A 97,030-nucleotide genomic window follows, 5' to 3' on the forward strand; every position below is an offset into this window, starting at 1 on the left:
CCTTGCGGTCATCCAGCGCCTTCCGGCCCGGGTGCCGATGCCGGCGCTGCCGGACAGGCAGCAGCGGCTCGATTCGCGACCACAACTCGTCGTCGACCAGCCACGGTTGGGGATCACGCTTCCTCATGTCCAGGTACTCCTCTGGGTGCACCACCGAGTACGAAGTTGTGTGCACCACAGCTCAGGCCACGTCGGTGTCCCGCTCGATGGCCTGGAGGCGGTTCTGTCGAGCCGCATTGCACCGGCGCGTCTTTGAAGTACCGCACCAAGGGCTGATCGGTAGGGAGCTTCTCCCCAGCCCCGCGTCCCTCTTCCTCTAGTTTCGCCAAGACAAGCACGTAGCTTGCGCGAAAAAAGCGGGATATTCACTTGCCACGGCCCTGGCCTAAACATGCTTTTAGGGAAGGAGCCGAACATGCCCACTGCGGAGCAACTCGCACAAATCAACCCGGTGGACGGTGACGGATCGTCGGTCGTCCAAAACGACGACGGCTCCACCACGACGACGTTCGTTGACGGCACCGTACGCGTCGACGGGACCGACGGCACGGTGATGGTCACCTTCCCGGATTTCTCCGTGCTGAACATCGCGGCCGACGACACCCGGACGCTCAACGACGTCAACGGCAGTCCGCTGGATCCGACGACTGGCGCTCCCCTGTCGGGGCAGGGCGGTGACCAGATCCCGACGCCGCCGGCGACCACGGTGGAGCAACTCACCGACTTCGTGGACGGAGTCCAGGCGATTGGGGACCTCGCCACCGCCCAGGGCATTCTGAAGGGCCTCGGCGTCGCCGCAGTCGTTGACCAGCAGTACGGAGCGCTGTCCGAACTCGCCACGGCCTTCTCCGACGCCCTCAAGGGCGAGGTCTCGCCGGTCAACTGGTTCGCGCAGCCCCTGAAAATGCTGCTCGCCGTGATCAAGGCCATTGAGACCGAGGAGCGTGGCGTGGCGATGCGCTCCTGGTGCTACACCGTCGTCTACGACGCGATGGGGATGGGCGCCCCGCCGGAACCCACGTTCTCAGGAAGCCTGCAGGGTCCCGACCAGGACGCGATCGACAAGAAGTGGTGGGAGGAATCCCTGGGCAAGGCGCAGGAACAACTCGCCGACGGCCAGAACGGAGTCGCGCTGCGCAACCAGGTGCTGCTGCTCATCGCCAAGTGCAACGGTGACCCCAGGGCCGCGGTCACCGAACTGTGGGCCGCCTCGTGCAAGAAGTCCGGCGACGACACCGGTGGCGGACTGCTGGCGTCGTTCCCCCAGCTGTCGTGGCCAGATCCGACCGCCTGAGGGATTCGCCGCTCGGTGGTTGTGGACCTTACTGGACTTGCGGCGGGTGATCTCGTCCTGGCAGAGGATCTGCAGCAAGGCTGCGGCTCCGGCGCCGCCGCTGGTCTCGGGGGCTCGGGATCGGTCTCGGTGTTCAGCGATGGAGGATGGCCTTGCGGTACAGCAGGGCGGCCGCCGGCTCCCTGCCACGGACGTCGCCGGTCTCTCCAGCTCCTTCACCTTGGCCCTCAGCACCCGGCGGCGCGGGCGGCCACGGTCTTGTCGAGGACCAGGCGGTGGTCGGTGCGGCCGGTGACGACCACGCCCGACAGGCGGCGGTCGATGGTCGAGGGCGCGGTGTAGGTGCCCCTTGCGCCAACCGGGCTGCCGCCACAGCCACTCCACGAACGCGGTCAGGCTGCCTGGGGTGATGGCGGGGACGGGGAGTTCGAGCAGGGCACAGAACTGCTCCCCCTGCTTCCAGTCGGCGCGTACACGTCGGAGGTGTTCTTCGCGGCCGGAGGTTCTTCTCGTGCTGCGCGCTGCGCTCCTCCAGTTCCTGGAGCCTGGTGAGCACGTCGAGGCTGAACGTCTCGGCGGTCCCAGCGACCGGACCGGCCGAGGCCGGCAGCACCACGGTGGGCGTCACGACGCGTCGTACGTCCGTGCCCGTCTCGGTTGGCTCCATGATGCTCCGTCACGTTCCTTTGAAATAGCCAATCGGTCCGCGCTTACGAACTGCATGACGGTGATGAGCCGAGCCGCTAAGCTACCCCTCATCGGGCGCTCTCGCGCGCTCGGTCGGGATGCGTTGGGAGTGGCTACGCATCACGCATTGATCGAACGGTGGGCACGCCGGACGCAGCGTCGCCTAACGTTCACGACGGAAGACGGCTCCGGACGCGGTGGTGCCTACCGTCTTGTAAGATCCCGGATCTGCACCACTAGGCAGGTCTCAACCTCCATCCAACTGGGTGGCTTGGTTGAGAGCTGCCCTGCGATCACCGGCCACCTTCCATGAAGAGAAGGCCGGAATGGGTGAGAAGGCCCCTTGGATCCTGACGATCGGACTTGCTGCCGCTCTTGTCGGCGTGCTCGTTGGAATCACGCTCAAGCGCTCATCTCCCGAGGTGCGATTGACGCTTGCATTCATGGTCGCTTTCGGCGTGGCCACCTTCGGCCTTACCGCATGCCAGATCCTGTGGGAGTGAACGGGGCGGCACGGGCGCCGCGGTGGTGGTCTGGTCGTCCGGCAGCGCACCGGACTCAGGCAGCAAGTCGGCCAGTTCCCTGATCCGGTCGGCCAGCATCTCCCAATAGGAGGTACAGGTCAGGCCCGTGTCGATGATGTAGGCAGCGGCTTGAGCCAAGGCGAGGGGCAGGTGTCCCAGCTCGGCTGCGAGGCCGTTGATCTGGTCTGCTGGCTCTTGGCGGTGGTGCGCGGCGAGTACGGCGGTGAGGTAAGCGGCGGCTTCCTGGGGGGTGAACAGGCCCACGGCCACCAGACGCCTGCCTGCTCCGGTCACGGGCTGGGCCCACCGACCCTGCCCCGATACCGCGAGGCGCCCCGCCCACTGCCCGACCTTGTTGCTGAGGCCGCCGTGTTCGAGGAGGTCACGTGGCGGCAGGGCAGCAAAGGCACGATGACCTCGCACTTCACCGTGCTCCAGGTGCGGCCCTCGGGCAAGGAAGCCTGCCGCACCGCCCAGGAACAGTCCGGAGGGCGCAACCGGTAGGACGATGTCCTGCCCTTGCGGACCCTGCTGGTCGAAGAGCCCGAAGAAGCTCACGAGCCGACCGGCTACAGGATGACCAACCTGCCCGCCCCCCCGATCGCCGACCTGGTGCGATGGGCGAAGATGCGCTGGCGGATCGAGCACGACTACCACGAACTCAAGCACGGCCTGGGCCTGGACCACTTCGAAGGCGGCGGCTCGAACCCAAAGCCCAGATGCCGGCCTGACCCTCTACCAGGTCCTCGACGTCCTCCAGGACCTGCTGCGGTGCTGGACCGGCACCTGCACCACCTGCGGCCGACCCCTGCCGACCACCAGAACCAGAACCTAACGAAGCACTACCTAGTCCCGTAGAAGGTTACGCACATGCCGCAGAACCGCGAACCAGCACGATTCGGGATTTTCCATGGCGACGGGGTCGGCTTGGCGCATCCGATGCAAAAGCCTGTCCGCGGCGCCCTCGGGGTCGACGCCCTCGTCGGTGCTGGCGTAGGCGTCGTACTCCGGCCTTTCCTCCTCCAGTGCGTGCAGGAAATACGCCAGGGCGTCGATGCTGCTGTTGAGCAGATGCGGAGCACCGTCCTCCGGGATGCAGTACACGATACCGGTGGCAGTATCGACGATGAGGTCATCAAGGGCGATCCCTCCGAGCGTCAGCCAAGCCGACATGTCGAATGAGCGGTTCGGGTACTTCTCCGCGACGGCCTGCCACGCCTCACCGCCGATCCGCAGGTCACCGTCAAGAAGGAACTGGTCCATCTCGAACCAGCCCACCTGGTCCGGGAGACCGACCTCGCGCAGGAAGACTCGGGTCGGCTCATGCGCGATGGCAGCCAGCACACCGTCGTCCAGAGCGACCAGATCATCGGCGCTGAAGACCGACTCCATTCGAGTCCGGTCGATCAAAGGGCTCATAGAATTCCACACTCTCGGACGGGACGGTCATCGGGCGACCCGATGAATTCCCGTTCGCCCCCTTCGTGATCGTATCGGACACACATGGCGGCGGAGCCGTTCCACTTCCCCCAGCCTCACACCAGGAGATGCCCGCTGCAGGCGGGGTCGCTCAACGTAACGAAACGTAACGAAGCACTACTAGTGTTCTGTCGTTTGCAGTTGTCCGTGTCTCAAAACAAGAGTCGCGCGTCATGCAACAGACATTCTTCTCGGCTGAGGGCTGGGAGTCCTGGGGTCTCGATGACAGGCCGGTGATCCCCGAGGGCATGCCGGTGGAGCCGAAAGCCAGGTACCGGACGTGCCTCTTCTTCGATGCCAAGTCCGCGAGGCAGCAGACGGCCACGACGAGGAGGAAGGGAAGGTTGATGTACCAAGCGACGTGCGGCGCCAGCAGGATGAACTATGAACACCTGATACCCCCCGTATTCCCGATCAACCGGACCTTAGCACCGGCTGTCCTCGGCCCAAGTGGGCTGGAACAAAGGGAAGTCGGCGCTCATGGCGAGGTGGCGAAGCAGAGGGCAGCTAAAGGGTGTTGCACAAGGCCGTGAGCTGGGCATCTCCTAAGGGCTGTCCCGCAAAAGATCTTCAGGAGTCAGCGGTGCGTTACCCCATGACCTCGCGGGCCGCGTCGAGGAACGCCGACCGGTTGTCCTCCAGGTAGTCCCGCACGCTCTCACCGTCGGGCAAGCCATGCCACACGGTCCTGTTGAGGTCGAGGAAGTGCGCGTGTGCGGCGTCATGCACGGCCCAGGGGAATTGGATGCGGAGGAGCCGATCTGCGACCCACAACCTGTACATGACGTCCCGGGTCGTGAGGTACCAGTCATTGGTGTCCTCCCACTCGGGCGGCCGGGTGTAGGCGCATCGTTCCGCCTCTGCCGATACCTCGATGAACCGCTCCAGCAGCGCCAGCCGTTCCGCGCGTCGGGTCTCCGACAACGCGATCCGCTGCCGTTGCTGTTCGGCGCGTTCCGCTGATTGCTGAGTCCTGTGCTGAACGAGGTAGGACAACACGCCGCCGAGGACAACGCCGCCCAACGATATGAGTGACACCCAGATCTGACCTGCCATGACGATCATCGTTCCACAGCGTCTGCCTTTGAGACGATCTCGCTGTGGCTGCTGTGATCACGGCGTCCGAGCCGTCCTGGATAGCCCCGGTCGAGCGGCCCACGCCGAACCAGCAGGCCAGCACGTCATGGGTGGTGCCATGGCGCAGATTGACCAGTGTCGCCAGCAAGCGGTCGACGAAGACGAACTTGTGCTTCGCCCCGGCTCCGACCGCCCGCCGCTGCGGTCGAGTCGCGAGCCGAGCGTGATGCTGCTCGTGCCACAACGGCCCCACCTCAGCAATGAGTTCTCCGATCACCTCCGGCGACAGCCCCATAACCCGGTACTCCGCCACGATCAACTCACGCGCCCCAGCCCCCATCATGGACAGTTCAACGAGCCGCCCGGGCGCCGAGCCACGGCCGACCATGCACGAGGTCGTTAGTTGAGGCTTCGCGCCACCAGCGCCGTCAGCGTAGCCAGCGCATGTGAGGCCGAGGGAAGCCGGACTCGGGCCCAGGACGTCTCCGGCCAGCTGGCTTCCAGCTCCCACTGGTCACCGCAGTCCCCCGCGCGCTGGATCTCGGCGATGAATGACACCTCGCGGCCCCAGTAGACAGCTCCGAGGATCAGCCGACGCAAGCGTGTACCGCCGATTGAGTAGGTGAGCGTACCGTCGGGCTCGAACCCATCCTCCGAATTCGGTGCCCAGCTGTATGTCCCGAGCCAGCGCGGGGCCTCCGAGTCCAAGGCGTCATGTTCCTGCACCGGAGCCTCGTCGTCGAAATCTGACGCGAGCGTTCGCACGGCCTGCAGCACCACGCGTCGTACCTCTGTCATGTCGCGTTGGTAGTCATCCCGCGGGCCCCAGCCCGAGAGCGATCCGGTGTTCTTGACTATCGTCACCTGAGCCGCGCGGAGCCACAGATCAAGTTCCTCTGCGAGGGCGTCGATGCTCAGCCGGTCATCGGGGTCGTTCCTGGTTGCGGCTTCGAGTACATGCTCAAGGGCATCCAGAGCGTCGTGGTCCCCCTTCCAGCCGCGGTTGAGGTCGTAATCCACGGCTCCGGCGCGGAACGTTCCAGGTAGGGGCAGCACGCCAAGGGGATGGATGTATGCAGAGAGGGTCTGGGCCAGCGAGTAGACATCGGCCTGACGCCCGTCCTCCCGCTCAGACATGCTGCGCATCTCTGGGGCCATGAACCAAAGCGGTCCGAGCTTCTCGCCCACTTCGGTGCCGCTTGCCTCACCCCAGTAGGCGATGCCGAAGTCCGCAAGCACGGGTCCGCCGTCGTACCAGAAAAGGTTGTCCGGCTTGATATCACGGTGGTAGATCCCCCGGGCGGCGAGTTCGCCGAGGGTTTGTGCGAGAGCCAGCACGTGCCCGACGATCTGCTGCAGCGCGATCGCCTCTGTGAAAGCGGACTGGAGCAGCTGGGCCTTCGGCATCACGTACCAGCTGGGTTCTTCGCCGGCATCGATGTCGAGGACCGGAAGGACTCTTGCCAGGCCTTCCCTTGTGAGCTGCTGCATCTGGAGGGCCTCGTTGTAGAAGCGCTGGGCGCGAGGCGTACCGGACTTGGCTGACCGGTACTTCAAAACTGCTTCGGTACCGGTCGCTTGACATCTGACGCGCCGGACGAAGGGCTTGTTCGATCCGGCGATCAGTGGGCCGAGGTTCCGCCAGCCTGGGACATCGTCGTTGTAGTACGCCTTGGACACCTGCTCAGAGTAGAGATCTGGTGGCGGGGAGAGCTGGTGAACCTTGGAACGATCACGGTTTGCATCGTGGAGCCAGGCACTAGGGTCCGCGTTCAAAGATCATCTCGTGATGGATCACGGTGGGTGTGATACGCCGCCATGAACTCACCGACAGTGCACGCCGCGGAGTGGTGTCGTGTACACGCTGGCGCCGGAAGCATCAGGCTTGCCCGCGCGTCGCTGATCTGGCCCACCCGGCACGTGCCCGGAGCGGGTTCGCCCAGGCGGATGTGCTGCCGCATGGCCTCCTGGAACACCCGGTCGGTCCCTGCGGCGTAGTAGGCAGCAGCGTAGGGATTGTCTTCCAGGAACCGGATGGTGGCTGCCCGGTTGCGGAACGCATCGCGCGCGGCGGCAGCGGGCTCCCACGCCTGGGCTTGCTTTCGCCCGCGTTCCTTCTTGATCCTGCTCGCCCTGCCCATCACCCACGCCATCCCGAGTACTGGAATCCGGCCCCTGAACACCGAGAAGCGTGCCACCCCGACGAGCGGCCTGGACCGGCATGCCGGTCACCGTCCCGCACGGCGGGACGCCGGCCGGGGTCGGTGCTTTGCCGGTCCCGTGCTGCGGGACGCGTCGCTTCCTAGGTGCAGCAGCCCAGTGGCGCGGATCCGCTCACCCTCGAGGACGAGAAGATCGCAGGGAGGTAGGCAGCACGGATCTTGAAGGGCACGATCAACCTCCGTCGACTCGTGCCCTCGACGTTCGGCATGCCGGTGGCGAATGGCCGGGATGCGGCTGCGTGCCTTCGGGGGTTTCAGCGGGTCCTGAAGCGGCGGTAGAGGTTGCGGGCCACGTACACGCCGGGGCCGCCGAATCCGATGATGTCGACGCGTCCGTCCCCGGTGATGTCGGCGAGGAAGCGGGGGTGGCGGTCGACTCGCCAGGCGCCGGCGTCGTCGTTGTGGCCGAAGCCGCGGCATACCAGCTGGGCCTGGTCGAAGCGGCCGTCGCCGCGGTTGTGTGACACCCAGACTCCCTCGTCGCCGAAGCCGACGATATCCGGGGTGCCGTCGCCGGTGACGTCGGTCAGGAAGCGCAGGTGCTTGGTGGCCGTCCACCCTTGGGCGTGCCCGAAGTCGTTCAGGATGAGCTTGGATGGTTCGAACGTGCCGTCGCCGCGCCCGCGGGCGACGACGACGCCTTGCGGGCCGAACCCGACGATGTCCACTGCTCCGACGTTTGTGGTGCTGATCAGGGAGCGGGGATGTTCCTTGACCGAGGTCCACCCTTGGTCGGTGCCGAAGTCGTCGAGGACGTACAGGGGCTCGGCGAAGGTGCCGTCTTCGTCTTGGAGGGAGATCCAGACGCCGTCGTCGTGGCAGCCGACGATGTCAACGCGCCCGTCACCGGTGGTGTCGATGAGGAATCGGGGATGCTTGTCCGCAAGCCAGCCACCGGCCTGCTGGCCGTGACCGAACGCCTTGAGGACCAGCTTGCCGCCCGCGGGCGTGAACACCCCCGCCTCATCCTGAGCGGACACCCGGACACCGTCGGTGGCCAGCACCACGACGTCGGGCCTGCCGTCGCCCGTCGTGTCCACGAGAGTCCACAGGTCCGCGGGACTCGCGGAGGACGCGGCCGGGTGCAGGATGCGCTCGGCATCTTCGAAGGTGCCGTCGCCCTCGCTGGACGACGTCACGGCCCCCTTCGCAGGCTTGAGCCCAACGATGTCCGCCCGTCCCGCTCGCGTAGCGGCGAGGAACCGCGCACCGAGCCCGGCCCACCAGCCGGACTGACCGCCGGGAGAGGGGCTCGGCCCGTCGCTCTTCCAGCCGCCGGCGTCCTGATCGCTGCCGAACCGTGTGAGGACCAGCAGCATGTCGCTGAAGGAGGGCGTCGCATCGGGCGTGGGGCGCAGTGCGGTCGAGCGGGCCAGCCGCCAGGACCGGCGGCCGTTCCAGTGGCTCAGGGCGCCCCAGCGCAGCACGGGGTCGCTGGTGCGCTCGGGCTCAGCCGTGACGAACCGCCACCGCTGGCTCGCCGCGTTCTCGTCGTACGCGCGCAGGATGACCCGGGTGTCGTCCGGGCCGGGGTCGGCGAGGTCGAGAACGGCACCGTCGGTGACGCCCTCGATGAAGTACAGGCCCGCTTCACCCGCGACGGGCACGACGTGCCACTGCTGGCCCTTCCTGCCGACGGTGGCGTCCCACTGGCGAACCCCGCGGTCGGCGGCGGCGGAATTGTCGAGCACCTTGCCCCCGGCCGCGTTGCGGATCACATAAGCCTGTTCTTCCTGCGCCTGTCCGCCTTGCCCGGGCTGCACAGGAGTGAGCTGCCACTGCTGCGGGCCCGGGCCGTTCTCGGGGAAGTCGCGGACGACAAGCGCCCCGTCCGTGCCTGGCGTGGCCTTGGTGCCGAGGGTCTTGCCCGTGGCGGCGTTGACGATCTGAAGTTTCAGTTCTTGCGTGGGCACGTGCATCGTGGTGCCTCTTCCAGGCGGTTGGGGCGTCGGCTCGGGGCAGGTGTGGCGCGGCGGTGGCTGCGGATCACGTGAAGACGTGGTGGTAGGGGACGTCCCACTCGTTGGGCAGCCGCGGGTAGAACGTGTTGATCACCGTCCCGGTGAAGTCCCCGCCCCAGTTGTAGGTGACGCGCACCTCGCTGTCGGTCGTCACCGCGAAGTCCTTGAAGCCGAGGATGGCGTCGGGGTGGGTGATCGGCACGAAGGTGATCCCGCCCCACGGTGTCACCGTGACGACCCAGAGCTGGGTGTCCTCGGGTGCGCCGTTCTTCCCGCGCCAGTTGTCGCCCACCTTGTCGGGCAGGCCCACCTGGACGGTGTCGGCCGAGCTCTTGGGGGCATCGCGGTGGACGGTGATGCGCCTGCGCTGCGGCTTGGGCACGCCGTCGTCGCCGCGGCCGGCGTCGGCTTGGCCCGCGGCGGCGGGCTTGGGCGGCACTGGGCCCGCGGCGCTTTCGATGAAGTACAGCGGTCGCTGCCCGAAGAACCCGGCGGGGGTGATGTGCCAGAGGTGGCCGTTCGCCTCCTTGGTGGCCGGCTCGAGCGCCGTGGCGAGCTTGACGCCCTTGTCGTGGCTGTCCGCCTTCAGCTCGGCGGGCCGCAGGTAGCCGCCGTTGAAGGCGTGGACGAGCATGACTGGCCGGTTCTCGATCAGCGCCGCCACGATCGCGTTGTCGTAGCTGTTCACCGCCACCGGGCCGCCGACCACCAGATTCGTCAGCGTCGTGCGTTCTTGGGTGTACATCGCGAAAACCTCACCTCTTCTGGATGCGGGGAACAACCCGTCGGACACTCAGCGCCGTGCACGCCGGGAAGAAATTGAAGGCAGCAGAATCACCCTCAGTCGAAACGATTCGAAAAAGCCGCCATGACCGAAACGAGTGCCGCCATCCACGACAACGCCCGAGGTCACAGAGCCTGGGTACCCCAATGTGAAGAGCCGCCCGCCGAGCAACCGACAGTTTCACAACGTACCCTTATATTGGGCGAGTTGAGCAACCGGAGAACCTTAATCACTCGATTGAGGGTGATGCCCGTTGGGTGCCTTCCCTGGGGAATTAGGCGCGTGATAGTTTCGATTGTCGGATCGCGCACAGATGTCTGTTTCTCATTCGCAAGGCGCGGTTCAATCCCGAATCAGTTGAGGACGGGGAATGTCTTCTACCGCGTATCTCCTGGAACGTGCCAAGCGTCAGCCGCTGACGAAGAGGAACCTGCGGGAACTGGACATCGAGCAGACGTGGCAGGCCATCCTGAACCACCCCAATCTGGTCTACGTCGATACCAACGGTGTCAAGCACAAGCCCGTCGGGTTCTCCGTGAACAAGTCGAGTTTCGGGAGCTTTCCCGGGACGGCGTCCCAGCTGGGCTGGCTCGCCTACATGAACCTCGGGGAGCCGCTGATCGAGGAGCGCGGCAACATCAGCCAGCCCCCGCCTGAGACGTTCTCCTCGCGCACCTACGTCAACCGCAGCCAGGCGACGGAGATGACCTTCACCGACTCGGTCGACTTCACCGTGTCGAACGGGGTCAACTGGTCGCTGCACGGGGAGGCCAAGCTCACCTTCGGCGGCAGCGTCAGCGCCCAGCTCCAGCTGCAGCTGCAGAACCAGCTGCGGATGGACCTGCAGTCCCAGCTCGGCACGCAGCTGCGCAACGACATGACGAACAAGAACACGACCACTGTGACCAACAAGAACAGCAAGGACAACCTGGGCGTCGACAACGTCAACGCCACCGAGGCGGGCACGACGAACTCGGCCGGCAACTCCGCGACGAACACGGTGACGACCTCGGTGGGATTCAACACCACGGGCAGCGCCACCGGGAGCGCGACGCTCAACGCCTCGCTGCTGCTGGGCATTTCGGCTTCCGTCGGCGGCTCCCTGACCACCAGCTGGGCCTCGAAGTCGCAGATCTCCGGCAAGGTGCCGGCGGACTCTCGTGTGCAGACCATCGTCACGCAGCGGCGTACCCGCAAGCAGTACACCTACGAGATCCCGGTGACCTTCTCCGGACTTGTCGCGGTGAAGTACGACGTGCCGGTGACGGTCCTGTCTCCCCCGCAGCCCGGGACCTACCCCGGCCTCGACGGGCTGGTCGCCCGCGACATCGGCGACATCGACCTGGCCGGCGGCGGCTTCCGGATGAAGGGACTGGCCGAGGTCGTCTCCGCCCTGGAGGTCGACCACACGATGCTCGACGTCGAGAACCTGACCTACAGCCCACGAGCCTCCTACAAGCAGCCTTGACCGGCGGGCACCGCCACTACGACGACCTGGGATGACGACCATGGTGTTCGACAACATCTTCGGCTCCGCGGGCAAGAGCGCGGGCCTCTTCTCGGTTACCACCGACGCCTCCAAGCCACAGCCCGGCGCAGGCGTCGACTTCGAGGACGCCGACGACGACACGTACGACGACACGAGCACAAGCCTGTTCAACACCGCGATCCACGGGGCGTCCTCCCGCGCGAAGGTCGTACAGGAGACATCGCCCGAAGCGCGGGCCGTCCTGGGCTTCCTGGGCTCCTTCATCCGGACAACGCAGGCATCAGCCGGTGCACAGGCCCAGTACGCCCAGGACCCCGGCTCGGTGTCCCAGGCCGCCGCCGCAGGCATGCAGACGTCCAGTACGACGGTGACCGAGCACAGCGGCCTGCAAAAGGACGAGGACCTGGAGAACCGGCCCAAGAAGAGCGACTTCACCAAGCCCCCCAAGACCCCGGAAACGCCCACGGCTTCCAAGCCGACCGCCCAGGAACCGGGGCTGCCCAGGACTCCCAAGACGCTCAAGTCGACCGACGAGGGCTCATCTGGTTCCACCTGACGCACGCACTTCCAAGGGGTCAGGGGCGAGTCCGCCCCTGACCCCTTGTGCGTTATACGGGGAGCAGTTGCCACTGCCGGCCGTGGTGGTCGCCCCCAGCACCGTCCTGCCGGACCGCCGTGGGGGCGTTGGTATCCACGCGCAGGAGCAGTCCGCTGTTGCGGTTGGCGATCTCATACACCCGCGGGCTGCCGTTCGCCGGGCCCACCGGGATCAGCCTCCACTGCTGATGGTGCGCGTCAGCACCCTCGTAGGCGCGCTGCGCGACCACCGCCCCGGATGCCTCGCCTGCTCCGACGACCTCCAGGACCTTGCCGCTGCGCACGTTCTCGAACCGGTACAAGACATCGCCGTTGTCCTGGCCCGCCGCGACCAGCCGCCACCGCTGGTGATCCCTCGGGACGGCGAGCAGCTGGTGGATCTCGGCCCCGTCCTTGGTGGACTCACGCAGAACCGACATCCGCAGCCTGCTGCGGACGTTGGCCCAGGACACCATCGTGCCCGACTCAGGCAGCCCGGCCAGCCTCGCCGACGTGATCTTCCGGATCCGGTTGTTGAGATGGTCGGCGATGTAGAGGGTGTCGACGCAGTCCACAGCGAGCCCGAACGGGTTGTACAGCTGGGCGGAAACGGCCGGGCCCCCGTCACCGCTGAACCCCGCGGCGCCCGTGCCGGCGACCGTGCTGATCTTCCCGTCCGGCGCGATTTTCCGGACCCGGTGGTTGTTGTAGTCGGAGACGTAGACAGTGCCGGTGCTGTCTACCACCACCCCCAAGGGGAGGTTCAGCTTTGCTGATGGCGCCGGCCCGCCGTCACCGCTGAACCCCGCAGTGCCCGTGCCCGCGACCGTGCTGATCTTCCCGTCGGCCGTGATCTTCCGGACCCGGTGGTTATCGCCATCGGTGATGTAGAGCTCGTCCGCACTGTCCACCGCCAGTGCGTACGGGCGGCTCAGCTGCGCTGAACCCGCCGGACCACCGTCTCCCTTGAAACCCGGGGATCCGGTCCCAGCGACGGTGCTGATCTTCCCGTCCGCGGTAACCCTCCGGACCCGGTGGTTACTGTGGTCGGAGATATAGAGGACGCCGGTGCTGTCCACCGCCACCCCCAACGGGTAGTTCAACACTGCGGCGGTGGCGGGGCCGCCGTCGCCGCTGAACCCCGCAGTGCCCGTGCCGGCGACCGTGCTGATCTTCCCGTCGGCCGTGATCTTCCGGACCCGGTGGTTACCTGCGTCCGTGATGTACACGGTGCCTGCGCTGTCCACCGCCACCTCACGCGGGCAGTTCAGCTGGGCCGAGAGGGCAGGGCCATTGTCCCCGCCGAATCCTGCGACCCCGGTCCCCGCGACCGTGGTGATCTTCCCGTCTGTCGTGATCTTCCGGACCCGGTGATTGTTGTAGTCGGAGAAGTAGAGAGTGCCGGTGCTGTCCACCGCAATCCCGTACGGACGGTTCAACTTCGCCGAGACGGCGGGGTCATTGTCCCCGCTGAATCCCGCGGTCCCGGTCCCCGCGACCGTACTGATCGGAGGGGCGGAGCCCTCACCACCTGCGACTGCCGCCTGAGCAGTGGTCATCGTTGTCCCTTCACCATTCGACAGACCGTCCCTCGCAGCCGATCCCCACACTCCTGGTCCACTGTCATACCGCGCCCCTCGTACCGAGATCGGATCGTCTTCGCCCGCCCGGAGGCGAACCGCAAGACCGATCCTCCCGCCGGCCGGAAAGGGCAGAAATGGGAATGTGTGTACAAACAGGATTTCAGGACACGCCCCGCCCGAAAGCAGGATGGTTTCTCCCCCGGCCGCGCGAGACCAGGCCTCCCAGTCCGGCTCCAGGAAGCAGGCTGAGAGACGATCACCCACACGAGGTGCTGCATGACTTACCGCTCAACGGGTCGCCTGTATCCGGGCCTCCAGGGCGGGATACATGAGACACGCCGCCCGCTACCGTCCGGCGCGAGGTCAGATGACTATGAGAGGAGTCGCGCACCCGGTGAACCTCTTTCGCAATCGACCGCATTACGTGACAACACATTGCCAACTAAACTGCCGCCCTTTTGCCAACTACACGGCGACACATCCTTCAACCCAGCGACAACCGGCCCCGCTCTTTGCCAACAAAGCTGCATTGTCACAGCGATGACCAGAACCGTGGCGCCGTTACCTGATCGGGTGATAGCGCCACACCTGTTGCGCGCGGTAGCGTCCTCTGCGCTGCTGCTGAGCTGCACCGATCCTCATCGGATCACGCTGCGCAACGGTCGCCCCCGCTAGAAGCGACTATGTCGCCGTGGTCAGCACTGTCCTGCCGTCGTACGGTCACGATGTCGCCGTCACAGATCGCCGCGTCGATCATGGAGCGTTGCCGGTCACAGCACTAGGCGGTGTATCGAAAGTGGATCTTGAGCTGTGAATGATCGCGGTTCATGGGTCGGGGAGATCTCACGGACGAACAGTGGGCGGGGCTGGAGCCGTTGTTGCCGAAGGGCACGAGGGTTGGGCGGCCACCCATCTGGCCTCGGCGGCAGTTGATCGACGGCATACGGTTCCGCGTCCGAACCGGTGTTCCGTCGTGGAGACCGGTCGACCGGCCGTCATGGAACCGGACCCGGTGCCGGCCGAGCTCGTCCTGCCGCGCGTGGTCGCCGCGGGAATCCGGGCCGCGCCGTCGAGCGGCTGGACGCCCCGCTCCGACGGCTCGCCGTTCGAGCTGCGCCTTTCCCCCGCCGGCCGACCGGGACGGAGCGCCGGAGGGTCCAAGAAATGGTTTGCCGACCCGGTGGCTGTGTGTCACCGTTCGGCCTGGACCGGCAGTTGATCATCGACGGCCGGTCGATGCCGACATGTCGGCGCCCTCTCGGGGATCCACCGGAGAGGTGACGAAACGATGGGAACCGGTGCCGTGGGGAAGAATTACGAGGACGAGTGTCGCCGGTCGTTGGCCGAGGAGCAGGCGAGGAGCCTTGCCGGGACCAACGACTGGGAACATGTGGACAGGGAGCGGGTCCACCAGGACTGGGACGTCCTGTACCGGGAGATGACGGCTTTCCTGGACGGCGGCTCCCTGCCAGGGGACCAGCAGATCCAGGAGCTCGTCCGCAGGCACTTCGACATCGTTAGCCGGTTCTACACCCCCTCCAGGGAGGCTTACATCGGCATGTCGCTCTTCTACGCCGAGGACGAGGCCATGAGGGCGTTCCACGATTCCTACCACCCCGGGATGGTGGAGTTCCTGGGCGCCGCGATCAAGGTGTTCGCCGAGCAGGGGAGCGGGTTCGCCCCCAGCGCAGGGGCCGAGGCTTCGGCGTAGTCGGGCGGCACGGGCCAGCACATGCATGGACGGGGTAGGCCCCAGGGCTGTCGCAGCCCCTGGGAGGAGGAAGCAGAGACCGGGGTCTCGGGCTGGTGCCGGGGCAACATCGTGCGTGAGGACGACTTCGTCTGCGTCTTCTGCGGGAGCGATCTGCCCGCGGCGTGGAACGTGGATCCCGCTGCGCGAGACCGCGGGTCACAGCCACTCGTTAATGGTCGCGACGAGGACGGTCGCCTCGTAGCGGACGGGCAGCTTGTCGTACCGCGTGGCGACAGCGCGATGTCTCTTGAGGCGGTTGATCCCGCACTCGACCGCGTGACGCTCGCGGTAGTCGGCCGGGTCGCATCGCGGCGGCCGGCCGCCGCGGGAGCCGAGCTTCCGGCGGTTGCGCGCCTGGTCGGCCTTGTCTGGGATGGTGCAGCGGATCCCGCGTCGGCGCAGATGGGCGCGGTTCTTGCGGGAGGCGTACGCCTTGTCGGCCCGCACCCGGTCGGGGCGGAGGCGTGGCCGGCCCGGCCCGATGCGAGGCACGCGGATCTTCCCCAACACGGGCTCGAACTGAGGCGAGTCGCCGCGCTGACCGGCCGTGACCACGATCGCCATGGGCTTCTGACCGTGCTCGACAGCCAGGTGCAGCTTGGTGGTGAACCCGCCGCGCGAACGTCCCAGCCCGTGATCGCCGGGCTCGGTCAACACGCCACCCGGTGGTTGAGCTCGGCACACCGTGGAGTCGACGCTCAGGTCCCATGTGATCGCAGCCAGATGGGTGGCCGTCGGACCCTCGTGCCCTTCGGCAACAACGGCTCCAGCACCGCCCACTGTTCGTCCGTGAGATCTCCCCGACCCATGAACCGAGATCATTCACAGCTCAAGATGCTGGTTCTTCTCCGGTGGTGGCATCGGCGGGCGACGGCTCAGTGGTGTCTGCACCAGTGGGACCAGTTCAGTGCGCCCTCGCCGCCGTCGCCGCATGACAGGTTCTCCTGGAACAGCTGTGCCCGCTGGGCGACGAGCGGCAGCCGGGCGTCGTCCGCCACCACCGGCCGGGCGGTGACGGACGAGGGGCCCGGTCAGATCCGGCAGATCCCCCGCTCGTAGTCGACGGTCGCCGACGACCGAGAGTAGCTCCACTGCGGCTGGAGCAGTGCGCCATCGAGCTGCCGGGCAGCGGCCGGGCTCTCCACGATGTAGCCGAAGTCCTGCAGCCACGCCGGGTAGAGGTTCTTCGAACCGATGTAGAACGCCGAGCCGTCGACCGCGATCAGCTTGTGGTGCTGCGCGTAGGGGTGGCCGTCGGACCACTTCTCGCTCGCGGACCCGCGGAGCGGGGCGAGCTGGAGGTTGCCGCACAGGGCATCCCGGGCACCCTGCTCGTCCCCGGTGACCTTGGCGAGCCGGCTGCGCAGCACGTCGCTGATCTCGGAAAGGGACTTGATCTGCGAGTAGCCTCCGCTGCCGACGGCCCCGCGGTTGGCGGGGTCGCTGACGACGATGCGCACCTTGACCCCGGCAGCGAGCTTCGCGGCCAGGGCGTCGTAGACGCGGGTGTCGTAGCGGGGCAGCGGCGGGCAGGTGGCGTTGAGGTCCTGCTGCGAGATCTCGATGTGCTCGGTGGCGCTGGAGATCAGCGAACGCAGGGCGCTCTCCTCCGGGTTGACCGTGTCGTAGTCGCGGTCGCCGTTGGTGTTGTCATGCAGGCCGACCGCGCACCGGGTGCCGGCGGTGTCCGGCAAGGAGGGGCGCCAGGTGGAGGAGGGGTCGGAGTCCTTGACGCCCACGCCGAGCCCGCCGACGGCGACAACCGGGACGTCACCGGTGGCGGGAACGGCACGGGGATTGGTCTCCCGCTCCATGCCGGCCTGGCAGTCCGCTCCGCCGGAGGCGGCGTACCAGACGCTCGCGACGTTGGTCCGGTTGCGGCAGGTCCAGTCCCACAGCTGGTCGAGGTAGCGGCCCGCCGTGCCGGCCGCGGGTCCGGACAGAGCCAGGTCGACGTCCGTCACCGGGTGCGCGGTGTCGAGGTAGTCGCCCTTCCAGTCGTTGATGCCGCCGGTGATCGCGGTCTCCCCGTCGACGACCAGGAGTTTGGAGTGGTTCCACGAGAAGGCGGTCTTCGACGTGGTCATGGAAGCGACGTCGATGGTGAGGGCGTCCGCCGCGGGACCGAGCTTGGCGCGTAGGTCGTCCAGGTACTTCGAGGGGCGCACGTTGAGGTGGTACAGGGGTGCGGCACCGACGAGGACGCGGACCTTCAGGTGATGTCCGGCGGCCACGGAGGACTTCAGGCCGGCGACGATCGCGTCCTGGAAGGCGCCGTCCGGGAACGGCGCGAGGCTGGAGATGTCTACGGTGCGGGTTGCCCGGGCGATGTTCCCGGTCATCCTCGCCAGCAGATTCCTGCTTCCGGCGCGGTCGCGGCACTGCGCGTCGCCCCAACACCCGGGGGTCTGCAGCAGCCAGCCCGTGGGATCGCCGGGCGCGGTGTCGAGCTGGTTGCCGGCGGTCCGTTCCCATACGTCGCCTTCGAGGCCGGGTGAGACCTCGCGGAGGGTGCGTTCCACGGCGTCGAGGTGCGGGGTTGTCGACGGGGCCGCGGTGGCAGGAGCGGCGGGCAGTACGGCGAGGGCCAGAGCGGATATCAGCGCAAGGCGCGCCGCACGGTCTAAGCGGAGCGAAATGATCACGCCCTGAAGTTACCAGGGAGTAGGCGGTGATCACGACGCGAGTGCGCGTCGGGCCGGGGGGCAGCGCAGGCGTGCCGGTCGGCGTACTCGGGAGCAGGTGCGGGATGCGTAATCCTCCCTTGAGCAGGGCCGTTTCGGCCGTGTGCGGGGATCTGTCCCACGTGCTCCGCGCCGGCCCCTTCGATCTCGGCCAGCCGCTCAAGCCCGCGGCGCCGCGCCGGAACACAGAGCGCTCGGGGCCGGCCCTTCGGACGCCCGGGTCAGCGGACGAAGGAGATCTCCGGATACTTCTTGTCGGGCCCGTCGAGCAGGGTGCCGTGTTGATGGCGCAGTTCCTTGTCGAAGAAGGCGGCGAGGTAGACGCGCTGGATCTCGATCGCGCGGTTCGGGTCGATCGTTCCGTACACCTGCTGGAGCTGGGCCGGGGTGAGCCTGAGCAAGCTCGCCTCCTGGGGCGCCATCGCCTCGTCGTCGACGAAGGACACGTGCGCCGCGCCGTGGAGCTGGATGTCGACCCGGTGTCCCTTCAGATGCGACCACAGCGTGCGCCACGACCCGTCGTTGTTGCGGTTGTGGGTGCCGGAACTTAAGAGCATGAAGGGACGGTGCAGGTCCTTGCGTGGCGCCGATCCGAAGAACTGGCCGTCCAGATTGACGCCTGCGGCGATGCGGTGGTCGAGCTGCATGGCGGTGTCGACCGCCGCGCCGCCCAGCGAAGCGCCGAACATCCCGATGCGGGACATGTCCACGGCGTGCGACAGACCGGTGGGGAGCCTGGCGTGGTCGACGTCCGGGTTGCTGCCCTTGGCGATGGTGCCGAGCTGGTTGATGACGAAGTGGATGTCGGCTGCGCGCACGTCGAGCGTGTCGGAGGAGTGCGCGCCGGCCGGCATGGTGTTGCCCTCGACCCGTCCGCCGGGGAACTGTACCTCGTTGGCGTCGTGGGTGTGGTCGACGGTGACGACGAGGTAGCCGCGGCTGGCTAGGTCCTCGGCAAGAACGGTGCCCCTCGCGCGGTCCGAGTGCAGCCCGCTGGAGTACAGCAGGACGGGCAGTTTCCCGAGCTTGGTGTCGACGGGGGCGAGGACATGGCCTGCGGTCCGCGGCAACGTCACTTGTTGTGGCGTCAGGCCCTGGGAGGCGAGGAAGTGGGCGCCGGAGGCTGACGGCATCCACGGCGCCCGGTAGTGACCGCGGGTGGAGGAGGCCGGGTACCAGAACGACACCATCAGCTCGCGCGGCTTGTTGCCGGGCACGTAAGGGTCCGTGCGGGACTTGTCGACGAGGTGCAGGCTGAACGTGCCCACGCCGTGGCGCCCGGTCGGTGCGGGCAGACTGAGCTGGAGAGCGGACGTGCTCGCGGGGGGCGTGACGGCCTGCGGACGGGCGGCCTTGAGCTGCGGCGGCGCCGCGTCGTGCTGGGGCGCCCAGGGGGTGTCGTCCTGGTCGGGCGAGAACCCGGTGGCGGTGGGCTTGTTGGGCGTCTTCCCGGCGGCCATCGCCGGCGTCATCCCCGCACCCAGGGCGATGGCCAGCGTACCCGCCGTACCGACCGCTCGGGCGATCACTCTGCGACGCGGGCGCGGGCGGCGGTGTTTCATGGGACCCCTTTGTTGAGCGACGATCGAAGAACTGGCGATCGGCTGTCGTACGCCGGTACCGCCGCAGTGGCCTACGGATATGGAGGCCCTGGCGTTCACCGTGGCGGCGGACGGACGAGCAGTTGATCCAAGCGACCAGGTGGGATCACCGATCAGACACTTCTGCCCGCCGCCGCCCCCCTCGCCGTAAGCGCACCTGTGGGCGAGTTTCGGTGACGCGCGCGATAGGACTTGAGGCAACGGAGGGCTTCGGCTGTCCCGCCCCCATCGAGTCAAGGCGTTCCGCCCACGCCACGCCGAGCTCCGGCGAGGGCGCCTCCCCTGACTTCGCCGCCGCGCCGCGTGCGGCTACCTGCGAGGAGCCGTCGGTGCTGATCCTCGGTGCAGGCGTCGGCGGCCTCACCGCCGCCTACGAACTGAGCAGGCTCGGCTGCAAGTGCACGGTCCTGGAGCCTCAGACCCGTACCGGCGGCCGAAACCGCACCGCCCGTAAGGGGGACAAGCTGTGCGAACTCGACGGCAAGGGCGACAGCCCGGTACTGACCCACACCTGCGCCTTCGACAAGGGCCTGTACCTCAACCTCGGCCCCGGCCGCATCCCGTACCACCACCGCCGGGTCCTGAAGTACTGCACCGACCTCGGGGTGTCGCTGGAGCCGTACATCATGGAGACCACGGCGAACGTCCTGCACCGCGCGGGACACACCCCGCCCGGCCGGCCCTGGCGCAACGGGCGCATCGCCAACGACACCCGCGGCCACCTCGCGGCCCTGCTGTCCGCCACTCTCACCGGGCGTGACGAGTTCACCGGCCTGCTGCCACCTGCCGCTCCGGCGGGCAGGAACTGGCGACGACAGCCGACTACTGCGTCAGCGACATCCCCCTGCCCCTGCTGAAGCAGCTCACCCTGACCGGTTTCTCCGCCGAGTTCCGCAACGCGGTGGAAGGGGTCGATCATGGACATGGACCAGACACGCGGGCTCGGCACGGACGGAATGTGCTCTGTGAGCGCACGATCTTGGGCACCCGGCCATGTGGGCCCGTCGACGCCGACGGGCACTGCTGAGGACCTGGCTGCCGCACAGAACTGGATGAATGAGCAGAACTCCACGATCAGGCAATCCAACGTGCTCGCCTTTCGTCGGCTCGCCCCACGGCCCGCAGACCGCCCACCACCTCCTCGAACTACTGGACAGGCGTTGGTGCTTGAAGTGAACAGAGCCCCGGGGCTGTGGCTGGCGGCGGACTGCGATCCTCACCAGTGGCACCGTGACCTGGCGGAGGCGGTCACGCGGAACCTGAGACGCTGACGCCCCAGCCAGCATGGCTCGGCAAGATCGCGTTACGAGTGCTCATATGCCTTGGAGGGCCTTGGGGGCACAGTTCGACCGGCGTCTCGCCGTCGGCGGGACTGTCGTGTGATGGCTCAGGTGCGGGGCTGGCATCGGTGTAGGTGAGCACGTCGTGACCAGAGGGTGACTGGCGCGCCGCCCACGGGATGGGCCGGCCCTCGTACGCGGACAGCTCCGCACGCATCCCCCGGTCTGCCAGATCCGTCGGCCCTGACCCGCCGCAGCCTCCACAGCCTGCTGATGGTGGGGCGGCAGGTCGCCCGACAGCACCCAGCCCCACCGAATCGGCAGGCGGTACAACGAAAGGCTCCCGCAAGGCAGATCCTTGCGGGAGCCTTTCTGCTGTCGGTGCCGTCGTCGGCGCCGGCTCCGGGCCGAGTCAGGTCAACCTGCCTCCGCAGTACGGGCGTTCCACCGCTCCTCGACCTTGGCCAGGCGCCAGTAGCCGATGGCCACGGCCCAGACGACCACGAACAGGCCGACGATGACGTAGCCGACGTTGTCCAAGTCCAGGCCCGCGATCCAGCCGGAGACGTCGTCACTCAGGCCCAGTTTGTCGTGCAGCACCCCGACCAGCTCGATCGTGCCGACGAAGAAAGCCACCGCGATGGACAGGCCGGTGATGGTGAGGTTGTAGAAGACCTTGCGGACCGGGTTGGAGAAGGCCCACTGGTAGGCGAAGTTCATGAAGGTGCCGTCGAGGGTGTCGAACAGGCTCATGCCGGCGGCGAAGAGCAGGGGCAGGCACAGGACCGCGTACCAGGGCAAGCCGGCGGCGGCGCCGTTGCCGGCCAGGGCGAGGAGCAGGACCTCGGTGGTGGTGTCGAAGCCGATACCGAAGAGGAAGCCGAGGGGGAACATCTGGCCGGGGCGGCGGATCGACTTGGTGAGCCGGCCCAGGATGCGGTTCATGAAACCGCGCGAGTCGAGGTGCGCTTCCAGCTCGGCCTCGTCGTAGCGTCCCGCACGCATGGCCTTGAAGACGCGGGCGATGCCGAACAGTGCCACCAGATTGAGAGCTGCGATCAGGTACAGAAAGCTGCCAGAGACCGTGGTGCCCACGGTGCCCAGGACCTGGTGTGCTCGCGAGTCATCGTTCATCAGGGTGCCGGCGAGCTTGGCGCCACCAGCGACCAGCGCGGCCATGGCGACCACCACGCCGGAGTGGCCCAGCGCGAACCAGAAGCCCACCGACACCGGCCGCTGGCCGTCGGCCATCAGCTTGCGGGTGGTGTTGTCGATCGCGGCGATGTGGTCCGCGTCGAAGGCGTGCCGCATGCCGAGGGTGTAGGCCGTGATGCCCAGTCCGACCCCGAACGCCTTGGTCCCGACCTCGTAATGCCGCGGCACCACGAGCAGGAAGAGAATCCCGAAGGCGACCACGTGCAGAGCGACGATCACGGCCAGGAGACCGGCGGTCCGGACGGTGTCCTCACGACGCCAGCGGAAGGAAGGGGCGGCGGCGGTTTCGGGCACGCCTGGGGACATGGTCATACGGTCACGCTCCAGCACCTCGTGGATCAGCTTCGTGCTGCCGTGGCCGGTCTCCTGGCTGACGGGTCAACGCGCCCGCCCCTGCCTTCCCGGCCGTGAGGCCAGTGGCAACGCATGGGGCGGGAACTCCCCGATCACAGTGGCGAGGGCCGCTCCGGACTGAGCCCCTGAGGGACTGTCACCGGTCTTCCCGAACACCACGGCCCGCCCACCCTAGAAGGCAGGAGGTCGAGGCTGCAAGGCTGCACAACTGATCAGATGTGGAGGCAGGAGCCGGTGACTGCGATGATGAGTCCATGCATCTCGTCCCCGCGGAACGTGCCGGGCAGCGGACCATCGACGGCCATCGGGTCTGCGACGCCATCGCAGCCGTCGGCGAGCCCGAGCGCGTACGGACCTGGGCCGACCGCTTTTCGCTGCTCTCGGACCCCGGGCGCCTGTCCCTCCTGCTCGCCCTCCACCAGGCGGGCCCCCTCGCCGTCTCCGACCTCGCCGTCGCCACGGGCATGCGGGACACCGCCGTGTCCCAGGCCCTGCGCCTGCTGCGGACCGCAGGCATCGTCTACGGCGAGAAGGACGGCCGAATCGTGCGCTATCGGCTCGTAGAGGGCCCGATGGCCGTGCTGCTCGAGCACTGCGTGTCCCGAGAAGCATGACGACATCCGCGGCCGCACGTGATCGCGGCAGGCGTCGCGCTACGCTCCCGCGCAGGTGCGGCCGCTCGGTTCAGGCGTGTGCGTGCCCGGTACGACGGCGTCCGATCCAGCCGAGGACGATGTCCACGGCGAGGAAGCCGGCGAGCGGGATCCCGAGCAGCGGGACGTGGTAGCCGACGACGGCGACCACCGCGACGCGGGGCACCAGCACGGAAACCGACACTTGTCGCCAGGCGCCGCGGGGAATCGGACGGCCGAAGGCGGAGCCGCGGCCGCGCTGCCACCACATGCGGTAGCCCCAGAGGATGAGGAGGACCAGGGCCAGGGCGAGACCGGCCAGCGCGATCTGGTTCACGAGGCCGAACAGAGTACCGGTGTGGGCGTCGATGCCCCACCGCGTCAGCTTCGCCAGTAGCGGGTAGTCGGCGAAACCTCAGCACGTCGGTCACCTTGCCGGTGGCCGGGTCGACGGCGATCGAGTCCTGCCTCTCCGGCCAGCTGCGCTGGATCTGCCGTACGACGTTGGCGGAGCCGGAGTCCGTGGGCGGCACGATTTCCACCGGGTCGGACAGGCCCTCGGCGCGGGCTGTCTTCAGTACGGCGTCCATACCCACGTCGGAGCGTGCGCCGGAGTGCGAGCCCATATCCATGCTTTTCATGTCCATGCCCGCCATGGAGTCGTGTCCCCCGTGCCCGCTGCTCACCGTCGCGGTGACGGAGGGGGTGGACTGGCCGAGGGCTTCGCGGAGGTCGCCAATGTTGGCCCCGGCGTAGGTGGACCAGGTCAGGGCGGTCGCCGACAGGAAGAACAGACCGGCCGCCGCCCAGACGCCCACCGTGCCGTGCAGGGTCAGGGAGCGCCGCCGTCCTGTGGTGCCGCGGACCTTGCGGCGGGCACGGCGGCGGCCGCACCAGAGCACCAGCCCGCCACCCGTGATCACCCACAGCCAGCTGGCGGCGAACTCGCTGTACAGGCGCCCGGTGTCACCGAGGTGCAGGTCGCGGTGGAGCTCGTCGATCCAGGTGCGCAGCGGCAGGGCGCCGGTGGAGCCGTACTGCTCCAGCGCGCCGCGCACCGTGCCGGTGCAGGGGTCCACGAACACGGCGAGCGTGTGGTCGGCGGCGATGCCCTTCACCCCGGACAGCAGAACGCGTGTGGTCGCATCCGGCTGCGGTGACGGCCGCACGGCGGAGATGGTGCCCTCGGGGTGCCGCGAGGAGCAGGAACGGGGCGACGAACACGCCCGCGTAGAAGTGCAGGCGCAGCACCAGCGGGCGCAGTGCCTGCACAGGCGACGGAGCCGTTGGTGCCGGGCTGGGCGGACGTTCCGGGTTCGCCGGCCGTGTGGGGTGGGGCAGTGGTGGGCGGCTCGATGGGCATGGGTGCTGCTCCTGGGCCGTATGGGTGTCACGTCAGCGGGCGGCTGGACGGAACGATGAGTTCCGCATCGCCGATGTGAGGTGGCGCACACCCGGGCGGTTGTGAAGGCCAGGAGCTTGCGTACGGACAGTTCCGATGCCGGGCGTCACAGGTGCCCGGCATCGGGAGGCGGGTCACGGCAGGGCGATGCCGTCCAGTTTGCCCGCCTTGGCGTCGGCGACGATCGAGGAGAACTGGTCGGCGCTCATCCGGACGCGCTGGCCGAAGTCGTCGGTGAGGATGATCCGCCGGTCGTCCGTGGCGCTGGGGTCGACGAACAGTTGCGGGCAGCCGCAGTTGCAGTTGCCGCAGAACGTGGCGACGGGCTCCAGCCCGCTGATGTCGGTCATGCTGCTCCACCTCCGTGGACATGGGGTTGCGGCGCTCCGGTGCCAGAACCGGTGGCCGCGGGGACTGCCCGGGAGATACCCGGCGCGGATGCGGCGGACGCGCGACCCCGTCGTGCATAGGGGGCGTGCGGGAGGACGGCGTGCGCCCGTGCTCCTTGCTCCGCTTCCGATGCTTCGATTTCGCCAAGGTGGCCGGGAACTGAACCGCCGCCGCCTCCGACTCGTTGAAGGGGGCGGATTGACCAGGCGGTTCGTGGGCGGTGATGCGTATGCATGGGCGAGGGGAAAGATCTTCTTGCCGCGTGGCAGCATCGGGTGTCGTGAGTGTGTCCCTCGCGGTGCGGAGCGTGCGCGCGGCGGTGTTCGCCGTGCTGTGCGTGCTGCTCGGTGCCGGAGGGCACGCCCTGGCCACGGGTGCGGCGCCGCCGGTGGGGGTGCAGGTCGCCGCGTTCGTGCCGGTCTTTGTGGGCGGCTGCCTGCTGGGCGGCCGGGAGCGGTCGCCGGCCGCGATCGGCGGGGGGACTCTGGGTGCCCAGGGTGGGCTGCATCTCCTCTTCCACCTCATGCAGCCGCATCACGCGGGGATGGTCATGCACGGCATGCGGATGGCCCACGCGCAGGCGCTGACGCCGCACGCCACTGCCGCCCATGTCGGGGCGGCCCTGGTGCTGACCTGGTGGCTGCGGCGAGGCGAGGCGGGGCTGTGGTCGCTGCTGCGCTGGGCGGTCGCGTTCGTGCCGGGGCTTGCCGCCTCGTGGCAGGCTGTCGGCGGGGCGCGGGGCGTACCGGACGCGCGCGGGCCCGTGGGTCGGGCTGCCGGTGAGACGTGGTCGCTGCGGCAGGCACGGCTGAGGCACGCCGTGCACCGGCGCGGGCCGCCGATGGGGATGTCGTACGCGAGCTGACCCCCGACATCCTTTTCTTCCGTACGGAGATCCACCACCTCATGTCCAGGACCCGCACCACCCTGCGTCGCGCCGGCGTCGTCACCGCCCTGACCGCCGCCGGACTCCTCGCTGCCGCCGGCGTCGCCTCCGCGCATGTCACCGTCCACCCCGACAGCTACGCCAAGGGCGCCACCGACGGCGTCCTGACCTTCCGCGTGCCCAACGAGGCGGACAACGCGAGCACCAAGCAGGTCCAGGTGTTCCTGCCCACCGACCACCCCGTCCTCGGCGTGCTCGTCTCCCCGCAGGACGGCTGGACCGCCAAGGTCACCAACACCAAGCTCAAGACACCGGTCAAGACCGACGACGGCACCATCACCGACACGGTCTCCGAGATCACTTGGACCGGCGGCAAGATCGACCCCGGCCACTACGAGGACTTCGACGTCGCCTTCGGCCAGCTGCCCGACGACACCGACCAGCTCGCCTTCAAGATCCTCCAGACATACTCCGACGGCAAGGTCGTGCGGTGGATCGAGGAGGCCCAGGGCGGTCAGGAGCCGGAGAACCCGGCACCCGTGCTCAAGCTCACCGCCAAGGCGGCAGGGGACGGCGACAGCGCGACCGCCTCGGCGGCGAGCCCGAAGACCTCCGACAGCTCGAAGTCGACCGCGTCGGCCAGTGACTCGACCGCCCGCGGTCTGGGTGTCGCCGGACTGGTCGTCGGCGTACTGGGGCTGGCCGCGGCGGTGTTCGCCGTCCTGCGCGGCCGCTCCGCTGGATCCCGGGCCGAGTAAAGCTGCGCCCGCCCTGCCGGCGGAGACCCGTCGGCAGGGCATCCGTCCTTTCGATGTGACGCGCGACGGATGAGAGTCGGTCGCGTACGGCCCGCTCCGCCGTCGGGTCAGACGGCGACCGGGTCGGTGACGCCGTACCCTGCCTCGACGATCGCCGCGCGCAGCCGCCCGTCGTCGAGATCCGTGCCATGCACGGTGACGGAGTTCGTGGCGAAGTCGACCACGACGTCGCTCACCCCGGGCACCTCGGAAACCTCTTCCCTGATGCTCGCCGCGCAGTGCTCGCAGCTCATGCCGGTGACGTTGTACTGCTTCTGGGCCATGGGGAACTCCTGGGCGCTTTGACGTGCTCCCTGGCCTAACGTCCAGGGATTCCGGTCTGGGTCGTCTGACCCTTCCGGGGGCTTCCTGCTTCACCGCGCTGCGCGGGCACGTGTGCCCGTCTTACCGGCGCTCCACAAGCGTCTAGCGTCTCCGCCCGTCCGGCGGCGACGATACGGCGTCCTTCGAAGAGGACGTTGCGGGCTGCGTTGTGGTCGCGGTCGTGCACCGTGCCGCACTCATGTGCGGCCTCATCTGCTGGAGGCGCCTCAAGAAGACCCGACCTTGATCGTGTTACGAGCTCTTAGGGGTCCTTACGCGAGCAGGAACCGGGCGCGTCGTGCCGGCGTCTCTGCCGCCGCAAGTGGCAAGCACCGTCAGCACCGACCAACTGAGGGAGCGTCCGCGATGTCCTGGAGACCCTGGGGAACCTGGAGAGCACTGATCGCGAGTCTGGCCCTGCTCATCGGCCTGACCGCCGCGGGCGCGTCGCCCGCCTTCGCCGGGCTGGACGGTCCGGTGGCTAACTACATCGACCAGCACTGCGGCATCGACACCATCGGGAGCGGCAAGACGACCATCGCCGTACCCGTGGACCGGGTCACTCTGAACCTGGAGGCGGTCGGGCACAGCCCCGCCGACTCCAAGATCACCGCCGTCTACACCATCCCCGGCACCAGCAAATACGGCACCCTCTTCGGCCAGTTCGACCCGGTCAAGGGCAACGCCACCTTCAACTACACGGTGGACAACCCGCCCGCCGGCGCGACGCTGAGCATCAGCTACGAGGTCGCCTGGACCGACGGCACCTACTACAGCGCCACGCGGACCCGCCCCCTGCTCACCTGCACACGGGACGACACAACCGGGGTCGACAGCGGGTATGGGGGCGAAGAATCCCGCGCCACCGTCTTCCAGCAGTGCACCAGCGTCGGCACGTGGCCGTACTTCGTGCGCGCGGTGGACGTGACGGTGCACCTCTCGCACGACCGCTACCCGGCCGACTACGCGGGACAGCAGGTCTGGGCTGATTACTGGATTCCCGGCAAGAAGGGCTACACCTCGGGGGTGTCCGGCACGGCGGACTCCGTCGGGGACGCGTGGGTGACGTTCCGGCTGGTCGCCCCGCCGACCGGGGCCGAACTCGACATCCTGTCGAGCGTCAGGTCCATCTACGGCCGCACCGACCCCGTACACACGTGGGTCCCGATCTCCTGCTGAACGGCTGACCACGGCGGTCTTTCGTCTGCGGGTCCGTTGTGGCTGGTCGCGCCCGCACGGCGGAGCCGCATATCGGCAGGGCCCCGCGCCCCTATGGGGCACGCTACGGGCACGCACGTGGATTCGCTGACCGGACCCCGCTCCGCGGATGGCGCGCGAAGCGCGCCTCCACGGGGCGCGGGGAACTGCGCGACCAGTCACGACGAACCCGCGGCGGATCAGGTGAGTCGTTGAGGTCGCTGAGCATCATGAACAGCGCGTCCTTGGCGGGGGCGTACCTGAACCTCGAGCAGATCGAGTCGGTGGCCTACGCCTTCTACCTGCGCTCGATGGGCGGTTCGGTCACGGAGGCGAACAGGTTCCCCGCGAGTACGGCGTCGCCTTCCAACCGGACCGGTCGACGAGCAGTCTGCGGCTGACCCGCCTGAGTTGACCGGGTCACCCTCCGTCCGGCTTGCTCCGGGGAGGGCACGAACCGGGCCAGAACTGTGGACGCTGATCGAGCCGTTGCTGCCGCCCTGGCCGCAGAAGGCTCCCGGGCCGAAGCCGGTGGATGACCGACTGTGCCTGCAGGGCATCTTGTACGTGCTCTGCAACGACGTGAGCTGGCAACTGTTGCCGCTGGAGCCGGGGTTCGGCTCCGGACAGACCTGCTGGCGCCGGCTGGGCCGGTGGCATGAGGCCGGCGTCTTCGACCAGCTGCACTGCATGCGGCCGACGAGCTGGACTGGTCACGGGCCTGCTTGGTTGCCTCCCACATCCGCGCGAAGAAGGGGGCGAGGCCACCGGTCCGTCGCCGGTCGGCCGCGGGAAGACGGGCAGTAAGGGCTTTGGGTGGTCGTACGGATCCGCGGGTGCGGGTGTTCAGGCCGATGCCGTCACCTCAGAGGTCGGCCGAGCGGAGCGCATAGTTCCGCACAGCGCGCCTGCGCATGCTGCCGGGGCATGGCGAACCGGTAGGCGGACGCCGGGTCACGGGTGGCGCCTGGCCGCTGACCGCAGCCACCTTGGCCGTCGTTGTCGGCGGGTACGGCTGGCTCGGCTATGCCGGTGACGCTCTCGGTGCTCTGGTCGGCTGTGCTGCCGTACGTACTGGTCGAGCTGGCGATGTCGGGTATGCCGCCGCGCCGCCGCAGCCGGAGCTGGCCGCACGCGAGGCGTTCGGCTCACTGACCTTCCCCACTGCGGCCCGGAACCGCACAGGTCAAGCAACGGTGTGACTCAGGTCACACACAAGCTTCGGAACTCCGTCCCCTGTGGCTCCGACTCCTGAACCGGTACGGCTCGGAACAAGTGGCGGCCGTACGACGCGACCAGGAGAGCCTGTGATCGATGAGTCCCATCAACTCCCTGCCGGCGCGAGTGCGGTGCTCAGGAAACTGGTGCCGCCGCCCGCCTTGTGTGGCTTCCTCCTGCTGCTGGCGCTGATGTTCGCGGTGTCGTACGCCGTCGGCGCCGCCTACGGACCGGTCGCGCCGGGCATGCACGGCACCCGCACCGGTTCCGGCGGTGGAGGCACCGTGCCGCACAGCGACAGCGGTGGCATGGGCGGCATGAGCGGGATGCACGGATGACGGCCCCGGAGGCGGCGGCCGCCCTGACGACCACGGATCTGATCGTCGGCGGCATGACCTGCGCGGCCTGCGTACGTCGGGTGGAGAAGCGGCTGGCGAAACTGGACGGCGTGAGTGCCACGGTCAACCTGGCCACCGGGCGTGCCCGGGTGAACCATCCGCCGGACGTCACCCAGGCCGAGCTCGTCGCGGCAGTCGAGCGCGCCGGGTACACGGCCGAGCTGCCCGCTCCGCCCAGGCCCGAACCCGAATCCCAGCCCGAAGGCCCGGCGCGGACAGCCGCGTTCGAGGGCCGGGACCGGCTGGTCGTCACCGCGCTGCTCTCGCTGCCCGTACTCGTGCTGTCGATGGTGCCCGCCTGGCAGTTCCGTAACTGGCAGTGGCTGTGTTTCGTACTGGCCGCGCCGGTTGCGGTGTGGGGTGCGTGGCCGTTCCACGTGCGGGCGGTGCGAGGGCTGCGGCATGCGGCGGCGACCATGGACACGCTGGTGTCGCTGGGCGTGGCGGCGTCCTTCGGCTGGTCTGCCTATGCGCTCTTCCTCGGTGGCGCGGGCGAGCCCGGCATGCGGATGTCCTTCAGCCTGCTGCCGTCCGCCGAGGCCGGCTACGGCAGCGCGCACATCTATCTGGAAGCCGTCGTCGCCGTACCGCTGTTCGTGCTGACCGGGAGGTTCCTGGAATCGCGAGCCCGGCACGGCACCGGGCAGGCGCTGCGGTCGCTCGCCGAGCTGGGAGCGAAGGACGTCGCTGTGCGGGAGGGCGAGCATGAACGACGGATTGCCATAGGTGAGTTGCTGGTGGGGCAGACCTTCGTGGTCCGGCCGGGAGAGCGGGTGGCCACCGACGGCGAGGTCGTGGAAGGCAGTTCCGCGGTGGATGTCTCGCTGGTCACGGGCGAGAGCGAACCGGTCGAGGTCCAGCCTGGGTCGGCAATCGTCGGCGGTGCCGTCAATGCGGGCGGGCTGCTGCTGGTGCGGGCCACGGCAGTCGGTGCCGACACTCAGCTGGCACGGATCACCCGGCTGGTGACCGAGGCGCAGGCGGGCAAGGCGCGCGCCCAGCGCCTGGCTGACGCGGTAGCGGGGGTGTTCGTGCCGGTGGTGCTATCGATCGCCGTCACGGTGCTCGGCTTCTGGCTCGGTGCGGGAGCCGATCCGCAGGCGGCGGTCACCGCGTGCGTGGCGGTCCTGGTCGTCGCCTGTCCCTGTGCGCTGGGGCTCGCCACTCCCACGGCGCTGATGGCCGCCACCGGCCGTGGCGCCCAGCTCGGTGTGCTGGTCAGCGGTCCGCAGGCGCTGGAGGCCCTGCGGCACATCGACACCGTCGTCCTGGACAAGACCGGCACGCTCACCACCGGGCACATGAGTGTCACGCGGGTCACGGAGGTGCCGGGCGGGGTCGGCAAGGAGGCGGTCGTGCGTCTCGCGGGTGCCGTCGAGCAGGGCTCCGAGCATCCGCTGGGCCGGGCGATCACCGCGTACGCGGGACGGCCGCTGCCCGAGGTGGCCGACTTCCGGGCACTGCCCGGGCTGGGCGTGCGCGGCCAGGTCGAGGGCCGACTGGTGGAAGTCCGCTCGCCCGACGGCGAGCTCCCCGAGCCGCTGGCCCGTGCCTTGGACGCGTGCGAGACGGGCCGGCACACGCCGGTCCTGGTGCTGGTGGACGGCCGGCCCGAGGCACTGATCGCGGTCGGGGACCTCGTACGCCCGGGCAGTTACCGCGCCGTGGACCGCCTTCGGCGCCTGGGCGTGCGGCCGGTACTGGCCACCGGCGACCGCGAGCACACCGCCCGCGCCGTCGCCGCCGAGCTGGGCATCGATGACGTACGCGCGCGGTGCACGCCCGAGGACAAGGCCGGTCTCGTACGGGAGCTGAGGGCACAGAGCTGCCGGGTCGCGGTGATCGGCGACGGCGTGAACGATGCCGCCGCGCTGGCCGGTGCCGATCTCGGGATCGCCATGGGCGGCGGCACGGACGTGGCCATCGGAGCCGCGGATGTGACCCTCGTCCGTGGGGACATCGAGGCCGTAGCGGACGCGGTCCGCCTCGCCCGCCGGACCCTGGGCACGATCCGGACCAACCTCCTGTGGGCGTTCGGCTACAACGTCGTCACCGTGCCGCTCGCCGCCGTGGGCCTGCTCAACCCCATGCTCGCGGCCGCCGCGATGTCGGCCAGCTCCCTGCTGGTCGTGGGCAACAGCCTGCGGCTGCGCACCTGGCAGCCGAGCCGACCGAGGCGGACGGGTGGTGCGCGGTGACCGAACTCGCGGTGTGGCGGCCCTCCCGGCGCCGGCTCACCGAGGCGTTCCTCGCCACGCTCGCCCCCGTGGCGGCGTGCGTGCTCGCCCTCGGCGGTCTCGCCGCGTGGACCGCCTCTGGGGCGGCGGGCAGTCCCGCGCGCATCGAGGTCACGTCCGGGCGGGTGTTCCTCCCGTACGGGGACGGTCAGGAGTCAGCCGCCTTCTTCCGGATCTCCAACTCGGTTGGCGTTGAGGACGAGTTGACGGGTGTGACCTCGAGCGCCGTGGACCGGGCGATGCTCGGCCGCAATACGACGACACCGGGCAACGCCGGGTACATGCGCCCGGTCGGCTCCGCCATCGTCCCGGCGGGCGGCACGCTGGCGATGTCACCGCGGGGATTGGACGTGATGGTGACCGTGCGTGGGGAGTGGCGCGCGGGGGACCTCGTCCCTTTCGTGCTGCATTTCCGGCACAGCGGGCGGATCAAGACCTTGGCGGTGGTGGTACGCCCCGGCACGTTCTGAGACCGCAAGCGGCGGAGACTTCGCGCATTCGTCTCTTCGCCGAGAATCGCCGGGAACTCATCGCCCTGCCCGTCCGACTCCTCTCGCAGAACGGACAGGAGGTGGGATGGACGGGCTGGATGTGCGGATGCGCCAGGTCGCCTGTCGGCACGGTCGCGTAGAGGCCGTGCACGAGGTCGATCTCGATATCGAGGCGGGCGAGCGGGTGGCGCTGACCGGCACCAACGGGTCGGGCAAGACCACGCTGCTACGTGCCGTGCTGGGCCTGCACCGCCAGGCCGACGGGGAGATCCTGGTCGGTGGCCGGGGCACCGGCAGCGCGGCCGAGTGGGCGTGGCGGCGCCGGGCGTGTGCCTGGATTCCGCAGAAGCCCGCAGTCGGCAGATTCCCGCTGCTGGGCAGCGAGTTGCTGGCCTGCAGCGGGGCAGCGGCCGAAGCGGTGCAGGCGGCGGAGAAGCTGGGTGTCGGGTCGCTGACCGGCCGACCGCTGCACACGCTGTCGGGCGGCCAGCTGCAGCGCATGTATCTGGCCCGCGCGGTCGGCTGCGTCGCGGCCGGAGCGGGGGTGCTGCTGGCCGACGAGCCCACCGCCGCGCTCGATTTCGCCGGGCAGGAGGAGGCGGCCGACGTCCTGCTGTCGCTGCCGGTGACCGTCGTGGTCGTCACGCACGACCGGGCGCTGGCCGACCGCTGCGACCGAGTGCTGGAGATGGCCGCCGGCCGGCTCAGGGAGGTCCGGTGAACAACCTCGCCGCCGCCGACCTCGGAACGCTCATGCGGCTCATACCCGTCCAACGGGCCGGAGCCGCCCTGCTCTTGGCGGCCGTCGGCCTTCCGGTGATCGGTGTCGTGATCGTCGGGCTCGACATCATGCCGGTCCGGTTCGCGATGATGCACGTCGCGCTCCTGGGCATCGCACTCGGACTGCTGACCGGGCTCGACCCCATGCTGTGCGCGCTTCTCGCCTGTGCCCTCGCCGGTGCCGGGGTCGCGCCGCTCGCCCGCACCCCGGACGGCCTGTCGGGCGCGATGGGCCTGCTGATGAGTCTGGCGATCGCCGCCGCGCTGCTGGTCCTGGCCGTGTCCGGCGTCAACGCGCAAGGTGCGTTCGCGCTGCTGTGGGGCTCCATCCTGTCCGTGGGCACACCCGACCTGTGGCTGCTGGGCGTGCTCGCCGTCGTCGTACCGGCCCTGTTCTGGTGGCGCCGCCGCGACCTCGCGCTCCTGCTCTACGACCGCGAACTCGCCCTCTCCTCCGGCGTGCGGGTCGACCGGCTCACCCTCTTGCTGCTTGTGCTCGTCGCGGTGTCCGTCGCCGGGGCGATCAAGCTGACCGGCGCGCTGCTCGTCGACGCGCTGACCCTCCTGCCCGCGCTCGCCGCCCGGCGGCTGGGCACGTCCCTGAAGTCCATCACCGCCTGGGCGGTCAGTATCGGCGTCGCGGTGAACCTCACCGGGTTCCTCGTCGCGCTGAAGCTCGACTGGCCGCCCGGGCCCGTGCTCGTCCTGACGGCCGGGGCCCTGGTCCTGGCCGTGCACCTCATCCCCGAACGGAGAATCCGCTCATGGCGCGCACCCGCGTCCGCACCGTCCGTGTCCCCTCCCTCGTCGCACTGAGCCTGACCACCGCGCTGGCGCTGACCGCCACCGCCTGCGGCTCCGACAAAGCCGACAGCGGCGACAAGAGTGCGAACAAGAACGGCGGCGGCCCTGTCGTCGTGGCCACCACCACCTGGGAGGGCGCCCTCGCCAAGGCCGCCGGCGCCAAGGACGTGAAGATCATCGTCCCCTCGTCCGTGCAGCACGCCCCGGACTACGACCCCAAGCCGTCCGACCTCGCGGCGGTCGCGGGGGCCGACTTCGTGCTGTACGCGTCCTTCGAGCCGTACGCCAAGAAGATCAAGGACGCTGCCGGGTCGAGCGCGAAGATGGTCGAGATGAACCTCGACAACGACGTCGCCACCACGAGCGCGGACGTCACGCGCCTGGGCAAGCTGTTCGGCACCCAGGATGCAGCCGCGAAATGGAACACCTCCTTCAAGAGCGAATACAGCGTGCTGCAGAAGGAGTTGAAGGCCGCGTGGCCGGGCGGCAAGGCGCCGGCCGTCGTCGCGCAGGTCTTCTCCGTCTGGTCGGCAAAGATGGCGGGCGCGGACCTGCGCGGCACGTACGGCCCGCAGGCCGTGACCGCCAAGCAGCTGGCTGATCTGGAGACGAAGAAGCCCGCGTTCGTCTTCGACAACATCCACATGACGACGGGCACGGTGCTGCCGGACTCCGGCGCGCGGCAGGTGGAGATCGTCAACTATCCGGGCAAGGACCTGGACCTGCTGGCGGTCTACAAGAACGCCGCCGAGACGATCAAGAAGGCGATGGCCTCTTCCTGACCTGGGGTACGTCGTGAGTGCGAGGCCGCCCGGAGTCTCCGGGCGGCCTCGCACTCGTGGGGGTCAGACGGCCTGTGCGACGGACCTCGGCGCCTGCGCCGAACACCGCTCACGCAAGAGCGCCCGGTCCGGCTTGCCCGCCGGGGTGAGCGGCAACTCCGCTACGACCAGGAGGCGTTCGGGGTGCTTGCGCCGCTCCAGGCCGCGCGCGTCCAGGCGCGCGCACAGCTCCTGAAGCGTGGGGGCCTCTCCCCGCGGCACGACGCAGGCGGCCAGCCGCTCGCCCATCAGCGGATCGGGCACGCCGACGCACACCACGTCCCGTACGAGCGGATGTGCCGCCAGCTCTATTTCCACCTCTGCCGGGCTGATGTTGGCCCCGCCCCGGATGACGATGTCCTTCAACCGCCCGACGATCCGCAGGTTCCCGTCCTCGTCGATGACGCCGAGGTCGCCGGTGCGCACCCAGCCGTCGGCGGTGCGGTAGCGGGCGTCGAGGTCGGGGGCGGCGACGTAGCACAGCGGGGTCATCGGGCCGCGGGCGACGATCTCGCCGACACTGCCGCGCGGCGTCTCCCGCAGTTCGGTCGTGCCGGGGACGGCGATGCGTATGTCGGCGACGATCGGGTCGGGGTGGCCGGCGAGGATGCCCGGCCGTTCGTCGCGCAGGGGAGGGTCGGACAGTCCGGTGTGACAGTTGACGCCGTCGGCCGAGCCGTAGAGGTTCACGACCGGGCATCCGAAGAGGCGCCGGGCCTCCTCGGCCGTGGACTCGTCGAGCGGCGCTCCGCCGACGATGACGGCCGTGGGCGGAGGGAACGCCGGATGGTGTCCTTCCGCGATCCGGTCCAGCATCATCCGGATCATGGTCGGTACGCCCAGGACGTGGGTGGGCTCGTGCGCGGCGAGCGCATCCAGCGCGGCCTCGGGCGTGAAGTGGTCCAGCAGGACGAGCGTTCCGCCGTGCCGGGCGAGCGTGACGGCGGTGCCGCTGCTACCGAAGGCAGAGGCCAACGGGACGAGGAAGAGGCAGCGCGGCGGCCGGCTGTCCGGCATGAGCGCGGCGAGGAAGTTGCCGCGGCCGCCGGCCAGCGCGTTGTGCGAGTACGCCACCATCTTCGGCTCGGCCTCGGACCCGGAGGAGACCAGGATGCGGGCGGCGGAGTCGGGGTCGGGGCGGGCCGGCTTGAAGGACGTGGGGTCGGTGCGCAGCAGCGCGGAGAACGCGAGCGTCCCCTCCGGGGCTCCGGGCCCGGCGGCGATCACCGTGCGTAGGGCGGGGAGTTCACCGGCGAGCGTGAGCAGATCGGCGGCGTGGTGGTTTCCGCGGTGCTCGGTGGCGGCGATCACAGCGACCGCCTCCGCCCGGCGCAGCAGGGAGACTGCCTCGCTGGTGCCGCGGCCGACGGGGAAGGGCAGCGCGATGGCACCCAGCGCGGCCACGGCGAGGTCGGCGATGACAGCGTTGCGTCCGTTGGGGAGTTGTATGCCGACCACGTCACCGGCGCGTATGCCGAGCCCGGAAAGACCGGCCGCCAGACATCGCGCCTTGCGGTCCAAGGCGGTGTAGCAGAGCTTTCCCTTGGCGTCGACGACCGCGGTGCGGTGCAGGTCGGCGACCTGGTGGGCGCGGTAGAGGCTGTAGAGGTCCAGGTCCGGGCAGGTGCCGTCGACGGCCCAGGTGCGGCGCAGCTCGGCGGGCAGCAGGTCGTGCAGGTCCACGGTCATGCGAAGCTCCAGGGGTCGGGAACGGCGGGGGCGCCGTACGCGTCGCGGTTGATCGGGCCGCAGGAGAGCAGGTCGGCGAGGTCGGTGACGACCGGGACGGCGGCCAGGCCGCGCTCGTGCAGCCGCTCCAGCGCCTGGTCTGTGGACAGCTCTGCGATGTCGTACGGGGCCGCGGACAGATCGGCCAGGGCGATCCAGCCGTCGGCGGTGCGCAGCGGGCGGCGGAACCCCGCCGGCCGGCGCGGGTCGAGTCCCTGCGCGGCCCGGGCCCGATGGGGTGCGGTGAGCACGTCGGCGGCGCCGAGGAGTGAGGAGCCGACGCGTATCCCCCGGCCGGTGCGTTCCCGCTGCAGCAACCCCGCCAGGATCGCCTCGGCGCCGAGCAGGCCGCCGAGCACGTCGAGCAGGGTCATCAGGGACGGGGCGGCCGGCTCGTCGGCGGGCCGCACCGCCTCGCCGACACCGGTGCGGGCCTGCACCATGAAGTCGGTGCCCATGGGGGCCTCGGACAACCGGTCCGCCCAGCCGCTGGTGTACGCGTAGACGAGCGCGGGGTTGGCGCGGGCCAGGTGCTCGTGGTCGAGGCCGAGCTGGGCGGCCTTGCCAGGTGCCCAGTTGTGCAGGAAGACATCCGCGTCGGCGGCCATCTCGCGCAGCCGCTCCCGGTCGGCGGCGGACTTGATGTCCACTTCGACGGCCTTCTTGCCCCGGTTCAACGCCAGCCAGCGCGCCGAGACGCCGGAGCAGGCGGGCGGCATCCCGCGCAACGGGTCACCGCCCGGCGGCTCGATCCGGATCACCTCCGCGCCCAGCAGGCCGAGGAGGTGAGCGGCGAGCGGGGCCTGAATGCGGCGCCCGGCTTCGAGAACGGTGAATCCGGTGAGGGGCAGGTCATCGGTCGGTCTGCCGGGGGTGTACGCCGCCGCGTCGTGCGGGGTCAGCTTCCAGGGCGCCGCACCGTCGTACTCGGCCGCACGCTCGGCGAGCGACCGCAACGGGCACACGTCGGCACCGGACATCTCGGCGGCGTGCCGGATCCGCTCCCAGGAGCTTGCCCGCGCTGCCTCGTGCAACGTCTGCGGGAAGGGCGCGCAGGCCGTGGCGTACCGGAACTGGAAGGGGCGCCAGCCCCGGCGTATCGATTCTTCCGGGGCGTCGAGGGTGCGCCAGAACGACGCCCACACCCCCGGATCCAGGGTCTCCAGCTCGAAGACGATCCCGTCGGCCGACGTGAACGGCGGCCCGCCCGCAGCGAGTTCGACCGCCTCACCCTCCTCGGCCCCGGCGGCGGCCAGGTACTGGGAGACCGTGAGCAGCCCGGCCCGCTCGGCGCTGACCGCGACCTGTGTGACGCGCCCGCCGCGCGCCCGCGCCAGCAGCCCTGCCAGCAGGCCCTGCACGGCAAGCACCCCTGTCGCCGTGGCGGCGTAGTCGACGGCGAGACCGCGCGGGGCGCCGTCCCGGCGGCCGTGTACGGCCATGATGCCGGTCGCCGCCTGGACGGTGGCCTCGTCGGTCGCGGTCCCTCCCCACGTGCTGCGGGCGGTGACACCACCGATGTCGCCTCCGGTGACGGTGAGCCGGCCGCCGGAGCCGCCGTCGGTCTCGGCGCCCAGCAGCCGCAGATGCTCCGCGATGAGACCGTCCGCCGGGCCCGGCGGACCGTCGCCCTGCAGACGGAGACCGTCGAGTGGTCCGGCCGTCCGCGCGACGGCCGGTATGGCTGGAGTCGCCATGCCTCTCCTTTCCTGACGCGCGGGAACCCGGGGACGGTCGCCCCCGACCTGTTCCACGGAAGAGGGAGTCGGACGGCCGGCGGCCGGGGTTCCCGCGGATCACGAGGAAAGTGACGGAGACCCGCATGGACGAGATCACCGGGACGCCCCACTGCCCGCCGGACGCAACGGTGTTGAGGCATCGCGTCGCCGAGTTCGTACGCGGACGGGTGATGCCCTGCGAGCCCGTACTGGACGCCGGCGGTGCTGAGGCCGCCGCCGTGCTGCGCAGGCTCCAGCGCGAGGCGAAGACCGAAGGGCTGTGGGCACTCCCGCTTCCCTCGGAACTAGGCGGCCAAGGGATGCCGCTGCGGTCGTACGCCCATGTCGCCGAGGCCGAGGGAGCCAGCGACCACGGCCCGGCCGCCCTCGGCTCGGCACCCCTGCTCGACGCACTGATGCTGTGGCGGCACGGCAGCCCGGCCGTCCGTGAACGGTACGCCGAGCGCCTGGTCGCCGGAGACATACGGGCCTGCTACGCCATGACCGAGCCCGAGACGCCCGGCACCGACCCCTTCCTCACCACCACCCGCGCCGTACCCGCGGACGACGGAACCTGGCGGGTGAGCGGGCGTAAATGGTTCACCAGCGGGGCGGCCGACGCCGACCTCGTCACGGTCCTCGCCCGTACGGACGGCACACCGCCGGACCGCGGGGGACTGTCATTGCTCCTGGTACCGACAAACTCGCCGGGCTTCCGTGTGGTTCGTGAACTGCCGGTGTTCGGCGCGGGCGGGCAGTGGGAGATCGACCTGGACGGGGTCGTGGTGGGTGGCGACCACCTGATCGGCGAGCGCGGCAAGGCACTGGACATCGCGGCCGAACGGCTCCAACTCGGCCGCACACTGCGCTGCCTACGCTGGCTGGGGCAGGCGGGGCGGGCCTTCGACCTGATGCGCTCACGCGCGACGACCCGCACCCGCTCCCGCGGCCCGCTCGCAGGCCTCCAACTCGTCCAGCGCCACGTCTTCGAGTCGCTGCTGGCGCTGCGCACGACCCGCCCCCTCGTGTACGAAGCCGTGGCCCGCCTGGACGCCGGACTCGACGCGCACGTGGAGGTGGGCCTGGCCAAGGTGGCCGCCGCCCGCACTCTCCAGCAGGTGGCCGACGCGGCGATCCAGGTACACGGCGCGGCGGGCCTCGGCCCGGACACCGCCCTGCCCGCACTGTTCCGCACCGGCAGGGCGGCCCGGATCCTCGACGGCCCGGACGAACTGCACGTCACCTCGGTCGCGCGGCGGGTACTGCGAACCACCTAGGCTTCATGCGGGTCGACGAGCCCGGTGAGCGCGGCGAGTGCGTGGGCGAGGTAGAAGTCGCCCCAGATCAGCTCGTGCCGTGTCGCCGTTCCCGTGGTGAGGTCGTAGCAGCCGTCCAGGAGTCGGCCGTCGCCCGAGAGATGGGTGCGGACCAGTTCTTGCAGCACCTGGACGGCCCGTTCGCGTCGGCCGAGCTTGAGCAGAGCCACCGCGGATATGGCGGCGGCGGAGGTGTCGAGAGGACCTCCGGGGTGGGTCTCGTTCGCGGGCGGGACGGTGTGGGCCGGGATCAAGTGGCGTGTGGCATCAGCCAGATCGTCGGCGCCCAGACGGTGTACGGCGTCGGCCACGGCCAGCAGCAGCCAGGCCCGGCCCCGGCTCCAGCCGGGCGGCGGATCGTCGCACGGGACCCAGCGCGCAGGGTGCTCGTACCGCCAGGACCAGCCGAAGGAGCCCTCCCCGAGGCAGAGTTCGAGATGGCGGCGTAGATGAGCCTCGGCAGCCTGCTCGTCCACCGTTGCCAGGAGCGGGACCATGCCCGACACGCCGTCCACGCGGGCCAGGAGGCGGGGGCCGCCGAACGCCGAGCCCCACGGGACGAGACAGAGTTCGGCGTCGTACGCATCCAGGCAGGCATGGGCGGCGCGGTCCCGCAGCTCGGTGGCCTCGCGCGTGTCGGCGAGCGCGGTCCCGTTCCAGAAGATCAATCCGCGGGCGGCCGTGTCGGCGTGCACCCAGTTCGCGAGCCGACCGGTGCACTTCGCCGCCGCCTCGTGAGCGCCGTCGTCCGCTGTGTAGCGGGCGCGTAGCCACAACAGTCCCGCCCAGAAGCCGCCCGTCCACGAGCCACGTCCGGTCGTCGTCCATAGGCCGGTGCAGGGGTCGGCGAACAGCGGGAAACGGTCACCGACTTGGGCCTGGGTGGCAGCCACCCGCTCCAGGACGGAATCCAGCGCAGGAGCCACCCAGTCGGGGACGTCAGGGCGGGGCTGCGGAGCCATGCCCGCCGAGCCCTTCGCCGCACGCGCCCCGCTCATCGCCGTACGACCGAACGCCGCTCACGCACCGCCCAGGTCAGCGCCACCACGCTCGCCCCCACGAACTCTCCCGCGACCGACAGCCACCCGGTCCCGTACCGCCCTGCGCCCGCCAGCAGCCCGAACAGCGGCGGGCCGATCGCGAACCCGGCGAAGAATCCGGCCGAGACCAGCGCCGAGTCCTGTCCGGCCCGGCCGGGCGCCGCACGCTGCATCACCAGCACCATCGAGACCGCGTTGGCGGCCACCGCGAAGACGCCCACGGCCACCGCAGCGCCCCACGCCAGCGGGTGCGCGTATGCCGAGGCCGCCAGCAGCAGTGCGGCTCCCACCGCACCGGCGGCCAGTCCGCACGGCAGCCACACCGCCCGGCTCGGCTGCCCCGCCACCTTCGACCAGCCCACCCGCCCGGCGACGCCCGCGATGCCCAGCACCGCCACCAGCGCACCGGCTGCCGTCGGCCCGAGCCCGAGCCGCCGCACGCCGTACAACGCCAGATACGTGTTCACCGACGCGATGCCGCAGCCCAGCAGCAGCGAGAATGCTGCCAGCCACGCGATCGCGCCGCGCGGGACCCACGAGGCCGGCGCAGCCTTCGGCGGCGGGTCGGCGGGCAAGGCACGAGCCGCCCAGACGGCCGCCAGCACGGCTGCGCCGGCCGCCGTCCACACCGCGCCCCGCCAGCCGGCCGCCCCGGCCAGTGCCGCGAGCGGCAGCCCGGCGGCGAACGCGCCCAGCTGCACCCCGGACTGCTTCATCCCGGTCACCGGGCCACGCCGCTCCGCCGGTACGGAGGCCAGGATGGCCTTGTTCGTGGCGGGGTTCGCCAGCGCCTGCGGGAGCCCGCCCAGCGCGACCGCCGTCAGCAGGAACCCGGTGCCCGGCGCCGAGCCGATCAGCGCCAGAGCCGCCGCCGACACCAGCAGCAGCGCGACCAGGCAGCGGCGCGGACCCAGCCGGTCCACCACACGCCCGCCCGCCGGGGAGAGCACGGCCGCGGCCCCGAAGCCGACGGTCGTCGTCAGCCCCAGCACGGTCGGTGACACCTTCAGGTCGTCCACGAGCCGTGGTCCGAGCGCGCCGAGCAGGAAGAGCTGCATCATCGAGAAGGCCATGGCACACGTCAGCAGCGCCGTCATGGCACCGGTCGCCCGTGCCGGACCGCTTCCGGCCGCCGTCCCGATCTGACTCTGAGTCTGGCTCTGGTCCGCCGCCACCGGCGTTCCTCCTCCCCGCCCGGGAAATCTCCGGGCCTTCGAGAGAGGTCGGGCTCAACCGCCCAGGAGTTCCGGCCCGATGCTGTGGCCTGGATCACAAGTTCGGGGCTGAGGGGGCATAGTCCGTTTTTCGTACCCCCCGGTGACCATGGAAGCGCGGATGCGAGGATGAGGCCGCCATGACTGCTGGGTGGTGTTCTCGCACGGTACGGGCCGCGGTGTTCGCGGCCTGCTGTGTGCTGCTCACCGCCCTGGGTCACATCATGATGTCGGGAACCGCGGTGCCTTGGTGGGCCATGACCGCGGGCGCGGTGGCGACGGGCGGTTTGGCCTGGCGGCTGGCCGACCGGGAACGCGGACCGCTTCTCGTCGTCTGCGTCGCGGTGGCTACCCAGGCCGTGCTCCACTCGTCGTTCTCTCTGGCCCAGGCCGTCGCCCACCCCGCAGCGTCCGGTGGGAGGTCGCTCGCCCAGCAGTGGCTCACCTACCTCCTGTGCGGTTCGCCGTCGGGGGCGGGCTCCATGAGCGGGATGAACTCAACGGGCCACGACATGGCCGCCATGCACTCCATGCCTTCCATCGGCTCGATGGGCTCCATGGGCTCGATGGACCACATGGCTTCCGCGGCGCCTGCCAGCGCCGTCGCCCACGACATGGCGGCCATGTCCTCGACCGGCATGCTCTGCGCCCACCTGCTGGCCGCGCTGCTGTGCGCGCTGTGGCTCGCGTACGGCGAACGCGCCGCGTTCCGCATCCTGCGGGCCGTCGCCGGCTGGCTCTTCGCGCCGCTGTGTCTGCTTTTCCGGCTGCCCGTGCCGCCGCACCGGCCGCGCGTCCGGGCCCGCCGAGCGGAGTCGGACCGGGCTCCGCGCCGCCTGTTCCTCACTCACGCGATCACCTCTCGGGGGCCGCCCGCCGGGACCGCTGTCGCCTGACGACAGCCGGTTCCCCGAGGTCGTCCCCACAGCCGTCGAGCCGTCGGTTTTCCGCCTCGGGCATCGGCCGTGCGCTCCAGCGCCCGGCCGTCCACCCCATCACCGGTTCCGATCGTGCCGCCCGCTGCCCTGCGGCGCGTGCCGGCCGTACGCCGGATACCTGATTCCCGAGAAGGACAGATCCCAGGTGATCACTCCTGCCCTGCCTGCATCGCGCGAGCAATCGAGGAAGAACTCGAGAGAAGACTCGATCACGGCCTTGGCCCTCGCCGCCCGCAGTGGCGACCCCGATGCCGTCGACCTCTTCGTACGCGCCCTGCACCGGGACGTCCGCCACTACGTGACGTACCTCGGTGCCGACCCTCAGAGCGCCGACGACCTGACTCAGGACACCTTCCTGCGGGCCCTGGGCAGCCTGCACCGGTTCGAAGGCCGCTCCTCGGCCCGCACCTGGCTGCTGTCCATCGCCCGTCGGGCGGTCATCGACAGCATCCGCTACAACTCGTCCCGCCCCCGCCTGTCGGACACGGACGACTGGGAGTCGGCCGCCGAACGCGTCCAGCCGCGCCACCTGCCCGGCTTCGACGACGGCATCGCACTCACCCAGCTGCTGGACACGCTCCCCGACGACCGCCGCGAGGCATTCGTCCTCACCCAGCTGGTCGGACTTCCCTACGCGGAGGCGGCGCTGGTCAGCGACTGCCCGATCGGCACGGTCCGCTCACGGGTCGCCCGCGCCCGCGCCTCCCTGATGGCGTGGCTGGACGAAGCCGAGCATGCCGCGCCGGTGGCCGTAGCGGCATGACGGACCGGTCGCACGGCGACGGCCCGGATCACCGAGTGATCCGGGCCGTCGGCTTCCATGGCCGCCCGGCCCCGTCGGGTGCCGTGCGGGTGTCCGGGGGTGTCCCTGGCGCTGCGGAGCACGCACGACACTGGTCGCCGTGCTGTACGAGCTGCTTACCGCCGTGGGGAAGATCGTCGGCCTCGCCCCTCTCGACGAGCGCCGCAAGGCGTTTCGGCTGCGGCGGTGTTGGGGGTGACGAAGGAGGCGCACCCCTGCACATCTGGTTCTTCGCCCGGCCTGAGGGCCAGAGCCAGCTGTACGGATCATGGATGCCCGTCTGGGACGATCTGCTGCCGGAATACCCAGCAGATGTCGCAGAGGCAGACGCGGCGATCGTGGTAGACGCATTGGCCGCCTCCATCGGAGGTCGTCGCTCGGCTGCCGGCGAATCCCCGCACGACTGATCTGCCGACGGACCCAACGCTCAATCTCGACACTAACTCGCTGACGTAGGGTCATGTTCGGCGAGTCCCCTCACCGCCAAGCGGCTTGACCGACCGCGGGCGGTGATCGGCTCATCCCGTGTGGGCGAGCCACCAAGGCCCACAAGCGGTCCCAGCCCGGTCGACCGCGCACGGCCGGGCAGCAAGCACCACATCCTCGCTGACGGCCAGGGCATCCCGCTCTCAGTGTCACTGACCGGCGGCAACCGCAACGACGTCACCCAACTGCTGCTGGTGTGTCCCGATGCCTCGCGGCGAAACTCGCCGCCGATGCTTCACCCTGCCCGAGACGATCACCGGACATGATGCCGACTCCCAAGCATCGCACCACTACCGGGCAGAACGGCGGTGGTGGCGTTCATGCGGGACAGTTGAGCGGTGGACGTCCGGCTAGGGTGACCGGCATGCGTGAGATCGAAGGCGTCAGAGCCACACCCGGGGGACGTGTACGTGTCCAATTCCATGACAACGGTTTCGTCGTCAGACGCGACCGGCTCGCCGGCCGCATCGCTGAAGCGTTCCTCGGCGATACGGCCGGGTGTGTCACGGTCTTGGTGCTGCTCGCTTCAGTCGGCCTCTACAGCCTCCTGAACAAGGTCGGTGCGCCGCATGTCGTCGCCGTGGGTTGCCTCTGGGTGTTCATCGTCTCGGCCTGTTACGCGGTGCTCCTCGCGGTGCTGCGGTGGGCGGCTGAGGTGGTGGGGAACATCGTGGTCTTCGTCGTCGTCGTGGTGACCCTGCCGGGTCTGTTGTTCCCGGGTTATCGGCGGAAGGTGCTGCGCCGATGGCGTGGTGGCGGCCCGGAGTCCGAGGCGGGGTGGGTGCCTGCCACCGCCCTCGGCGGAGTGTGGCTGGGCCAGGAGGATCCGGGCACCGGCGCCGTGGTGACGCTCCAACTCGTCGACGGATCCGTCGTCGCCTACACCGCCCCGCCCGACAAGTGCCGGGAACTGCATGGCGGGTTCGACGCGCTGCTGCGCACCCACCGCCCAGCACCCATGGCGATGCCGCATCAGCAATCCGCGCCAGGAGCCGTGCCGTACCAGTCCTGGCGTCCGGGGCCGCCCCGCAGCTGACGACGATCGGCGTCGCCGCGCGTGACTGTCCCGTCCCCAACCCCACGTTTTCGAGCCGATACGACCATGTCCTTCTTCTGCAAGCGCCGTACCATCCGGCTCTCCCAGCGCCGCAGGACCGACTGCCCGTTGGGGCCGATACGTATCAGCTACAACGCCGGGCTGACCGTCATCGCGCTCGTCCAAGGGCCCGGCATGCCGCCCGTCACGGTCGTGCCCGGCCGTGACCGCGGCACCCTCAGCATCAACCAGCAGGGGATCCCCACACGGCGCGGGAACGACTGCCGCTGGGCCCTGCGCTGGTGGGGAGACGGATTTCTTGGCCGAAAACCCATCTACCAGGGACTTCACCTGCCGTCAGCCCAATTCCGCGGCCCACTCGCAGGTTGGAAATGCCGGGAAGGACTGGCCGTCGGCCAGCAGGCTGGGAAGGCCGCCCGTACGGAATCCGTGCGCCCGGCGAGCAAGCCAACGCCGCTCTGAGCCCGGCGCCTCTCATCCAAACTGGGTACACCACCCGGATCACCAGCCTCGTCCAGCCGACGGCTACCGTCCACCTGAAGTGCCACGGCGAAGCCGAGGCTGACCGCTAGGGGCTGGCCCCTCACTCCACGAGCAGGAGAACCGTATATGGCGCACAACCATTCTCTGGCCGGCGAGGGGCAACCCGGCTTCGTACCGCCAGCAACCGCTGTGAACGCGCACGTCAGGCTGGTCGCACTGCGGACACGTCCCGGCCGGCGCGCAGGCGGCGGCGTCGACTGTCAAGGCCCCCTTCAACCACCGTCAGCCGCCGCAGAAGCGAAACAGGCAGCGGCGACCTCAAGTGCCGTACTCAGCGAGGACTCCTCACGCCAGAAATCGCCCGGGTACATGGTCACTCGATAGCGGCCTTCCTCCAGCGGCCAGATCTTCACCAGGCCCGATTCCAAGTCGAATGGCGTTCGGCACAGCGTCAGACTCCTGTGGCTGATGTCGGGCCAGACTCTCCGCAGTTGAGGGTGCGCGTGGGCCGCCATGAGGAATGGTCGATCACGCAGATGCCACTCGCTGGAAAGCAGCTCACGCCACTTTGCAGGAGCAGGGTCACCATCCTCGAACGCTTGCGCCAGCTCGCTCCAGCTCATGAAGGGAAAACGGTCGCGCAGCTCCCGCAGGCTGCCGCCCTGGTGCCACAGATTCGCGACACCCACCGCAGCGACAAGGTCGTTCGTCCACCCCTCCGAGGACGCGAAGCCACGGTGGCGGAGGATCCGTATGCAGAAGGAATCCTCCGCGCAAGGAGTAACAACGACCGTTCCCCGATCGGTGCTCACCTCGGCGCCGGCGTCCCACCCCGAGCGAGTCCGCACCTCGCCCAAGTCGAAACCCTGAGCCAGTGCGATGTGCTCGATGCGCCGCACCAGATCCGCGGGCGACGCTGGATCGGGATCGGTCGCAACCCCCATCTCCGCCTCTTGGCCAGCTGTTGCCATGTCCGCCCCCGTGATGGAGATGTCCCTCGCCTGGACACGATATGCCGCTCGGCATCGGCATCGCCCGGGCCCCCTGTCGCGCCTACTCATCACGGAAGGCCGGCCAGAAGCAGATCGGCTGCCCAGTCACCACTCGAAGGCCTTCCAGATCAACAGCTTCCGAAGTACAAGAACTTCGGCTGCAGCTCGCGCAGGGTCCTGGACAGTATTCGAGTCTCGCGACCGGCTCGCGGGTATCCGAGGACCGCCCGGACCACGCCTGCGGCGACAAAGCGCACACTTCCTGCCGAAACCGTCGTTATCTGAGGCGACGGCAGATCCGGCACACGAACCCCTGGCGCCGGGACCAGCGAGCCAACCACCAACGCGGCGGCCAGCGGCGTCGCGGTGTACACCACGTCCCCCACCGTCAGCGGTACCACCGGCTGGTTCGTAGCGGGCGGTACGAGTGTGGCCTCCCCGCTGGTCGCCAGCATGTACGCCCTCGCCGGCGACCCCGCCCCGGGTACCTTCCCCAACTCCTACCCCTACGCCCACCCGCAGAACTTCTTCGACGTCACCGTCGGCATGGCCGGTTCCTTCTCCGCACTCCCCGGCTACGACGCCCCCACCGGCATCGGCACCCCTGACGGCGTCGCCGGACTGCGCGACCCGTGGGGCGGCGGGTACGGCGCCGCCTGAGCGAGGCACGGAACCAGGAAAGAAAGCCACACCAGGGGTGACCAGCGCTCTCGTCACCCGCTCACCGGTCACTGTTGAGTCGGGCAGCAGGTCACCGACCCGAGGCCTGCGACCGTCTTGACCCGCTGCTGCCGCAACGCGAGCGGCGTTCCGGTCAGCCCGGCCGCAAGCCCTTGGCGGACCGGGACCGGCAGCCGTGGCTGACGCTGCAGGAAGTCGTATCGTCCTGCGGTGGCGATCGTCGCCGCGGCGGTCGGTCTCTGCTCAGAGACGACCGCGACTCCGGTGGATCCTGGTGGTTGGTCCGCAGAACGACCAACAGCGCACCGGAGTCGCGGCGCCGGAAGATCCCGGGGCTGTGGCGGGCGGTCAGGGGCGGCCGTAAGCGCTCGCCAAGCGACAGCCGACGAACACCCCCGGCCGTTCCTGAGACATCAAGCAGCCATTCCGCTTCCGCGCAAGGCCCTTGACCCGGATACGGCAGACCCCGGCTTCCTCGGCGGTCTACTGTACGGACACGCCGCGCGGCCCACCGCGGTCACATGAGGAGGTAATCCTGTGTCATCGCCCTGCGACCCGAAGCACGCTCCCGCCGGCGATGTGAGCGCAGCGCTCATGATGATCGACTCCCGGCTCAAAGCCGTCCACGACGGCGACATCGAGCCCGACCCCGGCCAACAGGCGCTGACCGACCAGTTCGCCGCATCCTTGGGCCCCAGCGGAATCGATGACCTGCTGGACGGCACCTGCACCCTCATCTTCATGTACATGCAGTGGTTGCGCACGGCTTACGAGCACCACGACGAGGACGTCATCGCGTGCGTGGTGCCCAACCTCGTGGCCTCGATGCGGATGATGCCCACCAGCATCCGCCCCGAGACCATCCCCACCATGGCCGGCCTGCTCGTCGCCGCGGGCACCGACCTGAGCCCCAACCTCTGGCGCAAACAGTACGGATACTGGACCAAAGACGAGATGACACCGCTGGAAGCCACCGCCTTCCTGCTCGCGGAGCACATCAACCGCCTCACCGACGACCCCCACTTCGCCACCCGCATCATCGCCGAAGCCCTCTCCACGACAGACGACAGCTGATCCGCCGCCCGACCGAGAGTTCACCTCCCCTGCGGCACGTGCCGATCAGAGCCTGATCGACACGTGCCAGCCGAGCTGCCGGTGGAGTACGCATAGCCGCAATGCCTTGCCGCCCGCGTCGGCGAGGCTCGGCCGCGGGTGGTGCATGTGCCGGTCCAGCACTGCGGCAGGACTTGGAAAAGCGGGAAGGCAGCCCTCCCACCAGCAGGCGCGAGTGCGCCACATTCGGCCTCATCTCGCACCCTGCGCCGGTGTCCAGCGCACCGCAGCAGGTCACGTCGTGCATGCTCTGGTACATGGCCCCGATCCACCGCCGACCCGACACGCTGACCGTCGGGGTCCTTCTGGCAGCGGTCGGCGGCTTTCTGGACGCTTACACATTCGTCCGGCACCAGGTGTTCGCCAACCTGCAATCGGGTAACGTCCTGCTCTTCTGCGTGGAAGCCACGGCCCGGCACTGGCACAGAGCCCTCCTGTTGCTGGCCCCGATCGCGGCCTTCAGCGTCGGCGTCCTTGTGGTGCAAGTACTCGGCCTGCCCCGTGTGCAACGGCTCGTGCACCGGCCGCTGCGACTGATGCTGACGCTTCAGATCGCCTTGCTGTCAGCGCTCGCGACCCTGCCCGCCGGCATGCCGGAGCAGATGACGACGGTGACGGTGTCCTTCGTCGCAGCGCTGCAGTTCTCGACGTTCACCACGCTGCGCGACAGCCCGTACACCACCCTCGCGGAGAGCGGGAACCTGCACAAGGCGATCGTCGCCGCCCACCAGTGGTGCATGGGCAAAGAACCGGCTGCCGCACGCCGGGCGGGACGGTACACCGCCGTAGTCGCCGCCTTCGTGGCAGGCGCGGTGACCGGCGCCCTCCTCACCCGCGTAGCCGGGACACCCGCCATCGCCACGGCGGCCGGCCTGCTCGCCGCCGTGCTCGTCACGCTGATCCGGCAGACGCGCCAGCTGGAACGCGGGACGACCGACACACGACCGCCGACGCCCCCGCCTGCGGCCACCCGCTGAACTCCACACCCCACCCGATTCGGTCCTTGTGCGGTCCAGTGGAGCCGAGCAGCGCGGCGACCCGCTCCTCCTCCTGTGGGAACGGGCCGTTGTCGATCGGCCGTGACCGGGGCGGCACGGGCAGTGGGGTGACCAGCTGTGAGGCCGGCCGCAATTCGTTTGACCTGGCCAGGGGTCAACGCTGCACTGTTGCGGGCACCATGATCCTGGTGCCCGCGTCCCGGGACGCAGTGGCAGCGATGGAGATCCGTCCTACGACCGACAAGGATCTCGACGTCTTCGTCGACACACTCCATGCCGCGTTCGGGCTCTTCCCGGAAACCCCGGCCGAGGGGGGCGGCGAGGCCTGGTGGTCGGCGCTCGAAATGGACCGCAACCTGCTCGCCAGGACTGCGGACGGGCGACCTGTCGGAACCGCCGGCGCGTATTCCTTCGGGCTCACGCTGCCCGGTGAGAACACCTCGTCCCGGTCTCCGGGGTGAGCTTCGTCGGCGTGCTGCCCTCACACCGACGCCAGGGCATGCTCAGCGCGATGATGCGGTATCAGCTCGCCGAGCTGCGGGCCCGGGGGGAGTTCCTCTCCGTCCTGTTGGCCTCCGAGGCCCCGATCTGACAGGGCGACCGGCCACCCACCCGGCGGGACCCACCGCCAAGGCGTGCGGCTCCCGCCGCGACCGCCGCCACCCGGGGCGCAAGCAGATCCGGCACCCCATCCCCCTCGCGCACCGGGCAGCGCCTAAAGCTGCCCCTGCCGCACGGTCTGAAGGTGCTGGGCGGCCTCGGCGGCGGTGTAGGAGGAGGCGAAGGTGAACGCACTCGGGGACGGCCCATTGGCCCGCAGGTCCGCCAGCCGTTCCAGGGCCTCGTCGACGGTGGGGAGGTGGCCTGCGGGAATCCACCAGAGCACCAGGTGTGCCTCGACATGCCGTTCGAACCATTCGCGGCGCCGCCGCATCACCTCCAGGTGCCCGCTGCGGTAGCTGAAGTCCCACAGCGCCTCCGGGGTTTCCCACACCGTCAGGTTGACGATGACGTCCTCGCCCGCCGGGCGCAGGGCGGTGGCGTCGGCCGCACCGTCCTCCACCAGCCGCCACACGAAGCCGGGCGCGGCGTCGGCGGCGGCGTTGACCGGGTCGAGCATCTCGACGAACGGTTCCATGCGCGGGTCGTCGAGGGGCTGCAGCAGTGTGGCGACGTTGAGCTGGGCGAGGTGGGCGGCACGCACGGATGCAGTCATGGTCACATCCCAGCACGGGCGACTTTCTATGTCAACGAATATTGTTTTTAGAACTCTCGACCACCACGCAGCACTCCCCCGGCCGGGCGTCCATGCGGGCGCGCACGGGACCGTCCGTGCCGAACAACCCCTCCAGCAGCGCGAGATTCATGCCGCAGACGAGGGGCGGGAAGCGTTCGGCGACGGCATGGAAGGGGCAGTTGCGCATCCGCACGACCGGGGTGGCTTCTCCGGTCGCCCCCTTGGCGCCTTCGGCGTCCTGGATACCCGCGGCGCCTTCCAGGTGCGGTTCGTAGCCGCGGGCGGCCAGCATCGCCATGGCCTCTTCGAGGCCACCGCAGGGCGCCGCCGAGCCGCGCAGGGCCTCGCCCCGGCGGCGCGCGGCCGCGCAGAGCCCGGCGTCGAGCCCGGCCTGCTCGGCGGCCTCGGCGAGCAGTTCGGCGGCGGTGCGGTAGTCGCGGGCGGGCAATGACACCGCCCGTTCACCCCGCGCCCGCGTGTACACCTTGGCGGGACGGCCCGCTCCCGGCCCCGAGCGACCCGTCAGACGGCGGCTGCCGCTCTCCAGCAGCCCGGCCTCGGTCAGCCTGTCCAGGTGGTGCGCGGCGAGCGTGCGCGCCACCCCGGCCGCTTCGGCGGCCTCGTTGCGGCCGACCTCACGACCCTGGCTCACCACGTACTCGTACAGACGGCGCCGGACCGGATCCTGCAACGCCGCGATCGCGTCGATGTCCTTCACCCGGCCATTCTAGAAACAACTCAGGTTCTAGATAGAAGGGCACCAGCCACAACATCAGCCCACCACGCCAACGCACAGGGCCCTGACCAGCGGCGATAGAGGACCTCGGCTGGAGTGCCAGGGCCTGTCGGGCGTTGCGATCACGTGGTGGGGAAAAGGCCTGGCCGAGATCATGATCAAGCTGGTAGCTTTCAGTCCACCGTGACACCACCGAGGAGGTGAGACCCATGACCGCTGTATCGACGTGGGTGCTCCCCGTTCCCGTCACGGCCGGCGACTGATGTAGGTGTCGCCGGGAGCGCCTCCACCACAAGGCACTCCCGAAAGGCACCACCATGAACTCTCTGCACTTCACCGCCGAGTCCTCGTCGAACGGCATCCTCGAACGCGACTTCACCGTGGGCGACGTCCCCGGCGTCCTCTGGTCGCCGGCCTCCGATGCGCCCGATCGCGCGCCTCTGGTCCTGATGGCGCACGGCGGCGGCAACCACAAGAAGCACCCCGCGATGGCCGGCCGGGCCCGCCTCCTCGTGACCGGCTGCGGCTTCCACGTCGCCGTCATCGACGCGCCCGGTCACGGCGACCGGCCGCGCACGGCACACGACGAGGCGGAAATCGCCGAGCTGTTCCGGGCCAGGGCGGCGGGCGAGCCGGAAGGCCCGATCGTCGTTCGCTACAACGCCCACTTGGCGGAGCTCGCCGTCCCCGAGTACCTGGCGACCCTGGACGCCCTCCAGGAGCTTCCGGAGATCGGTACCGAGGGGCCGGTCGGCTTCTGGGGCATCAACATGGGCACCGCGATCGGCATACCGCTGGTGGCGATCGAACCCCGGATCACGGCCGCGGTCTTCGGTCAGCACTGGCCCGACGTCCTGGCCGAGAAGGCGAAGCAGATCACCATCCCGATCGAGTTCGACATGCAGTGGGACGACGAGCACATCTCTCGCGAGGAAGGGCTCGCGCTGTTCGACGCGTTCGCCTCGGAGGAGAAGTCGCTGCATGTGAACTCGGGCAAGCACAAGGAGCTGCCCCGGTTCGAGGCCGACAGCGCGGTCCGGTTCTTCGCCCGGCACCTCGGCCGAGCGGTCACCGTCTCGGCCTGACGTGCGCGGGTGCGGCGTCCGGCTCGCCACCCGGACGCCGCACCAACGGTCCCTCACGTCGAGTTCGATGGTGCGTGCGGTCGGGTGGTACAGGCTCTGCTCGGAGACCAGGCCCATGAAGTTGCGGGAGGCGGCGGCGCTCTGCGCGGTCGCGATCTGCCCGCCGGCGAAGTTGCTGCTGCGTCCCAGGTGTGCGGGCCAGGTGTCAGTCCGTGGCCGGGGCGGCGGCGTAGTCCTCGTCGGTGACAGGGGTCAGCCAGTGGACGCGTCGTGGTCGGCGTCGCTCTCGTTACCGGCTCACGGGATCGCGCGGGTGCCGGCGTGTTCCGCAGGAGCCACGGTGTGGGTCAGGGCTTGAGGAGCGTCTTGACGGCGCGGCGTTCGTCCATGGCCTGGTAGCCCTCGGCGACCTGTGCCAGGGGCAGGGTGAGGTCGAAGACCTTGCCGGGATCGATGCGGCCGGTCAGGACACGATCGATCAGGTCGGGCAGGTAGCGGCGTACGGGTGCGGGGCCGCCGCGCAGGCCGACGTGCGAGAAGAACAGCTCCTTTCCGTCGATCGCCACCTCGTGGGGGACGCCGACGAAGCCGACGTTGCCGCCGGGACGCGCGGAGTGCAGGGCCTGCTGCATGGCCTGGGCGGTGCCGACGCACTCCAGGACCGAGTCGGCGCCGATACCGCCGGTCATCTCCTTGATCCGTGCGACGCCGTCCTCACCGCGCTCGGTGACGATGTCGGTGGCGCCGAACTCCAGGGCGAGCCGCTGGCGGGACTCATGACGGCTCATGGCGATGATCCGCTCCGCGCCCCTCTCCTTCGCGGCGATCACCGCGCACAACCCGACCGCGCCGTCGCCGACCACCACGGCGGTGGATCCGGGCTTGACCTCGGCGGCTTCGGCGGCGTACCAGCCGGTGCCCATGACATCGGAAACGGCCAGCAGTCCGGGCCAGGACTCCTCCGCCGGGTGCTCATCGGTGGCGACCAGGGTGCCCTGGGCGTTGGGGATACGCACGTACTCGGCCTGGCAGGTGCTCATGAACTCACGGTTCAGGCAGCTGGACTGCCAGCCGTTGCGGCAGTTGGCGCAGGTGTTGTCCGAGGTCGCGAACGAGCCGACGACGAACTGGCCGGGCCTGACCGCGGTGACCTCGGCTCCGACCTCCTCGACGAAGCCGACGTACTCGTGACCCATGGGGTGCGCCGCCTCGGTCGCGTCCAGACCGCGCCAGGGCCACAGGTCGGAGCCGCACACACAGGTGACGGCCGTACGAATGATCGCATCCGTCGGCTTCAGGATCTTCGGGTCGTCCAGGGTCTCGAAGCGCACATCGCCGGGGGCGTGGATCACTGCTCCGCGCATGGGGTAAATCCTCACGTTCGTTGAAGGGGCGGGACCTGGGTCGGCCTGCGGGCCGCCGTGGCCGTGTGCGGGTACGAATCGGGGGGCACGCAAGGGCGCCGTTGCTCTTCGCGCGCTGCCCGGCCGGGTACCCCGCTGGGCGTCGGCCCCGCTCGGGGATTGCCTCTGCTCCAGGTAACCGCTGGTCCAGGCGTTGAGCGAGTCACCAGCGAAACGTGTACCGCCAGTACATCCCTCGCCCGGCGGGCAGGACGTACGGTCGGGGGCATGGACAACCGTGAGGAGGTCCGCGAGTTCCTCACCTCGCGGCGAGCGAAGATCACCCCGGAGCAGGTCGGTCTGCCTGCGGGGTCCCGGCGGCGTGTGCCCGGGCTGCGCAGGAGCGAGGTCGCCGCGCTGGCCGACATGAGTGTCGAGTACTACGCGAAACTGGAACGGGGCAACCTGGCCGGTGCCTCCCCTGCCGTCCTCGAAGCGGTCGCCCGCGCGCTTCAGCTGGACGACGCCGAACGTGCCCACCTGCTGCACCTGGCGCAGGCGGCCGACGGCTCCGACGTCCTCACCCGCCCCCGCCGCCGCGCCGGCAACCGGCAGTGGACGCCGCACCGCAGCCTGCAGTGGACCTTGGACGCGATCACGGCCGGGCCCGCGGTCGTGTCCAACGGCCGCATGGACATCCTGGCCGCCAACCCGCTCGCCCGCGCCTTCTACACCGACCTGTTCGCCGACGCGCACAACCAGCAGAACCTGGCCCGCTTCCAGTTCCTCGACCCGGCCACACGCCGGTTCTACCCCGACTGGGAGCTGTTCGCCGACATGGCCGTGGCCGTGCTGCGCCGCGAAGCCGGCCGCGACCCCCACGACAAGGACCTGCACGACCTCATCGGAGAGCTGTCCACGCGCAGCAGGGAATTCCGCACCCGCTGGGGCGCCCACAACGTCCGCCGCCACGGCACAGGGACCAAGCGGTTCCGCCACCCGGCGGTCGGCGACCTCACCCTCGCCTACGAGTCCCTGGACCTGGCCGCTGAACCCGGACTCAGCATGACCATCTACACCGCCGAACCCGGCTCCCCCTCGGAAGAGGGACTACGCCTGCTCGCCTCACTGGCCGCCACCGAGAACGTGGGCCCGGCAGTACAGCACCCGACCTCCTGAAACCGCCCGCACGCCGGCCTGGCGGCCGACGCGGAAAAGGGCGCAGGGGGAATATCGAAGCCCACCGGTACTGAGGCTGAATCCCTTACGCGTAGCAGCCGTTGACGGTCGCCGCGAGGTCGTCCATGGCGTCTTGGACGGCGCTCGGGTCGGCCGTGGCTCCGTTTTCGACGAAGGAGAACACCTTCCACTTGCCGTCCTTGCCCCGCGTCAGACCGCTCAGCGCGATGGCGCCGGTGAGGGTGCCGGTCTTCGCGTGCACCTTGCCCACCGCGCACATGGAGTGGGCGTCGTCGAAGCGGCCGTACTCCGGGCCGAGCGTGCTGCCGGCCTCACCGGAGACGGGCAGGCCGCCGAGGACGGAGCCGAGGGTGTGCGTGTGGCGGGGCTGCGTCAGCAGTTCGAGGATCTGGGCGAGGGTGGCGGCCGGGATGCGGTCGGCCCGGGACAGACCGCTGCCGTCGTAGAGCTCGAACTTGTCCAGCGAGACGCCGTACACCCGGCTCAGCACCTGGCGCACGACCTGGGTGCCGCCCTCGAAGGTGGCCGGGCGGCCGGCGCCCAGGGCCGTCATCCGCAGCAGGGTCTCGGCGACGTCGTTGTCGCTGTGCTTGAGCATCGTGTGGACGATGCCCGACAGCGGGGCTGACCTGTGCCGGGCCACGGGAACGTCCGTCGGGCGTGCGGTGGCGCGGGTGACGTCGCCGGTGACCGTGACGCCGCCCGCGGCCAGCTGCTTGGCGAAGGCCCGCCCGGCGTCGAGGGAGGTGTCCTGGACGCCGCGCCCGTCGACGACCAGCGCGCGGACCGGGGCCACGGTGTCGGGGTAGTAGCCGTCGTTCCAGCCCTTGGCCAGGGTCGGCTCCGGGAACAGGCTGTCGTCCACGGCGACCTTCACGGTGGTACGGCCCGCGGCCTTGAGTCCGGCGATCGCGGTCTTCGCCAACTCCGCGAGGTCGGCGGTGGTCAGGGTGCGGTCGCCGCCCCCGACGAGGGTCAGGGTGCCGTGGCCGTAGACGACTCTCGTCGTGAACCGGTGCTGCGGACCGAGCACGGTCAGGGCGGCGGTCGACGTGGCGAGCTTGGCGCTGGACGCCGGCATCAGCGCGGTGGAGGCGTGGTAGCCCCAGACGAGGGTGTTCGAGTCCGCGTTGAGGACCACGCCGCTCACGTTCGAGCCCAGCCGCCGATCGCGTACCCGGGTCTTCAGGTTCTTGGCCATCTGCCGGTCGCTGGTGTCCAGGCCGTGAGCCTCGGCCGTCGCGCCGGCACCCTTTTGCGCGGCGAAGGCGGACGGACTCGCCAGAGCGGCGTACGCCACGGGCACGGCCATGGCGAGGACGAGGGCCCGGCGCAGGCCGGTTCCCGTGCCATTCTCTCTGAGCTTGCGGTGCCGGCGCCGGCCACCCGGAAGGAAGGTGAGCTCGGGCGTCTTGGCGGTCAGTTCAGTCATCGGGGTTCGAAACCCTCTCAGGAGTGGGGGCCTTGGGTGAGGGAAGGATCGAAGGCGCTGCCTCAGCGACCCGCCGATGGTGAGGTGCCGGGCGCCGGTCGAGTTGAGGCAGAGGATGTCCTGGGTGCCGGGCTTGCGGGAGGTGGTACTGGGGGGCGCAATGCGACGTGCGGTACGTCCACGTCAGCGGCCGCCCTGACGCCGGAACTCTCGTCCGCCGGACAGCGACGGCCGAGAACAGGGCCGCGCACGCCAGGAAAGCAGCGTCGAAACGGCCGGCGGGTCGACCGGCCGCGCGGTCCAAATCCATGTAATCCCCCGGGTGAGGTGCGCTGTCGCCTCTCATACGCACGGACTCGGAGGCAGGTTGCATCGCGGCACACCCTTTTGCCGGCCAGTGGTCGATACGGCGCCGGAGTCCGGTGGCGAGTTGTGCGAGGGCGTCGTGGATGGCGGCGATGCCGGTCCGGTACGTCGCCGTCGGCAGCTCGCGCGCCCGCGGTGTCGCCGAGCGGGACTACCAGGTGCACCATCACCGGACGGACCTTCGAATGCGCCAACATCCAGGTGCTGCGTATCCGCGACGGCCTGATCGTCCACAGCCGGGACTTCCACGACCACCTCGCGCTCATCGTGGGCGGTGGCGGCCTGCCTCAGGTCGTGACAGCGCTGGAAGGCGAATAGCGGCTGCGGCTGCCTGGTGCTCTCGGCCGGCACCGCCGGCGACGCGTGGTCGATCCGCGGCTGCGGAACTTGCAGCCGACGGCGGCCGGTTGGAGAACGGCCCAGGGAGTCGACACCTCGGTCGGCTCCGCGGGCGGCGGGGCGAAGACGGCTTCGCGGAAGCGGCTGTACGACGAGGATCTGGTCCACGCCGGACTCCGATGGGTTGCGCGTGCCGCCGGGCACCCCGCTGTCTCTGCGGATATTCGCTGGAGGTAGCTGCGTCGTGCCGTCAACAGTAGGGCTTGTTGGACGCCGGGACGAACTTCACACGGGTGTGGTAGCGGGCGAACTGGACCCGGTTGTAGTCGCGGCGGTCGACGCGGTACCAGACGTTGTCCCGGTCGTGGTCGCCGTTGACGTCGTCGAGGCGGACGCACCAGCGTTCCGCGCGGATCTCCTTGCGGTAGGTCTCGGTGCCGTGTTGCACCTTGTGGCAGTTCTGCCGACGCTCGATGGTGTACCAGGTGCGGGTCCGGCGGTGGCTGCCGGAGCCGGTGGTGGAGGAGTGGCCGACCCGGGCGGTGCCCGTCGTGCACTGCTTGACCATGTGCGGGCGGGTGGCCGGGATGGTCTTCTGGGGGATGTGCCGGAGGTCGTCCTTGAGGCCGGAGATGGGATCGGGGCCGTCGAGGCCGCAGGCGGTGACCGTGCCCAGCAGGACCGCCGCCAGGCCGAGCATCGCCCTCAGTCGTCTGTCGAACATCGTTTGCTCCCCCCGTCGTTCGGACACGTAACGTATCCGAACGACGGGGGGCGGCCGTGGCCGGTTCGGTCAGCCCCGCGCGCAGCGCCGCCGCGTGCCGTCCGCAGATCGAGGCCGGCGCGGAGCATGACCGCCTTCGCGGGCGGTCCCGGAGCCCGAAGTCTGCCTTGAGGCGAGTGTGTCCGTGGCGTCCGGGCCCGGCCCCTCCGCAAAAACCCGTTGGCGGACCGCGGCGACCACTGCTAGCTTTCCGGAGGCCGTGCCAGAGAGCGAGGAGGTGGTACCCGTGAACGCAGTATCGACATGGGTGCTCCCCTCCGGGGTCGCGGTCGGACGATAGGTCGTCCGGGAGTGCCGTTCCAGAGCACTCCCGAAAGGCACGACCATGCGATTCACTTCCGAACAGCGCCTCGACGACGGCGTCCTCGAACGCGAATTCACCCTCGGGGAGATCCCCGGCACCCTGTGGACGTCCGGATGCGCACCGGCCCCGCTGATCCTGATCGGCCACAACGGCGGCCTGCACAAGAGGGAACCGCGGCTGGTCGCACGGGCCCGGCACTGCGCGGCGCACGGCTACGCGGTGGCCGCCATCGACCACCCCGGGCACGGTGACCGGCCCCGTTCCGCCGCCGACGAGCAGGCTCGCGCCGACCTGCGCCGGGCGATGGCGGCCGGGGAGCCGGTCGACGAGATCTTCGAGTCCTTCGTCGGCCCGCTGGTCGAAAAGGCGGTCCCCGAATGGCGGACCACCCTGGACGCTCTCCTCTCGCTGCCCGAGATCGGCGGCCCGGTCGGGTACTCGGGGATGACCGCCATCGGTATCCGGCTGGCGGTGGTCGAGCCGCGCATCGCGGCCGCCGGTTTCTTCGCCGGGGGTTACGTGCCCCGCGCCCAGCGCGAGGAGGCCCTGCAGGTCACCATTCCGCTGCTGTTCCTGCTGCAGTGGGACGACGAAGGGAACCCCCGGCAACGGGCCCTCGACCTGTTCGACGCCTTCGGCAGCAAGGAGAAGACGCTGCACGCCAATATGGGCGGGCACGCCGGTACCCCGTGGTTCGAGGTGGAGGACGGGGACCGGTTCTTCAGCCGGCACCTGAAGTGAGGCCGGGCCGTCAGGCCGGGAGCAGGCGGTAGGCGCTACCGGCTACGCTGCCGTCATCGAGGCCAGGTCCGGCCCTTCTCGATGGCGAATGGCCAGCAGATGCACCACCGCCCCGACCGCGGCGACGGAGGCGAAGGCTGTCGCCGGATGCGCCGCCTTCGACCGCGTCCATACGGCAAGGGGCGGGGACATGACCGGCCGGCCGCACACCCGGCGCAGGGCTGTGCTGGGGGCGGGGTTGTGCTTCAAACGGCTCCAGGAGCCGTACCGGCGGCGGGCGGTGTGGCGGACGCCCCCGCGGACGCCCTCGGTCTGGATCCGCTCGAAGGATGGGCTTGTCCAGCGTGTGCGGCGTGTTGTCGGCAGGGGCGTCATAGGGTGCATGAGGTGGCCTTGTCGCCCGGCGGGGTGTGCTGCGTCTCCGCCTTGCACTGTCTGGCGTCGCTGTAGGAGTACGACGTCCAGTACCGCGCCACCCCGTCGAGGTCGGCCACCGTCCGGCCGGAGGCCGAGCAGTCCGCCCTCTTCGGAGTCCAGCCTCGCTCAGGCGGCGGTCGCCGCCCGAAAAGCGGCGGGAACCGACCGACGCCGGAATCACCAAAACGCCCCTTACGCCTGGGCTCTTCATTAATATTCCGACCACGGCGTGCTGCCGGTGTCCGAGGCCATAGGGGGGCGATGGACAGCTCGATGATTGACGGCGTGGTCGCGGCCGTGACCGCCGCCGCGGCGACCTACGGTCGGAATGTTCTCGGCCACGGCGAGGTGGCTGCGGAAGAGGCCACCGTACGACTGGGGCGGAGGCTGCTGGAGCGGCTACGGCGCAATCCCGATTCCGACGCGCAGATGTCCAGAGCGGTCCTGGCCGTTGCCGACGATCCGGCGGACGAGGACTACACAGCCGTACTGCGAGCCAAGATCGAGAAGGCCCTCGGTCGCGAGGACGGTCTGGCCGACGACCTGGCTGCGCTGCTGGCCGAGTCGGGGGTCGGCCCGGCGACGGTCTCCGGGGACCGGTCGGTGCGGATGACGACCAACCACGGCATCGTGTCGCTGGGAGACAACGTCCGCAACAGCATCGCGAACCCTGGATGACCGAGGTGGAGAGAGCCGCGGCTCGCGCCGTGACCCTCGGCGCGGACAACTACGGCATCGTCTCCACCGGTGACGACGCCACCAACGTTCTGGTGGTCTTCGGCGGACCGCCGCCAAGCCCCGTCGACACCGGATTTCCGTCGCCGCCGGTCTCGCTGTCCCCGGCTCACGTGGCGGGGGCGCCCGTTGTGGGACGTGAGGCGGAGATCGCCGAGCTGTACGCGGCGCTTTCGGAGGCTGCGGGCCCGGGCCTGATCGTCAGGGCGCTGACCGGGCTCGGTGGCGTGGGCAAGTCGACACTGGCCAACCACTACGCCGACGTCCACGGGGGCGGCCACGACCTGATCCACTGGCTGAGTGCGGAGAACCCGGACGAGATCGAAGCTGGCCTCGCGGGTCTCGCCGCCCGGCTTGACGCGCGCTGGGCGGAGACCGCCCCGCCGTTGGCGGCCGCTTGGGCCACGGCGTGGCTGGGCGCGCATCGCGGGTGGCTGCTGATCCTGGACAACGTCAACGACCGAAGCGACATCACTCCCCTGCTGGCCCGACTGCCCGAGGGACGGTTCCTGATCACCACAAGGCTGGCGACCGGCTGGCGCGGAATCCAAACCTTGGCCGTGGGCACGCTGGCGCCGGAGGCGGCCGCGAAAGTGCTGCGCGGGGCAGGCGCCGAGCTCGACGACGCCGCAGCCGAGGACCTGTGCCGTGCGCTGGGACACCTGCCGCTGGCTCTGGATCAGGCCGGCGCCTATCTGGAGGAGACCGGGACCGAGGCCCGCGAATATCTCAAGCTCCTGGCCGACGACCGCGCCAGCATCCTGCGCGACGCCGCGAACGGCACGGCCCGGGACCGGACCGTATCCGCGGTCTGGTCGGTGACGCTGGACCGTCTGGCCGAGCAGGAACCGGTCGCGGTGGAACTCCTGCGGGCTCTGGCATGGTTCGCGCCGACCGGGATCCCGCGGCGCCTTCTGGACTCGATGCCCGACCAGGCCGCGGCGAACCGCGCCGTCGGCCGACTGAACGCCTACAGCATGATCACCTTGAAGAACGACGACGGGGACCCTGCCGGTGCCCGGATCTCAGTGCACCGCCTCGTGCAGGCCGTCACCCGCACGCCGGAAGCCGGTAACCCGCATCGCAGCCCCGACGCCGTCCGCGAGGGGTGGACCAACGCCGTCGCGCTCCTGTCCGCAGCCTTCACTGCAGAGAATGCCCTGGCGGACACGGCCACCTGGCGCCTGCTGCTGCCCCACATCGACGCGCTGTTTGCGGAATCGGCCTCCGAGGACCCGCTCCCTCTCGCGGACGCCCTGTTCATGAACACGGCCATCCACCTGATCCAGCAGAGCCAGCAGCACCGCGCGGTGCCCTACCTGGTGCACGCCCTGCGAGCCCGCGAGCGTGACTTCGGACCGAGGCATCCTTTGACCCTGACCATGCGCGTCGCACTCGCCTCAGCGTACGAGGAGTCCGGGGACCTGGCGCACGCGATCCCGCTGTTCGAGACGGCCTTCGCCGATCGCCGAGACGTGCTGGGCCCGGACCACTCGGAGACCCACACGTCCCGGGTCCGCCTCGCCAGCGCCTACGAGGCAGCGGGCAGGCTGGACCTGGCGATCGAGCAGCTCGGCCAGGCGCTTGACGACTCTGAGCGGGTGTTCGGCCGCAACCACCCCTGCACCCTGATGGCGCGCAACAACCTGGCCCACGCCTTCGATTCGGCGGGCCGACCGGACCTGGCGATCCCGCTGTACACCGAGGTCCTGGCCGATCACGAGGGCGTTCGGGGCCGAGATCACCCGAACACGCTGATCGCGCGCCACAACCTCGCGTCCGCGCGTGGCGCGGCAGGCCGACCGGACCAGGCGATCTTGCTGTACACCGAACTCATCGAGGACATGAAACGGGTGCTCGGCCCGGCCCACCCCCAGACCCTCAGCACCGGCAACAGCCTGGCGTCCGCCTACAGGTCACTGGGCGACCTCGAACGGGCGACGGAGCTGTACGAGAGAACGGTCGACGACCGCGCACGGGTGCTGGGGCCGGACCATCCGGACACTTTGACCTCTCGCAGCGACCTCGCCCTCATATATCAGGTCGCCGGCGACGGGGAGCGGGCGATCCCGCTGGCCGAAGCGGTCCTCGCCGACCGGCGGCGTGTCCTGAGCACTGACCACCCGGACATTCTGACCTCCCTCAACAATCTCGCCGGCTGCTATGACGCGGTTGGCGCCACGGATAAGGCCATAGCCCTGTACGAGGAAGTCGTTCGCGACCGCACAAGGGTCCTGGGCTCGAACCATCCCGACACGCTGATGGCGCGCAACAACCTCGCCTGCGCCCTCGCGGAAGCCGGCGACCTGAACACGGCCATCCCCGTCCTGCACACGGTCCTTCAGGATCGCATCCACGTCCTGGGCCGCGATCATCCGCATTCGATCACCTCCCGGGGCACCCTCGGCGGTGCCTATCGGAGAGCCGGCGACTTCGACAGCGCTCTGGCGTACTACAGGGAGGCCCTGGCCGACGCCCAACGTGTGTTGGGCGAGGGCCACGAGTTGACCGCGCAACTCCAGAACCGCGTGAACACGCAGCAGGACTGGTGACCTGGCAAGAACGCTGGTGGAGAGGAGAAACGGCTGAGCGAAGATCGCCCTCCCGCCCTGGTCGCAGTCGGCGTAGAGCAGACGTGTCAGCTCAAGCCGTGACTCGTGGACCCCACGGTCACGCATCGAGGGCTCGCAGATAAGCGGTCCGTTGTTCTCCGGGCTGCCAGGGAGACCCAGGTACGCACCCCGCCGAGACCGAAGTCGCCGCAGGCCACCGGTCCCTCCTGACGGGTCCGGACACGTCACTCCCCTCCTTCACCGACTCACAGGCCCGCGAGTGGCTTCTTCTTCGACCTGGGTGTCCGGTGCGGCGGATACCGAGTGCCCGGGCCTGCGGGTCTGGCCGACGGCCGATGTGTTTCCGATCTTCAGGTTCCATGCCGACGACGAAGTCGATTTCGGCGTCGACCTGCGGGAGTTGCAGGGCCAGGAACGACTTGATGTGCTCTGTGGCTTCCTTCGGGAGATCGGGCGGCGGTTGGGCAAGCCGGTGCTGCAGGGCCAGGACAGCCTGATGCTGCAGCCGTGGCCGGGCACACGTTCCAGCGAGGGGCGGGTGTCAACAGGCCGTGCAGCCGGTTCGCGACCCCGGTGGCTTCGCCGGCCAGGTCGCCGTCGAACCCGATGAGCATCTCCAGCTCGGCGATCGTCTGCAGGCGTCGATGTCGCCGCTGTCGCTCACGTGCAGGCCCCTCCATCACGCTCTCTGGTCCGGCCTTGCCCGGCACCGAGCTGCCACATCCAGGTTACGAAGGGCTCTTGCGACCGGGTTGAAACCGGCCCCCTCGTCAGCGGTCCGTCGATGCCCCCAGGCTCGGTGATCCACCCCCGGATCATCAACAGCAGGAGGGGAAACTCAGCCGGACCCGAAGGTCGAAGGCTGCGCTGCGAAGCCGACGAAGACGGTAACGCGGGGACCTCGCCGAGATCGTGCGGAGAGAGATGGGCAGGCATAGGCACCGGTCCGCCCTCGACTCCTCGGTGAAACGGACAGCGGGGCCGATGTGGTGCGGACCAGCTCCTAGAAGGGTTCAGCGGCCTGCAGAAGACTTTGCGGAAGGTAGGGGGATTCGACACGGATGGACCAGCCGCGGCGGCGTGCGTGGCAGGCCAGGGCGAGGATGTCCAGGTTCACGGAAGCATCTGGATCGTCGGCGCGGTCGGCGACCTGGTAGTAGTCGCGGTGGGCTTCGAGCGCGTCGGCCAGGGCCAGGTTGAAGCTCTCCTCGTCGCCCTCCACGAGTTGTGACAGCAGCACGGCCGGCGGCATGGCGAAGCCCCAGTCCCTGGCTTTCTCGGCTTGTTGCAGCGCCCGCTCCGCGGCCCGTTCGGGGTCATTGCCCTTGAGGTAGGCGTGGAGGGCTTCGCGGTACGCGCTGAAGGCGGAGCGGTCCGGGCGGGCGAAGGTCGGGCCGGTGAGGACCAGCGGGGCGAGGTCCTCGCGTGCGCCGGTGATGAGGGCGAAGGCGGTGGCCGTCTGCCAGTTCCCGGCGCCGGCTTCCTCGTCCCGCTCGGCCTGATAACGCAGTGTGCGGCCGTCGACAATCACCTCGGCTTCGGTGCCCGGTTCCGCGAGGGCGATACGGAAGAGGGCCGCCCCCGTCTGGGACGCGAGGCGAAGGTTCGCGAGCTGCGCGTCTGTGACGCCGCCAGGGCTCCCCGCACGCCACTTGAACAGGCGCGCCTGATCGCCCAAGACGCTGCCCAGCAGCCCGACAGCCAGGGGACCTTCGCCGTCGGGCGTGAACGCCTCCTGGATGTGTTCCTCGTACATGGCCTCGATCCGCGGGTTCACCGTCCGCTCGCAGACCGGCCGCTCGACCACCAGCGGGCCCGTGGCGAGCGCGGCGACCGCGTCCGGGCGCCGGTTGCGGCCGAACCCGCCGACCCGGGGGCCTCGGGTCTCGAAGCCGGTGACCAGCGCGTGCGGGAGGTAGTCGGTGTGGACGGCAGGCGCCCAGCCCAGGGTTCGGTACGCGAGCGCGGCGAGGGCGATGGGGACAAGCGGGAGAAGGCTGCTCGGGGAGGCCGCGGGGCCGTGCAGGGTGGTGTGCCTGGCCAGGAGGTCGGCCAGTGCGGCATCGAAGGCTTCCCGGTCCTCGGCGGTCAGGGCGCGCAGCGTGAGCAGCGCCGCGCTGTACGGCCGGTCCAGGAGCGGCTCGCCGGTCTCCTGGGCGCGGGTACGGATGCGGTCCAGGGCCGCGTCGACGGCGGCGAGCTTGGCCTGCGCGCTCGGCGGGTACTCCTCGTCGTCGCCGGTGTCGTCCAGGACCACGGCCATCAGTCCCGTGGCGAGCTCGCCGACGGGCGTCCCCTGCGCCTGCTCGGCGAACTTCTCCCGAGCGAAATGGAAAGCCTCGCCGTGCCACTTGGCCTTGTCCCTGAGGACCGTCAGGCAGAGCGCGTCGATCCACTCCCCAGGCGTGACGCTCTCCTCGGGAGCATCCTCACCCGGGTCGTAGCTCATGCCGAAGTTCACGTACTCCAGGAAGACCTGGAAGCTGCAGTGCGGGTGGTACGCCGCGTAGGCGACGGCGCCGACCGCGGCTTCGCAGGCGTCCTTGAGGGCGGCCTTGGCCTCCGGGGTGTCCAGGTCGGGTGTCTCGACGGAAAGAGCACCCAGGTAGTCGAGGAACTCGTCTGCGATCGACTGCCATTCGTAGGTGGCCATCCGGCCGCCCCTCGACATGGACCGCACCTGGCGCCCGATGCGGTTCGTGAAGTCCTCACGGGCCGCCGACACGACGGGCCCGCCTACCGGGTGACGCTCTATCCGCACTGCCCTGCTCCTTGATCGAATCTCCGCCACAGCCTAGGCGAAGGGTCTGACAAGCCAGCGGCTGCTGTGCACGCAGCACGAACCAGCCCCGTTTCGAGAGAGTGGTGGCGGGTGCGTGAGCGGCGGCGCAGGGGTGCGGTCTGCCCGAGTGCCGTGGAAGGCGGTGGGACTGCCATGCCGCGCCGGGCTGGGGCTGGCGAGCCGTGAGTGACGGCGCCCCGAGCGCCCGCCGCCGGCCCGGGCCGAGGCAGGGAGCCTCGAACACTTCCTTGCACGAGTGCGGCGCTGCTGGTTCCTGCGCGGCGCCGCGGGCGGGTGAGCGGGGCGTGACGGGCGTAGAAGTGGAGGTGTGCACCTCTTGCCGCCGGTCGAGCCGATGTTGGCCTGGCCTGCTCCGTCACAGCCCTGCCGTCACCCGGCGCCAGGCGCGCCGCACCATCCCAACTGCATGTGGCTGGGGACCAATCTGCGGGTTTTGCACCTGAACGAGGAGCAGGTCGAGCCGACGGAGGTCGACTGGCAGCCTGCGGCCGATCCGACTGCCCTCGTAGGGTGGCTCCAGCGAGCAGCCGGTGGTGACGCTCCGCCAGCAGGTGTCAGGGTGCCCGCACTGCCACCCGGACACCGGGCTGGGCCTCGACCAGGGCCCTGCGCTGGGAATTCATGGAAGCAGCAGGCTGGCTCAATGGCGAAGATGGGGCGGCCGATGGCCTAGCCGGTGTCGTCCGAGGACGAGCGGGCGGTGCTGGTGCGCTGGTCGCGGCGGGCGAAGTCTTCGCAAGCGTTCCTCGCGGGCTTCGCCTCGGTTTCGCCGATTGGCCTTTCAACAACTGCGTGGTGTAGAAAGCTCCGTCGATCAACCATGATCACGTTACCGAGCTCTCTCATTCGGGGGAATGGAGAATGATGTCAACTCGCCGTGCTCTCAGCACGGTTGCGCTTCTCGCCGCTCTGAGCGGCGTCGCCGCCTGCGATCCGGACGACTCCGACGCCGCAGGCGCGACCGCAGGTTCCGGCAGCAGCGCCTCGCCGTCGAGTGCGCCGTCGGCTACGGCGTCCAAGGCATCGGACACCGGCAGGCCTGGCAACAGCGACCCGACCGATGACGTCGATGGTGACGGAAAGGGCGGGGACTGCGGCACGCCGCCGACCCTGCCCGCAGGACACACTGACGACGGCCGTCAGCCCGGCCGGAGCTTTCAGGCTCCGGCCGGATCATCCAGCGTCCCCGGTGCCCAGTGGCGCCGCCGGCTGAACGTGCCTCGCTTCCTGCGGTTGGCGATCTGATCGCGCTTCTCCTGGAGCGACGCGCGGCGAGTCATGTCCCGCATGCTTCCGCCCAGGTGACGCAATGTCACTGCGCGGTGGTGAATTCCGCCATCATCGCCATGTCCTCGTGTTCGAGATTGTGGCAGTGCAGCAGGAACCGGCCCGCGTAGTCGGTGAAGCGGACCGCGACCTCGACACCCTGTGCGGGCAGCACGTCGACGGTGTCCTTCCAGCCCGGAAGTCGGTGACGAACCGCCAGATCTCCACCTGGCCGAGCTTCGGCATGGCCAGGGAGCGACCGGGGTTGTAGTCCTGGCCGTTGATCGTCCAGTTGTCCTGCCACTTCTGGAAGACGCGAAGCGGGGTGAGGTGAACCTGTCCCTGGTCGGTATCGACTCCACCACCGTGCGGGCACACCATAATGCCGCCAGGACACACCTGGGCAAGGACGTCGTCACTGCGCTGGAGAAGGCTGCCGCCGAGGAGGAGAAGGCCAGGTCAGAGGGGGGCAGCCTCGAAGAACAAAGCGGGCAGGACGCCACTGCGGTCGCGGTGGTCGGTGATCTGCTCGGACACGGCCAGTTGCGTGGGAAGGCGTGAGCAGCCGACCCCACTCCCACCGCGCCCCGAAACCGTGCCCGCTCCCGGTCAGCCGACGGAGTGCGACAGCGGCGCCACCCCGGCGTTCGTGGGCTGGCCTTCGGGCTTGGCATTCGACGCCGGGACCGCATCAGCAGGCGGATCCCTTCCCTTGACGGCGATGTCACGCCGGGCGAGACCAGGCGCCTGTCAGAGGCACCCCGCCTCACCGGCCGGGCAGCTCGCTGCCGACGAAGGTGAGATGCCGCTGACGGTGACGGCGGAGAGGGCGCGGTGGCGAGTGCGCGGCGAGTGGTCCCGGCCCCGGCTGTGACCGGATCGGTCCGTACCCGGACCCGATGAGGCCTGTCGCCACTCCGGCCCCGCCGGTCAGGCTTGGGGCATGACCCGAGCACTGATCGTCATCGACGTCCAGGAATCCTTCCGCGCCCGTCCGCTGTGGGAGACCATCTCCGACCCGAAGATCGCCGACCAGGTGGACCGACTGGTGCGGCTCGCCCGCCAGGCCGGGGACCTGGTGGTGTGGGTGCTGCATTCCGAGCCCGGCAGCGGCGATGTCTTCGACCCCGCCCTCGGGCATGTCCGGCTGATGGAGGAGTTGCAGCGCCAGGACGGGGAACCGCTGATCCACAAGACTTCGCACAACGCCTTCACCACCACCAACCTGCAGCAACTGCTCACGGAGCGCGGCATCCGCGAGCTCACGGTCTGCGGCATCCGAACCGAGCAGTGCGTCGAGACCACCACCCGCGTCGCCAGCGACTTCGGCTACCTGGTCACCTTCGTCATCGACGCCACCGCGACCCACCCCATCCCGCACCGTGACGCTCCCGCCGACCAGAGCGTCGCCGAACTGCTGTCGGATCCCCGCACCCTGAGCGCCGAAGAGATCATCAGGCGCACCGAGTACGCCCTTGCCGGACGCTTTGCCACCATCACCACTGTCGGGGAACTGGAGGCCGCGGCCGGGCCTCGGGCATGATGACCGGATCGTGAACCACATCGCCTTCCTCCTGGTGCCCGGAGTCCATCTGCTGGACCTGGCAGGTCCCGCGCAGGTCTTTTCCACGGCCGCCGATTTCGGGCACCCTTACACACTCAGCTACATCGCGGAGCAGCCGCTGGTCTCCACCGCTCAGGGCCTGCCGCTGGTGGCCCGGCTCGACTGGCCCGAGCTCGGCCCCGAGGACCTGATCGTGGTGCCCGGCTGGCGAGCGCCGACCCTGGCCGGCAGTCCTGCCATCGGCGCGGCCTGCCTGCAGTCCCTCCGGGACCACCACGCCAGGGGCGGGACCGTTGCGAGCGTCTGCGCCGGTGCCGAGGCCCTCGGCCGGGCCGGCCTGCTCGACGGCCGCCGCTGCACCACCCACCACGATGTGCAGGACGAGCTCGCCCGCCGCTACCCCAGGGCGACGGTCATCCGCGATGTCCTGTACACCGCCGACGACCGGGTGGTCACCTCGGCCGGCATCGCCAGTGGCATCGACCTGGCCCTGCACCTGATCGCCACCCGGCACGGCCCCGCCGTCGCCGCCCAGGTGGCCCGGGACATGGTCGTCTACGCGCGGCGCAACGGCCATGAACCGCAGGCCAGCGCGATGCTCCGGTACCGATCCCACCTCGACGACACCGTGCACCGTGCCCAGGACCTGCTCGACGCCCGCTTCGACCAGCCGTTGCCCTTGTCCGACCTGGCCGCGGCCGCGGGGGTGAGCGAACGCACCCTCACCCGCCTCTTCACCCGCGCCACCGGCGGCCTCACCCCGCTGCGCTATCAGCAGACCCTCCGGCTCGAACGCGCCGAGCACCTCATCAGCCACGGCGCCACGGTCGATGCCGCCGCCCGCGCGGTCGGCTTCGCGGACACCCGTATGCTGCGCCGCCTGCGAGCACGTGAGCACTGACTCCCAGCAGCGCCCGGGAGCTCTCGGAGGTGATTGTTACGGTCGCTGGATGGAGAGCTGGGACGAGGACGGCGTACGCGCACGGATACGTGAGATGGCGGCACGGGACCCGGAGTGGCACCGGTTCGGGGCGGACACGCATCGGTACGAGCTGGCGCCACGGCTCCCGGAGGCGGAGATCCGGGCATTCGAGGAATCCCACGGCATCGCTCTGCCGGTGGAGTACCGGTCCTTCGTCGCCGAAGTGGGCGATGGCCCCGCCGGTCCGTGCCAGGGGCTGATGCCGTTGACCGTCCCCCGCCCGGAGGCCGGCGAGGGGTGGGCCGTGGACGGCGAGTGGGAGGAAGACCGACTACCGGGCCGACTCGCCGAGCCGTTCCCCCTCACCGAACCCCTGCCCGGCCGGATCGGCGCACCGGCCGATGCGCTGACCCGGGGCACGCTCATGCTGGCCGAACAGGGCTGCGGCATGTTCATCCGGCTGGTCCTGCAAGGTCCGCGGGCCGGCGAGGTCTGGCAGATCGACCCGGACTGGGGCGGCTTCGTGCCGGTGAGCCCCAGCTTTCGCACGTGGTACACCGATTGGCTGGAGACCCCGTGAACGCGAGCCGTGACGTCCGGACCACCCGCCGACCCTCGGTGCGGCCTGGCTCAGCTGGCCGCGAGTCTCCCGGGCGGCGACATGCGCCACACGTGCTCGTGGCAGAGATTGAATGCCTTGACCACATGAACTCCGGGTGCCGCCGCGCCAGTTGCTGTGCGGCCGAGAAGCCGCTCTGTGTCATCAGCTGGAAGCCCGGACCGAACGGGTTGCAACAGTCGATCAGCACCTTGCCGTCCGGGGCCGCTCCCAGTTCCCGTGCCACGTTCGCCCCACGCCGAGCCGTGGGTACGCAAGGGTTGGCAAAGCTCACCCTCCACCATGTCCACCCCGCAGAACACGCGGAGGTGCTGGACCGGCATCGGCGCCATCTGTCATCAGCCCCCGCACCCAAGGGCGCACACGACGCCTACTCCGTCACGACCGGCGGCAGCGGTTCACAGGCTGCGTGCCAAGCAGGAGGGAGGGCTGCGACGCCCGTGCGCGCGGCAATCACCCCGCCCGCCATAGCGCAGGTGGTGTCGATATCGCCGCGCCCGGCGACCGTGAACCACAGGCCCTCGTGCAGGTCGTCGAGGTGCCCCGCCGCGCACCACAGTGCGTACGGGACGGTGTCGGGCCCTGACATCCGGTAGCCGGAGCCAAGGACCTCCGCGGCGTGCCGGACCGAGGTGCGCTCCGGCATCCGGGCCGCGACCCGCACTCCCGACCGGACGTCGCTGACGGGGAGTCGTTCGGCGACCGCGTGGAGGAAGTCCGGCCTGGCCGGGGTGTGCCCACCCCGGCTGCGGGTTGCCAGCGCCGCGGCGAGGGCGACCGCCACCGCCGCGGCGATCGCCTCCGGGTGGTGGTGCGAGACAGCAGCCTGGCGGGCGGCCTGCTCAGCGACCGCATCGAGGTCGGCGGCGTGCCAGGCGCCGAGCGGGGCGGCGCGCATGGCTGCGCCGTTGCCCCAGGAGCCTTGGCCGTCGAACTGTCCGGCGACCACCTCCTGCCAGGGCTCGCCTGCGCCGATCCGGCGGAGCACGTCATGCATCGAGGCTCCGTATCCGCGGTGCGTGTCGTCGGCGTACGCCGCCGCGAAGCGTATGGCGAGGCGGTCCTGGTCGATGGTGCCGCCGCTCTCGGCGAGTTCCCGGACGAGAACGAGCGCTTGGGCGGTGTCGTCACTCCACCGCCACAGCGGTTCCGTGGGCAGCGTCCGCGCCTCCAGAGCCGCCGAACCGTCCCGGCGCAGGATCCCGAACCAACGGTCTCCGAAGGCGTCGCCGAACGCGAGCCCGTACAACGAATCCAGCACAGCAGGGGGCACGGTGATCATCGGGGCAGTATCGCAGTGCGACGGCGCTCCTGCGCTCCGATTTTGGAGCTGGACCTCGATGCAGACGACGACTACGACGGTGCGCAGCGCGGTCACGAAGATCGAAGGCCCCGTAGGGTGCGGAACTGACGTGTCCCAACGGTATCGCCGGACCAGCGGGCCGGGACCACTCCGACGGAATCCGCCGGCGCTCGGCCCGGCGGAGGGGGTCCCCCGTGGTGCAATTTGCCTTTGTATATCGGACTCGATCCGCGGTCGCGGTGGCGGCCCCGGTCAGTCCAGGATCGTGGCGACGCCGCGGCGGCGGAGGTCGGCCAGCCCGTTCAGCATGGCCGTGATCTGCTCGGGCGAGTGCCCGACCCAGTCCTTGAGCTCCGAGACGATGCGCACCGGCTCGCGTGTGCGGTAGGAGCGGGTGGGGTTGCCCGGGAACTTCCTGTCGGTGACGTTGGGATCGTCTTCCAGGTCACCGGTCGGCTCCACTACGTAGATCCGACCTGGTCCGTCGCCGGCTGCGAGCTCGGCGCCCCAGGCGGCGGTGTCCAGGGTCTCGGAAACGTAGACGTGGCGGGACGTGCGCCCTTCCTCGAAGTTGGAGGCGTGGCCGGAGCTCAACAGATCCCCCGGAACAAGGTCTGCCTTCGTACCGTGCAGGTACGTTCCCGCCTTGAACACCTGGAAGGGGACAGGGGCGCTGGCCATGGGCAACTCCTTCGGCCTGGGCTTGGGATACCAGAGAACCACGGCAGCTACCGGCGCGACATGTGCTCGATGTCGGATGGATGAACGTCTCGGTGCCGTCGGAGACGGCCTTGTCGTCGGTGCCGTCGGAGGAGAAGGTGCTGCTGCCCGCGCTGGCGAGGCCGCAGGGGCCATTGCTGGCCACAGACACGACCGGCTGCAAAGCAGCCAGGCAGCGGGCCGCATTCCGCAGGCAAGTCAGTCAAGGCTCCGAAGGTTGTCGCCAACAACATCTCAAGGAATTTCCGGGCCCGCCTGATCAATGATCAACAGGACGCACTTGACCACGGCTGCCCGGCACAACCCGCACCAGCGATTCGTCACCACCGGCCCACCCATCGAAGTGCCCAACGTACGCAGCTCGTCGCCCACTGACCGGTCGGCCATCATCAGCGCGGTACGACAGGCCGCCCACCCCCATCACCCGCGCGACTTCACTCCTCTACGCCACCGTGTGCGGCACCCAGACAGCGGCGTGGAATGGGCCGTTGGCAGTGACCGGGTCAGCGGGCGGAAGCGCTGCGCTGCCTGCGATGACGCCGTGGCGGTTGACCTGCGTCGCGGAGGAGTTGAGGCCTCCGAGGGAGGCCAGGTAGGTGAAGTCGCCGTCGACGCGGGCCACAAAGGCGAAGGAGTTGGGGGCGAAGTTGTCACCGACCATGACGTTGCCGGCGATCTGCTTGACCTCGGTGACACCGCGCCCGGAGCCGATCACGGCACTGGTGTGCGTGACGAGGTCGTACGAGCTGGAGAGCAAGCCGTCGCCGCCGACCACAGTGCTCCCGCTGATCAGCTGCGCGGCCAGGAAGTGGGTCCCCAGGTTCGTGCGGATGCCGGTGCGGAGGTCGTAGGCGTATCCGGTGAGGCCGTTGCCGGCCGTTCGAGACTGACCGACCACGGTTGAACCGCTGATGTCGTTGGCTGTGCTGGAGCTTCCGCCGAGGGTGCCGAGATCGGTCATCGTCCGGGTACGCAGGTCGTACGCGAACCCGTGCTTTGTCGTGGCAGGCGTGCTCGGCAGGGAGGAGCTGCCCACGACGATCGCACCGCTGACGGCCGCCGCGGTGCTGTCGCCCGAGGGGCCGGCAAGGCTGCCGAGATCGGTCATGGTCCTGGTGCGCAGGCTGTACGCGAACGCGTGGGTGACCGCGTCGCCGGTCAGCGCCGACGTCCCCACCACGGTGTCACCGCTGAGGCCGGTGATGTTGGTGCTGCTGCCGCCGAGGGTGCCGATGTCGACGAGCCGGTGGGTCCGGAGGTTGTAGGCGAATCCATGAGTCGGGCCGTCGGTGGAGAGGTCTGACTCCCCGACGACGTAATCCCCTTCCACTCCGGTCGCCTTGCTGGAGTCCCCCAGCGTGCCGAGATCGGTCATGGTGTGTCTGCGCAGGTCGTATGCGAAGGCGTGTTCGGCGGTGTCGCCGCTCGTCCGTGAGCTCCCGACGATCGTGTTGCCGTCGATGGCGGTCGCCTCGCTGCGGGTGCCGCCCAGGGTCCCGAGGTCCCGCACGGTGTACTGCACGGACCCCGCCCCCGACGCCCCCGACGCGGCCGACGCCGCGTCAGCCCCGTACGCCGGACCGGCGCCCACGGCGAGCAGTCCCGCGCCCAACAGGATCCAGGCACGTAAACGTATGCGCATGATGCCCCCCTGAAACGATCGATCGAAACGACCATGGTTCGGCAGACCGCTGTGCTTTCCCCAGGCACGGGCCGACCGGATGGCGCACAGCCTTCACTTGTACATCAGTTGCGATCGGCCAAACAGTGGGCGGTCGGCCGCAGGGAGGACGTTCGTGACCGCCGCCAGGACACGTGTCCGTTGACCTCGTTCCTTCACGGAGGGCTGGGCTGTCCAGGTCGTGATCAGAGGAGCGAGAAGTGTCACTGACCTGGGGCGACGGGACTTGCCCAGGGGCCAGGTCGTGGTCGGGGAAGCTTCAAGAAGCCGTGTCGCATTCCCGAGCCGTGCGCGCGGCGCTGGCCCCGGAGATCAGGCCACGGACCGGGGCAGCGATCGCCCGCCGAAGGCCGTGTCGTCCGGGGTGTTCGCCTCGTACAGGGTGTCACGTGTGCGGTAGCCCACCCGGCTGGCCTGTAGTAGCCGTATCTGCTGGGCGAGTCCTGCACCAGCGGGTCATGGGGCTGGGGCAGGCGACGGGGCGGTCGCTTCCCGGGCGAGCGCAGGACGAGCAGCTTGTTCACAGCGCGCAGCAGGCGACGCCGTACGCGCGCCGGATCAGCGGCTCAGTGCTTGCCGCGCGGCGGCATCCAGTGGTGAACCGAGTAGTCGCCCCTTTCCAGCGTCTCGAACGGGGCGCTGCTCTCACATTTGCCGACGCTCTTCTGCGGCAAGCCGTCTATGGCCCAGCTGTAGCCCAGCCGGTCCTTCTTGCCGTCGTCCAGCACGGTGAAGCCGAACCGCTTGCCCTTGAGGTCACCGACGTGCGGCATGCCCGGTGCGTCCTTGAAGTGCGACTCGGACACGACGCCGGTGACGACGGCGACCGGGCCGCCGGTCAACAGGCAGTCGATACGGCCCTTGAAGTAGCCACCCCACTCCGGGCCGACGTGGTGGCTGACGTAGAAGGTGCCGCGCGCCTTGCTGGCGAATCCGTGGGCGTCAACGGAGAAGGAGGCATTGTCGCCCGAACCGCGCTTGAGCTTGGCGGATCCCTTGAGCATGGGCTCGTCGACGGCGTGCAGGACGGTATGAGCACCGGTTTGCGGATCGGTCTCGGCCGCGGTGGCCGCGCCCGTACCCCCCAGGGTCAGCGTGATCGCCGCACCCACTGCGAGGGCGGCGGCAGCGATGGCGAGAGGGCGACTCAGGCGAACGCGAGGCATGACTTCCTCCACTGGAAACGGTGTTGCGGGCGGGGTTTCCCGGCCGATCACCACGATGCCGACCGCAGCCGTACCGACACATCACACCTCAGGCCGACAGCGCTCCGCCGCGCGGCGGAGCGGGCGGTGCGCACATCCGATTCGCGAGGATGCCGTGGCCGGCGGCGGACGGCCCATCAGGCGCCAGGCTGTGCAGGGTCTCCAGCATGATCGCGCCCTTGAGCCAGTCACTCGCGTACACGTCGCGGTCCCTGTGGGGGCCTGGCCCCCTGGCCCCGGGCGCATACGGCGTCCAGCGCGCCCAAAGGTGGAGACAGGCCGGGTCGCCCGGGAGCGGTTGAGCGATCTGCAGGGGCTCTTGCGTGCTTGGTGAACCAGGCCGCGAACGTCTTGAGGTTGCGGTCAGGCAGCATGCCCACGGAGCCGGCCCCGAGGTCGACCAGCATAGTGCCGTAGGTGCAGCCCTTGCAGACGGCGCACTCGTTCACCCCCAGCACCCGCGGGGCACGGTCCGGCGCCCACGGCACCGTCAGCAGCCCGAATAGCCGCGTCCGGCCCACGGTCACCGCAACCGGCCACACAGCCGGGCGAGCGGAGACAGCCTCCGCGGTCGCAGAAGTACCGGCGCACCCGTGACCGGACGATGACGCGGCGTGAGTCCAACGGTCTCTGATCCAGGGTGTGTTGATACGTGCTGTGTACGTGGCGGGCCGACCCTTGCGGCAGTTCGGGCACCGGCCTGGGCGGCCCCTCGACACCGCCTCCACCACCAGGACGCTGTCGTCCGGAACTGCCTGCCCGTGGAGTGTCCGGGCCGCCGAGCCAGGCAGTCAGGGGCGCGGTGCGTGAGCAGCATCCGATCGCCCAGTGGCGTCGGCGAAACGTTGGAGTCCGGGATCCATGCGACTGACCGGTCAAGCGCGGTGTGGTCGGACCTCGGCTTCGTTCACAAGCACTCGCAAGGTCTCGACGAGGTCGACCGCGTTCAGTACCGAGTCGAGGACATGTCTGATCGCGGCGGCCCGGACCGGCGGCAGCTTCTAGGATCTGCGGCATGGCAACACGACTTGTGCAGATCAATATGAAGGCCCAGGACGACGCCGCGCTCGGCCGGTTCTGGGCGGAGGCACTCGGTTGGGGTGTCGACAGCGAGGGACCCGGCGTGACCAACCTCGAACCCGTGGGCTTCACCTACCCCGACCCCGTGGCCGTCTGCATCGACATCGTCGCCCGCCCGGGGCCCAAAACGGTGAAGAACCGGGTGCACCTTGATCTGGCCACCACCTCGACCGCGCATCAGGCGGAGTTGGTCGCGCGTCTGAAGGATCTCGGCGCGACACTCGCCGACGTGGGTCAGGGCGACGTCCCCTGGACGGTCATGGCCGACCCGGAGGGAAACGAGTTCTGCGTCCTGGAACCCCGCCCGATCTACCAGAGCACCGGGCCGATCGCCGCGGTGGTGGTCGACTGCACCGACCCACGAGGGATGGCACGGTTCTGGCACGAGGCGATGGACTGGACGCTGCACGAGGTCTCCGACGACCACGCGACACTGCGCTCCGCCAAAGGCGTCGGCCCCTACCTGGAGTTCCTCCGCACCCCCGACACCAAGAGCGTATGGAACCGCGTCCACCTCGACGTCAGCCCCTACCCCGGTGACGACCTGGCAACAGAGGAAGGCCGCCTGCGTGCCCTGGGTGCCACCGACCCCAGTATCGACCAGTCCGCAATCTCCTGGACCGTTCTGGCCGACCCGGAAGGCAACGAGTTCTGCCTCCTCACCCCTCGCTGACCTTGAACGACGCTCTGGCCGGTTTCCGGTCAGCGGCGCGCAGTCCTTCCTCACCGACGCCGCACCGACTACTCCACCGACCACGACTACGACCAGCTCACCGGGGAGTGGGCCAAAGCCGCCTTCGCCTACCTCGCCGCGTATACGTGAGCGCGGCCTTCAGGGACGGCGGCGAACTCGAGCTGGTGCTGGTGGGGGCGGGTGCCGGACTGCAGTCCAGGCAGGTGGGCTAGATTCATGGTCGCCTTCGCACGTCCCCACTGCCTGAGGATCTGCCCGTGTCCCACATACCGCCCCAGGGCGGCCCGAACGCCTCGTACACCCCCGCGCAAATACGACGCAACCGCCTGATCTTCCTCGGTGTGGTCCTTGTCATCGCGGGCCTGGTGGCGTTCGTGGTCTTGGGCCCGCACGACACGAAGGACCAGTCTGCGACGCTCAAGGCCGGCGATTGCTTCCAGAACATCGGCACGGACAAGGAAGCGAAGACCAAGAAGCTCGACTGCACCGACCCACACGCCGATTACAAAGTCCTCAAGATGGACAAAAACGGAGTCGTCGACACGTTCTCGTGCTCCGACGTCCCCGGCACGACCGGTTCACTCACCCAGCTTGGCCCAGGAGGATCGTTCGTCGTCTGCTTCAAGGAAAACGACGAGAGGGGCAAGAAATAGCCCGGCACCACCCGTCCCCGCCAACAACCGCCGGTCCGGTCACACATCAGCGGCGACTGCACACCCCACAGACGCCGCACGACACCGACGCTCCCAGACACACGGGGCCAGCCGCCGGCCGGGCACGAGGAAGCCCCTGCCGGGGGGGCTTCCCGCACGGAGCTAGGACCGGGCCCTGACGGGACCCTGGCACGTCGAGTGCGGGCCTAGGGCCTGTTACGAAAGTGAGCGCTGAGGTAGCACTGGCTACGAAGCTGGGTGAGCTGTTGGTTGCGCCCCTGCTGCCCGGAGGATCTCGGCAGTGTCGGGGTGAGGTCCATTGTTCGCCCAGTACAGCGGGGATTTGCCTGTGCCGTGGTCTTCGCGAAGGTTGGGATCGGCACCATGTGCCAACAACTGCCGGATCGTTTCTGTGTGCCCCCAGCAGGCGGCTGCGCACAGCGGAGTGCCCTCCGAGCCGAGGCCGCTGCTTTCGGTGTCGGGAGAGGCGCCGGCTTCCATGAGCAAACGAGCTATCTCGGCCTCACCCTGCACTGCAGCCAGGTACAGCGGAGTAGTGCCGTCACTGTTCCGTCTCTCCGGACTTGCTCCACTGCGCAACAGAGCCTTCGTGCGCATGGCGTCGCCTGCCAGCACTGCTTCGAAGAGGTCATGGGAGAGCTTCTTCTGCTTGCGCTGCTTCATAGCCGGTAAAGCTAGCGATCATGAGTACGCCGGAGCTACTCATATCCATTCGTTGATCGCCGCGACCAGCACAGTGGCTTCGTAGCGGACGGCGAGCTTGTCGTACCGGGTGGCGACGGCGCGATGTCTCTTGAGTCGGTTGATCCCGCACTCGGCCGCATGGCGTTCGCGGTAGTCGACCAGGTCGAAGCGCGGCGTCCGGCCGCCGCGGGGGCCGAGCTTCTGGCGGTTGCGCGCTTGATCGGCCTTGTCCGGGATGGTGCAGCGGATCCCGCGTCGGCGCAGGTAGGCGCGGTTTCTGCGGGAGGCGTACGCCTTGTCGGCCCGCACGCAGTCGGGGCGGACGCGTGGCCGGCCCGGTCCGAGGCGGGGCACGCGGACCTTCTCCAGCACGGGTTCGAACTGCGGCGAGTCCTCGCGCTGTCCTGCCGTCACCACGATCGACATGGGTTTCTGACCTTGCTCGACGGCCAGGTGCAGCTTGGTGGTGAACCCGCCGCGTGACCGTCCCAGCCCGTGATCATGGGGCTCGCTGAAGATGCCGCCCGGTGGTTCCTTCTGCAGGTAGCCCTGCTTGCGGGCCCCGGCCGCGTGCTGGTGGGCGCGGCAGACCGTGGAGTCGACGCTCAGGTCCCAGACAATTGCGCCCTTCGCGTCGGCCAGGGACTGGAGCCGGGTGAGGATCCGCTGCCAGGTTCCGTTCCGCTGCCAGCGGCGGAACAGGTGGTAGATCCGGTTCCATGGTCCGTACTCGACGGGGATGTCCCGCCACGGAACTCCGGTCCGGACCCGGAACCGTATGCCGTCGATCAACTGCCGCCGAGGCCAGGCGTGCGGCCGACCCGCCTTCACCCCCTTCGGCAACAGCGGCTCCAGCACCGCCCACTGCTCGTCCGTGAGATCTCCCCGCCCCATGAACCGTGATCATTCACAGCCCAAGATCCACTTTCGATAAAGACCTAGAAAACCGACCGGACCTTCACCGATCCCCGGCTATGCACGGCCATCCTCGTCGACCAGCTGACCTTAAACGGCACGATCAATCGAGACCGGCACCGACTCCTACCGCCTCGCCAGTCCCAGTCCCAGGCCAAGGCCGAACAGGCCGCCGCGACCTGACATGGCGGCCGCCCCTCGGGGGCTGTCTCTTCTTCTGACCTGCGGCCTTACGACCGTGCGGGTTGGTTGGCGATCAGAAGGGTGACGTCCGCAGACCGAAACCCCAAACGTGCATAGATGCGGGCGACGGTGTCCTCCGCATAGGCGAGGAAGACGGTCCGCACCCGGTGGTTGCGCGCATGAATGGCCAGGGCCGCCGTGACGGCCGCGGCCAGGCCCTGGCGGCGGGCGGTGGGGAGGGTGCCGACGCCGCCGATCTCAGTGGTGCCGCCTGCCGGGTGGTAGTGGCCGACAGCGAGGGGGGTGCCGTCTGGGGCAAGGGCAGCAATGAGTACTTTGTGCCCGGCGCGGATCGTGGGCCGGACCACCTCGACCGTGTCGTCCACGGCCAGCTCCTCAGCAGCCGCCGACAGTTCCACAGGGCCCGCCAGGCCACCGGCGGTGCTCGGCTCGGCGAAAGCCAGGCGAGGGAGAGCGAGTGCCTTGGGCAGGGCCGGGTCGTCGGCCGAAAGCACGCGGAGCGTGACGCCGTCCGGCAGGGGCTGCGGGAAAACCGGATGATGCGGGTCGAGGACCATCAGCGGGCGCTCTTCCACCGGCAGGCCGGCGGCCTCGACACGGGCACGGAGCGCTGGAGCTGCCTCGGCGAGCCACTCGAATGCTTCCGGCACGCCGAGTTCGCGCTGCCGGGCACGCACCCGGGCGATGTCAGCTGCCGTGATGGTCCCGGAGCCCTCTGCGATGGGTTGAGCGTGGCTCGGGCCGCCGTAGTAAGGGGTTCCAGGTTCCTTTCGCACGAACAGCCGCAGCGGGCCGAAGTCTTCGGCATCGGCGAACAGCAGTGGCACGGCGGCGTAGTACTGCTCTATACGGGCACGCAGCGAGTCGCTCATGCCGCGCATCTCACCATGGCGTATGGGCATGTCGCATCCGAAAATGACCGTCCGGAACGGCTCGGGAGGCCGCCGGAAGTTGCTAAGTCTCATCGATGTGTCGGCGCGCGAGCCCCCTCCACTCTGCCTGGTGGTCGCCGCTCCGGTCGCGCCGGGACCGGGGGCGCCACTGGGTGGCGTCGCGGCGGGGCTGGAGGCATCGGGGGCGGAAGGCCCCCCGGTCGGGGACCGGGGGACGGAAACCCGGGCTACCTCCGGGAGCCGGGTCCGAAGGCGCTGCGTCACCGACCAGCGACCAGGCTGCCCGCCCTCGTCGCGGCGCGGGCCTCGTCCAGGCGGACGAACCGCTCGAAGATGCGCTCGCGATCGGCCGGTGCTACGCCATGGCCGTCGTCGGAAACGCCGCTGATGCCGCACCTCTGTCACAGCGCCTGGCGGCGCCTCTGCTACTGCGGATGTTTGGCCGAGGTCGTCGGGGCGAGATCGGCCTACAACAGGGCATGGGGCGGTGCTGGGCCCCTGCTGGGAGCAGCGGAAACGGCAGTGCGGAACCGTGGTCATCCTGCGGGAGCCCGTGCAGTGCGGCGGGCGGGCGGTAGAAGGTAGACCTCGTCGATCGCGGGGCCCACGGTACGAAACCCAGCCGGCTGGAGTGCCGGCAAGGGTAGGAAGAGCCACAGCCGCAGTTGATACAGCAGGTAGGCGGTGGTCTCGGTGCCCCGCAGTCCGGCCGGGGCCGTGCAGTGGGGCCGTCCCACAGACGGTGCGCGGTCGTCATCGAGGTCGTGGCGGTCTCGAAGTCGGTCAGCACGATCCTGCCTTCCGCTCCCAGCAAGATCTTCTCCGGATCCAGCTCGCCGAGCCGCACTCCCCTGGTGCGCAGATGCCTGAGTGCGTCTGCCAGGGAGTCGATTACTGCATTAGCCCAAGTGGCGTACGTGGACGCCTCGTTCTCGGCTCGCTGCTCGGTGGTCAGCGGGAACGCGGCTGCCGCAGCTTCCGCCAAGGCCCTGCCCCCGGGCTCGGGAAGCTCACCACCGACATACTCCAGGCCCTGGCCGCCCCAGGAATCGAATGGGCAGCAAAGCCATGGGCTCGAACGGGGCCCCGTCCGGGGTGTGGTGGGGGAAGCGGTGTCGCACCATGGCCCACCAAAGCAGACGGGTCGCGTCGGTGGTGGTGCCGGGCGCGTCGTGAGGGTGAACGGGACGGCACCTATGATCTTCAGCCTGGCCGACGAGGAGGTCATGTGACGTTTCAGGACTATGTGCAACAGGTCGCGGGCGAGGTCGTCGGAGAGTTTCCGGCGGACAGCGGGATCTACGCGGTGACTTTCCGTGTCGACAGCATCGATCAGGATCCGCGGTTTCCGTACGTAGCGATCGGCTACACAACCGAGGCCGACGCCGCGGCATCGGCGGAGAAGGCGTCGGACGCCTGGGAGGCCCGTTGGAGCTACGCGTTCTTCCCTGAGACGGGGCTTGAAGGGGTAAGGAGCGTCGGGCGTGATCCGCATGGTGCTCACTTGCACCGGCAGGAGGCGGAATCCCGGGGACTCTGGTACGAAGACGACGATGAGCCGGGTGATCGCCACGACCAGCTGGTCGAGTGGTTCTACCAGGTGTGCGTCACAGCCGCTCGCCACCTCCACGACAGCGGCAGGACCGTGGAGGTACTGGGAAGACAGATACCGGTGATTCTGTACGACATGTTCGACCCCGACGTGATGTTCCGGCTGACTTCAGATGCCAATCCAGCCGAGCTGATCGCCGAGTTCACGGCCGAGGACCCGGGTTAGCGGCCTCGTGGGCGGCCGTTGTGCGTGTCATCCACCGTTGTCACATCCTGGCTCTACTCGAACGGGCGGTGACGATGACTGCGCTGCTACCCGGCACTGCTGTCCCTGGTCAGCGTCATCGCCGTCCACACCGACGGTGCCCCCGTACATGACTGATTCGGTGCCGATTCCGTCCCGCGCGCCGCAGCAGTGCCGGAACTGCTACGGCTGGATGCCCGTGGGCCGCCGGGCCGGGTTCCGCTGCACTCCGTGCAAGCATTGGCGCGAGCGACATCCGCGTGGCCGGTGCGTACGGTGCCGCCGCGAGGACTCGTCGTTGCGGACCGACCGCTGCCGCACCTGTCATCCGTACCGCCTCCTGGACGAAGCGAGGCCCGCGACATCCCGGGCCACCCAGCTGGAGATCACTCTCCCCGCTGGCGTGGGTGGTCCGGTCCTGCCCGTGCCGGTCGATGCCCCGCCTGCCGCCGGCGCAGACAAGACACCCGCAGGATGGACGGCCCGCAGCCAGGAAGCGCTGTTCACCATGCGGCGCGACTGGTCACCGGTGCTCGCCCGGCTCCGGCGCCGACCTCGGGCCGATCTGCCTCTGACCGAGCGGGGCCGGCTCCTGGTGGAGGAGTACCTCCAGTTGCGCGCGGACCAACAGGCCCCGGACTACCGCAAGAACGCGCGGCCGACGTTCGCGGCCAAAGTGCCCGAGCAGGAGAAAGTCCGGGTCGTGGAGGAATTCACCCGGGACGAGTTGGTGGCGACCACGGCCGCCACCAGCCTGCTCCGCAGGCCGGATGTCGCCTTCCGGGCGATGGGCGACGACACCGCCCGCCACCAGGTCAACCACGCCCAGGTCGAACGGGGCCGACAGGCCCGCGAGCACTTCGAGGAGACCAGCCCCGTCGCCCCGGCCATCCGCAACATCGACCGATCGGTGGAGTTCCTGAACCTGGTCACCGCCTGCCATGCGTTCGTCGCGGCAGCCGGCCGGGTCGTCCCGGGCCTGCGCGACCGCCGGCTCGGCGACGACGAGCGCACCATCGTCCACGAGAACGTCGCCCGGGTGAGGGCGACGCTGGACTGGATCGAGACCGCGGTGGACACCGGCAAGGTCGACGTCGACGGCGAGCTGGCCAAACTGCTGCAAGGCGAGTAGGCGATGCCTCGCGCTTCCGAGCGCAGATCACCGGCCGCCCAGCGACACGCCGACACCGTCGACTTCCTGCTCTGCCTCGCCTGCCCCAACGCACACGTCCACCCAGGTCACCACCCCCGCCTTGCCCTCCTTCACGCACACATCCAGGGCCTGCGGTCGGCGATGCCTGAACACAGATGGCACCAGCGCTGGTACGCGCACTGGCAGCGGCTCGACGACCTGGCGGACAAGGTCGGCCGCCCGTCCTGGGCTGCCGCCCGGGTACGGGCCAGCGACACCGACCGCACCCTGGTCGATCTCCTGCTGAAGGGACAACTTGCCTCATGAGCCTCCCTCTTGCCTCGGAGAGCGACCCTTATCTGCTGCCGATCCCCAGCCCGGACAGCCCAGTCGTCCGTCCTCGGTGGATCAGCTCCGGAAACGCCAACCCCAACGGTCGTTACCACGAGCCGGTCTGGCCGCTCGGGCCATTCATCGACCGTCCCGGCGCCAGCCTGATCAAGATCCACTGGAGGAACTGCCCCGCGCCGATGACGGAGCAGATCAAGCAGGTGACCTGGATTCTGTTGAACGGCCAGCTGCGACCCACCTACCTCCAGAGCCGAGGGATTCGGGCCCGTTCCAGAGGCTCCGCCAATGAAATGCGGGAGACCTGCTATGAGTGGATGCGACTCGGCCGCTGGCTGGCCACCGCTGGCGTCAAAGATCTGCGTGGCTGCACCTACGACCACTGGATTGCTTACGTCACGGACCGTTTCCGTGCCAATCCGATCCGGCACTAGGCTGAGGAAACTCTGAGTCGCCTCACTGATCTGTGGGCATTCGACCAGCTCTGCACTCAGCCCATCGGCGTCACGCAACCGCCTTGGGAAAGGGAGGGCGTCGACAACTACCTCCCATCCGCTACCCCGCAGGACACCGGCGAGAACACAACCGAGCCGCTGGATCCGAGCGTGGTGAGCCCGCTACTGATGTGGTCGATCCGCATGGTCGACGACCTCGCGGACGACATCCTGGCCGCCTGGGTGGAATGGCGGCGCATGCAGCAGCTGGCCATCACCAACCCGAGCTCTCCCACGGGACTGGCCGCGCTCGATGACTACCTTCTGCCCCGGCTCGCCGCGGGCACGGATATGCCGACCACCGAGTGGCGCGGCAAGACTGTCCTGGCCGCAACATTCATCGCGGCCACCGTCGGCTGCAGCGCCAACCAGGTCAGTGGCTTTCGAAAACGCCATGAGCTCAGCACGCCGCAGCCAGGGCCCTGCCCGCTCCCGGTAACCGTGACCGGACAGATCAACGGCAGGCCCTGGCGCGAGCACCTCGACTTCAACGAAGCCCCGAGCTTGATGCGGCACCTGTCCACCGCCGCGATGATCGTCTGCCTCTACCTGACCGGCATGCGGCCGCAGGAAGTACAAGGTCTGCGGTCCGGCTGCTGCCCCGACCCCGAGGACGGGGGCCGACATCTCATCCGCAGCCGCCACTACAAGAACGTCACCGACGACGACGGCCAGCACGTCTCGGCCGGTGAGGAACGGGATGTCCCTTGGGTCGCCATCACCCCGGTCGTCCGTGCGATCCGAGTCCTTGAACGCATGGTTCCCGAGGGCGAACTGCTCTTCAGTTCCGCCCATCACGACTTTGTCCGTGGCCGCCAGTTCAACGGCGCCTTGAAGAACGCCGGTATGAACCAGCGGATCGAGAGCTTCGTCGCCTGGATCAACCGGGAAGCCGAATTCCAAGAACTGCCGGACCGGGGTGTTCCCGAAGATCCTCACGGCGCCATCGGGCTCGGACGGTTCCGTCGGACCCTTGCATGGCACGTCGCCCGCAGACCTGGCGGACTCGTCGCGCTCGCGATCCAATACGGCCACATGCGCACCGTCCTCGACGCCCGTACGTCGAGCGGGTACGGCAGCCGAAGCTGCCGCGGCATCCACAGTGTCCTTGATGTCGAGACCGCCCTGGCCGCGGCTGACACCGCCGCACGACTGCGGGACCGCCTTGCCGCCGGCGAGAAGATTTCCGGTCCTGCCGCCCGACGAGCCATCACTGCCGCGGTCCATGTGCCACGATTCGAGGGCCGTACCGTCACCCAGAAATTCGCCAAACAGGCCGCCGACTACCTGGCCCGCGACGGCCTGGTCCTCTTCGACAACCCGGACGCTTCGCTGATCTGCGTCTTCAAGCGCGACAACGCGCTCTGCGAACCAGGCCCCGATGCAACCGCCCCGAACCAGTTCGACTGCCGCCCCGGCTGTGGGAACGCCGTCCGCCTTGACAGCCACGCGACCGAACTGCTGGAAGAGACCGACCGCATCAACAAACTCGCGGCCCTCTCCCCTCAGCCGCTGGCCAGGCGCCTCCGCATCGCCGCCGAGCAATACCGCGCCACCGCCGACACTCACCACGCCACCGCCCAACCTGCCGAGGACCTGTCGTGACCGAGCGATACACCGACGAGCGGACACGCATCCGTGCCGCCATGGACCGGCTCCTCGCCGACCGACCAACAGCCTCCGACGGCGCACTGACCGTCGTTGCTCTCGCGGCCGAGGCCGGTGTTCACCGCATGGCCCTCCAGAAGCGCCACGCCGACCTGAAGAACGAGTTCTACGAGCGCGTTCGCATGGAGACAAAGCAACTCTCCGAATCAGAAAGGCGGCTCCGGAAAACCGTCTCAGACCTGAAGGAGACTGTTGCAGCTCAGAAAGCCGAAATCACAGCGCTCCGACACCGGGTCACTCAGCTTGCGCTCGCGAACGCCGTCCTCACCCATCAAGGTAAGAAGGCGGAGAAGTGCCCGAACGAGGTACTGGACAACGTCGTCCCCCTCCATCCGACGGGAGAGTGACCGGGGGCCGAACGCTTCCTGCGGCATGGCTGGTTGGCCGACCACAGCGGCGGGCATCTGCCCTTCGAGGTACTACCGCCCGTAGCGCCGACGCGCGAGATGGACGGTGACGTCGGCGACGAGCTCGACCGTCTCAGGCAGGACTCGCATGATCTGGCGAAATACCTGCTCTTGCTCCAAGGCCGGCAGTACGAGGTAGGCTGAAATGGTCGAGAGATGGCCAACGTAATCGCGAGCGCTCATCATCAAGCGTCGCTCGATCAGCGATTGCTGAACATCGGTGAACCACTCAGATCGTTGGAGCTCCGTACCCGGCCACTGCATGTCATTGTCCGGAGGCGTCCCGTCTGGGGACGGAACCTCGTCGCTCTCCAAGAACGGTGCCCGTGCCGCCCGAACAGCTTCTTCCACGGCCTGGTCAGCCAGTCGGATCGGCCCGCCGAAGGAAGCGAACACGCCACCGGGTTCCAGCAGTGCGGCCATCCGAGGCCACCTGCCCTCCGGGTTCGTCCAATGCAGCGCCGCTGCCGCATAGACCAGCCCGTACTTCTCGCCAGGCTGCAAGTCCTCGAACGCGGCCTGCGCGGTCCTGACAGTTGCCGGAACGTGTCTGCGCAGCTCGTTGAGCATGGCCCCGTCAGGCTCAGTCGCGAGGACGCTGAGCCCCTGCTGGGCGAACAGGCGGGTTGCCTTGCCTGTCCCAGCGCCAATCTCGAGGGCAGTTCGCACCGGCCGCCCCGCATACGCCATCACTCTGTCGAAGAGCTCCATGGAGTACCCCGGTCGGAAGCGTTCGTATGCTTCCGCCCTTGCTCCGAAACTCAGCGCGCGATCAGACATGCCGAGCATCCTGACACGATCTACGTCGTCAGTGCTCAGTCATTTCGCACGGCCAAGCAGCCTGTGAAGTCCTTCGCGGGGGCATGCGGCAGCCCCCTCCCCAGGCTCAGAACACAACCACTTGACTGGGAACACCATTCCGTCAGGTAGTTCACCAGGCCCGCGGCCGTCAGCACGCGCCCCAGGATCTCCCGGTGGGCGCGCGCCTGCGCGCTGATCCCGGCAGCGTCGGTGTAGCAGGCGCCGGCGCTCTCCTCCGGGGTCGCGTTCATCGGCGTGCCCAGGTCCAGCTCACGGCCGTCCGCATCCACGAGCGTCAGATCCACCGCTGCTCCCGCGCTGTGCGGCGCGATCTCCGGTGGCGACACGAAACGGCTCGCCGCTGACCGGATCTGCTCGTCGGTCCATCCAGGCTGCTCAGTTCGCAGTCTGGCCGCGTATTTCTCAAAGTAGCGCCGCTGCAGCCGTGGGGGGCGATAGCCCTCGACCACCAGGAACCCCAGGCCGGCCGGCAAGTGCGCCTGCGCCTGGAGCAGACGCTCCAGCACGCCTTCCCGCAGGTAGAAGAAGGCGTCCGAGTCGTCCTGCTTCCGCAAGTCCACAAGGAGCGGCCCTCTCCGGACATCGACCAGCGGCTCACCGCACTCTTGTACGGGTACGGCTGCTACCCGCGGATCCGACATCAAGATGATCTCGCTCATCCCGCGATGATCCCCGAGGGCGGTCAACGACCACAACGTTGCCCAACCACCCGGCGAACGTTCCTGGTCACAGCACTAGCCAGGCCCCAGTCCTCCCCGCCCACGCTGCCGGCGTGGCGACCGCAGGGGAGGGCAACTGTGGCGGGGGCAGGAGCTGCCCGTTGCGCAATGGCGTTACGGCACCGGCGACCGGTGCGGCGCAATCTAAAGGTCGGCGCTAGCTCCGCCGATAGCCGCTCGGCCTGCGACTGGGCGACGTCTACGAGGATCTCGGGGGCGTGTGACGGTTCCCCCGGTTGGAGAGTGACGGCCAGCCGATGAGGGCAGCATGAGGTCACTGTTGTTGCGTTTTAAGGAGTCTCATGTCCGAACAAATCAAACATATTAGCGACGCTTCGTTTGAACAGGACGTGGCCAAGTCGGATAAGCCTGTGCTGGTGGACTTCTGGGCCGAGTGGTGCGGGCCGTGCAAGATGATCGCCCCGATCCTTGACGAGGTCGCCAGGGACTACGGTGACAAGCTCCAAATCGCCAAGATCAACGTTGACGATAACCAGGCCACGCCGGCGAAGTTCGGTGTCCGAGGCATCCCCACGCTGGTCCTCTTCAAGAACGGTGCTGCGGTGGCGCAGAAGGTCGGAGCACTAAGCAAGTCGCAGCTGACCGCTTTCCTCGACAGCCACCTCTGACAGGAGGCAGCCGGAGCCACGGGCCCCGGTTGAATGGCCCCTCGAACTTGATCACTTATAGAGGGGTCAGCAAGACGTAAGGGGGACCCCTGTCCCGAAGCGCCTGCGCCGACGCCGGAGGTCTGAGCCGACTCGGCACGTCCGGGGTGGCCGGCCACTCTGATCCATCGCACGGGCCCTAGTGGGAAGCCAATGCGGTCCGGGACTACCTGGTTGCCAACTGGCAGGACTGGTAGCCAAGTTGACATGCCCTGCCCGCCCGCGAGGTAGGGTGTCTTTAGCTCTGCTTCCTGTCGGGGAACGTGACGCCCGCCTCCCCAGTAACACGCTCAGAGAGCCTCTACCAGGACGTTCTTACCAGGGACCCCCCTACCCAGTAGCCGCCCACGCCGCCGACGCGGCGGCCAGGGAAGGCGCCCGAAAAACACCCGCCCGAAGAGCGGTCCTCCCCCGCTCAATCAGTGTCCTGCGGATGCTCCTCACTTCACCTCCACCCGCACCTTCCACGGCGTGACGCGCGACGCCGTGCGCGCACGCGTCAGCCACGACGGGGAGGCACAGCAGCAACATCAAGAACCGCGTCGGGAATCCTCACGTCTCCGTTGGTGAATGTCATGTCCCAGCAGCCGATGGGGGCTCAGCGACCATGTGCGAAACGACGATGTGCTTTTCAGGAACTGGGTGAGGCGCCGGTGACGACGAGCGGTGGGCTTCAACCGGGCCAGTCGATGATGTGGACGTTCAGTTCGTTCTTCCAACTGGACGGCGAACCCGTCGGAGCGTTCGCGTCGCAGGCCGGCCCTGGTCGTCAGCATGTATTGGGCAGCACGGACCGAGTCGGCGACGACCCGCGTCTGCTCGTCGACTTCAATGAGGGGCAGCCCTTGCTGTCGGCCCAGGGACAGCCGGTGGGAGAGCGTCATGGGAACACCGTGCTGCTGTGGGAAGCGGAGTACCGCATCCGGCGTGCTCGATTCCGCAGAAAGCTGCACTTCTCCGTAACGTCCGAAGAACGGACCGTCCTTGATGTCAGGGAGACGTCCCGGCCCGACCGCACTGTCCACACATACGTCACCCGCAGCGATCCCGCGCTCGACCCGGTTGCCGTGCTCGGCCTCATCCTGCTGGTGGCACGGCCCGACAAGATGTCGGTCCTCAACGAGCTGCTCGAGAGGCGACCGACGTAATGGCTTGTGCGGAGTCGGCCTCCAGGCCGGGGAAACCGGTGCGAGCCCGCGCGGCGCAGGGTGGCGGGTCGTCGCGCAGCGCAGCCTCGACGCGATTGGAACTGCGCCCCCTTGGGAGTCGCACCGCAAGTCCGACCACTTTCTGGCTTTCACCGCGCTGGCAGCTGCCCTCATCTGTTACCGCAGACTCCCCAAATGAAATGACCTGTTAACCGTTACAACACCTGACGCCGTCACTCCCGCCTCGGACAACGCAGCCCAATCACTTACGAGACAGCGTCCGAAACGACATCAACTATGCTGACACCAGCCGCATAACCCGTGTCCAGGATTCGGAGTCAAGGCCCGTGGGGCTCTACCCCACACCCCAGCCCTTCGGCCTGCCGTTGTCGGATGGTGCCGGAAGACGTAAGGAGGCCGAGTGTGCGTTGGAGACCTGGCAGGAAGGCAGGCCGTCGCCGGGACGGTGATGGACCGCATGAGGATGTGTTCTCTTCGCAAGCTGTCTCACATCCGTGGGATGTCCGGGATGAGCGCTGGCGCGAGTGGTTGCGGCGTTCGCGGGTCGGGGTCGACCTGGTCGCGTGGTGGGATGGCGGCGACATACGCAGTCGTATCGGCGACATGCCGTACCGGGAGCGCCTTGTCGACCTGCTGTCCCGGGCCTCGCCTCGGGACTGCGCCGCGATGGGCCTGGGCTGCAGTCGCCGTATCGACCGGTCGTGCCGGGAGCCGGAGACCTGCGGCCAGGATCCCATCGGTCTCTCCGCCGCCAGTGCCGCTCCGTATCGTGTGGGTCCGGTGCCAGGTGCCTGCGGTTCCTTCGTGGACTGCTGGAGCGATTTGGAACTGCATGTGGAATTCTCCGCCGACGACCGCCACCGGGCCGTGCACCTGAGCGACCGGAACCGCTCGGGCGAGGTCGGCGTGTGGGTGGACGGCGTTCGGCTGATGGTGGACGCCTGGCTGGATCAGTCCGGGTACTGGGTGGGCGATCGGTTTTACGTGCTGCAGGCAGCGGGCCCGGAAGACCATCCCGATCAGCAGATCGCCCTCGGCCTGCTCGGCTACAGGATTCTCTCGCTCGTGATCCACGACGCCTGGCGGAGGACGACACGCGTATTGGTCCCGGATGCCTCGGAGACATGGACCAATCCGTTCGTGCGGCTGGAGAGCGATCAGTTGCACCTGTACGCGGACGAATCCGCGGTCACGGGTAACCGGCCCGACCGATCGGTGCCTGCCGAATCGCCACCGCCTTGACCCGTCCCGGCCGACAAAGCCTCGGACTGGCCGCCGAGCCGCGATACAGGCGATATCCACCTCGGCGGAACGCGGTGACGCCCGATGGGCCGAAACCTGGCGGAAGCTGGTTCTACGTGCATCCTGACGTGGCGACGAACACGATGGCCGCAAGGACCTCCCGGTCACCGTGGCGTCTGCGACCGCCACCTTGCGGTCGCACCGGAGCCGGCGGCACCACCCGCTCAAAATCAGGGAGCGTGACACCCGCGCCCACCCAGTAGACAGCCCAGTAACGCGCTCAGTGGGCCTCTACCAGGACACGCCTACTGGGGACCCCACTACCCAGTAGCCGCCCACGGTGTCCATGTGGCGACCGAAGAAGGCGCTCTCTTCGCCCCGTGCGGGCGCCGCTGATTGTGACGCACTCGCCGAGGAACAGTGCCAGCCCTTGGCCCGATGCCCCGCTGAGCTCGACTACGTCCTCACGCCGGTCACGGCTCAGCGATTGGCTCACAGCACCGCTCCGCCGCACGATTGCGTCGCCGGACGGCGCCATCACGCCAATACCCGATATCTGGGGCTGCTTGGCGGTACTTCAGCGTCCTTCCTTCCGTTGTCCCCGGCGACGATCACCGCCCGCCCCGTTCATTCGGTACAGGCGGTGCCACGCGCGAAGAAGGGACAACTACCGCCGCATGAACACGCACCACCTGAGCCGCGCGGCCGCCGTACTGGCCGCCGCCCTGGCCCTGGCCACGGCCACGACCGGGCTCGCCGCGTACGCTGCCGACCCCTCCGACGCGACTGGCAAGCACACCACCGCCACGCCCAGCGATGGCCGTGCGGAGCAGTGCGACGACGACCCGGGCGGCTGGAAGCGCGACGGACTGTGCCTGAACGCCGCGGACAACCGCAAGGTCGACGCGTACCTTGCGCACGCCGGCGCGGCGGAGCGGTCGATCAGCCCCGAGGTACGGGCTGTCGCCACCCTAAGCCACGCCGTTCTCGTCGGCTTCGACTCCCGCCTCAAGTCCCCCGACTCCCTCAAGCGGAAGGTCGCCACGGACCTCAAGGAGCATCTGGGGCGCAACGCCGCTGACGTGCTGGCGCGCCTGAGCGACGCGGTGCGCTATACCCTCCAATGGCCCGACAACCGCACCGTCACCGGTGTCACCATCGCTTCGCAGGCACTGTCCGCCTGGGGCAACGACACCACGAAGTGGTCCAACACCTGGGGCCGCGAGAAGGGCTACAAGGGACTCAACACGGCCTGGCGCGCGCACGGTTCACTGCAGCTGTTCGAGGTGCAGTTCCACACCCCGTCGAGCAAGTGGGCCCAGGAGGTGACGCACAAGCTGTACGAGGAGGAGCGACTGCCCTCGACCAACCCCGAGCGCAAGAAGGAGCTGCAGGACCAGCAGGACGCGATCTTCGCCGCAGTACCCGTCCCGGACGGTGCTCCCGCCCTCGCTCCACCCACCCCTCGGCCCCATCACACGGCTCTGGCGTCGGCCGCCTGACGCCCACTGGCAGCCCCGGCCGCCTGCCCGGGGCTGCCCTCAGTTCGCGCCACCCGCTGACCCGGCACCCGCGAGGGACGGTGTGTGCTTAGTTCTGCTTCCTGTCAGGGAGCGTGAAACAGAGAGTTGAGTGTCAGGGCTGGCGGCCCGGCCCTTTGACTAGTGCCGCATCGGTCAACGTTCGCCCTGACGTGGATATGGCGGGTTCTTGAGCCGGAGTCGTTAGCCAGGTCTGGACGCGCCTGCACTTCCGCGTGGCGTGACCAGTGCAGTGGACTGACCGACCTTGAAGGGCTCGTCAGAAGACGAAGTAGCTCGCCCCGAAGGTATTAGCTGACTGCCCGGGGTCCACCTCCGCTGTCACCGGGCCCTGGCAGTTCGACGCGGCATGCACGAGAACCGGGGCATACGTGTAGTTCTGGATGGAAACCGGTGACGACGTCGCATAGCAGCCCCGGGGCGGGTTCTGATGGGGCACACCGTTCACCACGAGGAGTCCTGTCGCCGCCTGAGCGGGAACAGCGAGCGCGACCATAGCGGCAGCGGCCAGCGTGCCGATCGCAGCGATGTACCGACGCATGACGTTCTCCCTCCCACAGGGGTTCACGACCTACTGGCCGCACACCCCTCCGAACCATGCCTACCTTGCCCATACTTTCTATGACAGGTCCTACACCGCTATCCCTCGATGAGGTGAGGCTGCACGTCCTGCGCACGTGACAAGGCCAGCGGCAGTCAGGGCGATCGCGGTGATGGCGGTACGTACACGCATGGGCTCCTCCTGGTACTAGCGAGAGTTCGCCCTGAGCATGTGCCGCAGCAGAATCATGAAAACCACACTCACGGGGGGGGCGCCCGAAGCCCACACCGCGTCCGAGGGGAGACCGGGCGCAACCCTTACGCGCGTCCTATCGGACAGGCCCTAGAAGGCCGATGAAGATCTTGGAATAGCGGTCAGCTTCCATGAGCCGTTGCGGTAGTCGAGGCCGAGGTTGATGAGTCGGCGGAGGTTGAGGGCGGCGGCCCGGTTGTGGATCCAGCGTTCGCCTTTGACGACGCCGCGGCAGGGTATGCGGCGGTTGCCGTGGGCGACGAGCCAGGCGATGACCCGTTCGACCACCGGCCGCCAGCGCCGGTACTCCGCCTGCCATTGCGGGTCGGTGGCTTGTTCCCGGGCTGCAGCCTGCAGATCGTGGTGCGGGCGCCAGGTGACGACACGGCCTCGTTTTGAGGTGGTGCACCGGGCCTTGAGCAGGCCATCGGTGCAGTGCTGGACGCTGAACCAGGCTTTGCGCTGGTGTTGGCGGCCGACGGGTGACCCGAGCGGGGTGGTGCGTCCTGCGGGACAGGTCACGGTGCCGGAAGCAGTGTCGATGTGGAAGTCGTCGAGTGTGAAGCCACCGGTGACGGCTCGCTTCAGTGCTGCCGGTTTGATCAGCAGGTGGTGCCCGGCGGTGGTGAGGTGCTCTCGCAGGTGAGCGGTGGAGTAGGCGGAGTCGGCGAGGATGAGAAGGGACTTGGCCTCACCTTCGAGGAGTTCGGTGGCGACGGCGGCCTCGTGGTGCTCGGCTCCTGCGGCCGGCCGCAGGGTGACAGCGGTGATCAGTCCGGTCTCCGGTTCGATGGCGAGGTGGGCTTTGAATCCTTCACGTCGTTGTGAGTACGACTTGTGGACGTGCCGGGCGTCGGGATCGACGGTGGAGACCATCCGGTCGTAGACGGTGCGGCGGGCGATGCGCCAGCGTCCGTCGGTGCCGTCAGAGCCGTCGGCGGGTTCGACGTCCTGTCCGGCGACCAGGGCCAGGATTCCCACGGCATCCGCCGCATGGGGGCCAAGCTCCTGATCGGGCAGACGGCCCAGCAGCTGCAGGGCATCGGTGACCAGCGCGTCCACCAACTCGGCGCGTGCCTGCTCATCGCTCCAGGCGATCGGGGGTTTGCCGGGCTCGCTGTAATCGTGGCCCCGGCAGTGAGCGGCGGCCACGGAGTGGGCACCGGGGACCTCGCGGATCACCCTGCGGATACCGGCGATCAGCTGTGTGACGGTGTCCTGGGTGGCCACCGCGTCGTCGAGGACTGCGGAGTCCAGGGCCCTGCGGTGCTTTCCCTTCAGCACACCGGTGGCGTCCACCACCTCACGCACCGCGTCGAACAGCCGGTCCGGCCGGACCGAACGGGCCAGGCGGCGTCGGAAGTAGGCCAGGAGCGAGGGATGAAATCCGAGATCGTGCAGCCCCAGGCCGCAGGCGGCCTTCCACCGTAGATCACAGCGAAGCTCTTGCGCGGTCTCCATGTCGGACAGGCCCTGCAATGTCTGCAGCACGATCGCGCAGGCCAGCACACCCGGCGGCACCGAGGGCCGGCCGTTCGGCGAGGGGTACATGTCCGCGAATATCGCTTCCGGGAACAGCGTTTCCCGGTGCTCGGCCAAAAACGCGAACACGCTTCCCGCCGGGATCAACTCCCGGCACATAGCCCACACATCGGGCCCCACCGACTCGCTCCGCGATCGCCCCATCACCCCCACGACTGTGGCCCTGGCCACGCGGCCGAGGCCCGGCCTCTTGCGGGTTCCCCACCAACCGGCCTCAAGATCTTCATCGGCCTTCTAGTGCTGCGGTAGCCGTCTGACCTGCATCGACTGATCATTCCCCTGATAATGAAAGTTGTCGACAACCGTGTCCCCTTGCACTCAAGGACTGCCTTCCGGCACAGTCCTGGTGGCCATGGTCATCGCTGCGTCGATGCGCTCGGTGTGGAACTGTCCGTGCCGCCAACCACGCTGATCACATGCCGTCGGTGGCCCGGCATGACAGGTCGGGCAGGGTTGCGCCCTAACCAGGTCGGCCCGGTCCCCGCCCGCCAACCACAGCGCACGTTGGGCTGCGGCCACTTTCCGCTCCGCAGCCCCCTGCTCCTCGAGGTAGTAGCGGGCGCTGGCCTCCTTCGTACGGTCTTTCAGTGGATCGCTGAGAAGCGATCGCAAGTCGGCGTCGAGGGGCGGCTCGTCAACGGTACGTGTGTACTGGTTGGTTGCCTCAATCACGAAGGACTTGGGGCCACTGACGCCGGCGAGCTGTCGGCGGGCCTTGTGAAGTGTGCGCACGACGCCACCCTTCGGTCCGCAGCACAAGGCGGCAGCGGACGCCGAGCAGTGTGGGCACCGTACGGAGAGGATCTGAATAAGGTCCAGCCGCCGGAGCTCGCTCTCCTGCTGGCGTTCCTCTTCGGCTTGTCGTCTGCGTTCTTGCTCTGCCTGCTTGCGTTCGTGCTCGCGTTGCAGGGCATCCGGTGTCGGGTGGTACGGGCAGACCTCCTGCGTCGTGTTCCAGCCGCAAGGGGAACCGTCCTTCTTCGGCTGCCCGCAGATGTACGGGTTGTTCAGGCCTACGGCCTGCTCGAGCCGCCAAGATCCCAGGAACGGCTCACCGCATCCGGCGCAGTGGGGCGTGGCATCGGGCTTCACGGGTACCGCGACGAAGCGGTAGCCGCTCACGGTCACAGTTGGCCGGGGACGGGCGCACGTACACCCTTCGCCGTGGCAGGAGTCGTTGGTCGTCACGCCCTGGTAACTGGCTCCGTGGGTGAGGGACGACGTCGACCGTGGTCACATCACCCGTTCGGCTCCGCGCAATGCCGCAACGGCTGCCTGGGTATCGGATGGCTAGTTGAAGCACCGCATGTGGGGCGGGAGGACCTGTCAGGGGAATACGCCTGTTACGAGCGGTACTCCGGGCAGGAGGGAGGGGTCCAGACGGACTTCCGGGGCGAGCGCGGTCCACGCCACTCGTGTGGCAGGGTCTTCGGCCAGTGCCAGAGGCTCAGAGCCGATCTGGATTGCAACTCCCGCACCAGGATTTCCTACGCTCCATCCCCATGCTGCGTAGATGGGGACGAGGTCCTGTCGGCCGGCCGCGAGCTTCGCCATGACCAGCCGGTGGCCCACGTCCCGGAATCGGTCGAGGATCTGGTCCCGCAGGAGGGCGCCCACGCCGGTGCGTCGGTGATCGGGATGTACGGCCAGGACGTCGAGCAGTCCGATCCGTTGGACGATGTCCTCCTCGGACATCTACAGGCCAGGAAGAGCGAGTTTGATGCCTGCGCCTGCGACTACACCCGCCACCTTCCCGGCGACCTCTGCGACCAGTCCGGTCCCGAACCGGTTGGCCGCGGTTGGTGCCGACAGGTACAGGTCCAGCTCCCCCGGGGTCCTCTGTTCGACGACCCCCTCCAGCAGGGGCATGACCTGGTCGAGGTCGGCGCGCATCAGAGGGCGAACGTTCGCAGATGTCTTTGGTACGGCTGACCGGGAGCGGTGCTCGGCCCGCCGACGTGAGGCTCTTCCCATGGACCTGATGGTGCCACGGCGCTCCAGAGGCGCTGCCACCCCACGGCGGGTCTGGTCAGGCTGGGGTTATGGCTGCTGGACCGCGCTGGAAGCGTGGAGTCTTCGCACCAGGCTTCTTGGGTTGGATCGTGCGGGGGTCGACAGCTTCGCCGGCGGCGCCTTCGCGGTAGACGCCGTCGGGGTGGCTGTCGCGGTCGTGAGGGAGGACGAAGAGGACACGGCACTTGTACAGGCCGCTGTCGGGGTGCGGTTCGGCGTGGTCGTCCAGGATCGCGTAGCCGACCATGCGGCCGTCGCGGGCGTAGGGCGGTTTGTTGTTGCGGCGCTTGGTCTTGTCGACGGCCTGACGGACGTAGTCGAACTGCTCGGGGTCCTCCAGCCACACCACCTCCTACTCGTGGGTGAGGTCGCTTGCGGTCAACAGCGAGCTCATGGCTGCAGCCCCTCCTTCGTCGGCCGGCTCCCCTGGTGAGGTGTCGCCTGGCATGTGCGTTTCGTGTTGCCTCGCGCGCACCTGAGGGCGGCGGGGTGCTGTGTGGGGGCCGCCTTGAGCGGAGCCTGCAGCTCCGGTCTCGTCGGACGGACGAGGGACTAAGACCGTGTCCTACATGGTGAGTTTGAGGAGCCGCTTGTAGCAGCAAAGGGCTGCGGCAAGTCCGAGAAAGGCCAGGTAGTTACGGGGATGGCGCTC

The 97,030-nt window shown here is 69.1% G+C and carries 88 protein-coding genes, 15 pseudogenes and 1 riboswitch; of the genes and pseudogenes, 56 read left to right on the top strand and 47 right to left on the bottom strand.

Translation table 11 applies throughout. From position 1 onward, the window contains the following. Positions 1 to 415: 415 nt before the first annotated feature. The 3 genes and pseudogenes from IO33_RS0138925 to IO33_RS54285 form a co-directional block, all read left to right on the top strand. The gene (locus IO33_RS0138925) at positions 416 to 1,294 is read left to right on the top strand and encodes a hypothetical protein (protein WP_031173843.1); all 879 of its coding nucleotides are present in this window, start codon (positions 416 to 418) and stop codon (positions 1,292 to 1,294) included. A gap of 1,013 nt (positions 1,295 to 2,307) precedes the next feature. Then, complete coding sequence (locus IO33_RS54280; protein ID WP_425348001.1) at positions 2,308 to 2,484, top strand: hypothetical protein; 177 nt, start codon at positions 2,308 to 2,310, stop codon at positions 2,482 to 2,484. 315 nt (positions 2,485 to 2,799) lie between these two features. Further along, positions 2,800 to 3,201, top strand: a pseudogene (locus tag IO33_RS54285) (IS701 family transposase); the annotation flags it as partial. A 150-nt stretch (positions 3,202 to 3,351) separates the two neighbouring features. Here the strand turns inward: IO33_RS54285 and IO33_RS0138940 are convergent. The 7 genes and pseudogenes from IO33_RS0138940 to IO33_RS0138970 form a co-directional block, all read right to left on the bottom strand. After that, positions 3,352 to 3,924 carry an SUKH-4 family immunity protein gene (locus IO33_RS0138940; protein ID WP_051927231.1) on the bottom strand — a complete coding sequence of 191 codons (573 nt, stop codon included), beginning with the start codon at positions 3,922 to 3,924 and terminating at the stop codon, positions 3,352 to 3,354. A gap of 648 nt (positions 3,925 to 4,572) precedes the next feature. Beyond that, positions 4,573 to 5,049 carry a hypothetical protein gene (locus IO33_RS0138950; RefSeq protein WP_031173846.1) on the bottom strand — a complete coding sequence of 159 codons (477 nt, stop codon included), beginning with the start codon at positions 5,047 to 5,049 and terminating at the stop codon, positions 4,573 to 4,575. A 121-nt stretch (positions 5,050 to 5,170) separates the two neighbouring features. Then, positions 5,171 to 5,449, bottom strand: a pseudogene (locus IO33_RS49855) (hypothetical protein); the annotation flags it as partial. 11 nt (positions 5,450 to 5,460) lie between these two features. Next, complete coding sequence (locus IO33_RS0138955) at positions 5,461 to 6,741, bottom strand: protein kinase domain-containing protein (RefSeq protein ID WP_157858005.1); 1,281 nt, start codon at positions 6,739 to 6,741, stop codon at positions 5,461 to 5,463. 92 nt (positions 6,742 to 6,833) lie between these two features. Continuing rightward, the gene (locus IO33_RS0138960) at positions 6,834 to 7,214 is read right to left on the bottom strand and encodes a hypothetical protein (RefSeq protein WP_031173848.1); all 381 of its coding nucleotides are present in this window, start codon (positions 7,212 to 7,214) and stop codon (positions 6,834 to 6,836) included. 323 nt (positions 7,215 to 7,537) lie between these two features. Continuing rightward, positions 7,538 to 9,202: an FG-GAP-like repeat-containing protein gene (locus IO33_RS0138965; RefSeq protein ID WP_031173849.1), complete on the bottom strand. Its 1,665-nt coding sequence runs from the start codon at positions 9,200 to 9,202 to the stop codon at positions 7,538 to 7,540. A gap of 67 nt (positions 9,203 to 9,269) precedes the next feature. Next, a complete protein-coding gene (locus IO33_RS0138970; protein ID WP_031173850.1) occupies positions 9,270 to 9,989 on the bottom strand; it encodes a hypothetical protein in 720 nt (239 codons plus the stop codon). 409 nt (positions 9,990 to 10,398) lie between these two features. Here IO33_RS0138970 and IO33_RS0138975 point away from each other — a divergent pair, with 409 nt between their 5' ends. Together IO33_RS0138975 and IO33_RS0138980 are read left to right on the top strand one after the other, a co-directional pair. Next, on the top strand, positions 10,399 to 11,496 hold the full coding sequence (locus IO33_RS0138975) for a hypothetical protein (protein WP_031173851.1): 1,098 nt from the start codon (positions 10,399 to 10,401) through the stop codon (positions 11,494 to 11,496). Between the two features lie 40 nt (positions 11,497 to 11,536). Beyond that, on the top strand, positions 11,537 to 12,073 hold the full coding sequence (locus tag IO33_RS0138980; RefSeq protein WP_037687123.1) for a hypothetical protein: 537 nt from the start codon (positions 11,537 to 11,539) through the stop codon (positions 12,071 to 12,073). A gap of 52 nt (positions 12,074 to 12,125) precedes the next feature. Here the strand turns inward: IO33_RS0138980 and IO33_RS0138985 are convergent, their stop codons facing one another. Together IO33_RS0138985 and IO33_RS49860 are read right to left on the bottom strand one after the other, a co-directional pair. Beyond that, positions 12,126 to 13,652 carry an NHL domain-containing protein gene (locus IO33_RS0138985; protein ID WP_031173853.1) on the bottom strand — a complete coding sequence of 509 codons (1,527 nt, stop codon included), beginning with the start codon at positions 13,650 to 13,652 and terminating at the stop codon, positions 12,126 to 12,128. A 697-nt stretch (positions 13,653 to 14,349) separates the two neighbouring features. Then, positions 14,350 to 14,436, bottom strand: a pseudogene (locus IO33_RS49860) (LexA family protein); the annotation flags it as partial. 67 nt (positions 14,437 to 14,503) lie between these two features. Between IO33_RS49860 and IO33_RS54290 the strand changes: the two are divergent. Both IO33_RS54290 and IO33_RS0138990 read left to right on the top strand, forming a co-directional pair. Beyond that, positions 14,504 to 14,683: pseudogene (locus IO33_RS54290) on the top strand (transposase); the annotation flags it as partial. A gap of 281 nt (positions 14,684 to 14,964) precedes the next feature. Then, positions 14,965 to 15,387, top strand: coding sequence for a TipAS antibiotic-recognition domain-containing protein (locus IO33_RS0138990; protein ID WP_037687115.1), 423 nt, complete (start codon positions 14,965 to 14,967; stop codon positions 15,385 to 15,387). Between the two features lie 198 nt (positions 15,388 to 15,585). On the opposite strand, the pseudogene IO33_RS48410 reads toward IO33_RS0138990, so the two are convergent. The 4 genes and pseudogenes from IO33_RS48410 to IO33_RS0139010 all read right to left on the bottom strand — a co-directional run bounded on the left by IO33_RS48410 (position 15,586) and on the right by IO33_RS0139010 (position 19,642). Beyond that, positions 15,586 to 16,238 (bottom strand): annotated as a pseudogene (locus tag IO33_RS48410) (IS5 family transposase). A gap of 66 nt (positions 16,239 to 16,304) precedes the next feature. Further along, complete coding sequence (locus IO33_RS53665) at positions 16,305 to 16,430, bottom strand: hypothetical protein (protein ID WP_280921958.1); 126 nt, start codon at positions 16,428 to 16,430, stop codon at positions 16,305 to 16,307. A gap of 30 nt (positions 16,431 to 16,460) precedes the next feature. Then, positions 16,461 to 18,074: a phospholipase D-like domain-containing protein gene (locus IO33_RS0139005; protein ID WP_245236012.1), complete on the bottom strand. Its 1,614-nt coding sequence runs from the start codon at positions 18,072 to 18,074 to the stop codon at positions 16,461 to 16,463. 260 nt (positions 18,075 to 18,334) lie between these two features. Beyond that, positions 18,335 to 19,642 carry an alpha/beta hydrolase family protein gene (locus tag IO33_RS0139010; RefSeq protein ID WP_245236013.1) on the bottom strand — a complete coding sequence of 436 codons (1,308 nt, stop codon included), beginning with the start codon at positions 19,640 to 19,642 and terminating at the stop codon, positions 18,335 to 18,337. A gap of 401 nt (positions 19,643 to 20,043) precedes the next feature. Here IO33_RS0139010 and IO33_RS0139015 point away from each other — a divergent pair, with 401 nt between their 5' ends. Beyond that, the gene (locus IO33_RS0139015) at positions 20,044 to 20,571 is read left to right on the top strand and encodes a flavin monoamine oxidase family protein (protein WP_031173858.1); all 528 of its coding nucleotides are present in this window, start codon (positions 20,044 to 20,046) and stop codon (positions 20,569 to 20,571) included. 840 nt (positions 20,572 to 21,411) lie between these two features. Here IO33_RS0139015 and nicT read toward each other — a convergent pair. Then, positions 21,412 to 22,521 (bottom strand): Nickel transporter NicT, encoded by a 1,110-nt coding sequence (gene nicT / locus IO33_RS0139020; protein ID WP_031173859.1) that lies wholly within the window; start codon positions 22,519 to 22,521, stop codon positions 21,412 to 21,414. 27 nt (positions 22,522 to 22,548) lie between these two features. Then, positions 22,549 to 22,738, bottom strand: a riboswitch (cobalamin riboswitch). A 79-nt stretch (positions 22,739 to 22,817) separates the two neighbouring features. Here nicT and IO33_RS0139025 point away from each other — a divergent pair. Further along, positions 22,818 to 23,177 (top strand): ArsR/SmtB family transcription factor, encoded by a 360-nt coding sequence (locus tag IO33_RS0139025; protein WP_031173860.1) that lies wholly within the window; start codon positions 22,818 to 22,820, stop codon positions 23,175 to 23,177. Between the two features lie 70 nt (positions 23,178 to 23,247). Here IO33_RS0139025 and IO33_RS44970 read toward each other — a convergent pair. Both IO33_RS44970 and IO33_RS0139035 read right to left on the bottom strand, forming a co-directional pair. Further along, a pseudogene (locus IO33_RS44970) lies at positions 23,248 to 24,536 on the bottom strand (PepSY-associated TM helix domain-containing protein). Positions 24,537 to 24,731: 195 nt separating this feature from the next. Then, positions 24,732 to 24,947, bottom strand: a complete 216-nt coding sequence (locus tag IO33_RS0139035; RefSeq protein ID WP_031173861.1) for a hypothetical protein — start codon at positions 24,945 to 24,947, stop codon at positions 24,732 to 24,734. Between the two features lie 320 nt (positions 24,948 to 25,267). Here IO33_RS0139035 and IO33_RS0139040 point away from each other — a divergent pair, with 320 nt between their 5' ends. Continuing rightward, the gene (locus tag IO33_RS0139040) at positions 25,268 to 25,852 is read left to right on the top strand and encodes a hypothetical protein (protein WP_051927232.1); all 585 of its coding nucleotides are present in this window, start codon (positions 25,268 to 25,270) and stop codon (positions 25,850 to 25,852) included. Positions 25,853 to 25,893: 41 nt separating this feature from the next. Next, positions 25,894 to 26,631 (top strand): YcnI family copper-binding membrane protein, encoded by a 738-nt coding sequence (locus IO33_RS0139045; RefSeq protein WP_031173863.1) that lies wholly within the window; start codon positions 25,894 to 25,896, stop codon positions 26,629 to 26,631. A 107-nt stretch (positions 26,632 to 26,738) separates the two neighbouring features. Here the strand turns inward: IO33_RS0139045 and IO33_RS0139050 are convergent, their stop codons facing one another. Beyond that, positions 26,739 to 26,954, bottom strand: coding sequence for a heavy-metal-associated domain-containing protein (locus IO33_RS0139050; RefSeq protein WP_031173864.1), 216 nt, complete (start codon positions 26,952 to 26,954; stop codon positions 26,739 to 26,741). A 406-nt stretch (positions 26,955 to 27,360) separates the two neighbouring features. Between IO33_RS0139050 and IO33_RS0139055 the strand changes: the two genes are divergently transcribed. The 9 genes from IO33_RS0139055 (at position 27,361) to IO33_RS0139090 (ending at position 34,901) form a co-directional block, all read left to right on the top strand. Further along, positions 27,361 to 28,173 (top strand): hypothetical protein, encoded by an 813-nt coding sequence (locus tag IO33_RS0139055; protein WP_031173865.1) that lies wholly within the window; start codon positions 27,361 to 27,363, stop codon positions 28,171 to 28,173. Between the two features lie 248 nt (positions 28,174 to 28,421). Continuing rightward, positions 28,422 to 28,592, top strand: coding sequence for a hypothetical protein (locus IO33_RS0139060; RefSeq protein ID WP_157858006.1), 171 nt, complete (start codon positions 28,422 to 28,424; stop codon positions 28,590 to 28,592). 10 nt (positions 28,593 to 28,602) lie between these two features. After that, positions 28,603 to 28,998 carry a transposase gene (locus tag IO33_RS54295; RefSeq protein WP_107069485.1) on the top strand — a complete coding sequence of 132 codons (396 nt, stop codon included), beginning with the start codon at positions 28,603 to 28,605 and terminating at the stop codon, positions 28,996 to 28,998. Between the two features lie 503 nt (positions 28,999 to 29,501). Next, a complete protein-coding gene (locus tag IO33_RS0139065; protein WP_031173867.1) occupies positions 29,502 to 29,747 on the top strand; it encodes a hypothetical protein in 246 nt (81 codons plus the stop codon). Beyond that, positions 29,744 to 32,005 carry a heavy metal translocating P-type ATPase gene (locus tag IO33_RS0139070; RefSeq protein WP_031173868.1) on the top strand — a complete coding sequence of 754 codons (2,262 nt, stop codon included), beginning with the start codon at positions 29,744 to 29,746 and terminating at the stop codon, positions 32,003 to 32,005. Before IO33_RS0139065 ends, IO33_RS0139070 begins: the two co-directional genes overlap by 4 nt. After that, positions 32,002 to 32,514 (top strand): copper chaperone PCu(A)C, encoded by a 513-nt coding sequence (locus IO33_RS0139075; protein ID WP_031173869.1) that lies wholly within the window; start codon positions 32,002 to 32,004, stop codon positions 32,512 to 32,514. The genes IO33_RS0139070 and IO33_RS0139075 overlap by 4 nt, the downstream gene beginning before the upstream one ends. Before the next feature lie 106 nt (positions 32,515 to 32,620). Then, the gene (locus IO33_RS0139080) at positions 32,621 to 33,256 is read left to right on the top strand and encodes an ABC transporter ATP-binding protein (protein WP_031173870.1); all 636 of its coding nucleotides are present in this window, start codon (positions 32,621 to 32,623) and stop codon (positions 33,254 to 33,256) included. Next, on the top strand, positions 33,253 to 34,131 hold the full coding sequence (locus IO33_RS0139085; protein ID WP_031173871.1) for a metal ABC transporter permease: 879 nt from the start codon (positions 33,253 to 33,255) through the stop codon (positions 34,129 to 34,131). Before IO33_RS0139080 ends, IO33_RS0139085 begins: the two co-directional genes overlap by 4 nt. After that, the gene (locus tag IO33_RS0139090) at positions 34,080 to 34,901 is read left to right on the top strand and encodes a TroA family protein (protein WP_031173872.1); all 822 of its coding nucleotides are present in this window, start codon (positions 34,080 to 34,082) and stop codon (positions 34,899 to 34,901) included. The genes IO33_RS0139085 and IO33_RS0139090 overlap by 52 nt, the downstream gene beginning before the upstream one ends. A gap of 63 nt (positions 34,902 to 34,964) precedes the next feature. Here IO33_RS0139090 and IO33_RS0139095 read toward each other — a convergent pair whose 3' ends face one another. Continuing rightward, complete coding sequence (locus IO33_RS0139095; RefSeq protein WP_031173873.1) at positions 34,965 to 36,629, bottom strand: class I adenylate-forming enzyme family protein; 1,665 nt, start codon at positions 36,627 to 36,629, stop codon at positions 34,965 to 34,967. Continuing rightward, positions 36,626 to 38,365, bottom strand: a complete 1,740-nt coding sequence (locus tag IO33_RS0139100; protein WP_031173874.1) for a CoA transferase — start codon at positions 38,363 to 38,365, stop codon at positions 36,626 to 36,628. Before IO33_RS0139100 ends, IO33_RS0139095 begins: the two co-directional genes overlap by 4 nt. A 125-nt stretch (positions 38,366 to 38,490) precedes the next feature. On the opposite strand from IO33_RS0139100, the gene IO33_RS0139105 reads away from it, so the two are divergent. Next, positions 38,491 to 39,663 carry an acyl-CoA dehydrogenase family protein gene (locus tag IO33_RS0139105; protein WP_037687118.1) on the top strand — a complete coding sequence of 391 codons (1,173 nt, stop codon included), beginning with the start codon at positions 38,491 to 38,493 and terminating at the stop codon, positions 39,661 to 39,663. Here IO33_RS0139105 and IO33_RS0139110 read toward each other — a convergent pair. Then, positions 39,660 to 40,700 carry a sugar ABC transporter permease gene (locus tag IO33_RS0139110; RefSeq protein WP_245236015.1) on the bottom strand — a complete coding sequence of 347 codons (1,041 nt, stop codon included), beginning with the start codon at positions 40,698 to 40,700 and terminating at the stop codon, positions 39,660 to 39,662. The genes IO33_RS0139105 and IO33_RS0139110 overlap by 4 nt on opposite strands. Beyond that, positions 40,697 to 41,839, bottom strand: coding sequence for an MFS transporter (locus tag IO33_RS0139115; RefSeq protein WP_051927240.1), 1,143 nt, complete (start codon positions 41,837 to 41,839; stop codon positions 40,697 to 40,699). Before IO33_RS0139115 ends, IO33_RS0139110 begins: the two co-directional genes overlap by 4 nt. Positions 41,840 to 42,096: 257 nt before the next feature. Here IO33_RS0139115 and IO33_RS0139120 point away from each other — a divergent pair, with 257 nt between their 5' ends. The 5 genes and pseudogenes from IO33_RS0139120 (at position 42,097) to IO33_RS50785 (ending at position 45,701) form a co-directional block, all read left to right on the top strand. Beyond that, complete coding sequence (locus IO33_RS0139120; RefSeq protein ID WP_078964091.1) at positions 42,097 to 42,852, top strand: hypothetical protein; 756 nt, start codon at positions 42,097 to 42,099, stop codon at positions 42,850 to 42,852. A 187-nt stretch (positions 42,853 to 43,039) separates the two neighbouring features. Beyond that, positions 43,040 to 43,657, top strand: coding sequence for a sigma-70 family RNA polymerase sigma factor (locus IO33_RS0139125; protein WP_031173879.1), 618 nt, complete (start codon positions 43,040 to 43,042; stop codon positions 43,655 to 43,657). A 521-nt stretch (positions 43,658 to 44,178) separates the two neighbouring features. Then, positions 44,179 to 44,373 (top strand): annotated as a pseudogene (locus IO33_RS54300) (transposase); the annotation flags it as partial. A 173-nt stretch (positions 44,374 to 44,546) separates the two neighbouring features. Beyond that, on the top strand, positions 44,547 to 45,218 hold the full coding sequence (locus IO33_RS0139135) for a hypothetical protein (RefSeq protein WP_157858008.1): 672 nt from the start codon (positions 44,547 to 44,549) through the stop codon (positions 45,216 to 45,218). A 66-nt stretch (positions 45,219 to 45,284) separates the two neighbouring features. After that, positions 45,285 to 45,701: a hypothetical protein gene (locus IO33_RS50785; RefSeq protein WP_157858009.1), complete on the top strand. Its 417-nt coding sequence runs from the start codon at positions 45,285 to 45,287 to the stop codon at positions 45,699 to 45,701. Positions 45,702 to 45,994: 293 nt separating this feature from the next. Here IO33_RS50785 and IO33_RS0139140 read toward each other — a convergent pair whose 3' ends face one another. Next, positions 45,995 to 46,693, bottom strand: a complete 699-nt coding sequence (locus IO33_RS0139140) for a DUF6193 family natural product biosynthesis protein (protein WP_167349506.1) — start codon at positions 46,691 to 46,693, stop codon at positions 45,995 to 45,997. A 195-nt stretch (positions 46,694 to 46,888) separates the two neighbouring features. Between IO33_RS0139140 and IO33_RS53085 the strand changes: the two are divergent. The 6 genes and pseudogenes from IO33_RS53085 to IO33_RS44975 form a co-directional block, all read left to right on the top strand. Then, a pseudogene (locus IO33_RS53085) lies at positions 46,889 to 47,088 on the top strand (IS5/IS1182 family transposase); the annotation flags it as partial. After that, positions 47,081 to 47,374: a hypothetical protein gene (locus IO33_RS0139145; protein WP_031173882.1), complete on the top strand. Its 294-nt coding sequence runs from the start codon at positions 47,081 to 47,083 to the stop codon at positions 47,372 to 47,374. The pseudogene IO33_RS53085 and the gene IO33_RS0139145, both read left to right, overlap by 8 nt. Positions 47,375 to 47,475: 101 nt before the next feature. Next, positions 47,476 to 47,562: pseudogene (locus tag IO33_RS54305) on the top strand (IS5/IS1182 family transposase); the annotation flags it as partial. Between the two features lie 370 nt (positions 47,563 to 47,932). Further along, the gene (locus IO33_RS0139150) at positions 47,933 to 48,469 is read left to right on the top strand and encodes a hypothetical protein (RefSeq protein ID WP_031173883.1); all 537 of its coding nucleotides are present in this window, start codon (positions 47,933 to 47,935) and stop codon (positions 48,467 to 48,469) included. A 173-nt stretch (positions 48,470 to 48,642) separates the two neighbouring features. Then, positions 48,643 to 49,485: a YoaK family protein gene (locus IO33_RS0139155; protein WP_157858010.1), complete on the top strand. Its 843-nt coding sequence runs from the start codon at positions 48,643 to 48,645 to the stop codon at positions 49,483 to 49,485. Positions 49,486 to 49,724: 239 nt separating this feature from the next. Continuing rightward, positions 49,725 to 50,095 (top strand): annotated as a pseudogene (locus tag IO33_RS44975) (GNAT family N-acetyltransferase); the annotation flags it as partial. Between the two features lie 126 nt (positions 50,096 to 50,221). Here the strand turns inward: IO33_RS44975 and IO33_RS0139165 are convergent. After that, positions 50,222 to 50,722 carry a DUF3291 domain-containing protein gene (locus IO33_RS0139165; RefSeq protein ID WP_037687120.1) on the bottom strand — a complete coding sequence of 167 codons (501 nt, stop codon included), beginning with the start codon at positions 50,720 to 50,722 and terminating at the stop codon, positions 50,222 to 50,224. 31 nt (positions 50,723 to 50,753) lie between these two features. Next, entirely contained in the window at positions 50,754 to 51,461 is a 708-nt protein-coding gene (locus IO33_RS0139170; RefSeq protein WP_031173886.1) for a helix-turn-helix transcriptional regulator, read from the bottom strand. Between the two features lie 335 nt (positions 51,462 to 51,796). Here IO33_RS0139170 and IO33_RS0139175 point away from each other — a divergent pair, with 335 nt between their 5' ends. Beyond that, the gene (locus IO33_RS0139175; RefSeq protein ID WP_031173887.1) at positions 51,797 to 52,564 is read left to right on the top strand and encodes an alpha/beta hydrolase family protein; all 768 of its coding nucleotides are present in this window, start codon (positions 51,797 to 51,799) and stop codon (positions 52,562 to 52,564) included. 347 nt (positions 52,565 to 52,911) lie between these two features. Here IO33_RS0139175 and IO33_RS0139180 read toward each other — a convergent pair whose 3' ends face one another. Further along, positions 52,912 to 53,928: a zinc-dependent alcohol dehydrogenase family protein gene (locus tag IO33_RS0139180; protein ID WP_031173888.1), complete on the bottom strand. Its 1,017-nt coding sequence runs from the start codon at positions 53,926 to 53,928 to the stop codon at positions 52,912 to 52,914. Positions 53,929 to 54,195: 267 nt separating this feature from the next. On the opposite strand from IO33_RS0139180, the gene IO33_RS0139185 reads away from it, so the two are divergent. Further along, positions 54,196 to 55,086, top strand: coding sequence for a helix-turn-helix transcriptional regulator (locus tag IO33_RS0139185; protein WP_031173889.1), 891 nt, complete (start codon positions 54,196 to 54,198; stop codon positions 55,084 to 55,086). An 85-nt stretch (positions 55,087 to 55,171) separates the two neighbouring features. Here the strand turns inward: IO33_RS0139185 and dacB are convergent, their stop codons facing one another. Beyond that, positions 55,172 to 56,539 (bottom strand): D-alanyl-D-alanine carboxypeptidase/D-alanyl-D-alanine endopeptidase, encoded by a 1,368-nt coding sequence (gene dacB, locus IO33_RS0139190; protein WP_031173890.1) that lies wholly within the window; start codon positions 56,537 to 56,539, stop codon positions 55,172 to 55,174. Positions 56,540 to 57,494: 955 nt separating this feature from the next. After that, entirely contained in the window at positions 57,495 to 57,968 is a 474-nt protein-coding gene (locus tag IO33_RS0139200; protein ID WP_031173891.1) for a hypothetical protein, read from the bottom strand. Positions 57,969 to 58,353: 385 nt separating this feature from the next. Here IO33_RS0139200 and IO33_RS0139205 point away from each other — a divergent pair, with 385 nt between their 5' ends. After that, positions 58,354 to 59,073 carry a dienelactone hydrolase family protein gene (locus IO33_RS0139205; protein ID WP_031173892.1) on the top strand — a complete coding sequence of 240 codons (720 nt, stop codon included), beginning with the start codon at positions 58,354 to 58,356 and terminating at the stop codon, positions 59,071 to 59,073. 42 nt (positions 59,074 to 59,115) lie between these two features. Here IO33_RS0139205 and IO33_RS50790 read toward each other — a convergent pair whose 3' ends face one another. Beyond that, a complete protein-coding gene (locus IO33_RS50790) occupies positions 59,116 to 59,322 on the bottom strand; it encodes a hypothetical protein (RefSeq protein ID WP_157858011.1) in 207 nt (68 codons plus the stop codon). A gap of 429 nt (positions 59,323 to 59,751) precedes the next feature. Between IO33_RS50790 and IO33_RS0139215 the strand changes: the two genes are divergently transcribed. From IO33_RS0139215 to IO33_RS48435, 3 genes and pseudogenes are all read left to right on the top strand, one after another. Continuing rightward, positions 59,752 to 60,168: a hypothetical protein gene (locus IO33_RS0139215; protein WP_031173893.1), complete on the top strand. Its 417-nt coding sequence runs from the start codon at positions 59,752 to 59,754 to the stop codon at positions 60,166 to 60,168. Then, positions 60,165 to 62,777, top strand: coding sequence for a tetratricopeptide repeat protein (locus IO33_RS0139220; protein WP_031173894.1), 2,613 nt, complete (start codon positions 60,165 to 60,167; stop codon positions 62,775 to 62,777). Before IO33_RS0139215 ends, IO33_RS0139220 begins: the two co-directional genes overlap by 4 nt. Positions 62,778 to 63,078: 301 nt before the next feature. Next, positions 63,079 to 63,276, top strand: a pseudogene (locus IO33_RS48435) (hypothetical protein); the annotation flags it as partial. Here the strand turns inward: IO33_RS48435 and IO33_RS54310 are convergent. The 3 genes and pseudogenes from IO33_RS54310 to IO33_RS53090 form a co-directional block, all read right to left on the bottom strand. Beyond that, a pseudogene (locus IO33_RS54310) lies at positions 63,256 to 63,433 on the bottom strand (IS110 family transposase); the annotation flags it as partial. The pseudogenes IO33_RS48435 and IO33_RS54310 sit on opposite strands and share 21 nt — an antisense overlap. Before the next feature lie 368 nt (positions 63,434 to 63,801). Beyond that, on the bottom strand, positions 63,802 to 65,451 hold the full coding sequence (locus tag IO33_RS0139225) for an immunity 49 family protein (RefSeq protein ID WP_245236016.1): 1,650 nt from the start codon (positions 65,449 to 65,451) through the stop codon (positions 63,802 to 63,804). A gap of 1,462 nt (positions 65,452 to 66,913) precedes the next feature. Continuing rightward, positions 66,914 to 67,042 (bottom strand): multicopper oxidase domain-containing protein, encoded by a 129-nt coding sequence (locus IO33_RS53090; protein ID WP_245236017.1) that lies wholly within the window; start codon positions 67,040 to 67,042, stop codon positions 66,914 to 66,916. A gap of 155 nt (positions 67,043 to 67,197) precedes the next feature. On the opposite strand from IO33_RS53090, the gene IO33_RS50795 reads away from it, so the two are divergent. From IO33_RS50795 to IO33_RS0139245, 4 genes are all read left to right on the top strand, one after another. Continuing rightward, positions 67,198 to 67,428: a hypothetical protein gene (locus IO33_RS50795; RefSeq protein ID WP_051927236.1), complete on the top strand. Its 231-nt coding sequence runs from the start codon at positions 67,198 to 67,200 to the stop codon at positions 67,426 to 67,428. Positions 67,429 to 67,810: 382 nt separating this feature from the next. Next, on the top strand, positions 67,811 to 68,410 hold the full coding sequence (locus IO33_RS0139235) for an isochorismatase family protein (RefSeq protein WP_031173897.1): 600 nt from the start codon (positions 67,811 to 67,813) through the stop codon (positions 68,408 to 68,410). A gap of 10 nt (positions 68,411 to 68,420) precedes the next feature. Next, positions 68,421 to 69,332 carry a GlxA family transcriptional regulator gene (locus IO33_RS0139240; protein ID WP_031173898.1) on the top strand — a complete coding sequence of 304 codons (912 nt, stop codon included), beginning with the start codon at positions 68,421 to 68,423 and terminating at the stop codon, positions 69,330 to 69,332. 49 nt (positions 69,333 to 69,381) lie between these two features. Beyond that, the gene (locus IO33_RS0139245) at positions 69,382 to 69,933 is read left to right on the top strand and encodes an SMI1/KNR4 family protein (protein WP_031173899.1); all 552 of its coding nucleotides are present in this window, start codon (positions 69,382 to 69,384) and stop codon (positions 69,931 to 69,933) included. Between the two features lie 71 nt (positions 69,934 to 70,004). Here IO33_RS0139245 and IO33_RS53095 read toward each other — a convergent pair. The 6 genes and pseudogenes from IO33_RS53095 to IO33_RS50800 form a co-directional block, all read right to left on the bottom strand. Next, positions 70,005 to 70,207: pseudogene (locus IO33_RS53095) on the bottom strand (NADP oxidoreductase); the annotation flags it as partial. Between the two features lie 135 nt (positions 70,208 to 70,342). Continuing rightward, entirely contained in the window at positions 70,343 to 71,254 is a 912-nt protein-coding gene (locus tag IO33_RS0139250) for an ADP-ribosylglycohydrolase family protein (RefSeq protein ID WP_031173900.1), read from the bottom strand. Positions 71,255 to 71,527: 273 nt separating this feature from the next. After that, positions 71,528 to 71,956, bottom strand: a complete 429-nt coding sequence (gene arr, locus IO33_RS0139255) for an NAD(+)--rifampin ADP-ribosyltransferase (RefSeq protein WP_031173901.1) — start codon at positions 71,954 to 71,956, stop codon at positions 71,528 to 71,530. Between the two features lie 481 nt (positions 71,957 to 72,437). After that, positions 72,438 to 73,637: a hypothetical protein gene (locus IO33_RS0139260; RefSeq protein ID WP_157858013.1), complete on the bottom strand. Its 1,200-nt coding sequence runs from the start codon at positions 73,635 to 73,637 to the stop codon at positions 72,438 to 72,440. A gap of 605 nt (positions 73,638 to 74,242) precedes the next feature. Continuing rightward, positions 74,243 to 74,896: a hypothetical protein gene (locus IO33_RS0139270; protein ID WP_342448396.1), complete on the bottom strand. Its 654-nt coding sequence runs from the start codon at positions 74,894 to 74,896 to the stop codon at positions 74,243 to 74,245. A 34-nt stretch (positions 74,897 to 74,930) separates the two neighbouring features. Further along, positions 74,931 to 75,083, bottom strand: a complete 153-nt coding sequence (locus IO33_RS50800; protein ID WP_157858015.1) for a hypothetical protein — start codon at positions 75,081 to 75,083, stop codon at positions 74,931 to 74,933. Between the two features lie 813 nt (positions 75,084 to 75,896). Between IO33_RS50800 and IO33_RS0139280 the strand changes: the two genes are divergently transcribed. After that, entirely contained in the window at positions 75,897 to 76,634 is a 738-nt protein-coding gene (locus IO33_RS0139280) for a VOC family protein (RefSeq protein ID WP_031173904.1), read from the top strand. 278 nt (positions 76,635 to 76,912) lie between these two features. Then, positions 76,913 to 77,308, top strand: a complete 396-nt coding sequence (locus IO33_RS0139285; protein ID WP_031173905.1) for an LppU/SCO3897 family protein — start codon at positions 76,913 to 76,915, stop codon at positions 77,306 to 77,308. A gap of 246 nt (positions 77,309 to 77,554) precedes the next feature. Here IO33_RS0139285 and IO33_RS48450 read toward each other — a convergent pair whose 3' ends face one another. Both IO33_RS48450 and IO33_RS0139290 read right to left on the bottom strand, forming a co-directional pair. Further along, positions 77,555 to 77,992 carry an ankyrin repeat domain-containing protein gene (locus tag IO33_RS48450; RefSeq protein WP_078964094.1) on the bottom strand — a complete coding sequence of 146 codons (438 nt, stop codon included), beginning with the start codon at positions 77,990 to 77,992 and terminating at the stop codon, positions 77,555 to 77,557. A 39-nt stretch (positions 77,993 to 78,031) separates the two neighbouring features. Continuing rightward, positions 78,032 to 78,907, bottom strand: coding sequence for an IS5 family transposase (locus tag IO33_RS0139290; RefSeq protein ID WP_031173906.1), 876 nt, complete (start codon positions 78,905 to 78,907; stop codon positions 78,032 to 78,034). Positions 78,908 to 78,964: 57 nt separating this feature from the next. On the opposite strand from IO33_RS0139290, the pseudogene IO33_RS54315 reads away from it, so the two are divergent. Next, positions 78,965 to 79,082, top strand: a pseudogene (locus IO33_RS54315) (IS21-like element helper ATPase IstB); the annotation flags it as partial. A 76-nt stretch (positions 79,083 to 79,158) separates the two neighbouring features. On the opposite strand, the gene IO33_RS0139295 reads toward IO33_RS54315, so the two are convergent. After that, positions 79,159 to 80,004, bottom strand: a complete 846-nt coding sequence (locus IO33_RS0139295; protein ID WP_031173907.1) for a GNAT family N-acetyltransferase — start codon at positions 80,002 to 80,004, stop codon at positions 79,159 to 79,161. 1,249 nt (positions 80,005 to 81,253) lie between these two features. Between IO33_RS0139295 and IO33_RS0139300 the strand changes: the two genes are divergently transcribed. The 6 genes and pseudogenes from IO33_RS0139300 (at position 81,254) to IO33_RS0139330 (ending at position 85,809) form a co-directional block, all read left to right on the top strand. Next, entirely contained in the window at positions 81,254 to 81,802 is a 549-nt protein-coding gene (locus IO33_RS0139300; RefSeq protein WP_051927237.1) for a hypothetical protein, read from the top strand. Between the two features lie 673 nt (positions 81,803 to 82,475). After that, positions 82,476 to 82,952 (top strand): annotated as a pseudogene (locus IO33_RS54320) (DUF6192 family protein); the annotation flags it as partial. 3 nt (positions 82,953 to 82,955) lie between these two features. Further along, positions 82,956 to 83,279: a hypothetical protein gene (locus tag IO33_RS51880; protein WP_209438997.1), complete on the top strand. Its 324-nt coding sequence runs from the start codon at positions 82,956 to 82,958 to the stop codon at positions 83,277 to 83,279. Continuing rightward, positions 83,276 to 83,734 (top strand): hypothetical protein, encoded by a 459-nt coding sequence (locus IO33_RS53900; RefSeq protein ID WP_342448397.1) that lies wholly within the window; start codon positions 83,276 to 83,278, stop codon positions 83,732 to 83,734. The genes IO33_RS51880 and IO33_RS53900 overlap by 4 nt, the downstream gene beginning before the upstream one ends. 204 nt (positions 83,735 to 83,938) lie before the next feature. Then, positions 83,939 to 85,399: an integrase gene (locus IO33_RS46750; RefSeq protein ID WP_342448398.1), complete on the top strand. Its 1,461-nt coding sequence runs from the start codon at positions 83,939 to 83,941 to the stop codon at positions 85,397 to 85,399. Continuing rightward, a complete protein-coding gene (locus tag IO33_RS0139330; protein ID WP_031173912.1) occupies positions 85,396 to 85,809 on the top strand; it encodes a hypothetical protein in 414 nt (137 codons plus the stop codon). Before IO33_RS46750 ends, IO33_RS0139330 begins: the two co-directional genes overlap by 4 nt. Before the next feature lie 72 nt (positions 85,810 to 85,881). Here IO33_RS0139330 and IO33_RS0139335 read toward each other — a convergent pair whose 3' ends face one another. Then, a complete protein-coding gene (locus IO33_RS0139335; protein WP_209438998.1) occupies positions 85,882 to 86,658 on the bottom strand; it encodes a class I SAM-dependent methyltransferase in 777 nt (258 codons plus the stop codon). Between the two features lie 26 nt (positions 86,659 to 86,684). Next, complete coding sequence (locus tag IO33_RS0139340) at positions 86,685 to 87,350, bottom strand: M15 family metallopeptidase (protein ID WP_031173914.1); 666 nt, start codon at positions 87,348 to 87,350, stop codon at positions 86,685 to 86,687. A 362-nt stretch (positions 87,351 to 87,712) separates the two neighbouring features. Between IO33_RS0139340 and trxA the strand changes: the two genes are divergently transcribed. The 4 genes from trxA to IO33_RS0139360 all read left to right on the top strand — a co-directional run bounded on the left by trxA (position 87,713) and on the right by IO33_RS0139360 (position 91,991). Next, positions 87,713 to 88,039 (top strand): thioredoxin TrxA, encoded by a 327-nt coding sequence (gene trxA / locus IO33_RS0139345; protein ID WP_031173915.1) that lies wholly within the window; start codon positions 87,713 to 87,715, stop codon positions 88,037 to 88,039. Positions 88,040 to 88,731: 692 nt separating this feature from the next. Then, entirely contained in the window at positions 88,732 to 89,226 is a 495-nt protein-coding gene (locus IO33_RS0139350; protein WP_031173916.1) for a hypothetical protein, read from the top strand. 486 nt (positions 89,227 to 89,712) lie between these two features. Next, the gene (locus IO33_RS0139355; protein WP_051927238.1) at positions 89,713 to 90,489 is read left to right on the top strand and encodes a hypothetical protein; all 777 of its coding nucleotides are present in this window, start codon (positions 89,713 to 89,715) and stop codon (positions 90,487 to 90,489) included. A 677-nt stretch (positions 90,490 to 91,166) separates the two neighbouring features. Next, positions 91,167 to 91,991, top strand: a complete 825-nt coding sequence (locus tag IO33_RS0139360; RefSeq protein ID WP_031173918.1) for an ATP nucleotide 3'-pyrophosphokinase — start codon at positions 91,167 to 91,169, stop codon at positions 91,989 to 91,991. 298 nt (positions 91,992 to 92,289) lie between these two features. Here the strand turns inward: IO33_RS0139360 and IO33_RS0139365 are convergent, their stop codons facing one another. The 4 genes from IO33_RS0139365 to IO33_RS54325 form a co-directional block, all read right to left on the bottom strand. Further along, positions 92,290 to 92,571: a hypothetical protein gene (locus IO33_RS0139365; protein ID WP_051927239.1), complete on the bottom strand. Its 282-nt coding sequence runs from the start codon at positions 92,569 to 92,571 to the stop codon at positions 92,290 to 92,292. Between the two features lie 342 nt (positions 92,572 to 92,913). Then, positions 92,914 to 94,512: an IS1182 family transposase gene (locus IO33_RS0139370; protein WP_031173920.1), complete on the bottom strand. Its 1,599-nt coding sequence runs from the start codon at positions 94,510 to 94,512 to the stop codon at positions 92,914 to 92,916. Positions 94,513 to 94,683: 171 nt separating this feature from the next. Next, positions 94,684 to 95,487 carry a zinc finger domain-containing protein gene (locus tag IO33_RS48465; RefSeq protein WP_245236019.1) on the bottom strand — a complete coding sequence of 268 codons (804 nt, stop codon included), beginning with the start codon at positions 95,485 to 95,487 and terminating at the stop codon, positions 94,684 to 94,686. Positions 95,488 to 95,691: 204 nt separating this feature from the next. Continuing rightward, the gene (locus tag IO33_RS54325) at positions 95,692 to 95,982 is read right to left on the bottom strand and encodes a hypothetical protein (protein ID WP_425348002.1); all 291 of its coding nucleotides are present in this window, start codon (positions 95,980 to 95,982) and stop codon (positions 95,692 to 95,694) included. Here IO33_RS54325 and IO33_RS53105 point away from each other — a divergent pair. Continuing rightward, a complete protein-coding gene (locus IO33_RS53105; protein WP_245236020.1) occupies positions 95,929 to 96,297 on the top strand; it encodes a hypothetical protein in 369 nt (122 codons plus the stop codon). The genes IO33_RS54325 and IO33_RS53105 overlap by 54 nt on opposite strands. 97 nt (positions 96,298 to 96,394) lie before the next feature. Here the strand turns inward: IO33_RS53105 and IO33_RS44985 are convergent, their stop codons facing one another. Beyond that, positions 96,395 to 96,727, bottom strand: a complete 333-nt coding sequence (locus tag IO33_RS44985; RefSeq protein ID WP_245236021.1) for a DUF6009 family protein — start codon at positions 96,725 to 96,727, stop codon at positions 96,395 to 96,397. Between the last annotated feature and the right edge of the window lie 303 nt (positions 96,728 to 97,030).

Origin of the sequence: Streptomyces durhamensis (assembly GCF_000725475.1) — a bacterium.
GTDB classification, from domain to species: Bacteria; Actinomycetota; Actinomycetes; order Streptomycetales; family Streptomycetaceae; genus Streptomyces; species Streptomyces filipinensis.

Bases quoted from the DNA above. Each gene is read 5' to 3' on its own strand.
- IO33_RS0139180 (WP_031173888.1), bottom strand. From the start codon at position 53,928: ATGCGCGGAGCAGTGATCCACGCCCCCGGCGATGTGCGCTTCGAGACC.
- IO33_RS0139095 (WP_031173873.1), bottom strand. From the start codon at position 36,629: ATGACCGTGGACCTGCACGACCTGCTGCCCGCCGAGCTGCGCCGCACC.
- IO33_RS54280 (WP_425348001.1), top strand. From the start codon at position 2,308: ATGGGTGAGAAGGCCCCTTGGATCCTGACGATCGGACTTGCTGCCGCT.
- IO33_RS0139120 (WP_078964091.1), top strand. From the start codon at position 42,097: ATGACTGCTGGGTGGTGTTCTCGCACGGTACGGGCCGCGGTGTTCGCG.
- IO33_RS0139135 (WP_157858008.1), top strand. From the start codon at position 44,547: ATGCGTGAGATCGAAGGCGTCAGAGCCACACCCGGGGGACGTGTACGT.
- IO33_RS0139025 (WP_031173860.1), top strand. From the start codon at position 22,818: ATGCATCTCGTCCCCGCGGAACGTGCCGGGCAGCGGACCATCGACGGC.
- IO33_RS0138960 (WP_031173848.1), bottom strand. From the start codon at position 7,214: ATGGCGTGGGTGATGGGCAGGGCGAGCAGGATCAAGAAGGAACGCGGG.
- IO33_RS0139080 (WP_031173870.1), top strand. From the start codon at position 32,621: ATGGACGGGCTGGATGTGCGGATGCGCCAGGTCGCCTGTCGGCACGGT.
- IO33_RS0139090 (WP_031173872.1), top strand. From the start codon at position 34,080: ATGGCGCGCACCCGCGTCCGCACCGTCCGTGTCCCCTCCCTCGTCGCA.
- IO33_RS0138980 (WP_037687123.1), top strand. From the start codon at position 11,537: ATGGTGTTCGACAACATCTTCGGCTCCGCGGGCAAGAGCGCGGGCCTC.
- IO33_RS0138925 (WP_031173843.1), top strand. From the start codon at position 416: ATGCCCACTGCGGAGCAACTCGCACAAATCAACCCGGTGGACGGTGAC.
- IO33_RS0139045 (WP_031173863.1), top strand. From the start codon at position 25,894: ATGTCCAGGACCCGCACCACCCTGCGTCGCGCCGGCGTCGTCACCGCC.
- IO33_RS0139050 (WP_031173864.1), bottom strand. From the start codon at position 26,954: ATGGCCCAGAAGCAGTACAACGTCACCGGCATGAGCTGCGAGCACTGC.
- arr (WP_031173901.1), bottom strand. From the start codon at position 71,956: ATGGCCAGCGCCCCTGTCCCCTTCCAGGTGTTCAAGGCGGGAACGTAC.
- IO33_RS0138990 (WP_037687115.1), top strand. From the start codon at position 14,965: ATGGGAACCGGTGCCGTGGGGAAGAATTACGAGGACGAGTGTCGCCGG.
- IO33_RS48450 (WP_078964094.1), bottom strand. From the start codon at position 77,992: ATGAAGCAGCGCAAGCAGAAGAAGCTCTCCCATGACCTCTTCGAAGCA.
- IO33_RS0138985 (WP_031173853.1), bottom strand. From the start codon at position 13,652: ATGACCACTGCTCAGGCGGCAGTCGCAGGTGGTGAGGGCTCCGCCCCT.
- nicT (WP_031173859.1), bottom strand. From the start codon at position 22,521: ATGACCATGTCCCCAGGCGTGCCCGAAACCGCCGCCGCCCCTTCCTTC.
- IO33_RS0139175 (WP_031173887.1), top strand. From the start codon at position 51,797: ATGAACTCTCTGCACTTCACCGCCGAGTCCTCGTCGAACGGCATCCTC.
- IO33_RS0139235 (WP_031173897.1), top strand. From the start codon at position 67,811: ATGACCCGAGCACTGATCGTCATCGACGTCCAGGAATCCTTCCGCGCC.
- IO33_RS51880 (WP_209438997.1), top strand. From the start codon at position 82,956: ATGCCTCGCGCTTCCGAGCGCAGATCACCGGCCGCCCAGCGACACGCC.
- IO33_RS50785 (WP_157858009.1), top strand. From the start codon at position 45,285: ATGTCCTTCTTCTGCAAGCGCCGTACCATCCGGCTCTCCCAGCGCCGC.
- IO33_RS0139365 (WP_051927239.1), bottom strand. From the start codon at position 92,571: ATGCGTCGGTACATCGCTGCGATCGGCACGCTGGCCGCTGCCGCTATG.
- IO33_RS0139185 (WP_031173889.1), top strand. From the start codon at position 54,196: ATGGACAACCGTGAGGAGGTCCGCGAGTTCCTCACCTCGCGGCGAGCG.
- IO33_RS0139295 (WP_031173907.1), bottom strand. From the start codon at position 80,004: ATGAGCGACTCGCTGCGTGCCCGTATAGAGCAGTACTACGCCGCCGTG.
- IO33_RS0138940 (WP_051927231.1), bottom strand. From the start codon at position 3,924: ATGAGCCCTTTGATCGACCGGACTCGAATGGAGTCGGTCTTCAGCGCC.
- IO33_RS0139140 (WP_167349506.1), bottom strand. From the start codon at position 46,693: ATGGCAACAGCTGGCCAAGAGGCGGAGATGGGGGTTGCGACCGATCCC.
- IO33_RS0138965 (WP_031173849.1), bottom strand. From the start codon at position 9,202: ATGCACGTGCCCACGCAAGAACTGAAACTTCAGATCGTCAACGCCGCC.
- IO33_RS0138975 (WP_031173851.1), top strand. From the start codon at position 10,399: ATGTCTTCTACCGCGTATCTCCTGGAACGTGCCAAGCGTCAGCCGCTG.
- IO33_RS0139290 (WP_031173906.1), bottom strand. From the start codon at position 78,907: ATGGGGCGGGGAGATCTCACGGACGAGCAGTGGGCGGTGCTGGAGCCG.
- IO33_RS0139250 (WP_031173900.1), bottom strand. From the start codon at position 71,254: ATGATCACCGTGCCCCCTGCTGTGCTGGATTCGTTGTACGGGCTCGCG.
- trxA (WP_031173915.1), top strand. From the start codon at position 87,713: ATGTCCGAACAAATCAAACATATTAGCGACGCTTCGTTTGAACAGGAC.
- IO33_RS0139200 (WP_031173891.1), bottom strand. From the start codon at position 57,968: ATGTTCGACAGACGACTGAGGGCGATGCTCGGCCTGGCGGCGGTCCTG.
- IO33_RS0139335 (WP_209438998.1), bottom strand. From the start codon at position 86,658: ATGCTCGGCATGTCTGATCGCGCGCTGAGTTTCGGAGCAAGGGCGGAA.
- IO33_RS0139165 (WP_037687120.1), bottom strand. From the start codon at position 50,722: ATGACTGCATCCGTGCGTGCCGCCCACCTCGCCCAGCTCAACGTCGCC.
- dacB (WP_031173890.1), bottom strand. From the start codon at position 56,539: ATGACTGAACTGACCGCCAAGACGCCCGAGCTCACCTTCCTTCCGGGT.
- IO33_RS0139100 (WP_031173874.1), bottom strand. From the start codon at position 38,365: ATGGCGACTCCAGCCATACCGGCCGTCGCGCGGACGGCCGGACCACTC.
- IO33_RS0139115 (WP_051927240.1), bottom strand. From the start codon at position 41,839: ATGACGGCGCTGCTGACGTGTGCCATGGCCTTCTCGATGATGCAGCTC.
- IO33_RS0139035 (WP_031173861.1), bottom strand. From the start codon at position 24,947: ATGACCGACATCAGCGGGCTGGAGCCCGTCGCCACGTTCTGCGGCAAC.
- IO33_RS0139220 (WP_031173894.1), top strand. From the start codon at position 60,165: ATGACCGAGGTGGAGAGAGCCGCGGCTCGCGCCGTGACCCTCGGCGCG.
- IO33_RS0139340 (WP_031173914.1), bottom strand. From the start codon at position 87,350: ATGAGCGAGATCATCTTGATGTCGGATCCGCGGGTAGCAGCCGTACCC.
- IO33_RS0139225 (WP_245236016.1), bottom strand. From the start codon at position 65,451: ATGGCCACCTACGAATGGCAGTCGATCGCAGACGAGTTCCTCGACTAC.
- IO33_RS0139205 (WP_031173892.1), top strand. From the start codon at position 58,354: ATGCGATTCACTTCCGAACAGCGCCTCGACGACGGCGTCCTCGAACGC.
- IO33_RS46750 (WP_342448398.1), top strand. From the start codon at position 83,939: ATGGTCGACGACCTCGCGGACGACATCCTGGCCGCCTGGGTGGAATGG.
- IO33_RS0139260 (WP_157858013.1), bottom strand. From the start codon at position 73,637: ATGCGCATACGTTTACGTGCCTGGATCCTGTTGGGCGCGGGACTGCTC.
- IO33_RS0139215 (WP_031173893.1), top strand. From the start codon at position 59,752: ATGGACAGCTCGATGATTGACGGCGTGGTCGCGGCCGTGACCGCCGCC.
- IO33_RS0139060 (WP_157858006.1), top strand. From the start codon at position 28,422: ATGAACAGCGCGTCCTTGGCGGGGGCGTACCTGAACCTCGAGCAGATC.
- IO33_RS0139110 (WP_245236015.1), bottom strand. From the start codon at position 40,700: ATGAGCGGGGCGCGTGCGGCGAAGGGCTCGGCGGGCATGGCTCCGCAG.
- IO33_RS0138950 (WP_031173846.1), bottom strand. From the start codon at position 5,049: ATGATCGTCATGGCAGGTCAGATCTGGGTGTCACTCATATCGTTGGGC.
- IO33_RS0138970 (WP_031173850.1), bottom strand. From the start codon at position 9,989: ATGTACACCCAAGAACGCACGACGCTGACGAATCTGGTGGTCGGCGGC.
- IO33_RS53900 (WP_342448397.1), top strand. From the start codon at position 83,276: ATGAGCCTCCCTCTTGCCTCGGAGAGCGACCCTTATCTGCTGCCGATC.
- IO33_RS0139070 (WP_031173868.1), top strand. From the start codon at position 29,744: ATGACGGCCCCGGAGGCGGCGGCCGCCCTGACGACCACGGATCTGATC.
- IO33_RS0139360 (WP_031173918.1), top strand. From the start codon at position 91,167: ATGAACACGCACCACCTGAGCCGCGCGGCCGCCGTACTGGCCGCCGCC.
- IO33_RS0139105 (WP_037687118.1), top strand. From the start codon at position 38,491: ATGGACGAGATCACCGGGACGCCCCACTGCCCGCCGGACGCAACGGTG.
- IO33_RS0139280 (WP_031173904.1), top strand. From the start codon at position 75,897: ATGGCAACACGACTTGTGCAGATCAATATGAAGGCCCAGGACGACGCC.
- IO33_RS0139245 (WP_031173899.1), top strand. From the start codon at position 69,382: ATGGAGAGCTGGGACGAGGACGGCGTACGCGCACGGATACGTGAGATG.
- IO33_RS0139055 (WP_031173865.1), top strand. From the start codon at position 27,361: ATGTCCTGGAGACCCTGGGGAACCTGGAGAGCACTGATCGCGAGTCTG.